Source organism: Proteiniphilum sp., from assembly GCF_040307845.1.
GTDB lineage: Bacteria > Bacteroidota > Bacteroidia > Bacteroidales > Dysgonomonadaceae > Proteiniphilum.
Genome location: NZ_JAWRIS010000020.1, coordinates 1 through 115343 on the forward strand (window position 1 = coordinate 1; position 115343 = coordinate 115343).

Annotated in this window: 97 protein-coding genes and 1 tRNA gene (1 of these 98 running past the window's edge); 65 read left to right on the forward strand and 33 right to left on the reverse strand. The window is 42.2% G+C overall.

Going from position 1 to position 115343, the window contains the following annotated elements; all coding sequences use genetic code 11:
- On the forward strand, positions 1–226 hold a 226-nt coding region (locus tag ABV001_RS04660; RefSeq protein WP_352421729.1), incomplete at its 5' end, for a transposase.
- A gap of 92 nt (positions 227–318) precedes the next feature.
- On the opposite strand, the gene rnhB is transcribed toward ABV001_RS04660, so the two are convergent.
- The 9 genes from rnhB to ABV001_RS04705 all read right to left on the reverse strand — a co-directional run bounded on the left by rnhB (position 319) and on the right by ABV001_RS04705 (position 10237).
- Entirely contained in the window at positions 319–933 is a 615-nt protein-coding gene (gene rnhB / locus ABV001_RS04665) for a ribonuclease HII (RefSeq protein ID WP_352421730.1), read from the reverse strand.
- Between the two features lie 186 nt (positions 934–1119).
- Positions 1120–2376, reverse strand: a complete 1257-nt coding sequence (locus ABV001_RS04670; RefSeq protein ID WP_352421731.1) for a metallophosphoesterase family protein — start codon at positions 2374–2376, stop codon at positions 1120–1122.
- A 77-nt stretch (positions 2377–2453) separates the two neighbouring features.
- The gene (dnaA, locus tag ABV001_RS04675) at positions 2454–3857 is read right to left on the reverse strand and encodes a chromosomal replication initiator protein DnaA (RefSeq protein WP_352421732.1); all 1404 of its coding nucleotides are present in this window, start codon (positions 3855–3857) and stop codon (positions 2454–2456) included.
- Positions 3858–4213: 356 nt separating this feature from the next.
- Entirely contained in the window at positions 4214–5107 is an 894-nt protein-coding gene (locus tag ABV001_RS04680) for an MlaD family protein (protein ID WP_352421733.1), read from the reverse strand.
- Positions 5108–5122: 15 nt separating this feature from the next.
- Positions 5123–6220, reverse strand: a complete 1098-nt coding sequence (locus ABV001_RS04685; protein ID WP_352421734.1) for an N-acetylmuramoyl-L-alanine amidase family protein — start codon at positions 6218–6220, stop codon at positions 5123–5125.
- 108 nt (positions 6221–6328) lie between these two features.
- Positions 6329–7390 (reverse strand): MlaD family protein, encoded by a 1062-nt coding sequence (locus ABV001_RS04690; RefSeq protein WP_352421735.1) that lies wholly within the window; start codon positions 7388–7390, stop codon positions 6329–6331.
- A 31-nt stretch (positions 7391–7421) separates the two neighbouring features.
- Positions 7422–8156, reverse strand: a complete 735-nt coding sequence (locus ABV001_RS04695) for an ABC transporter ATP-binding protein (RefSeq protein WP_352421736.1) — start codon at positions 8154–8156, stop codon at positions 7422–7424.
- Positions 8157–8162: 6 nt separating this feature from the next.
- On the reverse strand, positions 8163–8975 hold the full coding sequence (locus ABV001_RS04700; RefSeq protein ID WP_352421737.1) for an MlaE family ABC transporter permease: 813 nt from the start codon (positions 8973–8975) through the stop codon (positions 8163–8165).
- Between the two features lie 149 nt (positions 8976–9124).
- The gene (locus ABV001_RS04705; RefSeq protein WP_352421738.1) at positions 9125–10237 is read right to left on the reverse strand and encodes a redoxin domain-containing protein; all 1113 of its coding nucleotides are present in this window, start codon (positions 10235–10237) and stop codon (positions 9125–9127) included.
- 142 nt (positions 10238–10379) lie between these two features.
- Between ABV001_RS04705 and ABV001_RS04710 the strand changes: the two genes are divergently transcribed.
- A complete protein-coding gene (locus tag ABV001_RS04710; RefSeq protein ID WP_352421739.1) occupies positions 10380–10532 on the forward strand; it encodes a hypothetical protein in 153 nt (50 codons plus the stop codon).
- 54 nt (positions 10533–10586) lie between these two features.
- On the opposite strand, the gene ABV001_RS04715 is transcribed toward ABV001_RS04710, so the two are convergent.
- From ABV001_RS04715 to ABV001_RS04755, 9 genes are all read right to left on the reverse strand, one after another.
- Positions 10587–11453 (reverse strand): alpha/beta hydrolase, encoded by an 867-nt coding sequence (locus tag ABV001_RS04715; protein ID WP_352421740.1) that lies wholly within the window; start codon positions 11451–11453, stop codon positions 10587–10589.
- A gap of 88 nt (positions 11454–11541) precedes the next feature.
- Positions 11542–12951, reverse strand: a complete 1410-nt coding sequence (locus ABV001_RS04720; RefSeq protein ID WP_352421741.1) for a DUF4374 domain-containing protein — start codon at positions 12949–12951, stop codon at positions 11542–11544.
- A gap of 51 nt (positions 12952–13002) precedes the next feature.
- The gene (locus ABV001_RS04725) at positions 13003–15405 is read right to left on the reverse strand and encodes a TonB-dependent receptor (protein ID WP_352421742.1); all 2403 of its coding nucleotides are present in this window, start codon (positions 15403–15405) and stop codon (positions 13003–13005) included.
- A gap of 210 nt (positions 15406–15615) precedes the next feature.
- Positions 15616–15948: a DUF2149 domain-containing protein gene (locus ABV001_RS04730; RefSeq protein WP_352421743.1), complete on the reverse strand. Its 333-nt coding sequence runs from the start codon at positions 15946–15948 to the stop codon at positions 15616–15618.
- Positions 15949–15952: 4 nt separating this feature from the next.
- Positions 15953–16549: a MotA/TolQ/ExbB proton channel family protein gene (locus tag ABV001_RS04735; RefSeq protein ID WP_352421744.1), complete on the reverse strand. Its 597-nt coding sequence runs from the start codon at positions 16547–16549 to the stop codon at positions 15953–15955.
- Positions 16549–17253, reverse strand: coding sequence for an HmuT family protein (gene hmuT / locus ABV001_RS04740; RefSeq protein ID WP_352421745.1), 705 nt, complete (start codon positions 17251–17253; stop codon positions 16549–16551). The genes ABV001_RS04735 and hmuT overlap by 1 nt, the downstream gene beginning before the upstream one ends.
- Before the next feature lie 90 nt (positions 17254–17343).
- The gene (locus ABV001_RS04745) at positions 17344–21714 is read right to left on the reverse strand and encodes a cobaltochelatase subunit CobN (RefSeq protein ID WP_352421746.1); all 4371 of its coding nucleotides are present in this window, start codon (positions 21712–21714) and stop codon (positions 17344–17346) included.
- 127 nt (positions 21715–21841) lie between these two features.
- Positions 21842–24049, reverse strand: coding sequence for a TonB-dependent receptor (locus ABV001_RS04750; RefSeq protein ID WP_352421747.1), 2208 nt, complete (start codon positions 24047–24049; stop codon positions 21842–21844).
- A gap of 80 nt (positions 24050–24129) precedes the next feature.
- Positions 24130–24732: an HmuY family protein gene (locus tag ABV001_RS04755; protein WP_352421748.1), complete on the reverse strand. Its 603-nt coding sequence runs from the start codon at positions 24730–24732 to the stop codon at positions 24130–24132.
- A gap of 247 nt (positions 24733–24979) precedes the next feature.
- On the opposite strand from ABV001_RS04755, the gene ABV001_RS04760 reads away from it, so the two are divergent.
- The 11 genes from ABV001_RS04760 (at position 24980) to ABV001_RS04810 (ending at position 37872) form a co-directional block, all read left to right on the forward strand.
- On the forward strand, positions 24980–27871 hold the full coding sequence (locus ABV001_RS04760) for an ATP-binding protein (protein ID WP_352421749.1): 2892 nt from the start codon (positions 24980–24982) through the stop codon (positions 27869–27871).
- 206 nt (positions 27872–28077) lie between these two features.
- Complete coding sequence (locus ABV001_RS04765; RefSeq protein ID WP_352421750.1) at positions 28078–28296, forward strand: hypothetical protein; 219 nt, start codon at positions 28078–28080, stop codon at positions 28294–28296.
- A 161-nt stretch (positions 28297–28457) separates the two neighbouring features.
- Complete coding sequence (locus ABV001_RS04770) at positions 28458–29357, forward strand: DUF2589 domain-containing protein (protein WP_352421751.1); 900 nt, start codon at positions 28458–28460, stop codon at positions 29355–29357.
- 11 nt (positions 29358–29368) lie between these two features.
- A complete protein-coding gene (locus tag ABV001_RS04775) occupies positions 29369–30073 on the forward strand; it encodes a hypothetical protein (protein ID WP_352421752.1) in 705 nt (234 codons plus the stop codon).
- Positions 30074–30652 (forward strand): hypothetical protein, encoded by a 579-nt coding sequence (locus ABV001_RS04780; protein WP_352421753.1) that lies wholly within the window; start codon positions 30074–30076, stop codon positions 30650–30652.
- Between the two features lie 184 nt (positions 30653–30836).
- Positions 30837–32102 carry a S8 family peptidase gene (locus ABV001_RS04785; protein ID WP_352421754.1) on the forward strand — a complete coding sequence of 422 codons (1266 nt, stop codon included), beginning with the start codon at positions 30837–30839 and terminating at the stop codon, positions 32100–32102.
- A 7-nt stretch (positions 32103–32109) separates the two neighbouring features.
- Positions 32110–32310 carry a hypothetical protein gene (locus ABV001_RS04790; RefSeq protein WP_323424750.1) on the forward strand — a complete coding sequence of 67 codons (201 nt, stop codon included), beginning with the start codon at positions 32110–32112 and terminating at the stop codon, positions 32308–32310.
- 78 nt (positions 32311–32388) lie between these two features.
- On the forward strand, positions 32389–33039 hold the full coding sequence (rpe, locus tag ABV001_RS04795) for a ribulose-phosphate 3-epimerase (protein ID WP_352421755.1): 651 nt from the start codon (positions 32389–32391) through the stop codon (positions 33037–33039).
- Positions 33040–33088: 49 nt separating this feature from the next.
- Complete coding sequence (locus tag ABV001_RS04800; RefSeq protein WP_352421756.1) at positions 33089–35053, forward strand: ComEC/Rec2 family competence protein; 1965 nt, start codon at positions 33089–33091, stop codon at positions 35051–35053.
- Positions 35054–35323: 270 nt separating this feature from the next.
- Positions 35324–35746, forward strand: coding sequence for a MarR family winged helix-turn-helix transcriptional regulator (locus ABV001_RS04805; RefSeq protein WP_352421757.1), 423 nt, complete (start codon positions 35324–35326; stop codon positions 35744–35746).
- A 596-nt stretch (positions 35747–36342) separates the two neighbouring features.
- The gene (locus ABV001_RS04810; RefSeq protein WP_352421758.1) at positions 36343–37872 is read left to right on the forward strand and encodes a Fic family protein; all 1530 of its coding nucleotides are present in this window, start codon (positions 36343–36345) and stop codon (positions 37870–37872) included.
- A 156-nt stretch (positions 37873–38028) separates the two neighbouring features.
- On the opposite strand, the gene ABV001_RS04815 is transcribed toward ABV001_RS04810, so the two are convergent.
- The 3 genes from ABV001_RS04815 to ABV001_RS04825 are packed head-to-tail and all read right to left on the reverse strand — an operon-like array spanning position 38029 to position 42216.
- Positions 38029–38733 (reverse strand): LytR/AlgR family response regulator transcription factor, encoded by a 705-nt coding sequence (locus ABV001_RS04815; protein WP_352421759.1) that lies wholly within the window; start codon positions 38731–38733, stop codon positions 38029–38031.
- A gap of 1 nt (position 38734) precedes the next feature.
- Positions 38735–39772 (reverse strand): sensor histidine kinase, encoded by a 1038-nt coding sequence (locus ABV001_RS04820; protein WP_352421760.1) that lies wholly within the window; start codon positions 39770–39772, stop codon positions 38735–38737.
- 17 nt (positions 39773–39789) lie between these two features.
- Positions 39790–42216: a TonB-dependent receptor domain-containing protein gene (locus ABV001_RS04825; RefSeq protein WP_352421761.1), complete on the reverse strand. Its 2427-nt coding sequence runs from the start codon at positions 42214–42216 to the stop codon at positions 39790–39792.
- Positions 42217–42395: 179 nt separating this feature from the next.
- Here ABV001_RS04825 and ABV001_RS04830 point away from each other — a divergent pair, with 179 nt between their 5' ends.
- The 11 genes from ABV001_RS04830 to ABV001_RS04880 all read left to right on the forward strand — a co-directional run bounded on the left by ABV001_RS04830 (position 42396) and on the right by ABV001_RS04880 (position 51064).
- Entirely contained in the window at positions 42396–42743 is a 348-nt protein-coding gene (locus tag ABV001_RS04830; protein ID WP_352421762.1) for a type II toxin-antitoxin system RelE/ParE family toxin, read from the forward strand.
- On the forward strand, positions 42727–43032 hold the full coding sequence (locus ABV001_RS04835) for a helix-turn-helix domain-containing protein (protein ID WP_352421763.1): 306 nt from the start codon (positions 42727–42729) through the stop codon (positions 43030–43032). The genes ABV001_RS04830 and ABV001_RS04835 overlap by 17 nt, the downstream gene beginning before the upstream one ends.
- A 156-nt stretch (positions 43033–43188) precedes the next feature.
- Positions 43189–44247, forward strand: a complete 1059-nt coding sequence (locus tag ABV001_RS04840) for a DHH family phosphoesterase (RefSeq protein ID WP_502929849.1) — start codon at positions 43189–43191, stop codon at positions 44245–44247.
- 223 nt (positions 44248–44470) lie between these two features.
- Complete coding sequence (gene bamK, locus ABV001_RS04845) at positions 44471–45031, forward strand: BamK family beta-barrel-assembly machinery protein (RefSeq protein WP_352421764.1); 561 nt, start codon at positions 44471–44473, stop codon at positions 45029–45031.
- A 19-nt stretch (positions 45032–45050) separates the two neighbouring features.
- Positions 45051–46433, forward strand: a complete 1383-nt coding sequence (gene glmM / locus ABV001_RS04850) for a phosphoglucosamine mutase (RefSeq protein ID WP_352421765.1) — start codon at positions 45051–45053, stop codon at positions 46431–46433.
- A gap of 70 nt (positions 46434–46503) precedes the next feature.
- Positions 46504–47334, forward strand: a complete 831-nt coding sequence (locus tag ABV001_RS04855) for a lysophospholipid acyltransferase family protein (RefSeq protein ID WP_352421766.1) — start codon at positions 46504–46506, stop codon at positions 47332–47334.
- A 112-nt stretch (positions 47335–47446) separates the two neighbouring features.
- A complete protein-coding gene (locus ABV001_RS04860; RefSeq protein ID WP_352421767.1) occupies positions 47447–48715 on the forward strand; it encodes a sigma-54 interaction domain-containing protein in 1269 nt (422 codons plus the stop codon).
- A gap of 3 nt (positions 48716–48718) precedes the next feature.
- Positions 48719–49225 carry an LPS assembly lipoprotein LptE gene (lptE, locus tag ABV001_RS04865; RefSeq protein ID WP_323424766.1) on the forward strand — a complete coding sequence of 169 codons (507 nt, stop codon included), beginning with the start codon at positions 48719–48721 and terminating at the stop codon, positions 49223–49225.
- A 4-nt stretch (positions 49226–49229) separates the two neighbouring features.
- The gene (locus tag ABV001_RS04870) at positions 49230–49997 is read left to right on the forward strand and encodes a DUF8458 domain-containing protein (protein WP_352421768.1); all 768 of its coding nucleotides are present in this window, start codon (positions 49230–49232) and stop codon (positions 49995–49997) included.
- 3 nt (positions 49998–50000) lie between these two features.
- Entirely contained in the window at positions 50001–50369 is a 369-nt protein-coding gene (secG, locus tag ABV001_RS04875) for a preprotein translocase subunit SecG (protein ID WP_352421769.1), read from the forward strand.
- Positions 50370–50419: 50 nt separating this feature from the next.
- Complete coding sequence (locus tag ABV001_RS04880; RefSeq protein ID WP_352421770.1) at positions 50420–51064, forward strand: outer membrane beta-barrel protein; 645 nt, start codon at positions 50420–50422, stop codon at positions 51062–51064.
- 101 nt (positions 51065–51165) lie between these two features.
- Here the strand turns inward: ABV001_RS04880 and ABV001_RS04885 are convergent, their stop codons facing one another.
- The 5 genes from ABV001_RS04885 to nadB all read right to left on the reverse strand — a co-directional run bounded on the left by ABV001_RS04885 (position 51166) and on the right by nadB (position 56057).
- Entirely contained in the window at positions 51166–51459 is a 294-nt protein-coding gene (locus ABV001_RS04885; protein WP_323424770.1) for a DciA family protein, read from the reverse strand.
- 16 nt (positions 51460–51475) lie between these two features.
- Positions 51476–52573, reverse strand: coding sequence for a DNA replication/repair protein RecF (gene recF, locus ABV001_RS04890; protein WP_352421771.1), 1098 nt, complete (start codon positions 52571–52573; stop codon positions 51476–51478).
- A gap of 93 nt (positions 52574–52666) precedes the next feature.
- Complete coding sequence (gene cdaA / locus ABV001_RS04895) at positions 52667–53428, reverse strand: diadenylate cyclase CdaA (RefSeq protein ID WP_352421772.1); 762 nt, start codon at positions 53426–53428, stop codon at positions 52667–52669.
- Positions 53429–53532: 104 nt separating this feature from the next.
- Positions 53533–54384, reverse strand: a complete 852-nt coding sequence (gene folP / locus ABV001_RS04900) for a dihydropteroate synthase (protein ID WP_352421773.1) — start codon at positions 54382–54384, stop codon at positions 53533–53535.
- A gap of 92 nt (positions 54385–54476) precedes the next feature.
- Positions 54477–56057, reverse strand: coding sequence for an L-aspartate oxidase (nadB, locus tag ABV001_RS04905; protein WP_352421774.1), 1581 nt, complete (start codon positions 56055–56057; stop codon positions 54477–54479).
- Between the two features lie 354 nt (positions 56058–56411).
- Here nadB and ABV001_RS04910 point away from each other — a divergent pair, with 354 nt between their 5' ends.
- The 28 genes from ABV001_RS04910 (at position 56412) to ABV001_RS05045 (ending at position 97740) form a co-directional block, all read left to right on the forward strand.
- A complete protein-coding gene (locus ABV001_RS04910) occupies positions 56412–57683 on the forward strand; it encodes a carboxypeptidase-like regulatory domain-containing protein (protein ID WP_352421775.1) in 1272 nt (423 codons plus the stop codon).
- A gap of 232 nt (positions 57684–57915) precedes the next feature.
- Entirely contained in the window at positions 57916–58185 is a 270-nt protein-coding gene (rpsO, locus tag ABV001_RS04915; RefSeq protein ID WP_294080764.1) for a 30S ribosomal protein S15, read from the forward strand.
- A 369-nt stretch (positions 58186–58554) separates the two neighbouring features.
- Entirely contained in the window at positions 58555–59718 is a 1164-nt protein-coding gene (locus tag ABV001_RS04920) for an AraC family transcriptional regulator (RefSeq protein ID WP_352421776.1), read from the forward strand.
- 115 nt (positions 59719–59833) lie between these two features.
- Positions 59834–61183 (forward strand): MFS transporter, encoded by a 1350-nt coding sequence (locus ABV001_RS04925; RefSeq protein ID WP_352421777.1) that lies wholly within the window; start codon positions 59834–59836, stop codon positions 61181–61183.
- 141 nt (positions 61184–61324) lie between these two features.
- Complete coding sequence (gene nagA, locus ABV001_RS04930) at positions 61325–62527, forward strand: N-acetylglucosamine-6-phosphate deacetylase (protein ID WP_352421778.1); 1203 nt, start codon at positions 61325–61327, stop codon at positions 62525–62527.
- A complete protein-coding gene (locus ABV001_RS04935) occupies positions 62508–63296 on the forward strand; it encodes a glucosamine-6-phosphate deaminase (RefSeq protein WP_352421779.1) in 789 nt (262 codons plus the stop codon). Before nagA ends, ABV001_RS04935 begins: the two co-directional genes overlap by 20 nt.
- Positions 63297–63342: 46 nt before the next feature.
- On the forward strand, positions 63343–64341 hold the full coding sequence (locus tag ABV001_RS04940) for a Gfo/Idh/MocA family protein (RefSeq protein ID WP_352421780.1): 999 nt from the start codon (positions 63343–63345) through the stop codon (positions 64339–64341).
- A gap of 9 nt (positions 64342–64350) precedes the next feature.
- Entirely contained in the window at positions 64351–65760 is a 1410-nt protein-coding gene (locus tag ABV001_RS04945) for a putative oxidoreductase C-terminal domain-containing protein (RefSeq protein ID WP_352421781.1), read from the forward strand.
- Between the two features lie 31 nt (positions 65761–65791).
- Positions 65792–66568, forward strand: a complete 777-nt coding sequence (locus ABV001_RS04950; protein WP_352421851.1) for an FAD:protein FMN transferase — start codon at positions 65792–65794, stop codon at positions 66566–66568.
- 7 nt (positions 66569–66575) lie between these two features.
- A complete protein-coding gene (locus ABV001_RS04955; protein ID WP_352421782.1) occupies positions 66576–67910 on the forward strand; it encodes a Gfo/Idh/MocA family protein in 1335 nt (444 codons plus the stop codon).
- Between the two features lie 664 nt (positions 67911–68574).
- Complete coding sequence (locus ABV001_RS04960; RefSeq protein WP_352421852.1) at positions 68575–69636, forward strand: alpha/beta hydrolase family protein; 1062 nt, start codon at positions 68575–68577, stop codon at positions 69634–69636.
- 60 nt (positions 69637–69696) lie between these two features.
- Positions 69697–70989: an acetylxylan esterase gene (locus ABV001_RS04965; protein ID WP_352421783.1), complete on the forward strand. Its 1293-nt coding sequence runs from the start codon at positions 69697–69699 to the stop codon at positions 70987–70989.
- Between the two features lie 5 nt (positions 70990–70994).
- A complete protein-coding gene (locus ABV001_RS04970) occupies positions 70995–72212 on the forward strand; it encodes an Nramp family divalent metal transporter (protein ID WP_352421784.1) in 1218 nt (405 codons plus the stop codon).
- Between the two features lie 9 nt (positions 72213–72221).
- A complete protein-coding gene (locus tag ABV001_RS04975; RefSeq protein ID WP_352421785.1) occupies positions 72222–73244 on the forward strand; it encodes an NAD-dependent epimerase/dehydratase family protein in 1023 nt (340 codons plus the stop codon).
- Between the two features lie 12 nt (positions 73245–73256).
- Positions 73257–74318, forward strand: coding sequence for a dihydrodipicolinate synthase family protein (locus tag ABV001_RS04980; protein WP_352421786.1), 1062 nt, complete (start codon positions 73257–73259; stop codon positions 74316–74318).
- Positions 74315–75505, forward strand: coding sequence for a M20 metallopeptidase family protein (locus ABV001_RS04985; protein WP_352421787.1), 1191 nt, complete (start codon positions 74315–74317; stop codon positions 75503–75505). Before ABV001_RS04980 ends, ABV001_RS04985 begins: the two co-directional genes overlap by 4 nt.
- A gap of 286 nt (positions 75506–75791) precedes the next feature.
- Positions 75792–78320, forward strand: coding sequence for an alpha/beta hydrolase family protein (locus ABV001_RS04990; protein WP_352421788.1), 2529 nt, complete (start codon positions 75792–75794; stop codon positions 78318–78320).
- 108 nt (positions 78321–78428) lie between these two features.
- Positions 78429–81587, forward strand: coding sequence for a SusC/RagA family TonB-linked outer membrane protein (locus ABV001_RS04995; RefSeq protein ID WP_352421789.1), 3159 nt, complete (start codon positions 78429–78431; stop codon positions 81585–81587).
- A gap of 17 nt (positions 81588–81604) precedes the next feature.
- Positions 81605–83332, forward strand: a complete 1728-nt coding sequence (locus tag ABV001_RS05000; RefSeq protein ID WP_352421790.1) for a RagB/SusD family nutrient uptake outer membrane protein — start codon at positions 81605–81607, stop codon at positions 83330–83332.
- A 174-nt stretch (positions 83333–83506) separates the two neighbouring features.
- Positions 83507–84853: an enolase C-terminal domain-like protein gene (locus ABV001_RS05005; protein WP_352421791.1), complete on the forward strand. Its 1347-nt coding sequence runs from the start codon at positions 83507–83509 to the stop codon at positions 84851–84853.
- 25 nt (positions 84854–84878) lie between these two features.
- Complete coding sequence (locus tag ABV001_RS05010) at positions 84879–86300, forward strand: Gfo/Idh/MocA family protein (RefSeq protein WP_352421792.1); 1422 nt, start codon at positions 84879–84881, stop codon at positions 86298–86300.
- 53 nt (positions 86301–86353) lie between these two features.
- Positions 86354–87892: a Gfo/Idh/MocA family protein gene (locus ABV001_RS05015; RefSeq protein ID WP_352421793.1), complete on the forward strand. Its 1539-nt coding sequence runs from the start codon at positions 86354–86356 to the stop codon at positions 87890–87892.
- A 28-nt stretch (positions 87893–87920) separates the two neighbouring features.
- Positions 87921–88436, forward strand: coding sequence for a DoxX family membrane protein (locus tag ABV001_RS05020; protein WP_352421794.1), 516 nt, complete (start codon positions 87921–87923; stop codon positions 88434–88436).
- A 423-nt stretch (positions 88437–88859) separates the two neighbouring features.
- Positions 88860–91964, forward strand: a complete 3105-nt coding sequence (locus ABV001_RS05025; RefSeq protein WP_352421795.1) for a SusC/RagA family TonB-linked outer membrane protein — start codon at positions 88860–88862, stop codon at positions 91962–91964.
- A gap of 12 nt (positions 91965–91976) precedes the next feature.
- On the forward strand, positions 91977–93809 hold the full coding sequence (locus tag ABV001_RS05030) for a RagB/SusD family nutrient uptake outer membrane protein (RefSeq protein WP_352421796.1): 1833 nt from the start codon (positions 91977–91979) through the stop codon (positions 93807–93809).
- A 248-nt stretch (positions 93810–94057) separates the two neighbouring features.
- Positions 94058–95395: a BNR-4 repeat-containing protein gene (locus ABV001_RS05035; RefSeq protein WP_352421797.1), complete on the forward strand. Its 1338-nt coding sequence runs from the start codon at positions 94058–94060 to the stop codon at positions 95393–95395.
- 92 nt (positions 95396–95487) lie between these two features.
- On the forward strand, positions 95488–96507 hold the full coding sequence (locus ABV001_RS05040; protein WP_352421798.1) for an aldo/keto reductase: 1020 nt from the start codon (positions 95488–95490) through the stop codon (positions 96505–96507).
- A gap of 78 nt (positions 96508–96585) precedes the next feature.
- Positions 96586–97740 (forward strand): glycoside hydrolase family protein, encoded by a 1155-nt coding sequence (locus ABV001_RS05045; protein ID WP_352421799.1) that lies wholly within the window; start codon positions 96586–96588, stop codon positions 97738–97740.
- 203 nt (positions 97741–97943) lie between these two features.
- On the opposite strand, the gene ABV001_RS05050 is transcribed toward ABV001_RS05045, so the two are convergent.
- Entirely contained in the window at positions 97944–99287 is a 1344-nt protein-coding gene (locus ABV001_RS05050) for a Gfo/Idh/MocA family oxidoreductase (protein ID WP_352421800.1), read from the reverse strand.
- 233 nt (positions 99288–99520) lie between these two features.
- On the opposite strand from ABV001_RS05050, the gene ABV001_RS05055 reads away from it, so the two are divergent.
- Both ABV001_RS05055 and ABV001_RS05060 read left to right on the forward strand, forming a co-directional pair.
- On the forward strand, positions 99521–100408 hold the full coding sequence (locus ABV001_RS05055; protein ID WP_352421801.1) for an Abi family protein: 888 nt from the start codon (positions 99521–99523) through the stop codon (positions 100406–100408).
- A 697-nt stretch (positions 100409–101105) separates the two neighbouring features.
- Positions 101106–101438 carry an ATP-binding protein gene (locus ABV001_RS05060; RefSeq protein WP_352421802.1) on the forward strand — a complete coding sequence of 111 codons (333 nt, stop codon included), beginning with the start codon at positions 101106–101108 and terminating at the stop codon, positions 101436–101438.
- Positions 101439–101657: 219 nt separating this feature from the next.
- On the opposite strand, the gene fucU is transcribed toward ABV001_RS05060, so the two are convergent.
- The 3 genes from fucU to ABV001_RS05075 all read right to left on the reverse strand — a co-directional run bounded on the left by fucU (position 101658) and on the right by ABV001_RS05075 (position 102607).
- A complete protein-coding gene (fucU, locus tag ABV001_RS05065) occupies positions 101658–102092 on the reverse strand; it encodes an L-fucose mutarotase (RefSeq protein WP_352421803.1) in 435 nt (144 codons plus the stop codon).
- Positions 102093–102174: 82 nt separating this feature from the next.
- Positions 102175–102247, reverse strand: a tRNA-Lys gene (locus ABV001_RS05070).
- Positions 102248–102340: 93 nt separating this feature from the next.
- Positions 102341–102607, reverse strand: coding sequence for an HU family DNA-binding protein (locus tag ABV001_RS05075; protein ID WP_091904879.1), 267 nt, complete (start codon positions 102605–102607; stop codon positions 102341–102343).
- A gap of 205 nt (positions 102608–102812) precedes the next feature.
- Here ABV001_RS05075 and ABV001_RS05080 point away from each other — a divergent pair, with 205 nt between their 5' ends.
- The 11 genes from ABV001_RS05080 (at position 102813) to ABV001_RS05130 (ending at position 111165) form a co-directional block, all read left to right on the forward strand.
- Positions 102813–103490 (forward strand): rhomboid family intramembrane serine protease, encoded by a 678-nt coding sequence (locus tag ABV001_RS05080; protein ID WP_352421804.1) that lies wholly within the window; start codon positions 102813–102815, stop codon positions 103488–103490.
- Positions 103474–104361 carry a rhomboid family intramembrane serine protease gene (locus tag ABV001_RS05085; protein WP_352421805.1) on the forward strand — a complete coding sequence of 296 codons (888 nt, stop codon included), beginning with the start codon at positions 103474–103476 and terminating at the stop codon, positions 104359–104361. The genes ABV001_RS05080 and ABV001_RS05085 overlap by 17 nt, the downstream gene beginning before the upstream one ends.
- A gap of 19 nt (positions 104362–104380) precedes the next feature.
- A complete protein-coding gene (locus tag ABV001_RS05090; RefSeq protein ID WP_352421806.1) occupies positions 104381–105475 on the forward strand; it encodes an endonuclease/exonuclease/phosphatase family protein in 1095 nt (364 codons plus the stop codon).
- Between the two features lie 276 nt (positions 105476–105751).
- Entirely contained in the window at positions 105752–106117 is a 366-nt protein-coding gene (queD, locus tag ABV001_RS05095; RefSeq protein WP_323424811.1) for a 6-carboxytetrahydropterin synthase QueD, read from the forward strand.
- On the forward strand, positions 106098–106679 hold the full coding sequence (locus tag ABV001_RS05100; RefSeq protein ID WP_323424812.1) for a 7-carboxy-7-deazaguanine synthase QueE: 582 nt from the start codon (positions 106098–106100) through the stop codon (positions 106677–106679). The genes queD and ABV001_RS05100 overlap by 20 nt, the downstream gene beginning before the upstream one ends.
- A 1-nt stretch (position 106680) precedes the next feature.
- Positions 106681–107595, forward strand: coding sequence for a ribonuclease Z (locus tag ABV001_RS05105; protein ID WP_352421807.1), 915 nt, complete (start codon positions 106681–106683; stop codon positions 107593–107595).
- A 121-nt stretch (positions 107596–107716) separates the two neighbouring features.
- Entirely contained in the window at positions 107717–107902 is a 186-nt protein-coding gene (locus ABV001_RS05110) for a hypothetical protein (RefSeq protein WP_352421808.1), read from the forward strand.
- A gap of 74 nt (positions 107903–107976) precedes the next feature.
- Positions 107977–108489 (forward strand): GH32 C-terminal domain-containing protein, encoded by a 513-nt coding sequence (locus ABV001_RS05115; RefSeq protein ID WP_352421809.1) that lies wholly within the window; start codon positions 107977–107979, stop codon positions 108487–108489.
- Positions 108486–109367, forward strand: coding sequence for a carbohydrate kinase family protein (locus ABV001_RS05120; protein ID WP_352421810.1), 882 nt, complete (start codon positions 108486–108488; stop codon positions 109365–109367). The genes ABV001_RS05115 and ABV001_RS05120 overlap by 4 nt, the downstream gene beginning before the upstream one ends.
- A 199-nt stretch (positions 109368–109566) precedes the next feature.
- Positions 109567–109953 carry a T9SS type A sorting domain-containing protein gene (locus ABV001_RS05125; RefSeq protein WP_352421811.1) on the forward strand — a complete coding sequence of 129 codons (387 nt, stop codon included), beginning with the start codon at positions 109567–109569 and terminating at the stop codon, positions 109951–109953.
- A 207-nt stretch (positions 109954–110160) separates the two neighbouring features.
- The gene (locus tag ABV001_RS05130) at positions 110161–111165 is read left to right on the forward strand and encodes an aspartate-semialdehyde dehydrogenase (RefSeq protein WP_352421812.1); all 1005 of its coding nucleotides are present in this window, start codon (positions 110161–110163) and stop codon (positions 111163–111165) included.
- Positions 111166–111190: 25 nt separating this feature from the next.
- Here ABV001_RS05130 and ABV001_RS05135 read toward each other — a convergent pair whose 3' ends face one another.
- The 3 genes from ABV001_RS05135 to ABV001_RS05145 form a co-directional block, all read right to left on the reverse strand.
- On the reverse strand, positions 111191–112693 hold the full coding sequence (locus ABV001_RS05135) for a calcineurin-like phosphoesterase C-terminal domain-containing protein (protein ID WP_352421813.1): 1503 nt from the start codon (positions 112691–112693) through the stop codon (positions 111191–111193).
- A gap of 129 nt (positions 112694–112822) precedes the next feature.
- Entirely contained in the window at positions 112823–114562 is a 1740-nt protein-coding gene (locus tag ABV001_RS05140; RefSeq protein WP_352421814.1) for a RagB/SusD family nutrient uptake outer membrane protein, read from the reverse strand.
- Between the two features lie 40 nt (positions 114563–114602).
- Positions 114603–115343, reverse strand: partial view of a SusC/RagA family TonB-linked outer membrane protein gene (locus ABV001_RS05145; protein WP_352421815.1) — the end only. 2610 nt of this gene lie beyond the right edge of the window; 741 of the gene's 3351 nt are visible here — the last part of the coding sequence; its start codon lies off the right edge, out of view; the stop codon is at positions 114603–114605.

Consider the following 115343-nt stretch of genomic DNA (forward strand, 5'->3'; position numbering starts at 1 on the left):
GCTTCCCTGGGTACACACGGCAATCAGCAATGTCAAACGGCTGCTACTGGACGTGCACCACAATAAACTCAAACCAGAATACCTGCAATACTACCTCAATGAATTCTGTTATAAGTTTAACCGGAGATTCTTCCCGGAGAAGCTTTTCGACAGGCTTGTCATTGCCGCTGTGTCGTACAGCCCCGATTTCAAATCAAAAATTTACAATAGGTCATATTGCGGATAATCATATAAAGTATTTTTCATAATTCACACGATTTTGACCTAAGACCTTCATAATGAATACCTAGGAAAAAGAATTTATCTATGTCGGTCTCCTCAAAAATCCAATGTCAACTGCTGTTCAACAAGACGGAAACTCTTCCGGTGATAAGGAGTGATTCCATACCGGGCTATCGCCTCCCGATGTACTTTGGTGGGATATCCCTTATTACGGTTCCAGCCGTATACGGGGTATGTTTCATGGAGTTGCTGCATATATTCATCGCGGTATGTTTTCGCAAGGATCGAAGCTGCGGCGATGGAGCAGTATTTAGCATCACCCTTGACTACGCAGGTATGGGTTATATTACTGAAAGGACGGAAGCGATTCCCATCCACCAAAATATGCTCAGGAGGTGTATGCAGACGGATTAATGCGCGATGCATCGCCTTTACGGAAGCCCAAAGGATATTCATCTCGTCGATCTCTTGCGGAGAACAACTTTCCACAGCAAAGCACAAAGCATTTTCTTCGATGATCGTCCGTAGTTCCTGCCGTTCTTTTTCCGAAAGTTGTTTGGAATCGTTCAGCTCATTGCAATGGAAATCTTCAGGCAAAATAACTGCAGCCGCAAAAACAGGTCCCGCCAGACAACCACGACCCGCTTCGTCACACCCGGCCTCCAAACGCCCGGCCTCCAAATAAGCCAACAAAGGATTACACTGTTTCATTCCTTTTTCCAACAATACCCCATTACTCCCTATCTATTTCTCCTGATTTTACATATAACCCCTATACTCTCCCAGTCCTTCAGTCCCCCGGCCCCCTCTCTCCCAGTCACTTAATCACTTTTCCACTTTTCCACTTAGGCACTCAACCACCTAATCACTTAGGCACTTTTCCACCTTTCTCACTTATCACCGCAACGGTATCACTATCCGGTTATCTTCCGGAGGAAAATCTAACGAGAACGACTCCGGATCAGCCTCACCCCCCATTAGCGCAGCAAAAAGGCGGATTGACTCCATCATCTCCGCATCGGGTTTCTCATCACCCTTCACATGCATAAGGTTCATTAACACAATCACGTCTGTAAGAGCACTGAGGGTTTCCTGCGACATGGGAATGCCTAAACTTGTCAATCGTCTCTCCGCTACCCGCCGGGTCATTCCATTCAGTTTATCCCGGTATACCGTTGCCAAATCGGGACTGCCGGGAATGGAACCTACAAAACGGGTATCAATTGAAAGCCCGGTGTCATTGAGTGTCATCAATCTGTAGGCAAAAGGATATTGTGCTAACGAAGCGGTCTCCACATCATAGATAACGTTCCCTGCGGAAGAGGTCCGCAGAGTGATATCATTGGCATGGAAATGTCCCGTAAACATCACTTTCAATCCGGCATCGGCGAGGAGATCGGCATTCTTTTCCCATTCATCGACCAGGTATTGAGGAAAGAAAGCTGCCTGGTAGGGCAAATGTTCCACCAGGCCATGATGCATCATTCCCAGCACGGTAATTCCTTTCTCTTTGGCTTCGCGGAGAATGTCTAGTGCCCAAACCATGGTCTCCGGAAGGATACGACCACTTGTAATAGAGGTCGTCGTATGTTCCTCATAACGATTGGTATCCATACAAAGAAGCCAGATAGAATCATTGATCTCAGCCAGATAACTCAGTGATGCCCCATCCCTTTTCATCGCATCCGAATATCCGAAGGAATCATACAATTCGGCAAATTTTTCTTTCGAAACGGTTTCTGCCGGAGTAACCTTGTCGCCCTGATAGGCTTTCGCATCCGGGATATTGATATCATGATTGCCTGGAATTACCAAAATACGTGTTCCCCCATTTTGTAATGGCCGGAGCTTCTCTATAAAACCAAGATGGCTTTGTTTCTCTCCGTGATTGGTAATATCACCCGTTATCAGCAACAAATCAGGCACATCCCTCTTCAAATCATCCAACACCACATCCAGTACTGCATGCAAGTCGGTTACATTTCTACCGGTCACCTGCTCATAAGCAGCAAGCGCTTCACCTTCGCCTGCCAGCTTTGCATCGAGAAAATGAATATCAGTGATGAGTGCGATCTTTACCTTACCGGGGACATCGGGAAAGGCGTATCCTGAAGAGACAACACTCAGAAGAAATATCAGGAGAAGAGTCTTCATTTTTAAACGGGAATGGCCTATTTACAATCGAGCTATAAAAAAACCGTCTTCTATTTTAACTTGAGACGGTTCCTAAACTATGAATTAAGCAAATTTTCGATCTCATCGATATCCGATCGGAACCCTTTGTCCACTTCATAGAAATCCTTTACCGTATTGCAGGCATGAAGTACGGTCGCATGATTACGATTCCCAACCTGGACACCTATCTGCGAAAGAGACAATTCTGTATGCTTCTTGATAAAATACATGGTCACCTGACGTGCCTGCACTATTTCACGTTTACGCGATGCAGACTGGATAAGTTCTTTTTTGACATGATAGAAATCCGAGACAATATCCTGTATTTTCTGTACGGTAATACGTTTCTTTTCAAATTTGATACTTTGCTCCACTACCCTCCGGGCCAGCACCAAGTCAATCTCCCGATTATTAATGATTGAATGTGCCATCAGTGAAACCACGATTCCTTCCAGGTCACGAACGTTCTCAGTAACGTTCTCGGCAATAAATTCGATTACGTTCTCCGGGATAGTAAGTCCGTCGGCGAGTACTTTATTTTGAAGGATCTTTTTGCGAAGCTCTTTATCAGGACGTTCCAGTTTGGTCGTAAGACCCCAGCGAAAACGGGTAAGCAGCCGTTCTTCCACACCCTGCATATCCATGGGAGGACAATCGGATGTCATGATCAGTTGCTTATTATTCTGATGCAAGTGATTAAATATATGGAAAAAAGTATTCTGCGTTTTTTCCAATCCCGACAGTTCCTGAATATCATCGATCAGAAGTATATCAATACTCTGGTAAAAGTTGATGAAGTCATTGATGGTGTTGAAACGGCGGGCATCGGTATATTGCACCTTAAATAAATGGGCGGAGAGATAAAGTACCTTTTTATCGGGATAGAGGTCTTTCACTTTCGAGCCGATGGCATGGCAGAGGTGCGTTTTTCCCACTCCCGAATTACCATATACAAATAATGGATTAAATGCTGTTTTTGCCGGATTCATGGCCACTGCCTCGGCAGCAGTCCGGGCAAGCCGGTTACTTTCCCCTTCAAAAAAATTGAGAAAGGTATATTTGGAATTAATCTGGGAATCGAACTCCGAAGTCTCTACCCTGTCAAAAGGACTGGGAACTTTCGCGGAAACCTTACCACCAGCATTTCTATCCGCACTCGCATAGGATTTGACTTCCCCCCTGAGTTCCACAGCTGTATTACTTTCAGTCTCTACCAGTATCCGGTAATTGAGGATGGTACCCTCTCCTATTTCCCGATAGAGTGTATGCTGAATAAGATCAAGATACTTATCTTCCAGATACTCATAAAAAAATTGGCTGGGAACCTGGACCGTAAATACATGATCTTGATACTTTAGCGGAACAATAGGTAGAAACCACGTATTGAACGCCGGTTCGGGAATATTATCCCGAATGACATTCAAACAATTATCCCATAAAAGTCGGCAATCTTTATTCATTGGTAAAAATGATCTTTTTTTTTTCGCAAACGGATTACAAATTTTCAAAAAAAAAACGAGATAAAAAAATAAACTTCAGACCGGCATTTTTCTTACCTAAAAAAAACGCTATTTATCAACAGAATAGAGCCAACTATTTACAATACAACAAATTAACAAATAACATTTTGCGAAACAAGTCTGATTGACAACCAGATAAAGAAACATTTTCCTCGAATATCAACGGCTAAAAATGTTACCATATTGTTACTTAACTTCGATCAACCAAAGAGTTCAACTCCTTTCTCCGGCAAGTCATTATTTAGAACGATTCTATTTAAGTTTTTAAAGGAGTATCAAATCAAAATCTCACCTTATTAAAAAAGCTTCACTCTTATAGTCAAATAACGATCCGGATTCTGGCGGATATCTTCCAATAATTTGGCTGCCGTGCCAAGAGTAATACTAAGGCTGTCATGCAACGTCGTATCGTTCAGCAGTAGTCCCAAAGAATTGTCATCACTATTGATTTTAGCCGTAAGCAGCTTCAGATTATTCACGGTCTCATCGATAGATGCAAACATGCCCGCCATGTCCATTTGGTTAAGTTCCCCACTGACCTCTTTCAGATCGGCAGAAACGGAAGTAAGATTACTACTGATCTCGGGGATATCCTTTTCAAGTGAGGCCATCATCCTGTTCAGGCTCTTACTTGAGTTATTAAGCTGTTCCACCGTACTTCCAATCCCTTTCACCGATTGCTCCCAGGCTGGGTTGGCTGCTATTTTGTTCAATGAATAGATGAGTGAGTCTACCCGCAACAGGATAGAGTCGGCCTTGGGCATCACATTGGCAACACCATCCATAAGCCCGAACTGCTTTCCTCCGGTTATGGTGTCTCCCAATTGAATAAAGTCCGCAGAAGATCCCATTACGAGATTCACAGTGGATGCTCCAAACATATCGACGTCATATTCAAGATAACTCTCTCTCGGGATTCTTACATCCTCCGACAAGTTAATCCCCACGGCAAAACGCATCGGATTATCGCTCACCATCTCTATCTTATTGATCAGTCCTATTTGATAACCTTTCACATAGACAGGTGACGAAATCAATAATTTCGAAACATCTTCAAACAAGGCGTAATACTGATTCTGTTTTTTGAGAACATTGATCCCCTTCAGGAAATTGATCCCGAAATAAATCATAACAAGGCTGGCAATAAAAGCCAGTCCAATAAGTGCATTTCTACTCAACTTGGATCCCATACATTGAAAATCTGTCTATTTCACGCGTTCACCGTTTTCAAATTCGATAATAAATGCGTCTTTGAAATTTTTCTTTACTTTTCTCAATAGCTGCCGGCTTTCTTCAGGATTGGTTGTGCGGCCATACGTATATTTATAGGTCTTCCCATCGGTATAATAATCGACAGGATTCAAACCTTTAAATACAGAAGCGCCATTTCCATATTTCCGGGGTGAGGTAAGAAATTGTATCCTGTATTCCCTTTCGCTTACAGAAGCCGATGCCGGTTGGCTTCCCTGGGATTGCGGGCGTTGTGTCCCTCCATTGGTAAACACATAGCTTTTTTTATCATATTCCCGCTTATATTCCTTGAACCCGTTATAGATACTTGCAGCAAGGGAAGCCTGCCCACTCTCGCTCTTCAGATACCTTTCCTCCTCCCTGTTACTGATATATCCCAGCTCCACCAGTACACTTGGCATGGCCACTTCCCTCAACACCAGAAATCCGGCCTGACGGACGTTCCTGTTGATTCTCTTTGAGTTGGAGACCAACTGGTTTTGCACCATCGTGGCAAAATAGACACTCCGGTCGAGAAACTCATTGGCCATGAATTCGAAGATAATATAAGACTCCGGCTCATTGGGATTAAATCCCTCATATTTCACCGAATAGTCCTCTTCATACATGATCACCGAGTTTTCTGCTTTCGCCACATCCAGATTATCTTTACTCCGGTGTAATCCCAGCACGAAAGTTTCCACTCCCTGCGGGGAGGTTCTCCTGCGGTCGAGCGCATTACAATGAAGCGATATAAAAAGATCGGCATGTCCCTTATTGGCGATCTCCGCCCGCTGGTTCAGTGCTACAAACCGATCATTATTCCGGGTATATATGACATTTACATCGGGATGATTGTTCTCGATGAGTTTTCCCAGTTTTAACCCTACCGAAAGTACGATATCTTTCTCTTTGGAATTCGATCCTACCGCACCGGGGTCCTTCCCCCCATGACCGGGATCAATTACAACAGTAAATTTTCTGTTTTGCGCGGACAATGTCCCGGCAGCAATAAAAAAAGCCGGAATCAGCATCCCAAAAAGAAAAAACAGCTGTTTCCTGTTTAACGCCATACAAATACTTTTTGCAAAAATAGATATAAATTTTGTATTGGAAACAGTTTCAGAGTGTGGACTGGATGAATTTACCCAACTTTGAAAGAATTTAACATGAAATAGGGCTTAGTTTTTCCCTCTTTTTATTTCGATCCCGGCCGATTCATTTACCGGGACTATGATGGTATCGCCCGGTTGTACCTCAAAATCTACGGGTTGCCTTACTGCAGTCGTAGATTGAACCTCGTTATCATCCTTTTTTTTCTTTTTTGAAAACAGCCTGAAAATCCAACTGTCGGCTATGGTCTCGGCAGCCCTGGTAACCTCAAAAACACCCTGGTCCACCCTTGTGATGGCTGTATCCACGCTCAATCCCAATTCCTTATCATGAAGCAATCGGGGCAAAACGCCTTCCCCGTGATTGAGGGCATACGTTGTCTGATGCAATTCGTCTATCACGGCATCAGCCTTCACCGATGCCGTCTCTATATTTGCCATGATCTCTGACAACCGGGTCGTAATGGCATCATCATTGATCAATTTGCCCAAGTCGCCCTGTCCGTCACTTACGCTCCTCGTTATGTCATTTACATCAGACATGGAGTTGTTTAATTTCCGGGTTGCGATGGCCAACTGCGTGGTTAAATCATTATTATTCAATAAACGGGCTATGTCTCCATCCCCCTCATTCATTTTATCAGTCATCAAATTAAGATTAGATACTGTCTGGGTAGCTTCTCTCAGCAGTGTCTGTGCCTGGGCTATCATACCCTGTATATCCAATCCTTCAGCCACCGCAAGATAGTCATTATCCTCAATCATGCCGGCATCGGGAGAACCGGAAGCGATCAACACGATCTTTCCTCCCATCAGGCCTTCCTGTCCAATCTCCACAGTGGAATTCTTATAGATATACTGTGTATAATCATCCCGGATTGACATCGTTACAACCACAGACGAATCGGAGATAATACGGATATTTTTCACCGTACCCACATTTATACCGGCAAACCGGACATTGTTACCTACCGAGAGCCCCCGTATATCCTTGAATGACGACAATATATCTTTCGTGGGGCTGAACAGGTTTCCTTTACTCCCTATCAAATATATTGCGACAACAAACAAGACCAGCGCTGCCATAACAAAAATGCCTAAGCGTAAAGCTTTTCTTTTATTATCTTTCATAACTATCCGTGATATATTATATGTGTAACTACTAAATAAAATAATCGCGTATCTCTTTGTCAGTGCTCGCACTGAGCTCATCATATGTACCCTCGACCACGAAAACGCCCTCTTTCATGATCTGAATGTTGTCCGTGGCTATTTTGGCGCATTTCATATCGTGGGTGATAATAATGGAGGCGGTACCATATTCTTCCTTCACCTTGATTATCAGCTCGCTGATCTCCCCTGATGTAACCGCGTCTAAACCGGTGGTGGGCTCGTCATAAAGGATGATCTCAGGCTTCAGGATAAGTGCCCGGGCAAGGGCTATCCTCTTTTTCATTCCACCCGACAATTCCCCCGGCATCTTATCTATCGCATCCAGCAGGCCCACGCTCCGCAAGGAATTTTCCACCAACTCCTCACTATCCTGCTCTTTATCCACGAACTGGGTCCTTCTTACAGGGAAGAGAAGATTCTCCCGCACGCTCATTGAGTCATACAAGGCGCCTCCCTGAAAAAGATAACCCACTTTTTTCCTTATCCCGGTCAACTCAGCATCGTCACATGCCAGCACATCCGTACCCAGCACATTAATCTCCCCCTTATCGGGCTCTATCAGCCTGACGATACATTTTGCAAGTACCGATTTACCGGTGCCCGACTTTCCCACAATACCCAAATTTTCGCCTTTGTGCAAGGTCAAGTCAATTCCCCGGAGAATATGCTTATCTCCAAACGATTTGTATAGTTGCTTTATGACGATTACTTCTTGCTTTTGCATATAAAATCAGAGAAGATTAGTGATTAAAACAAAAACCAGGTCTATCACGAAAATGGTCAATGACGCCGACACCACTGCCGAATTGGCCGCCTTTCCTACCGATTCCGTACCGATTCCGGCGTTATATCCCTTATAACAACCGATGAGTCCGATAAAGAAACCAAAAAAAACGGTCTTTATAGTGGCCGGCATCAAATCCCGGAAACCCAACATGGAAAAGGACCTGTCGAGAAAAAGAGTGGACGAGGTGTCTTCAAAAATGTTTACGGCCAGGAATGCGCCGATAAGACTAAAAGCATCGGCAAAAATAACGAGCACCGGCACAGTAATCATTGCCGCCATCACACGGGTAGTAACGACAAATCCCAGCGGGTTCGTTCCGGAAACTTCCATGGCATCTATCTGCTCGGTTACCCTCATGGCGGCAATCTCGGCTCCAATACCGGAACTCATTCTTCCGGCACAGATAAGCCCCGTTATCACGGGTCCCAGCTCCCGCACCATCGCCACAGAGATAGCACTCGGCAATAACGACTGCGCCCCGAAATCTGCCAGAACAGGATTCATCTGCATAGTCAAAACCAAACCCATGATAAAGCCCGTAACACTCACCAGTCCAAACGATTTATTCCCCAGTATAAAGCCTTGTTTTATCAACTCCATATACTCAAACGGGGGGCGGAAAAGTTGCTTTATCACATTTATCGTAAAGACAACCAACTCTCCCAGATCAATAAATAGTCCATTATAAGAATGTCGGATTTCTTCTGAGATACGGATACTTTTCAGGCTTAGTCGACTTAATGTATGTTTCTTCATATTGACAGTTTATTGAAACTTCTATTAGAACAAGAAAAAGAATACATTTGTTTTGCTAAAAAAAGAGCTTGTCCCTATTATGAAACAAACTCTCCTTTCCATCACTTCACGATGATGAAGTTCCGCGATAAGTGCTACGTTCTTGCCAATTACGGCATCAACTCGGCCAACTTATTATCCAATGCTTCTCCCCTAAGATTCTTTTCAATAATTGTACCTTCTTTATCAAGAAGTACAGTGTGGGGTATTCCTTGTATAGCGTATAGATCCACTACCTTACTGTTCCAATATTGCAGGTCGGACATCTGAGGCCAGGTCATATTCAAATCCTTGATTCCCTGCACCCAACGGTCATGTTCCTGATCGAGCGATACACCTACTACTTCAAATCCTTTTGCTTTATATTTCTCATAAGCTGTAACGACATTAGGCATTTCCTGACGACAGGGCCCGCACCAGGCAGCCCAGAAATCGACCAAGACATAATTCCCTTTACCGGCATAATCAGAAAGAGAAACATCATTGCCTTCAGTATCCTTCAAGGTGAAATCAACGAATTTCTCACCCACTGCCACCTTCTCGAGATTTTCAAGCCGCTTTATGATGCGCTGGATATTTTCACCGGATTTGAACTCTTCACTGGCAAGATCAAGAACTTCCTTCTGTTGATCTGCTTCAAACATGGAAGAAGAGCCCTGGAAAACAAATTCCCCCAGCTTATTTCCTATATTCTCTTTGATAAAATTAAAATTCAGATCGGTCAGTTGCTTACTGATATTTTCATAAGACTCCTGCAATTCCGCATCCCGCTCTTCGGTCATGGTACCTGCGGCATTTTCACTGTTGAATTGACCGATAACATCCCTGATTTCCTTTACCAGATCTTTTTGTTGCATTCTAAAAGTAGTGTAAGCATCATTCACTTTTGTGCCTTTCACTGTGACGATGGTATCGAAAGCCACTTCCAGTTTACCCGGTTCAACCAAAACAGGGATTCTGTTTTCCTGTTGCGGGTTTACAGATTCATCCAAAGCGATAAAACGAAGCAGCGGTGTGTCGCTCGTCCCTGAGAAAGAGAATGCACCGTTCTGAACAACAGCTGTATCGGTTGCTTCCATCGCATTATCGGTCATCTGCTGCAAATAAACGTTCGTTCCTTCATAAGCATCACCGGCTACCGTACCCGTGATAGTATATTTATTGCTGTTCTGGCATGACAAAAGTGTGCCGGCAATAATAAAAAGATAAATTAGTTTTCTCATCTTCTTCCTTTTTTATAATTAAATTACGACAAAGATATGTAAAATGGTTTGATGAAAAACGTTTTTTGCGTTTTTTTTCAACCTGTTGCAATAAAGATACTTTGGAAGCGTTCTATTCGTGTAAAAAGGAAAACAACCTGTTATGGATACACCAGAGAAAAAATCCGGCAAACCGGCGGCTATTACCGGTATGAAACCATCGGCATTATCGTTGGCGCTTATCTGTCAATTTTCCCAATGTGTCTATGTTGAAAAAGAACTATCCATACCACACAAGACGATGAATCTGAATTGATTGGGGAAAGGTGAAAAAGTGGAAAGGTGCCTGAGTGATTAAGTGCCTAAGTGATCAGATTGGGGAGGTGGAACTTGCAACGTGTACAGTTTCTCTCAGGAATTCCGGTATAGAACTTCCATGGTTCTTTCCTTCAAACAGGATAAAACGGGTACCGGGAACTTCTTTGGCGATCATCAAAGCCAGTTCACGTGGTGATATTCCTCCTTTTCGTTGCTCTTTCTTTTTCAGTATATCGGGTGATAAATTCTTTCTGGACGGATCTGATACAGGATTTTCTTCATATTCGCCCAAAGTAATGGTTACTGAATGGGGTATATGGGTAAAGAGCGGTCGCCGTTTGGGTACAACCATCCCCTGACCCCACCAGATAGAAGGACTGGCAGCCACATAATGCTGAAAACTTCGGGTGTGATTGAACATCACATACAAGGTAAAAAGACCTCCGTGGGAATGTCCGCACAATGTCTGGCGTGTAGTGTCGACAGTATAATGGGATTCTACAAAAGGTCTCACTTTATCCACGATAAACCTGTAAAAATCTTCGGCACCTCCTCCCTCGTCATTTTCCTTAATCGGGATCGTATAATCCCGGGTGCGCTCTTTAGGGTATGCCATATCCGAAGGATAACCGATACCTACAATTAACGGTGTATTTTCAGAAACTTTTTCTACCCCGTTGACCAGCATCGGGAACTGGCCATTACCATCCAGCATATATAACACCGGGCGGGACGCATCTCCACTATCAACAGGCTGGGCGATATAAAGACGGTATTCTCTCCCGTTGTATGCCAGGTCATGTTGTTCCAAATCAAATAACTGTTTTGCCGATTCTTTAATGGGGGTTATCACCTGGCTCGGTTGTCCCTGCATGGAATAAACGACAAAAAAAAGAGATAAGAAAAGAATTGATTTCATACCGGTTTCATCTGACACTATTCCCCCTGCTTTTAGTCAATAAGACGAAAGCAAGGGGAATAACATAAAGAAGACTTGTTTATGGAAGTTAGTTCTTCGAAGCGTTCAATTTACCGACAGCGACAGCCTGAACCACCTGCAACTCAAGCCCTTTGACAGCCTTGGCTGTTTGTGGGTTTATACTATACACAGCAGGATAATTACCGTCGGTAGTAGTTACCCCGATATAGGCAATGCCATTCTCCACATAGGGCATACCGGCAAATCCTTGAATCTTGTCGGGATCGGGCAATCCGGTCACATACGTCAGTTTCCCGGTTTCCCCTTTAAAGACAGCCAGACGCGATGCCGGTGTATTCGTAGAATCAAAATCGTCATCATACGGTTCATCATACATCACCAACAGGAAATAATCTCCGCCAATATGCCAGCTCTGCAGGAATGGGTTACCATTGGTTTGCTCTTCGAGATTGTAATAGTAATCGCTGTCAAATTCTTCCGTTCCCGCTTTAATACGGACAACACCCGCAGGCAATTTAGTCTTCTGTGCATCTTCATCCATTGTCTTGGCATAACTGGGAGAAAAAACATACACATCTCCGTTATCAGCGGCCCATATCATCTGGTAATACTGTGAGCGATGGCGTCCGGTAGCATAACTGATCTTATCGGTCTTGATCAGTTTCGGGTTTTTAAGATTTTGATCATTGTAAATAGCCACCCACGCTTCATCGGGATATTGAGTCCACTGCAACTCTCCTTTTTTATATGCACTGCTGGCTTGCCCACCATCCTCGGTTTTCACCAGTTCAGGATATTTCACATACTTACCCCCTTCTGCTTTCACACCATATTGGCTCAATCCCATGGGGATGGGAGCGGAGTAAATTTTATTGTTGGCTTCAAGAATACCTGCCAATGTTACAAACTCACCGTTATCCAGGTAGTTCTCGGACAGCACTACCTCCTGATTCGAGTTGTAAGTCTCTTTCTCGACATCAAGATACGAGAACTGGAATCCTTTGGGCAGATAACCGTTCGCATCGGCAAGATTAGCTCCTAAATCGTTGGTAGAAGAGGTGATGACATAATCTTTGTATGTTCCGTAAGAAGTAAACCGCTTTATCTCGTAGGTATTATTGCGCTCTTCTATATTTCCCTGTGTATTGAGAACATAGGAGGTGCTGACACCTGCGTTACCCTGATTATAGACAAGACGGAACAAATATTTATCTTTGGAAAATACCCAATAAGTGCCGGTTTCTGTTTCATAAGGATCACCAACCTTGGTGCTAATCGAACCTTTATCCAATGCATCGGGGGTCAAGAGGTAATTGGCCACAGTAGTAGTTCCATCCAGTGCGGCGACAACATAGCTCTCCGACACTTCATCCCCATTTCCTCCATTATTCGGATCCGGAGTATCGCTATCGCAGGAAAAGAAAGCCAATCCTGCTATCAATAATGCTGAGATCAAATACAATTTAGAACGTTTCATTTTATTTTAGTTTTAATTAATGATTAATGAATTAATTGTTCACTTATTTTTTCACAGGGAAACCCTCAGTTTACCATAGAATGCCCTGCCCGCCTTCTGCAAGCTAAAGTTGTCGTATAACTTTTCGTCGGTAATGTTTTGACATTCGAATGAGATATTGTAACGTCCCTCTTTCAGGGAGTAGGAAATACTCACATTATGGGAGAACTGGGTAGGCACAACCAATTTACTTTCACTACCGCCCAGCGCCTCCGAATAGAGAGGAAAACGCTTCACATAGAAATTATCATAAATGAGAGTCAACACATTTCCTTTGGCACCCAGATTATGCTTGTAAAAAGTAATGTCCGAATTGGCAAAGAGGTAAGGTACATTTGGCATACGGGCCTTATATGTATTACTGGGCGAACCGGTAATGGTGGTCGCCACATTATCGCGGGTATTGATTTCGGTGAAGTTCCCTCCCACGCTCAACAGGTTTGAAAAGTTGTATCGTGCAGTAAGGGTGTATCCTTTCGTAAGCACTTTACCATGGTTGACATAGGCTGCTCCAAAGCGTCCTCCACCTACTCCGGTTATATTACGTTGGATATAATCTTTTATATCACGGTAAATCAATCCTCCCTCCAGATAAACAGCATGCTTGCCGAACGACTCATCAAAGCTCATATTGAAGTTGACGTTATGACTGTTCTCCGGCTTAATTGCGATATCTCCGGTTTCCAGATCCTCATCGCCAAACATCTCATTATTAGTCGGCAGGCGGTACACCTTCTCATAAGACAACTTAGCCTGCAGGTTATCGAGGAGGAAATAAGTTCCCGCTGCGCCGTAACCAGTAGTACTAATATTTTTTGTAACCCTCACCGCTTCATTCGTCGAGGAAGAGGCAGCCACCGGGCCTGCCACGTGCTGGTTGTAATACTTACCGAACAACGAAGCGTTCCACCTCTCGTTGGGCATAAACTGGTAAGAGAGGCCGCTGACATTCTTCCGTGTCTCCTTGGGTATAGGATCCGAGGAGGAACCGGGTATCAGCAATGACCGGTTGGAACGGCGGAATGAATTAATAATGTGGTTGAATGTGAACGAATGGATATCATTCAACCGGTAACGCGCAGAAATCGTTCCGTTCCAGTTATTGTTATCCGACCGCAGGTGCATGTATGACTGCTCCCCCGGGGTCCCTGTCCGTGGTCGCTTTTCCCCCCGCCAGTTAAATTCATAGGTGGCAGTATCCACATTTTGGGTGGTGTTCTTATTGTAATTGCCAGTGAGCGTCACGTCCAACCCTTTGATAAAGATGTCTCTCTTGCGATATTCCAATGACGGCATCAGGGAATGCCCTTTGCGGTATTTACCGCCAAACACGATCTCCTGCCTCACACCGGTTTGTATGTCGCTATATACCTGTGAGTAAGTCAATCCAAAGATCAAACGGTCAGCCCATGGTTTATTGACCAGACCGACCTTTCCGGATATGGCTTCGTTGTGATAAGTATCATGAAAGCGCTTTACCCGTTCAATTTTTGACCGGTCGGTACTACTACCGCCATCCGGCAAAAACTCTTTGACAGGTGTATCCACCCAGTAATTATTGTCGGAATAGTTCTGGAACGCATTCACTTCGTACGTCAACCCATTGTCAAACGTCTGCCCAAAATTGAAATATGATTTGTGGGTGTTATAAGAACCATACGAGTAGGAGGCATCAAGGTGCCATTTCTTATTGAAACCCTTCTTGGTCACAATATTGATTACACCCCCAATGGCATCAGTCCCGAACTCCACCGGCACCACTCCCTTGTATACCTCTATACGCTCGGCATAATTTATCGGGATATTGTTCAATCCGAACGACTGCCCTACTCCTTCCTGGGGAACTCCATCGATAAACACTTTCACATGTTTGCCACTGAAGCCATCCAGCATCACCTGCATGTCAGAACCCACGCCACCAGTCTCCCGGATACGCACACCCGACACCTTGTTCAACATGCCCGACAAATTGGCCGTCAAGTTATGCTGTACCGTGGCATCCAACGCTACTGCATTGTACGCCGACTCATTGATACGTTGTACAGAGGATTTGGCTTCAACCACCACCTCCTGCAACGCATATCGCTTCTCTTCCAACGTCACAGGAATAGTCATTTTCTCACCCGGCTTCAGGGTAATGGGTTGTTCATAAGTTTCATACCCCATCATTTGTACACAAAACGTATAACTCCCCGGTGCAACCTGCAAAAGGAAATGACCCTTAAGATCCGTTTGTGTCCCTTGTTGTGTTTCTTTTATATAGACGGTAGCAAATTCTACCGGAGCACCTTTACTATCTTTTACGCTTCCCCGAATAACGGTTTGGCGGTCCTGCTGTGAAAATAAAGATTGAACAAAGAAAATAAAAACGATTATCCCGATCAGCCTTACATAAAGACCTCTTAATTGATTCATTTTTTATATTAATGAGATTACCTAAAATTACGGTACAAAGATACTGGCAATAATGATAGGCGTCAATTGCAAGAAATAGGTATTTTTCAAGCTGAAAAGAGCCATATATACCCACAAATAGTAGAATTTGCAGATATAGCAATAGCCAACATCCTCTATTATTATCACAGGGGATGATTTAAGTGTTATGACAAATAAGTGAAGGGATTTCTATTCAGGCACGTAAATTATTTCACCATTTTCCAGTTCATAAGCTACCCCTACCCGACGACCTTTAGAGCCTGTAGATTGCTCATCGGAAGGAGTATATTTACTGATTTTATTTCCTTCTTTAGTGATGATCTCCATATTATCCTTTCCGGGATTCTTTACGATAGTATAATCTTCCTGCGTAAAAACTTCCGTCATATTCATGTGCATCACCATGGCGACCATCAGTGCGACGGCAAATACCATCGCCACATCAAACAGGTTCACGATAACGCTTAGCGGGTCGGTATCCTCTTCTCCCGAAAATTTGCTGATTCTTCGTCTTCTACTCATGATGTCATCTGTTTTTTTCGGTTAAAATCCGGGAAACGTAGTCGAGGTTGTTCACATCTTTTGCATACCACCGCTGTTTGGTCTGCAATGTAACCAACCCTATGGCAGACACTACCAACCCCACAACTGTAGTGGCAAAAACTACCTGCATGTTGTACGCCATACCGGAAATATCCCCGGTGGAGAGTCCCACCAAGGCCGGGCTCATGGCGATAAGCGTCCCGATCAAACCGAGTACCGGTCCCATTTTGGCAAGCATTTTTGAGAGGGCAAGGTCCTTATCGGCTTCATTCTCGAAGTTGGAAATCAGAAAATCAGAATATGCCTCGCTGGGTGTGGTAGTCAACAAGTCGCGCAGGTATTTAATAAAAAGCGAGTTATCGTTTTTAGGCATGACGGCCCTCAATTCGTCCATACTCAAATTCGATAATTCTTTGATTCTGTTTCCTATTGCCTTGTCATTTTTCCGTTTGGTCATGAACTGGTCGTAAAAACTGCCGATCAGCAGCAGCGAGCGCCCAAACAGAAACAGCAGAATAATAATATCGGGTATCAACAGGCTGTTAGCTACCCAGAATAGCGTTTTTGAAATAACTTCCATTATTTGATTTTTTTAATTCCTCTAAATCCCTTCCTAAATTTCCATTTATATCTGTTCCAGAGATACCCTATTGCAAATAATAATACAAACAGAACAATGGAATAGAAAACTGCCTTTATATTCAACGGCTCCTTCACCGCCGCATAAGTCACATTCCCGTTTACGGTGGTCAATAATCCTAATACAGCCACAAAAAGGCTTACAAGGAAGTGCACTTCTAACCGTAATTCCTTCTCAGGCAACAGAAATTTAATACCGTAAGAAGCAGTGGGGATAATAACAAGGGTAATACCGGCAATCGCATATGCTATAGTATTGAAATCGATCCCGGAAAGACTGAAGATAGTCTGTGTCAGTATATAAAACAGCGCCGGAAACAACAAAAGACTGGGATACCAGTACAATAACCGCACCCAGTGCTTTTTTTTCTTACCAAACATATCCATCAAAGCGGCAAAACAAAAGGCGAGGCAGATGGCCGATTCAACCGTGATAAGCACTGCCATGTCCTGCAATGCGTGGCGGTTCGAGAGATAATCGTGCAACTGTGTTTTGGATTGGACAATGGCATATTGTTGCGCCCAGACCACGAAAGCCGCACAGATTACCCCAAAAATTACCGTCTGCCACCATTCCCAGAAACTAAGTTTCAGGATGCCGTTGATGATGATAAACAGGATCAATACCTGGATGATGATTTCCATAATTCAATGTGACTAATGTGACTAATGTGCCAATGAGAATAATTGGGAAACGCCCTAATTGGCACATTGGCATATTGAAAAATTGGCACATTAGTTCCTTCTTTTTCGACGCAAAATTAGTAAAAGAATGACAAATACCACAAGGACTACCGCGGCAACAATGACTCCATTGAGTGAATTCTTTTCACCATTTTCTATTTGTCCTACCTCCTCTTTCTTGAGAACGGTGCCTGCCGGGGTCACATTCGCATTGGCTCCCGCGGTTTTCATCGCGCGGATCTGCCTGTTATATGTCTGGGCATCGGATGGGTCTACATTCTGTGCGATGTAATCATGCAATTTGGCATTTCCTCCTGCGAAGCCCGAACCGGTGGAGCCGAACTCTTTTACCAGGTCGGTATGCAGTTGGGCAATGTCGGCGAGTTGTTCGGGTGTGGCTTTCCACATACCCTTCCGCGCGGATTCCATCATGATGGCGGTCACTTCCTGCAGCACGGCAGGGCTTTTTTCCCTAAAGAAGGCCTCTGTGCCCAGATCGAACTTGTCCTTTACATATACATCATAGTATTCGTCCCATAACTCGTTGTCGATGACATTGGGTTTGGTCACGTTCCATCCGAAGGTGTTGGTCACCACCTCCGTAATCTGGGCGGCGCTGGAAGCTCCACCTTTCATCATCTCCTTGATATAGGCGGGATTGAGCACGGTGGCACGCGATTCAACGCCGATGGCCTCTTTCAGGTCCTGCATCTTCGCGTTATTGCGGTTGCGGTAGTCGGCAAAATAGGCATCGGGATCCTTGCCGGTCACATTCCGGATGGCCAGGTTCATCCCGCCCATGAATTCATACACATGGTCGAGGCTCAACGCGCCCCAGGTATTGTTCTGGCGCGGCTGCACGATGACATCGGTATTGGCGAGCACCGTGCGGAGGAGCCCTGCCTGAAATTCACCCCAGTTCTTATCGCTTCCGTAATCCGCTCCCATATTGTTGATATAGACATCGGCAATCTCTTTTTCCGATTCCCATTTGTCGCTGCTGGTGATCATTTCCTGAATGCCGGTACCATACATGCCGTTGATTCCACCAAATATGCGGCGGGTGGACATGTCACGGGCATCTTTGGGCGATATCCCCTGTTCTACCAGCTGATGCTCTATCTCCACCGTACTTTTCGACACCAGGTTTTCATATTTTTCATCTTTTGCCGCCGCGGCCATCTCCACGGCCCTCGTGATAAGCATCAGACGCGATGCAGCCAAGTCACGGAATTGCCCCGATGTCTGTACCACCACATCGATGCGGGGGCGTCCCAGCTCCTCGGCAGGTATCAGCCGGAGTTCCGAAACACGTCCGTAGGTATCACGTACCGGCTCCACACCCAACATGTACAGCACCTGGGCGATGGTGGTTCCTTCACTCTCGATAAACTCGCTGCTCCAGAAAGTATAACTCACCTTGCGGGGGTACTCGCCGTGCTCCTTCCGGTATTGGGCAAGCGTGGTATTGACCAGCATTACACCCCTGTCCCATGCCACCTCAGATGGAGTGGCTTCGGCATTGACAGAATAGAGGTTTTTTCCCGTGGGAACAGCATTGGGATTCGCCACGGCATCCCCCCCGGAGGAGGGTTCCACATACCCACCCGACATGGCATTGAGCAGCGCCTTGAACTCCAGTTCGGGACTGTTCTCCAACGCCGATTTATAATGACGGATATTATTGATCGTACGCTCTATCTCCGCAATCATGCGGGCTTTCTCTTTCTGTTCTTTCGTATATTCCGGCGCTTTCATTTGTCCCGGCATGCCCATTCCCGCCGTAGGTGATTCCCTTTTTGTTACCGAGGAATCTTGAGAAGTTTCTTCTCCCGGACGTTGAGCCATACCATCTTTGGGCATACTGCCTTTGGACATGCCACCTTTGGGCATACTGCCTTTGGACATGCCACCTTTGGACATGCCACCGGACATTCCCGTTTCCGGTTTTTTAGCTTCCATTTTGGAACCATCACCAGCCGCATCGGGATCATCTCCCGCTTTAGAGGCATCACCGTCCGGTTTGGAAGCATTATCGCCAGCCGCCATCATGGCAGCCATCATACCTCTTTTTGGCGGATTCAGAATAGCGTTGCTTTCTTCCAACTCCGCAGCGGTAATACCCGCCACAGCACAGATAAGCTCATCATTGACCGTTCTTCCCGCCAACACCTGATTGACCAGATTTTTGGCCGGATCGAGATAAGTTTGGGTGAAGAACGACTTGCTCTTCAATTGCTGTTCGGTCACTTTTCCCCGCTGCTTGTCCAATGAGGAAAGGCTGTAAGCAATCGGATCGGCACTCATGGCCAATACGGTGGAGTTTATCTTCTCCGGCGTATAGGGCTCGCCCGAAACATACAACTGCCCGTTGATCTTTTCATTCGCAATCTCTTCGGCATAATTGTCGATGCGTTCTATATCCTCCATGGTGTAAGGCTTGGAAAGGACGCTGTCCAGACGCAAATCGCGGTGCACACCCATTGCCACGGCAATCTTCTTCACCTCCAGCGATGCTGTTTCTTGCCCGGTCTCATCGCTCTTGTAATATTCCCGTATCTTATCCTGCAACGTTTTGAACTGAGAGCGGGTATGGCTTTCGGTGAAAGCAGGGGTTAAGTAGGAGATGGTAGTGGCATACGAACGGCGTTTCGCCATCATGCTTTCACCGATATTACCGATGGTGTAATAGTAGAAATGGGGAATGGTACCCACCAAGCGGTCGCCCCAGTCGTTACTGCTCAACGCCACCTGCTTTTGGGGTGTGAACTCAAGGCTGCCGTGCGTACCGAAATGGACCAAGGCATCGGCTTTAAAACCGTACTGGGTCCACAGGTAAGAACCGATATAGGTATGGGGAGGCGGCATCTTTGCCCCGTGCACGATGGCAAAATCATCATCTCCCAGCGCCGCCATAGGCTGTGGCAACAAGACTACATTCCCAAATTGTATGCGTGCCACGGCAAGGTATTCTTCATCGTTCTGCACCACGCTCATATAGCTGCCTGGTGCTTCACCGTACAGATCGGTCACCTCTTTATAGGATTCCTTCGACAAGGAACGGTTTACCCAAGCCTCATAATCCTGTTTTTTCACCAATTGAGGATGGCCGTTTTTTAAGAAATCGTCGAATGCCCCTTCGGCATAGGTGTTTAGCACCGATCCCTGTGTCATCAACAGGTGCTCGAAATCTTTTTCTGTCGCCGGCAAGTTATCCACCTGATATCCTTCGGCTTTCAACCGTTTCAGCAGGTTATAGAGGGCAGGCACAGTCTCCAGTCCTTGTGCCGCCAGGGTTTCCTGTCCCGCTCCTTTAAAATAGTAGATGGCGACCTTCTTCTCGGCGTTCTTCTTCTCTTTGAGGGCGATCATATTGTTGATGATCTCGGTGAAGCTTGCGAGCCTGTCGGGGATTGTCCTGAACACATACAGGCCGTCGCTGTTCTTTTCCTGTGCCACCAATGAATAGGGATAAATGGCACCATCGAGTTCGGGCATGACAATGGTCTGCCCCATAAATCCGCCGAACATGCCCATCGGATCTTTCATCCACTCTTCCTTCAACTGCAGGATGGTAATCGGTGCGAAGATAGGAATGTTCCGGCTTTTCAGCCACTCCACGAATACATCCGGCTGCCCCATCAGGAGGCGTCCGTGTGGGAAATAAATCACCGCATCGGGATTCACCTGCTCCAGGAAATCCATCCTTTTGGTAAATGAAGAGATGGGATAGACATTCAACCCCGAATGCTGAAGGGAAGCGATCAGGCTGTCCAGATGTTCTTTATTGCCACTGAACGGGTCATGGATACCCGCCACAATGGCGACCTTAGCGGCTCCTTCCTTGTAAAAGCCCTCCTTTTTGAGATAGGCCTCATATTCATCCACCTCCTCAAAGGATACATTCTCATCGATATGAAAAAGCGCGTCCGACACGCTCTCTACCACCGGTTCTGCTTCGGCGACAAAAAGAATTTTCCGGTCGATATTCCGGCGGATATAACGCGCCATGTTCCGGTAGTTGGTTTTATTGCCACTATTCAGGTAACCGGAGATCTGTTCCAGGTCCACACTGTCTAAGTTGCAGATATTATTCTGCGGATTGGTCACGGCAAACATATAAATCGGCGTACCCTTGTCGGCCGCCGACTGGATTTGTGCCCGCTGCTCTTCCGACACTTTCAGCCCCATGCCGAAACCCAGCACGAAATCGTAATTCTTCAGCTTACCGGCTTCCTCTGCCGCAACTTCCTCGAATTTGATAAATTTATCGCTGTTCGACAACGAGATGTTCGACACCTGGAAAGGCTGGAAGTTATAGAGTGCGATCCGGGTGGGAGAAGCCATTTTCTGCCAGACTATCCACCCTATCGCGATAATGACCAAAGCGCATAAAGCAATAAGTGTATATTTCTTTTTCATTCGATTTAAATTATTGACTTTCAAATGTATCGTATGGAACTCGCAATAATCATTCTTGGGTAAGAATGGTTTTTATGCTCGTTTCATATTGATATAGATGAACGCTTTATATATTTTGAGAATTTCTTTACAACTTCCATTTTAATCCGATGTAATAGGTCCTACCAGGCGATATACTCGAATAGAAACTTGAAAATTTTGTCTTGTAATCGAAGAGATTATTTATACCTGCATTTAACGTGAGGTTGAATGGAAACGCCTGCGCAAATGACAAGCGGCAAATAGTATACCCGTCGTATTCCACCTTGTATTCTTCGCTAACTTCCTGCTCTATCCCCGTTTCGTTATCTGTGTCGGTTATGTCTCCGGTTCCGTATATATCCATTCCGCTGAAGTATTTTCCGCTGAAACTGACCGTAGGACTATATTTTCCAAATACAGAAATGATATAATCTATCCGGGCGGTAAATGAATGAGGACGGATTATGGATCTTTTTCCAAGATTATCGTGCACATAGGAATAACCTCCTCGAAGGGACAGATTATTGTTTATCTGGCTGGTAACCGACAGTTCCGTACTCAGCACTTTGGCATCACCGATATTAGCATACAATACCGTATCCTGGTTTAGCCACAGTGTACTCACCATATTTTCGATAAGTGAATACTGGGCTATACCCGTGATAACTGTTTTGCCAAGAGATATTTCGGTTGAGAGGTTGAAATTATTACTTTTCTCCGCTTTCATATCCTTATTACCAATAATCTGGAACCCTCCACCGTCAGGATGGAACCAATCGGTGTATAACTCTTTAAGCGTAGGCGAACGGAAACCGCCTGAATACCCACCCCTAAGTGTAAAGCGGGAAGTAGGTTTAAACATCGCAGTTAAACGGGGTGTAAGGTGTCCCTTAAATTGCGAATGATAGTCGTAACGAAGACCGGTCACGAGTGTGAAATTCTCTGCCAATAGCCATTCCTGCTGAGTGTAAATGGCGTAAGTCTGCGCATCGCGCTTTGCCTCGCTCCCGTCATTCTCAAACATAAATGTCATCAGGTTATCGGAAAAATATTCGACACCGGCTACCAACGAATGCCCCGCTCCAAAAGAAAGAGTATACATCCCATTGAATCGTTGTTGGGAGTTTTCATAAGTTTTTTCCTTTTCGGTCAATAGTTTGTAATATTTGTACTTGTCATACCGATCGAAATTTCCGGAAATCTGTAAATGCTGGTCATCCGATATTTTGTAATCAGCTTTTAATCCACCCGAATAGTTGTAGTAGCGGTCGGTTACTTTTGTCCCGTCCAAACCTCCGGGATTTCTCTCCTTGTAATAATATCCCCCCTTTGTTTCTATATGCAATTTCTCAGAGATATCTATGCCTATCCGGGGATTAATACTATAATCCTTGTAACCGGCAATATAGGTTTCACTTAAAGGATATTCCACTTTATCTCCATTAGCAAACCATTGAGTCAGTGGCTTCCGGTCTTTCAGCAAATAGGGGTCCATGGATTTGAACGATGCCGTCAAATTTGCATATCCCCATTTTCTACGCGATCCTACCGAATAGCGGTAGTTTCGCTCATTATTACTACCCAATCTCATATTGGCTCCTGTCTCAAATGTTTTCTGAGGCTTTTGGGTAATTATATTGATCACTCCACCGACTGCATTGGAACCATAGAGGGAGGATGCCGCACCTTTGACAATCTCAATCTGTTGCACATTATCCATATCCACCCGGTTGTAGTCTATATTGTCGAATGTCTCACCCGCCATCCGTTCACCGTCCACCAGGAACAATACATATTTACCACCGAAACCGAGCATATTGATATTGGCGTAACCACCATTGTTCGTAAACTCCACGCCGGGTAATTCATATTCCAGCAAATCCCTGAAATTAATGACCTGCATACGCTCAATGGCTTTGGCCGAAATCATCTGGGTTTGTATAGGCACATTTTTCAGCAATCGCTCGGTACGGGTTGCCGTCACAACCACCTGATCCAGATCGATGGCTTGCTCACACAATGATATGGTGATTGCCGGATTGCCACTTCGGATAGGAATAGAAACCGGAATGCGTTTGTCCTCATAACCGATAGATGAAACAGCGAAAGTATATTCACCTTCCGGCACCCCTTCAATAACGAATTTTCCTGATTCGTCGGAAATAGCTCCTTTTGTTGTGCCAAGTATCCCTACGCTGACAAGATGTATCCCTTTTTGTGACCTGCAATCAACAATCCGTCCTTCTATCCGCTGGTGCTGAGCATAAAGTGTCACACCGGCCATAAGAAACATTGTCAATAGAATTATCCTCATACCTCTTACCTAAAAGACAAGATTGCCTGGACAGTAAAAACTATCAGACAATCTTGCCAATCTTTTCTTGTTATACTCTGTTAGAAATTTGTTGCTCCGCTTGCATTGTACTGATACCTGAAACTAACATAACCCGCAGCATTCTTCTCATTCTTATTATCGTATAACCATAGTTTTACATAGTTACCGTCTGCAGCTTTCACTACATAAATCCAATTATGCACGGTGTATTTGGGAGGTGGGTTGCTCGTATCAACCGTCAACCATGTTGTAACTGTCTGGGAAAAAGGCTGATCATCTTCCGTTATCCCATCTCCGGTAAATGCCGTTGTAATTTTTCCGACCTGATCTTTTATATAACCACTGGTGGGTGCTTCAGTTACAGCACTCCAACTTGTTTTTTGGGTATTGAACCCTTCTCCTTTTCCTTTACCTGATTCACCTCCGTTCAAGCGAACATCACCACGATGGAAAGCAATATCCCATGAAAGGTCGTTCTTATAGTCAGTCACAGTCACCACTTCACCTTTTGAAAAAGAGAAATACACCCAATCGGTATATGATCTGGTGTCAATAAATTGAATATCCTTCACATCGCCCGGAAGAGCAGGCTCTTTTTCATCATCATCACACGCTGTAATAAATAAAACGCTGAGCAACACTAAAAAACTGATCTTTTTCATTTACATTGAATTTATTATTGATAAATTTGCGACAAAGTTATCGGAAATTGTCCCCCTCCACAATCCCTATATATTATTATTTTTTTCAGCTTGTATCATTATTTTAGGGTATTGCGGCTTACAATCTGTTGATACCTGTCACACTTTTCCGCCTATTTTCCATATCCCTTCCTTTTTTCTCAGTTAAAAAATTTTATGTTGCTTGCTGATTCAATTTTTTATTTATATTTGCGCATAAATCATAGCAATGCTCTTACAATTAGGATTATCTCGTCGATATACCGCATCAGGTTCCAGCGGTATTCCTGTTATGACAAAAACGGGGGTGATCCTGCTTGTTTTATACTTCACTCTTTCATGCGCGCAGAACAACAACGAGTGGCAATTTCCGGCGGAGAATAAGAAAAAATGGGAAGATAAGATTTCACCGGATTTCCCTACCGACTCCATTCGTCTATTGCTGGATCGAAGCGTGGCTTCGCAAGACGAAGTGGCAATTTCAGTACTGTGCATAGAACTGGGAAGACGGTTGCGGGAGTCGTCCGATTTCTCGAATGCCATCACTTACCATCAACAAGGATTGGCTGCCGCTTACAATCTCAATGACACCACAGGTATTACGGAAGCCTTGAATAGTTTAGGCACTGATTTCCGGAGGATCGGCGCTTTTCCGGAGGCCTCCGGTTATCATTACCAGGCGTTACAAATGGCCGAAGCCTATTCCGGAAGATATGAATACAGGGGGAGAAAAAACCGCGTAATGGCGCTGAACGGCATCGGCATCATCCATCTTTCATTTGGCAATTATGAGGAAGCGGAAAGGCTGTTCCGTGAGGCACTTGCCGAGGAAAAAGCACTGAACAGCCCGGTGGGACAGGCCATGAATTGGGCCAATATCGGCGCCATCTTCCAGGAAAAACAGATGTATGATTCGGCCTTTGTCTATTATCAACATTCCATGGAGCAAAACCTGATTGCCAAATCGCAGTTAGGAATCGGATTATGCCATATCCATTTCGGCCATATTTATGAACTGCAGGAACAATATGATGTAGCTGAACGCGAATATCAGCAGGCTTACGAAATCATGGGAGATATCTCCGACACATGGCACTGGCTGGAGGCGTGCCTGGCAATAGCACGCATCCGGTTGGCAAAAAATGATTTTGCAGAATCGAAAAAATTTATTGATCTGGCAAAAGAAGCCGCCAGCAACATCCAATCCCCGCAACACCTGTCGGAGACATATGATCTTTTGCATAACTACAATCAGAAAAGGGGCAATTTTGCCGAAGCGCTGCATCATTACAAACTCAGTGAGGCCTACCAGGATACCGTCCGGAATATGCAAAATTTAAACCATGTTATAGATATGCGTATAAACTACGAACGCGATAAAAACAGACAGTACATCGCTCAACTGAATATCCGTAACGAGATGGAAAACCGGCAGAAAAAAATCATCCTCAACGCTTCCATCATCTTTGTCTTCCTGCTTGTGCTGTTATCGGCATCACTTTTTTATGCATACATCCATCGCACGAAGAGTAATAAAATCCTCCGTAACCTCAGCCAACTAAGGACCAATTTTTTCACCAATATCACACACGAATTCCGTACTCCGCTCACCGTAATACTCGGGTTGAGTAAATACCTGCGGGAACAGAAAAATCTTACGCAAGCCGAATCCAATCATTACCTGAAAGCCATAGACCGGCAAGGTAGCCATTTGCTTGCATTAGTGAACCAATTGCTGAATATGGCAAAAATAAACGCGGGAATGGACAACCCTGAATGGAGAAAAGGGAATATTGTGGTGTATGTACGGATGATAGTAGATTCGTTCCGGCTGTACGCACAGAACAACAATATCAAATTATCTCTTTCGAGCAGCGAACCGGTTATCGAAATGGACTTCATTCCACATTATATCGATGATATTCTACAAAACTTATTATCAAATGCTTTAAAATTCAGTCCCCCGGGAAGTGAAATTTCGGTATCGGTTTCATCAGTGAAAAACAAGGAAATCTCGTTGGCAGTAGCTGACACAGGTGAAGGAATTCCGGAAGAGGAGATTGAGCGGATTTTTGACCTCTTTTATCAGGGAGGGCAATCCGACAAGAAAATGGGGAGTGGCATCGGATTGAGTTACACACGTCAGTTAGTTGAAATCATGCATGGGAAAATCACAGTGGAAAGTAAAGCAAAGAGAGGTTCAACATTCACGGTGAGACTGCCGTTGAACCAATCTACAGAAAAGATATTGCCGGCATGGAATCCGGGACATGAAACAAAATCTTATCCGCCGGAGACAAGCAGAACCATGCGAAAAGACGATCAACTTTTCGTACAAGACAAAAAAGAATTGATCAGGACAGACACTCATACTAATATTTTGCTGATTGAGGACAATGAGGATGTAACACTTTATATAAGGGCCCTGCTTTCACCCCAATACAATACCACAACGGCACGGGACGGGATTGAAGGATTGAAATTAGCTACCGAATTGGTACCCGACATCATTATATCGGATATCATGATGCCCAATAAAGACGGGTTGACTTTTTGTAACGAGATTCGCGAATCGGAATTATTGAATCATATCCCGGTGATACTTTTGACGGCAAAAAGTGGGATGGACGACCAGTTAAAAGGTTTGAAACAGGGTGCCGACGCGTATATCCGTAAGCCGTTCCATCCAGATGAGCTACTGATACAGATAGAAACCCTACTTGAAAAACGCCGTTTGCTCAAGAAAAAATACATGCGCTCTATCTTCAAGAAAGAGGAGGCTCCCGTTAAAGATATCAACATGGATTTTCTTCAAAAAGCAACGGATATCATCTATCTTGAGATGCGTAATCCTCATTTTTCTACCGTATCGCTTGCCGAAAAACTATGTATGAGCCCTTCTCAATTGAACCGGAAGCTGAGTGCCGTTTCCGGCTATACTGCATCACTTTATATCAACAACCTACGAATTGACTATGCCAAAAAGAGGCTGATATCCGAGAACAAATCGGTCGCGGAAATAGCCGCTGAGTGCGGGTTCTATGATGTAGCCTATTTTTCACGTATCTTCAAGAAATATACCAGCGTTACTCCTTCCCAATACCGTCGTTGGCCAAGATAGCATTTATTTCAAAAACCGTAGAATTGTACTTTTTCTTCACTATCAACCAATAAGTTAACGCTTTCCAATGCATAAATAATACAAAAAAAATTATTGTTAATGCTTATTTTTTACAAATTCATGATCGAAAAATCCTAACAATCCTGCCCCTGTCATATGTAAATTTGCGAACAAGATTTTGGATAAATAATAAAAAATCAAGCAAAGTGAAAAAAGTAATTCAATTTTTCAGCATGACTGGATTGTGCACATTACTCGCCATGTTCGCAATTCATTGGGAGAGGGCCGAGCCACAGGGTCGACAAGAAATCCAAAAGATACAGGACATCGAAGGTGGAGACAGGAATGACATTGAGGGGGATACGGTAAAATTGATCACCGACATCAGCCGTATGGATGATTACGCCCTGTTTACAACCAGATAAAACGACCTTTATGTTTAACATACAACTATAAGTAAACCTGTCATTTTTCATTATTCCATTAAAAAATCAAAGCGTATGAAACGAGCATGAATATCATTACACCCTGGTGCATGATTATCGCGAGTTCCATACACCATAATGTAAACAAATAAAATAAGCGTATGAAAACTTTAAAATCGGTTTTGGAGCAAGATTACTCCAAAAAAACAAAAAAAGAATTGATTGAGATGTTAACAGGATTGGAGACGGCATTGACTCCATCTGTCTATGAACAGGTGAACGGGATAGCTCCTTCGGAATTGCAAAACTTCACGAAGAAGGATATCCTCGACATCATAGATAGTTTTAAAACCGGATACGATCCCCAGTGGGAAAATTCATTTGCCAGAATCTCTTCCGACACCATCAAACTCATTTTTGGACAAATGGCTGCCGACGACGATTTCTTCAGGACTGCCGACGCATCAGGAGCCAATTTTGTCGCCGAACTGGGTAGTATCGACTTCGCAAAGATCATTGGCGGCCCGCTGGACGCGTGTGTGAAAGCACAGACAAACGCGTCGGTTTCCACAGTCAGTTTCATCAACGAGGTCGGTTTCGAAACCGTGGATGAAACAACAGGAGAGAAGAAATTGAGAATGGTGGAATTCAAGTACAAAAGGAAAGCCCCCAATCCCGATTATGTGAATGAAGACGAAACGCCCGATGAAGAGCCTTTCACGGAGCAAGACGTGGAACTCTCCGTTCCTTTTATCGCACTGCTAAACGTGCCTTCTTTCAGGATTGATTCGTGTGAAATAGATTTCAACGTGAAACTGAAATCCACCTACACCAGGAAGGTGGACGACGAGTTCGGCATTAAAACCAGTACCAGCGGCGGTACGGGTGGCTTCGCAAGTTTATTTGCCAAAGTAAATTTCAGTGTGGACGTATCTTATAAGAGATCAACGTCGACCGGCGTGAAAATAGAGAAAGAATATTCTCTGGGGGTAAAAGTGCGTGCCACTAACGATGAAATGCCAGCAGGGTTGGAGAAAGTGCTTGGCATCCTCTCACAATAAACTTTACCAAAATGATTAAGCTGTCTGATTACCTGAATTATCTCAATAAGGAGATAATTCAGGCTCGTAAAAAAGCCGATGAAAATGCGATCCTTGTCGCCAAGGAATATGCAAACCATGAGTATTTGAAATATTTCAAGACGCCAAGGTATGCTTTTCCAAGTGTAAAGATGGATATTCCACTAAAAATTACGGATATCAGTTCGTCGTCGAAATATGACTTCAAACTTGATGAGTCGAAATTTCTGAACGACGTAAATGAGAGAATCGAGGCAGTGAATAAGGAAAAACAACTTAACATTGCCCCAATTACCAAGGAACAAATACAAAATGATGAATTCAAACAACTCTTTAAAACGCTTGAAGCAAAAGATCAACGATTGGTTAAAAATATTGATGACGAGATAAAGAAGATTGATTTGTTTCCGCAAATAAAGTCGTTGTCAGTCGGCAGGTTCAGACCTCAGGACACCACTGCAAGCGCAGAGGATACGGAAATGAAGAAAATCCTTACAGACACCATCAGCCATAATTTCTCTCTGGTATCCACCAAGATAAACGACATTTTCATCGACCCCAACACATCCAAGGCCGAAGACAAAGACAAAGACAAGCTGTTCATCAACCTTCATGTGGAAATGGAAGAAGAGGGATTGAGGCTGGTAATATTCACCGATAAAGACGGAAAACAGGTGGAAGAAATTATTTTTGAATAGATGCAGGAATTTATCCATAATAAGGTTAAAGTGATCGAAGCGTTTTTTGCCGAATTCAATCAGACGCAAAAACTCTATGCCGACAAGTCGTTCGACTTCGATCAGCGATTCACTGTTTTTCTGAATAAATTATCCGGTTATTTCAAGGACAGGGGCGAAAATGCCAGTGAATCGGAAATACTGCGGATAACAAGTATGCTTCATACGGTGAGACGAGGTTTCGACCCCTCGAAAATGGAAAAGATAAAATCAGGCAAGCGCGAGCTATTGTGGGGATTTTCCTATCACGGAATTGAGACCGTTGATACACTGTTACAGGAAATGTACAGAAAAGAAATTGTAAAACTTGAGGAAGGAAAAGAGATTCTCTCCAACTTAGTGCTCAACCTCTATCAGCAAGGGTTTCTGACCGATGAACAGTTGAAAGGGCTGGATTCGATTCCTAAAATAGAACTGTTCTGGAGTTCACTACTCTCCCAAAACGGGTCTATTTCGTTTATTAACAAGAAATTGCACGCACATCTCATTACAGAAGACATTTATCTCCTGCTGGACGAAATCATCAACAAAGCATTATGAAACGAGCATGAACATGACTTCACCCAAGATCATGAATTACGAAGTAATCGACGTAGTCAATGTCGCGAGTTTCATATGATACATTTGAACTTTTTCGATAAGTGAATACAGAGACAAAACTTGTTTTGACTCTGTTGAGCGTAGAAAAATCCGGATGAAATTGAAAATCAATAATTTTAACCATATGAAAAGGAACAGATATATAGTCCTGCTGGACAACCAGCATGAATCAACGATCAGAAGCGTGGAAAAGGAGTTTGCCGTGAGTGTCACATCGTCGGAACTCCTATCGAGAGATAACCGTTCGTTTAACATTATCGACAACAGCCATGCCGTACTATATAAAAACCTCAGCATGATGGTGGTAGACGATGTGGATGAAAAGCAGCTCTCCCTGTCGCTGACCGACAAGAAAAGCCCTATCGTCTATTTCGAAAAGGAACGGGATTTCTATGTGGCGGACGAATTATCCCTTATCGAAGAGCTGAAGATGGATATTGACGCGTTAAAAAACAAAATTCTGGAACTGGAAAGCACCATACGCAAGAAACCCGCTCAACAGCCATCGGTATCTGCCACAGAACTGGAATGGGGATTAAAAGCCATCGGCATGGGCGATACGCTGTTCTCCGGCAAAGGGGTCAACATTTGCATACTGGATACCGGTTTCGAGATACAACATCCCGATTTTGCGGGTAGGGAAATCGAAGGAAAATCCTTTATAGAAGGTGAGGATTGGGATAGAGATCCTAACGGGCACGGCACACATTGTGGCGGCATTGCCTGTGGCAATGTCCGGAACGATACCGGCAAACGGTATGGTATCGCCAAAGACAGCAACCTGAAAATAGGCAAAGTACTTTCAGACAAAGGCAAAGGGAGTACCAGCAGTATCGTCGATGCCATCGATTGGGCGATTACGAAACAATTCAGAATTATCTCCCTCTCGCTGGCAGCACCCGCAAAGTTGAATGAAAAACCTTCCATACTTTTCGAGACCATCGGTAAAAAGGCGTTGGACAACAATTCTCTTCTCATTGCCGCTGCCGGTAACGACAGCAACCGGCCTGCATCGCTCGCTCCTGTCTCAGTGCCCGCCAATTCGCTTTCCATTATGGCGGTCGCAGCCATCGACAAAGAGATGCAGATTGCGCGCTTCTCCAATGCAGGAATCAATGCCGCTACCGGTGGGAATATCGATATATGTGCACCCGGGGTTAATATCTTGAGCGCATATCCGCAGAAAAATGGGAGTTCGGATAACTACGAGTCGCTTAGCGGAACAAGCATGGCAACCCCATTCGTGTCGGGTGTGGCAGCATTGTATATGGAACAGTTCCCCAATCTAACGGCACGGGAAATATGGGGATTACTTGAGAATAATGCGAAACCGATAGAAAAGCTGAAATATAGGGATATCGGCAAAGGGTTGATACAAGTAATAAAATGATGGGGACATGAACACCTATTTTGCGGTTCTGAAGGGGGGAGTTTCTTTTGCGAAAGTCAGCAGAACATTGAAGGCTTCCGGAATAAAAATAATCAACTACTACCGGAAGTTGGGGGTCGTGAAATTTGAAACTGAAAAAAGTATATCCGATATCGATTTCGATTTTTTCATTTCCATAGAAGAAGAGAACAACAACTTCGGCATTTGACTATTGAGCAAATCACAGGAAAATTCTTTGTGCCATCATCATTTTTCCCTACCTTTGAATCGATAAATATTGAAATGTATGGGTACAATTGTAGCGCCGTCCCTGTTGGCGGCTAATTTCCTGAACCTGGAAAGGGACATCGAAATGCTGAACCGCAGCGAGGCGGACTGGATTCATCTGGATATAATGGATGGCGTTTTCGTACCCAATATATCTTTCGGATTTCCGGTAATCGACCGGCTGAAAGAAGTAACTTCCAAACCATTGGATGTACACCTGATGATCGTGCAGCCTGAAAAGTTTGTCAATGAGATTGCTGCCACGGGAGCTACCTACATGAATGTGCATTATGAAGCCTGTACGCACCTGCACCGTGTAATACAGGAGATAAGGAAAAAAGGGATGAAACCGGCTGTCACATTGAATCCTCATACACCTGTATCGCTACTCGAAGATATTCTTCCCGACCTGGATATGGTGCTTCTGATGTCGGTGAATCCTGGATTTGGAGGGCAACAATTTATCGAACATTCCGTCAGGAAAACGGCCATGCTTAAAGAGATGATACTGCGACAACGGACCTCTACCCTGATTGAGGTAGATGGCGGGATAAATCTGGAAACAGGCAAACGGTTGGTGGATGCAGGCGCCGATGTGCTGGTGGCCGGGAGTTTTGTATTCTCCTCAGCACATCCTGAAGAGACTATCCACCAATTAAAAATGCTATAAAACTATTTTTCCCTGATAACAAGGAAACATTCGAAAGAGTCTAATTATTATGAATGCAGTGATCGGAAAAACACCCTTCTTCCGGCTCTTGCTTCCCCTGATTGCCGTCATCATTACAGGAACGGCTTTTCCCGGAATTCTATCTGCATCCCTACTAATAGCCTTGATAGGATCGTCGTGTATGCTTCTGTCATGCTTTATCCCGCACAACAATCAATACAAACTCAGATGGCTGTTCGGTGCAGGGGCATGCTTTTTTATTTTTTCCCTGCCTCTATACCAGATTCGGCAACATACTGAATCCACTCAACTCACACCTCCCGGTTATGGACAATATGACCTCGGCATCGTGCTCGACATCCCCCAGGTGAAACCACGAAGCATTGCGGTGAATGTAAAAACATCCTCTCCCGGAGAAAAGAAATTGGTTCTCTATTTAGAGCAAACCGATGAGGCCAGAGGATTAAATCCCGGTGATGAAATAGTCTTCCTGTCGAGAGTGGAACCATTCAGGAATTTTGGTAATCCGGATGATTTTGATTATGTCGGATATATGAAGAACAAAGGTTTTGCGGGATCAGGCTATATTCCCGCGGTTGACTGGCAGAAAACCGGAAGGGAAATGAAGAGCATTCCTGTTATGGCCCAACGGTTAAGAGGCAAAGCGCTTGATTTCTACCGCTCTTTTGACCTGGAGGGTGACGCTTATGCGTTTATCTGTGCGCTTACCCTCGGCTACAAAGTCCACCTGTCCAATGATCTACAAGAGGCATTCAGGGCATCGGGCACGGCTCATGTGCTGGCATTAAGCGGATTGCATGTAGGCATCATCTACGCGGTTATCAGCTTGTTATTTTCTTTTTTTGGAAAAAGCGGCTACGGATTTATTATCCGCCAATGGTTAGTCATTATAGCGTTGTGGGGGTTTGTTTTTATGGTGGGGATGTCACCCTCCGTAGTCCGCGCGGCTATCATGCTCACGCTATTCAGCATAGGAAATCTGCATCATCGCAACGGGTTCTCCTATAATTCACTGGCTGCGGCTGCCTTTTTTATTCTTATCTTCCGGCCATCCTCCCTGTTCGACGTAGGATTCCAGATGAGTTTCAGCGCCGTATTCTCCATCCTCTATTTCAATCCAAAGTTACTCCAGCTCTTCCGGACCCGGAACAGGGCCGCGAAATACACCTGGAATTTATTCTGCATCACCACATCCGCACAATTGGGTGTTTTCCCGCTGGTACTCTACCATTTCGGCACATTCCCCACCTGGTTTTTCATCACCAATATGCTGGTGGTGCCTCTGGTCGGCATGATCATTTATGCTGTATTCCCACTCATCATTTTCGGATTACTCCGCTCCCTCCAATGGGATCTCATCACGGTGTTATATACTTTCTTTGAATGGATAGAAAAAAACCTGATCGAACTATTATTGAGGATCGTCTATATCTCCGAATCGATCCCTTTGGCCCAGATATCCGACAAAAAAATATCTTTTCTCCAACTTATACTCCTCCTTCTATTTATCTATGCTGTTACCCGGTTTCTTTTTTCACGGCGACCCCGGCCATTGATCATTTCACTGACTGTCTTACTCTTTTTCCAGTTCACAATCACCTATAAAAATATAACCTGCCCGGCACCGCAACTCACCGTATTCAATAGTCCCGGCCAAAGTGATATTGCCGTTTTTCACAACAATAAACGCCACTACCCCAATATTCCCGAGAATAGCTTTATTCCCCACCCTGAAAAAAGTATCCTACTGATATCGGAAACCAATTTTCCTGCCCACTATGCCGGAAAACCATTTCCATTAGATATCCTGATCCTGTCCCGACAAGCATCCTTTGATACCAACAAAATATTTGCGCTGTTCAGCCCCGCAATGATTGTCCTGGACAGTTCAATACCGGGATATGCCGCAAAAAGAATAGAACGGGAGTGCCATCTTCAAGGTGTGGCAATACACGATGTGGCGAAAAAGGGAGCATTTCTACTAAATTTTTAGCATAAACAAGATAGAAATACCTCTTGCCACCCGACAATATGCGGTGAAGGGATGTTCTGAAATCTCTTCGATCAGAGACAATACCTTTATATAAACATTTAACTCCGGTTTGAACAAACTCACCATATCTTTCTCTGCCTGTTTGGATAGTGCGTTCTTAGAAATTGAGTAGGATTCAGGAGGTTGAACTATCAATATTTAACAATGTATTGCCGTGAATTATCAACACAAATATATTGACTAATCAATTTTTTGTTTATATTTGCAGCCATGAAAGAAAGAAAACAGACATTGGGATTTTTGCTTGCCCGTGCATCTTATGCAATGGCGGCCAGTCTTAACAGTCTGGTGAAACATGAGGGAATCGATCTCCCCCATTCGCAATACATCGTTCTCAAAGTCCTCTACGAGAAAGACGGTTTAAGCCAGCAGGAACTGGCTACAAAGGTGTACAAGGACGTGGCAGCCATTAAACGCACATTGGACATCCTCGAAAATAAGGGATTGGTCAAACGTATTCCGGTTACCATGAGGAAAAACAGTATCCTCATTACCGACGAAGGGAAAAAGTTGATCCCTCAAGTATTGGACTGCATTAAAAAATGGGAAGATTCCATTTTGTCTGATATTGACGACCAGGAATATGAAACTTTTGAAAATGTGTTGAATACGATTTACAACAATACACAATAATTTTTTTACACCTAATATTGATTAGTCAATTATTCGTAATATAATTATAGATATTGGTTGTATCAGATATAGAATTGATAAAAATTCAGGATATAAATACCGCATATGAGCGCCTATTGAAAGGAGACGTAAAATATCGTTTTGTCATTGATATGGCATCCTTGAAATCCTAACAAGATGTCAATTCGATGGTCAAACAATAAGCGTCATCCATTATGCATGAAATCCACACGTGTATGATGATGTACGTAAGCCGGGGCCGTCTCAGAACGGGACGGCCCTTTTTTAAAAGCGGAAGGTAAAAGTTCTTTGCCGAACGATTGACATGATACCCCATAAGCCTCAAATACGAAAAAATGACCTATAGTGGCAGTCTGAATATGATTATTGATGCCGATTAAACACGATTGGGAGAGAAATCAATTTTACGAAATCAATAGCATTCAAAATAATACAATTTTTCCAATTCATAAAAACAGCGTACATTTGCAAATTAAAAGAGTAATCGCGCGGCATAATAAAAGAGTATATACTCTACGTAATACAAGAGTATTAAAACGGCAATAAATAAGAGTAACATTTCAAACAATATAGACATGGCATCAATTCAAGAAAGATTAGCGGAATCGCTAAAAGAGTTACAGAAACTGCAAACTGAAAATGGTCTTGCTGTTATAAAGTCATCTGACCTGTCTCGCACTCATCTTAGCAGACTTCTGAAAAATGGTTTTATTCAAGAGGTGATGAAAGGTTGGTATATTACATCACGCCCGGACAGCTTGTCGGGAGATACGACAAATTGGTACACTTCATACTGGTATTTCATATCGGAGTACGCAAACTCAAGATTTGGCGAGGAGTGGTGTTTGTCCGCTGACCAGTCTTTATCCATTTACAGTGGAAACAGAACAGTTCCAAAGCAGGTTATAATTCGTGTAGCCAAAGGGACGAACAATATTGCCAATCTACTGTATGGCACATCAATGCTGTATTTTAAGTCATCAATAGCCAACCCTATATACAAAGAACCTCAATTAGGTCTGAACTTATATTCCTTGCCGGAAGCTTTACTTGAATGTAGCCCCGATTTCTTTCGATTGGATAGCGTGGCTGCCCGAACTTGCCTGGCAATGGTGTCTGATGTTGGCGATATTATGAAAAAAGTGCTCGAGAATGGGAATACAACAAAGGCCGGAAGGTTAGCAGGTGCGTTTCGGAATATCGGTCATACCTCTGCTGCCGACGAGATAATCAACACGATGAAAAGTTTGGGGTACGACATCCGGGAAGAAGACCCTTTTAAAGACCGAAGTTCTATTGAGTATTCCCGCATTACCTCCCCTTATGTTATGAGGTTGAAATTAATGTGGAATAAAATGCGGGAAGTGGTTATTTCCAATTTCCGCGAAAGCAAACATACCCATACAGACATTGACGCTTGCTTGAAAAATATAGACGCACAATATAAGTTGGATGCTTACCATTCGCTTTCTATTGAGGGATATAAAGTTACGGATGAATTAATAGAAAAAGTAAAAATAGACAATTGGAAACCCGATGAAGATTCTTCCGATGCTGAACAACGTAATGCCATGGCTGCACGGGGGTATTGGCAAGCGTTCCAAGTCGTAAAAGAAAGTACGAAAAAGATTCTTAAAGGTGAAAATTCGGGAGAGGTTGTGGATAATGACCACAGGGTATGGTATCGTGAACTATTTGCACCAAGTGTTTCTGCGGGATTGCTAAAACCAGCTGATTTGGCCGGCTATCGCACCAACCAAGTTTATATCCATGGATCCATGCATACACCCTTAAATCCCAAAGCCGTTAGAGATGCCATGCCTGTCTTGTTTGAGTTATTAAAGGATGAACCGGACGCACGAGTCAGGACGGTCTTAGGACATTTTATGTTTGTATATATTCACCCATATATGGACGGGAATGGTCGTATTGCCCGCTTTCTTATGAATACAATGCTAATTTCGGGTGGTTATAATTGGACTGTGATTCCTGTAGAAAAGCGACAGGAGTATATGGCTGCATTGGAAAAAGGCAGCGTAAACGAGGATATTACTGATTTTACCTTGTTTTTAGCGGGGTTGGTAAATAAATCCATTTCAGACTGATATGGAATTGCATCAATGACCAAATATCCAATTACTTGGATGAAAGCCAACGTAAAAAGAGAATTGATAATATCATACAGAATAAGAGAGACGATACTATTGTAAATCTTGGAACTCATAGTATACCTAAATGGGTAATAAAAAAGATCAAGATATTCATTTTTTAGTTATTAGACGATCCTTAAGTATAATATTGAGAATCTCTTCTTTGTAATTTCTGGATATTGGAATTTTATGAAAGTCAACGTTTAATACATTCCCGTCAATAGCATTTACGTGATTAATATTCACAATATATGAGCGGTGAACTTGTTGAAAGATTTGTGGAGGTAGTAAATCATATATTTGTTGCAAGGTAGTATACACTATTTCTTTGGATGATGCTGTTTGAATGACAACATAATTTTCCATACTCTGAATAAAAAGAATCTCTTTGAGAACAATCCTTTTTAACTGCTTGTCACTCTTCACAAATATATAATCATCACCTTCTTTTTGTGCTGATTGTAACTGATCATGGACCTTGTTTACTGATTTCAGGAAGCGATCAAAAGAAACCGGCTTCAGAAGATAATCTATCACATCAAACTCATAGCCTTTAAGAGCGTATTGCTCATAAGCTGATACGATAATTACTTTAGGCGATTTTGTCAGGTTCAACAACAATTCCAGTCCCGACATCTCAGGCATTTCAATATCAAGGAATATAAGGTCGACTTGTTGGTTCTTCAGCATTGTGTTGAGCTGGATAGCATCTTCACACTCTCCAACCAAAGTAAGAAAATCTATTTTTTCGACATACCCTCGCAAGCCTTTTCTTGCCATAGGCTCGTCGTCTGCAATTACACATTTTATTTTCATATCAATCTATACTTATGGCCAATTTAACGACAAATATACTTTCTGTTTGTTTAATCTCTAAATTGTATTTATTGGGATACAAAAGATCGAGCCTCCGTTTCAGATTTTCAATACCGATTCCTTGCTCCTTTTTGTTGCCAGTATTTTGAGACTGGGATATTGAATTTTTTATCTCGAATTGAATTTGGTTTTCTTTTAACTTCATTTCCAGTTGTATGTTGTATTCACCTCTTACATATTTAAAGGCATTTTCAATCAAAGGCTGAAACAGAAGTGGATGTATTTTTTGCTCTTTCAATTTCGGGTCGAAATACACCTTCAAGACAAGCCTTTCACTCATCCGCAACTGTTGAAAAGCGATGTATGACTTCAGATAATTTATCTCCTGTTCCATCGTCACCTCCTGTTCTATATCATAAAGCTGATATCGTAACAAATGAGATAACAGCTCAATACTTTGTTTTGCATCCTTGTTATTCTCATCTATCTGAAAATAGATAGTATTTAAAGCATTGAACAAAAAATGGGGGTGGTATTGTGATTTCAGGAATTTGAGTTCGGTTTCCAACTGGTCGACTTTTATTTTTTCCAATTGAAGGTTTTGTTCCGTGAAATTTTCGGATAAAATCCGGTTGCGTATGATTATATAGTATAGGAATAACAGAAGAGCCCCAACAATATTGACCATCAGCGATTCTCTCGGTCTAAAATGCATCTGGGTTATATACTTGATACTAAATAGATGTATGATATTTATGAAAGGGAAATTTATCAGAAAGATAAATGCGTATTCTTTCCAGTTTCCTTTCTTTGTATCCTTGTTTTTATTGATAAAATACCGGGATATCCGCCGGTACATATAACTTGCAGCGTAGAATACGACAATCATCATACCTAAAGACAGCAGACGTGCCCTTAATGCGAAATCTGAAAATTCCCATATTCTCTCATTATAGACAATATCCGTAATAATAAAGAAACATATCACAAGCATTATGGCGATAGACAAGGTGTTGCCCCATCCACTCTTTGCATTCATCTGTTTAGCATTTATTGTTATAACCCAATCCGTTTACTTTCCTCTATTCGATTGTCATTTTGAGATTTCTTTATCTCTCTGCCCCGATTAAACCGATAACCGAGAGATATTCCAACCATTCTGCTATCCCTCTTTTCTTTGGATGTATAATAGAGGTAGTTGCTGTCTACTGTCACCCGAGGGCCGCTGGAATCAAAAAGATCTTGTGCGTAAATATAGAGATTAAATCTGTCATTAAACAGATTTTTGCGAACGCCGAAGGATACCGTCCACAATGGTTTGAGGGTGGTTTGTCCTTCAATCATCTTGCCGCTATAAAATCCGTTGGCTTCTCCGCTCCAACTCCATGGTAATACGAATTGATTACTGACAAATATCATGGGAGTTGTCGCTTTATTCGTATAAGTCTTTCCCGGAATCATCCAGTCGAATTGTTTATAAGTCAAGGATCCGTTTATATGACTTGTCCACCAGTCAAAAGGTTTCAAATTATTCAATCCTATTCTTAATCCAAATGAGTTGTTGTTGGATAAATTTCGTGGCATAATCAGGACACGGCTATCCTCGACCAAAAAGCTTAACGAAATGGGGTTGCTCCTGTGAGCGTAAAATGCATTGAATGAAAATCTTTTTTTGAATAGCCATGAAATTTCCAGATTGTCTATCAGCTCAGGTTTCAGTTGAGTATTTCCCTGTTCATATAAGAACTGATCCCTAACCTCGACAAAAGGATTCATATTCCGGTAATTCGGACGGACAATACGGCGACCATAGACTACAGACAATCCATGATTATCAGAAAGCTCATATTTTGCCATGAAAGTCGGAAAAAATTGCAGGTAATTTTTATTGAAAGTGGAATCCTGATTGGCTGAACCATACCTATTTTTGGTGTATGTATTTTCCAATCGTAAGCCTGTTTCTGTTGAAAATCTGGAAGACCATTTGGCGTTCAATTGAAAATATGCCGCATTGATGTTTTCCTTATAATCAAAATTACTACTTAGATTATTATCCAGCCAATTACCGGCAATTGAATTTTTATATAATCCATTGGTACTTATATGTACAAGAACAGATTTAAGTCCGATCTGTAAGCCAAACTTATCGGATATATCATAGTTCAAATTGGTCTGTCCACTGTATATTTTGATATCACTTTTTGTCTCGCCGGACAGTGTGTCTTCTTTTAAAGAACGGGTGCCGGTATCAAAGACAGATTGTAACAACTGATCATCATTCTGGTCAAAATGTTGGAAATCAAAAGCTGCATCCCATTTTCCTACCTTTGTAAATTTATAGAGTATGCTGGCCCCTCCTATGATGTTGATATAATGATGATCCACTGTGTTGAAGGCTGTCAGAGTAGAGTCACTTTGCATATTGTTGTTGGTAAAAAAGTCTGATATGATTCCTTCATTTTTATCTCGATCAAACCAATTTGATGATAGGTAGGTTCCAATGGCTATCTTATCCGACAAATCATAATCAATCCCTGTTTTTAGATAATGTCCCATATATTTCCATCCGATATCATCTACAAAATCTTTTCTCAGGTCGAGCGGTTTTGAAGTTGCCGGATCCAGGTAACGTCCAGATACCGACAACTCTACAGCTTCTTCACCCCAATAATTAGCGTAGTCGATATACATGTTCAATTTGTTATGACGAAAACTCAGTGATAGATTGTCACCTCCTCTTATGCGCTTTCCTCTTTCCAAAGAGGCCGATGCTGCTATATGAATGCCTTGTTCTTTGATTTTCTTCCTTTGGATATTGATCATACCCGAACTACCCGAAGCATCGTATTTGGATGAAGGCTGGGATATCAATTCGATATTTTCGATCGTATTTGCCGGAATAGAGCGTAGGTAATTGATCAGATTTTCCCCCGACAGGTATGTTACCTTATCATCTACCAATACACTGGCACCGGATTTGCCATTGAGTATAATGGTTCCGTCGTTTTGTATTATCACGCCCGGTAGTTTACGAAGCGCATCCAGCGTATTGGCATCTGCACTCAACAGTGCAGAAGAGAGGTTTACAATTGTTTTTCCCGGCTCAACCCTAAAAGGCGGACGTTTGCCCGTGACTGCTACTTCCGAAAGCATGTGTGTGTCATCCTCCAATAGAACGTCTCCTGTTTGAACGGTTGAATTTTCTTTTATTTGCAGTGGAACATCTATCTTCTTATACCCGATCATGGACAAGGTAAGAATATAGTTGCTTGGCTGGATGTTCAATATTGTAAACTGTCCGTCCATATCTGTTGTAGTGCCTGTTATATAAGTCGTGTCAGGATCGCTTAACAGCAGAATTGTTGCACTTGCCAGAGGTATACTGTCCTTGTCTATTATCCTGCCTGATATTACAGATTGTGCTGATATACTGATTGTCTGAATTACCCATACAATCAAGATATATACTTTATTCCATTTCATAGCCATATTCCTTTTTAAATTTTATGCTCAAAACTACTTAGGAATAATAGGGTTTTGAAATTTATATGACGAATGGAATGATTTACTTGATGAATGACAAAAATTATGCCTCCGCCCTGCGGACGCAATCGGAAAGTTTGATTCAAAAGTTGTCCAATTGAACTACTTTTCATATATTTGTGCTACGGATAAAAAACGGGAACTTTTTTTTCTTTAAAAATTACTTTGAGGAATTTTACGAGAACCAGTCGGATAAAGTCAAAAAGAAAATTGTTTGGACGCTAAGGGTCATTGAGGAAATTGACCAGATTCCCGAGATTTATTTAAAACATCTAAGTGATACGACGGGGCTTTACGAAATTAGGATTCAGGTCGGAAATAATATATACAGGATTTTCTGCTTTTTCGATCTGGGCAATATTATTGTTGTTGGTCACGGTTTTCATAAGAAAACGCAAAAAACACCTAAACAACAGATCGAAAGGGCAGAACAGATAAAAAAGGAATATTATGAAAGTAAAAAATAAAAACCTCAAAAGTTTTGATCAGTTTGTCGATGAGAAGATTGGCAAAAGAGGCACTGAAGTACGCGAGGAATTTGAAACGGAATATGAAGCTTTCAAACTCGGAGTTTTAATACAGCAAGCAAGAGAGGAAAAAGGGTTGACTCAAAAACAATTGGCTGAATTGGCAGGAACGAACAAGTCCTATATTTCAAAATTGGAGAGAAATTTAAAGGATATCCGGTTCTCAACCTTACAAAGAATTATAAATGAGGGATTAGGTGCACATTTGGACATTTCAATCAGGTTTTGAATAAAAGCTAACGCTTCCATTGTTACTTTCCGTCTATATTTTTCGTGAATTCTTCCATCTGCCGTGGAGGTACCACTTACCTTGTTTATCCGGATTCTTCTCAAAAGTGGGAAATTTTTCATACTTTTGTCGCTCCATTACACTACAGAAACTAAAATGAATCATACTCCATCCATTTCAAATGTAATTCAACCCTGGAAAGTAGAGCAGGTTATGGAAGCCATCGATAGGGCAGAAAAGATCGTGATCACCACGCACCGTTCTCCCGATGGCGATGCATTGGGATCTTCACTTGCACTCTACCATTTCCTGAAGAGAAGAAATAAGAATGTAAGAGTTATCGTACCCAACTCATTCCCTTATTTCCTGAAATGGATGCCCGGAGCCAGGGAGATTGATATCTATGAATATAACCCTGCCGCAGGACAGCATATTCTCATGCATGCCGACCTGATTTTTTCATTAGACTATAATATCTCCAAACGGGTGGGTGACATGGGATCTTTCCTGGATCAGTCCCCGGCAAAGAAAATCCTGATAGACCATCATCTTCTCCCGGGAGAGAATTTCGACATTATCATATCACATCCCGAAATATCATCCACAAGCGAAGTCCTGTTCAGATTATTCTTGCAGGCAGGAAAATATGACGAGTTGACAAAAGGTGAAGCCGAATGTATCTATTGCGGTATGATGACCGACACAGGCAGTTTCACCTACAATTCGAGCGATCCTGAGATTTTTGAGATCATCAGCCTGCTACTACGAAAAGATATCAATAAAGATGCCATCTATTCACTCGTATTCGATAATTACTCCGAAGAGCGATTCCGCCTGCTTGGCTTTACCCTGTCGCAACGGATGGAAGTATATCCTGAACTGCATTCAGCACTTCTTTATCTCTCTAAGGAAGACCAGGCCCAATTTCGTTTCAGCAAAGGTGACACCGAAGGTTTTGTGAATTATCCGCTCAGCATCAAAGGTATCTTTTTCTCTACCTTTATCCGCGAAGACGATGATCTTGTCAAGCTTTCGTTCCGTTCCCAAAAATCTTTTCCCTGTAATGAATTTGCAGCCGATTTCTTTAACGGCGGGGGCCATTTGAATGCCTCGGGGGGGGAGTTCTATGGCACTTTCGAAGAAGCAATCCGCGTTTTTAAGGAGGGATTGAAGTCTTATGAGACGAAATTAAAAAGTGTGGCAGACAGCCTTTAACCCATTTTTAAGAATAGATAATGTTTATTTCAGCACAACCCCTGTTTTTTTGGAGCAGATTATGTATTTTTGTAGGCTGTTCGTGAATAATGAAATTTGATTTTTCACTTACAAAAGTCTTGGATCTTGATTCTTGGATCTTGGTTCCATTCGAAGTTTCTCATTTTTCACTTTTAATTTAAGAAGTCTTTACTCTTTATTCTTTACTCTTTACTCTAAAAATATGAAACTATTCAAATCCATAGTTCTCATCCTTGTCAGTGTATTAACGCTGACCACCTCCTGTAATAATAGGAAAACGTATGCCGAATATTTAAAAGATGAAAGAAAGGCTATTGATCTCTTTATTGCGAAAAATAATCTCAAAATTCTCAAGGACTTCCCATCTGACACAGTATTCGGTGACAATGAATTCTATAAAGATCCGGCAACCGGTGTCTATTTTAACATAATAGAACGCGGCAACTATGCCGTGAAGCCGGTATGGAGGGAAAATATTTCTGTCCGCTTTAAAGGATTGCATTATTTCTCTACCACAGATACCATCTTATACTCCAATAACCTAAGCACCTACCCGGAAATATTGGAATATATAGGACCGGTTACCTCTTTGACACAAAGCAGTTATGACAATGCGGGGTGGGTTGTACCCCTCTCTTATGTGGGACACACGGGAAAAGTGAAATTGATCATCCCCTTCGAGATGGGGTCATCTTATGACCAGTCTCAATATACCCCTACTTATTACGAACAAGTGGTATACAGGTTTGAAAATCAGTGGTGATTATAAATATAATTTTTTTATGGCATTAATCAAATCCATATCCGGGATAAGAGGGACAATCGGCGGGACAGTCAACGAAAACCTGACTCCGCTTGATATCGTAAAATTTACAGCTGCCTATGCAGCATTTATCAAAAAAATATCAGGAAAGGAAAATCCACGTATCGTTGTTGGGAGAGATGCCCGCATTTCGGGTGAGATGGTACATCGTATCATCACCGGCACGCTTATAGGTATGGGATGTGATGTGACCGATATTGGAATGGCTACGACCCCTACCACAGAAATCGCCGTTGAAAAGGAAAATGCTGCCGGCGGTATCATTATCACCGCCAGCCACAACCCGAAACAGTGGAACGCCCTGAAACTGCTAAATAGCAAGGGGGAATTCCTGAATGCGGCAGAAGGAGAGGAAATCCTGTCCATCGTTGAATCGGAAGACTTCTTATTTTCTCCTGTGGATAAACTCGGGAAAGTCATCCAGAAACAATACCTTCACGAACATATCCAACAAGTACTGTCGCTGGAGTTGGTAGATAAGGCTGCCATAGCTGCCTCCAACTTCCGTGTGGCGATAGATTGCGTAAACTCTGTGGGAGGAATTGCTATCCCGGAACTGTTGTATGCATTGGGGGTGAAAGAGATCTTTAAATTGCATTGTGCGCCCCACGGCAATTTCTCCCACAATCCGGAACCACTTCCACAGCACCTGACCGAATTGGCATCGCTGACACGAAGTTCCAAGGCAAACGTAGGTTTTGCCGTGGATCCGGATGTAGACCGGCTGGCGATCTATTGCGAAGACGGCGAACCGTTTGGGGAAGAGTATACGCTCGTGGCTGTGTGTGATTATGTTTTACAGCACACGCCCGGTAATACGGTATCCAACCTTAGTTCCAGCCGCGCGCTGAGGGATGTCACACGTGCCCGGGGCGGAGAATACAATGCTGCGGCAGTAGGAGAGGTAAATGTGGTAACCAAGATGAAAGAGACCCATGCGGTGATCGGAGGTGAAGGTAATGGCGGCGTTATCTATCCCGCTTTACATTACGGCCGCGATGCACTGGCAGGTATCGCACTTTTCCTCACCTATCTCGCCAAATCGGGTAAAACTCCCTCGGAGTTGAGAAAATCATATCCGGCTTATTTCATGGCGAAACAAAAGGTGGAGCTCACACCCGATATTGATACGGAAATGATCCTGGATAAGGTGAAAGAAAAATTCAGTGATCAACAGATAACCGATATAGACGGAGTAAAAATCGACTTCCCCGACAAGTGGGTGCATTTGCGAAAATCGAATACAGAGCCTATCATACGTGTTTACTCCGAAGCACCTTCCCTGGAAGAAGCGGAAGAGATTGGCAAACAGGTTATAAAACTCATACAAGAATTCTCATAATTTTCACCTCAAAGCCATATCCCGGATGATGTGGCTTTTGAATTAAATAAACTAAACAGGTCCGGAGTTAATGAAAGATACACTGATCAGTCGCGAAGAGTTGCGCAGTCTGCACCCTGCATTCAGGGGCAAATACGGAGACAAATTGATAGACTTAGGGATAAAAATATCCGCATTGAATGTAGCAAATGAAGTTTATAACCGGTCTAAACATCTTACCGGCCCTGCTTTTTGTAAAGACCTGCTGGATAAACTCGAAATCACCCGTACGGTAAGGAATGCAGAGGTGCTGGATGAATTCCGGGACCGCCCCTTTATCACGGTATCCAATCATCCTTACGGGCATATCGACGGGATTGCGGCGATTGAGACCGTGGGTAGCCGGGTACGGAATTATAAGATGATGGTGAATGTTATTTTAGGACTTGTGGACACCATGTCTGAAAACTTTATCACGGTAAACCCTATGCAGTACGCCAACAAGAACAGCATCAATCTCGCGGGTATCAAAGAAAGCATAGCCCATGTAAAGGCCGGTCATCCACTGGGTTTTTTCGCCGCAGGGGCAGTTTCCAATCTTATTTTCAAGAGAGGAAGAATGACAATTGAAGACCGGGAGTGGCAGCCGGCAGTTATCAAGATTATCCAGAAAACAAAAGTACCGGTTATTCCAATGCACATTTCCGGACGCAACAGTCTCTCTTTTTATTTGTCCAGGATATTTGGCTATCAAGTACGTACACTCAGGTTGTGTCACGAATTCTATAATAAAAAAGGAAAAGAGATGGTGATTACCTTCGGTAAGCCGATCATACCGGATAGGATCAAATCATTTAAAGGCGATGTACCCGCTCTGGCTCATTACCTGAAGGAAGAAACCTACGCTTTAGGATATAACTGACGATAAACCGGACCCAAAAAACAAACTTGTTTGAATTTTGGTGAGGTATTTATTCTGTACTCGCGTAACGAAAAAGTTCTTATCTTTGAATATTCAAAAAAACAGCACGCTTATGGCAAAACATTCTTTACAACAGGTGAAGCAACGTTTTGGGATTATTGGCAATGATCCCAAGCTGGATCGTGCTATCGACATTGCTTTACAGGTAGCTCCCACCGACTTATCGGTACTTATTACCGGGGAAAGCGGAACCGGGAAGGAGAATTTTCCGCAAATTGTGCATCAATATAGTAACCGCAAGCATGGCCCCTTTTTCGCCATCAATTGCGGTTCAATACCCGAAGGCACCATAGATTCGGAACTGTTCGGGCACGAAAAGGGATCGTTTACCGGTGCCATGGGTACCAGAAAAGGTTATTTTGAGGTGGCCGACGGCGGTACGCTCTTTCTCGACGAAGTGGGTGAACTCCCTCTTCCCACACAGGCACGCCTGCTTCGTGTACTGGAGAGCGGAGAATTCATTAAAGTGGGTTCCTCCAAGGTAGAGAAAACCAACGTACGTGTTGTAGCAGCCACCAATCTCGATATGGTCAACGCTGTAGAGAAAGCCAAATTCAGGGAAGATCTTTACTACCGCCTCAACTCGGTACCCATCCGTATTCCGCCGCTACGTGACCGCTCAGAAGATATACCGCTTTTATTCAGAAAATTCGCAGGTGATTGCGCCGAAAAATATATGATGCCTCCTATCACCCTGACCGATGAAGCAAAAGAGAAACTGAAAAACTATCGCTGGCCCGGGAATGTGCGTCAACTGAAGAATATCACCGAGCAGATATCTGTCATTGAACAGGAACGTCTCATCACGGCAGAAATACTTCAAAAGTATCTTCCCAACAACGAAGTAGGAATGTTGCCCGTTTCAATCCATCAGATCCATGAGTCGGAACAGAAATCATTCGCCAACGAACGGGAGATACTCTATCAGGTCCTGTTCGATATGAAAAAGGATATCACCGATTTGAAAAGCGTGGTGAAAAGCATGATGGAAGGTTCCACGCAACATTCTCCGTACAATGCATCCTCAAACGAGATGCACCACTCCCCTTCAATCATCACAAACGATAATACCCGCGTCTCGGTTCCTGTAAAATATGAGGCCATGCAAAAAAAAATCACTTTGGATGAGCCTGAGAGGAACAATATCCAGGAAGCTACCGAATATGAAGAAAGTGCATTATCGATCAGTGATGTGGAGAAGGAGATGATTATGAAAGCGCTGGAAAGGCATAATGGAAAAAGAAAATTGGCTGCCAACGATCTGGGCATTTCCGAACGTACACTTTACCGCAAAATTAAAGAGTACTCACTCTTAGGTTAGATTATGAAGAAAAATATTTTCATTCTCCTGTTATTACTCATTTCCGTCAGTTCGTGCAGTGTATCCTACTCTTTCAGGGGTACATCCATCAATTATGATCTCACCAAAACGCTCCAGATAGGCCATTTTGTCAATCAGGCCCCCCTGGTATATCCCCCGCTTGAGCAACAGTTCAATGAGGAGATGAAAGATATGTTCACCCGCAACACACGACTGCAATTGGTGAATCAGAACGGCGATATGGAGATCGAAGGAGAGATTGTGGGATATGAACTGACGCCGATGGCAGTACAGGAGGACGCATTTGCTTCTGAGACACGTCTGACCATGACGGTGAGGATGAGGTTCCGGAACAACAAGACAGATGATCCCGAGATTGAGGAGAGGATCTCTGCCAACCGCACGTTCTCCAGCGATCAGGTATTCGACTCTGTACAGGACCAGCTTCTTAACGAGCTCATCGATGAAATCATAGATCAGATATTCAACGCCACCATGTCAAACTGGTAATTGTATGCAAAAGGAAGATCTATACAATTGGATAGAAAATCCGGAAAGCTTGGACGCTTCTACGTTGGAAGAACTGAAAACGGTTGTGGGGGAATATCCCTTTTTTCACACGGCCAGATTACTCTATACAAAAAATTTAAATCTGGTTGACAATCAAAGGTATGAAGAGGAGTTGGGCAAAACTGCAGTTTTGTGCAATGACAGAAGGAAACTGTTCTACCTCATTTACCGGGAAGAATACGGGAAATTGCTGGGTAGGGATAAGAGTATTCATTTGAACAGGGCTGACAGGACGGAACAATTACTGGAGTCATTCCTGTCCTCGCTTGGAGAAAAAGCTTTAGGAGAAAATGAGATAATTGAACCTGCCACAGATAACATAGAATATAATCTGGCAGCGACAGACTACTTTTTGTATCTGAAATCGCTGGGAGGAATGGCCGGCAATCTTGATCAGGACGAACAGCAAAAGTTACAGCATCAGGATATAATTGATGCATTCATCGAAAAAGCAGAATCGGATGTATTGTTCGTCCCCGGGGATACAACCCCATCCGGAACGAAACAGGAGCCGGAAGAAAAAGAAGAAGGCGGTGAATTCCTGACTGAAACACTCGCCAGAATCTATATCAAACAGAAGAAATATGAACAGGCACTGACAATAATTAAAAGGTTAAGTTTGAATTTTCCAAAAAAAAGTGTTTACTTTGCGCACCAAATTCGTTTTCTCGAATTATTGATTATGAATGCAGAAAAAAATAAAGACAAATAAGATATGTATATTTTCATCACAATCCTTATTGTACTGGCAGCGATCCTGATGATCTTTGCCGTATTGGTGCAAAAATCCAAAGGAGGCGGACTGGCAAGCGGTTTCGCATCATCAAACCAGATTATGGGTGTTCGGAAAACAACCGATTTTCTGGAGAAGTTCACCTGGACATTGGCAGGAACAATCATTGTTTTAAGCATCCTGACAGCCAAATACACTACCACCCGCTCACACATCCCGCAATCACAAATAGAAGTTGAGCAACCGGCTCCGTTAAATCCTTCCACAGCCCCGAACGTGACTCCGGAAATACCTGTTCCGTCACAGATTCCCGCTCAACCTCAACCGGAAGAAGAAACACCGGGAGAGTAAATGATAATTTGCCATACGACCTTGGCATTAAAAAATATACACATTGTCGTATGAAACAACGTGTGCTATTCTTTTTTTTTCTATTATCGTCCCTGTCCGCAGGGGCGCAGACCATTACATATGATACGATCAGGGTATCTCCCAATGACGAGCGGAATATCCACCGCGATCGTCCGGTAAACGTAAAGCCCGGGAAGCCTTTGGGAAGGGGAAATGTAAGTGCCGGGAAGCAACCGGCCACATTCGACAAAAGTAAACTCCGGTTCGGTGCGGACCTCGGCTTGTCGATAAGCAATAATTACACCAATCTGGGGTTTGGGCCGCAAATAGGGTATCAGTTTAACCAGTACTTCATGGCAGGTGCGGGGATCAGATACTATTATAACAAATCGCGCACCTATGATTACGAGATAAAAAGCAATTTATTGGGAGCCAACTTGTTTGGATATGCTTACCCGCTGAGTTTCATAGCCCTCTTCGTACAACCCGAAATAAACTATATCTGGTCCAACTTGAAGCCGCGGAGAGACATGGACCTGAACTCGTATAAGGACGACGGAGTTGTTCCTTCATTGGTGATAGGGGCCGGCTTCCGTTTGGGCAGGTCGCATATCACACTGAATTATGACCTGGTGCAAGACGACAAGTCACCCCATCCCGATGGATTGTATTTAGGTGTTTCCGCCTTCTTCTAAATGCACTTAATTACCTATAACCACCCAACCTGATCACTCAAACACCTAACCACTCAAACACCTAACCACTCAGGCACTTAACCACTCAGGCACTTATTCGATCAACGAAACATAATATCATGTACAACGGGCACTCCCGCATGATCATTCAGTTTTTTAATCAGTTCCTCTTTGCTCATCATCAGTTCGGCGCGTAATACAGCAGAAGTAAGATGGACGTAAAGGGTGCCACGGTTGAAATAGAGGTTACCGGTGTACTTGGCAATCCCCTCCCCCAATAATTCACTCCATCCCCTGATAACTCGTTGTTGGGACATTTTAATCTTCAGCGCACTATTCTCATTAAAAAAATCGGAGAGCGCTTCCGACAATGATTGAGCATTTTTCTTCTGCATACAGGCTAACCTTTCATCAGGAGATTATCTCTCCATTCATTACCGAATAGATATGCGAGTTGTTATTAATCCTCGCCAGTATTTTATCAAGTGATCCCCTGTTGGTATCCGATATGAATATTTGTCCGAATTCCGCACCGGAAACCAATTTTACAATCTCCTCCACCCGCTTCGAATCGAGCCGGTCGAAAATATCATCCAATAACATGATAGGAGTTGTTTTCCCTCTTTTCAACAGAAAGTGAAACTGTGCCAGTTTCAGCGAAACAAAATAAGTTTTATTCTGCCCCTGTGAACCCACCTTCTTAATGGGATAATCATCGAGCAGCATCTCGAGTTCGTCACGGTGAACACCCACCGAAGTATGACCTAAAAAGACATCACGTTGCCTGTTATGTCTCAACTTCTCCAGAAAATCAGCATTATTCAATTGAGAGGTATAGCTGAAAGAGACTCGCTCTCCGGATTGGCTGATACGCGTATAGAATTGATTGAAGATAGGAGTGAATTCCTCAATAAATTCTTTCCTTTTACTATAAATAAAGGTCCCGGTTTCAGCCATCTGCTCTTCCCAAAGATCCAACAAGGTGAAATCAATAACCGATTCCTCATTTTTCAACAGCACATTCCGTTGTTGCAATGCCTTATTATACCTGACCAATGCACGTAGATATTCCTTGTCAAACTGGGAAACAGCCATATCCATAAATCTGCGGCGCACTTCACTCCCGCCTGTAATCAATTCATTATCCGCGGGAGATATCATCACCAGGGGGAGCAGACCGATATGGTCTGAAAGCCGCTCGTATTCCTTCTTATTGCGCTTGAACTGTTTTTTTTGTCGACGACGTATAGCACAAAAGATCTCCTCTTTAGTCTCATCTTCAAACTCATACTTTCCCTGTAACATACATACCTCTTCACCATGCCTTATAATTTGCGAATCTACAGGATTCGTGTAACTCCTGCAAAAGGAGAGATAATAGACGGCATCGAGCAGGTTGGTCTTCCCCATTCCGTTGTCACCTATGAAACAATTCATCTTAGGAGACAATGTGAGATCTGCCTGAGTCAGGTTTTTATAATTGATAAGGGAAAGTTCTTTCAGAATCATTTTTTTAGAGTCAAGATTCAAGAGCCAAGATTCAAGACTATTGAATTTCTTGGGCTTCTCTATTTCTTCAATTTTTCACATATCACATCAATATCACTCTTCCAACAACAACCGTTGGAGATCTTCGGGAGAAATATTCATTTTGAGTCGTCCCTGTGAAGCAAATGATATCTTACCTCTCTCTTCGGAAACAATAATCACCTTCGCATCGGTTTCCTGGGATATTCCCAACCCTGCTCTGTGACGTAATCCAAGGTGGGTAGGAATATTGGGGTTTTGTGAGATGGGCAAGATACATCCCGCAGCCTTGATTTTTCTCCCCACAACGATCATAGCACCGTCATGCAACGGACTATTTTTAAAAAAAATATTCTCAATAAGCCGTGACGATATGTCGGCATTAACAAGTTCACCCGTCTGTTCATAAAGTCCCAAATGGAGATCACCCTGAATGGCAATCAGTGCTCCTGTGTTGGTTTTCGACATATTCATGCAAGCAAGCACGATAGGCGTCAAATACGACTTGTCGTTCTTCTGCTTATCGCCGGGAAAAAAGAGTTTTGTGATGAAATGCCATCCTCTTTTAGAACCAAGAGACATCAGAAAACGCCGGATCTCATCCTGGAAGAGGATTACCAACAAGAAAAGTCCCACGCTCACAAACTGATCAAGGATAGATCCAAGCAATACCATATTAAATACCCTTGAAACCAGGATCCAGATTACCATGAAAACCAGGATTCCGAGAAAGAGGGGACGCATCCCTGAAATTTTCACCAACCGGAACAGGTAGTAAAGAAGTAGTGCCACCAGCACTACATCAATGAAATCTTTTATTCCAAAATGTGCGAGCATATATCCTTATGAAATTGAACCGTGTCTACCGTGTCTATATCGAGTAAGACTCAGATGTCCACCTTTTAATTTTTAACTTTTCACTTTTAATTTTTAATTCTCAACTATCTTATTCCTTCATCAATATAATGCCTAACGTTTTCGATGATTTTCACACACTCTACAGCCTCTTTCACATCATGTACCCGTAGAATATCAACTCCTGAAAGCAATGCCACTGTATTGAGTGCAGATGTACCGTTAAGGCTTTCTTCCGGAGTGATCCCAAGCAGTGTATAAATCATCGATTTACGAGATATTCCTACCAATATCGGTTCCTCAAAGATATGAAAATATTTCAGATAAGCCATCAATTCGTAATTTTGAGATATCGACTTACTGAATCCGAATCCAGGATCAATGATCACATCTTTTACCCCAAGATGGTTCAGTTTCGCCTTGCGTTCCGAGAAATAGTAGAGGATATCCTGCATAAAATTGTCATAATGGGTGAACTGTTGCATCGTTTGTGGCGTACCACGCATATGCATCAGGATATAAGGCACATTGAGTTGTGCCACCACAGGAAACATCCGTTCATCTATCTGTCCACCCGAGATATCGTTGATGATATTCACACCGTATTCTTCTACAGACTCCTTCGCCACATCGGCATAGAAAGTATCTACTGAAAGGATTACATCAGGAAATTCGCTACGTATCAACTTCAGGACAGGCATCAGCCGTCCGGCTTCTTCCTTGGCATCGAGAAAACGGGAGGCGGGTGAAGTGGATTGAGCACCCACGTCGATCATCGTCCCTCCCTCTTCCAGAATTTGGGTACATCTATCCACAATTTCGTTTGCAGACTGTTTCCTGCTCCCCGAAAAGAACGAGTCGGGAGTAACATTCACAATCCCCATTACATGGGGCGTGGAAAAATCAATCAACGTACCGTTTATATTGATGGTTTTCATTATTTCGATAATTGCAGAACTGTGAAATCAACATTTTTCACTTTTCATTCTCAATCCTAAAAGTCTTTATTCTTTACTCTTTATTCTTTACTCTATAAAATCGAATCCGGATTCCGTCCCGGATAATCAACGGTATAATGGAGGCCTCGGCTCTCCTTGCGCGCCATAGCCTGTTTAATGACCATATAACCCACTTTGATGACGTTTCTTAATTCACAAATATCACGTGATACTACAGAACGCTGAAAGAGATCCTCAGTTTCCCGGAAAAGGATATTCAGCCGGTTAAGGGCTCTTTGTAAACGTAAATCCGAACGGACAATACCTACATAGGACGACATGATTTGTCCCACTTCCCTGTAACTCTGCGTAATCAATACCATCTCCTCGGGAGAGGTTACTCCTTCGGCATTCCAGGGTGGAATATCTTCTTGATACGAATACTGCTTGAAAAGAGGGATAGAGTGCCTGGCCGCCGCATCCGCAAAAACAACTGCTTCAATCAAGGAGTTCGATGCCAGCCGGTTGGCTCCATGAAGTCCCGTACAGGCACATTCTCCGTTAGCATACAGGCGGCCGATACTTGTCTCCCCATCCATATTTACCTTGATCCCTCCACACAGATAGTGAGCCGCGGGAGCTACAGGGATCATATCTTTAGTTATATCGATCCCGTAGGAAAGGCATTTTTCATAAATGGTAGGAAAATGTTTCCTGGTCTCCTCAGGATTCTTATGGGTCACATCCAGGAAGAGATGGTCAAATCCCTTTTCTTTCATCTCGGTATCGATTGCCCGGGCGACAATATCACGTGGCGCAAGCGAACTCCGCTTGTCGTATTTGTGCATGAACTCCTTGCCGTCAAGCGTTTTCAACACACCGCCATAACCACGCATCGCTTCAGTAATCAGGAATGAAGGACGTGCACCGGGATGATATAAAGCGGTGGGATGAAACTGCACAAACTCCATTCCTTTTATCTCCCCTTTGGCCCGCGCCACCATGGCAATACCATCGCCTGTGGCCACCAGCGGGTTAGTGGTAGTCTGGTAAATGCACCCGATCCCGCCGGTCGCCATCATGGTGGCCCGGGCAAGAAAGGTATCAATTTCGTCGGTCTCCTGATTAAGGATGTAAGCCCCGTAACATTCAATACCCGAAGTATGTCTTGTGACCACCTGCCCCAGATGATGCTGTGTAAGCACTTCTATGGTGAAATGATGATCAAAGACGTCGATATTAGGATGTTTCCGGATAGCCTCAATCAGGCTGTCCTGTATTTCCGCACCCGTATTATCCTTATGATGCAAGATACGAAATTCCGAATGGCCCCCTTCGCGATGAAGATCGAAGTTGCCTTTGTCATCTTTATCAAAATCGACTCCCCATCTTATCAACTCTCTGATTTGATCCGGCGCCTCACGTACCACCTTTTCCACTACCTCCACGTCACAGAGGCCGGCGCCGGCATCCAAGGTGTCGGCTATGTGCTTTTCAAAATTATCCCATGGATTAGTGACGGAAGCAATTCCTCCCTGCGCATAATATGTATTGGCATCTTCCAATGAATTTTTTGCCACAATGGCAACCCTTCCATGTTTTGCCACCTTCAAGGCGTAACTCATTCCGGCAATACCGGAACCGATAACCAAAAAATCATATCTATAAACCATTTTCCTTTTTTTTAGGATTATTCAAATACAAATTTACAAGATTTTCCCGGAATCATCCCGTCATTTCCACAAATACTACCTTATATTACTTTTCCCCCTCCCCCAGTCTCCCAGTCTCCTAGTTTCCCAATCCCCCAGTCCCCCAGTCTTCCAGTCCCCCAGTCTCCCAATCCCCTAGTCCCATCCTTCTCCCAATCCAATCTAACCACTCAGGCTGCTTTCCCAACAAACAATAAAGTTAAAAAACGTTATACATCCCCAAAATCTCTTCTAATTTGCTTTCTTTGTATATTCAATAAACTGACTGTTAAACATCACTTTACGACTTGTCCTACACTTTTTAATTATTTTGGTATGAACAACTTATTCCGCCTGTTTCTATTTCTCTGCCTCCTATCGACTTCGAGCCTGTTTTCCGGAAATACAGCACAGCCGGATTCAACTTATCTGCTCAGGGGCAGGGTGCTCGGGGGTGATTCCAATGAGCCATTGTCCAATGCAAGTGTTTCGGTTCAACAGGTGAATGTATCGAGCGTCACCAATCAGGATGGATACTTTTCTATCCGGATACCGGCTTCTACAAAAAATTCACAACTGCTTATCCGCTATCTGGGATACGAGAACCGGGAGATCCCTATAATTACGCTGATCGATAATCCCAACAATCATATCACTTTAAAACCTTCTCCCATAGAACTAAGTGAAGTAGTCGTAGTATCGGGTGAGGGAAAAGAATTAATAAAAGAGGCATTACAACGTATTCCTCAGAATTATCCCGACAACCCCCACATGATGGTAGCATTCTATCGCGAGTCGGTAAAGAAGGGATCCAATTATATTTCACTGGTGGAAACAGTACTGGATATTTACAAAGCCCCCTACAGTTCCTACAGTAATGACCAGGCCAAGATCTATATCGGACGCAAGGCTACAGATATATCTCCCCGGGATACAGTCCTCCTGAAGTTTCAGGGGGGTATCAGCGATGCTTTGTTACTCGATATTGCCAAAAATCCCGAGATCGTTTTCGGCACAGATGCATCTGAATATCAATTTCATATCGAGGGACTGATCAATATCAACGACAAGCCGCACTATATCATTTCATTTGCGCCCCACCCGGGAATAAAAGAAATCCTGTTCAGGGGAAATATTTATCTGGATGCGGCCTCTCTCGCTTTTGCCCGTATGGAATTCAATATGAATGTGGAAGACCGGAAAGATGCAGCCAATATCTTTATCAGGCGAAAACCATCCAAGATGAGGGCAGAAGTAAGTAAGGCCCAATATGTAGTAGACTTTACAGAAAATAACGGAAAGTGGTTCTTTAATTACAGCAGTACCGAAGTGTCGTTTCGAGTACGGTGGACAAACCGATTCTTCGGTCTGTTTGCCACTACCTATACTATCGGCTCGGAAATGGCTATTACAGACAGATATGACAACAATGTAGTGAAATTCCCGCGCAACGAGCGGATCAGGTCTACCGATGTGATCGCGGAAAAAGTAGAACATTTCCTTGATCCGGATTTCTGGGGTGAATACAACGTAATCGAACCCGATCAGCAAATTATGGATGCCGTGAAACGATTGAGCGGGAAATTGCAACGGCGAAGGAGTGAATAATGCGGAAATCTGCGAGTGAGTGAGAACAAAGTAAGTTTACTTAAGTTTGCCGAACTATAGCAGATTGCGCGAAACGAAAGGTGGAACGGTGGAAAGGTGACCGGGGAAGACTGAGAGAGAGGGAGAATGGTGCGAAAAATGAAGAAAAACTCAAAACTATTTGGAATTAGGAAATTTAGGTGTACCTTTGCATCCCAAAAGTTTTATACAATTATATTATTTACAAAACAGTATGTATTTAGATTCTGCTAAAAAGAAGGAAATCTTTGCAAAACACGGGAAGTCCAACACTGATACTGGCTCACCAGAAGCGCAGATAGCATTGTTCTCCTACCGTATTTCGCATTTGACGGAGCATCTCAAGTCAAACAAAAAAGATTATAGCACAGAAAGAGCATTGAAAATTTTAGTGGGTAAGCGTCGCCGGTTACTCGATTATCTGATTGATACGGATATCGAAAGATATCGTTCTATCATCAAAGAATTAGGTATCAGAAAATAATTTTTTCAAAAAGAAAGAGTAAAAAGAGGATGGAACAACGGTTTTTATCCTCTTTTTTTTACAACTAATTTCCTATATTAAAGGAATTTAAGCATCAAGAGAGTGAAAATATGTTGCAAAAATATGTCTTATAACATATTTTTTTATTTTGCCGATTCAAAATAGCGCCCTATCTTTGCATCGATAACCTAAAACAATCTTTTTTACCTTAATGCTGATATCACGTTAACCGATACAAAAGAGGCCTTCTCGATCGAGGGGGCCTCTTTTTTTTTAAAAATTTTTGGTTATATAAAAAAATATCTATATTTGAGGAGTCAATTCAATATTTTTCGATATTTGAACGTTTTCATTATACCCTTCATCGCTATGCTAAAAATACTTATCCTTATCGATTATTCCAGCGAATTCAGTCGCCGGTTGCTCAGGGGACTCATCCAGTATTCCAAAGAACATGGGCCTTGGATCTTTTACCGATTACCCTCCTATTATAAAACGCTATACGGTAAAGAGGGGATTGTGGAATGGGCCAGGGAGTGGGAAGCCGATGCTATTGTGGCGAGATGGGATCACGAAGGCACAAATCTGCTGGAATCATTGAACATCCCTATCCTACTCCAAAACTACAAAAAACGCAGTCCCTACTTCTCCAATCTGACTGGCGATTATTTCGGCACGGGAGAGATGGCCGCACAATTTTTCATCAAAAGGCGCTTCCGGAATTTTGCATTCTACGGAAACAAGGGAGTGGTTTGGTCATGTGAAAGAGCGGAAGGGTTCAGAACGCAGGTAGAAAAAGCAGGAGGCAACTATTATTACTTTGAAAGCGAAAATCTGGACGGGGAAGAATGGGGAAGCAGTCATATTGAACTCGATGAATGGCTCTTGTCGCTTCCCAAACCTATCGGTCTATTCGCCTGCGATGATAATTTCGCACTCAGGGTATCTCAATACTGCAAAATCAACAATATCAAAATTCCCGAAGAGATTACCTTGCTGGGAGTAGACAACGACGAATTGATCTGTAATTTGTCCGACCCGCCGATCTCTTCCATTGTTACAGATGTCGAGAAGGGCGGATATGAAGCGGGGAGGCTCATCGACAGAATGACTAAAGGAGAAATGAAAGAACCGTTCAATATCATTATCCGGCCAACAAGATTTGAACTTCGAAAATCTACAGAAAAATATGATATCGGAAATGAATATATTTCCCAGATAGTAAATTTCATTGAAGATAACTTCATCTCCGATATCAACATTGAAGAGCTCACAGAATTGGTTCCCCTGTCCCGGCGTAACCTGGAAGTGAAATTCAAAGATGAAATGGGGACCTCTATCTACCAGTTTATCCTAAGTTGCAGGATCGATTATTTTGCTCATTTATTGGTAACCACCGAAAGGACACTCTTTGACCTGGCATTGGAATCCGGGTTTAACGACTGTAAGAATATCGCCAGGATATTTAAAAAAATGAAAGGCTGTACCCCTGTTGAATACCGCAGGAAATATAGTGATTCCCGTACGGCATAACGTTATTTGAAAACACAATTACGTTTTTAAAGCATTTCTGTACCATATAAAAAATAATTTTGCACTACAAGTACGTTCAAGCACTATCGAAGCATATTTTTTAATTTATAACAATATGAGTAACAGTCCTAAAATCAGTCATATACAAAACAGGAGCACCACCATCAAGTCGATGATAATACTGGCGCTGCTGTTTTTTATTTTCGGATTGGTATCATGGGTAAACACCATTTTAATACCTTATTTCCAGCTAACATTACAACTATCTAACTTCCAGTCATATCTGGTCACATTTGCCTTTTATATCGCTTATCTGATTATGGCAATCCCCTCCTCATTCCTGCTAAATAAGGTAGGATATAAAAAGGGAATGATGCTTGGATTATGGTGTATGTCGATAGGAGCTTTGCTTTTTGTTCCTGCAGCCTATTGGCGCATCTATCAAATATTTCTGTTGGGACTCTTCCTGTTAGGCGTAGGACTCGCCATCCTGCAGTCGGCCGCCAATCCTTACGTCACCATTGTAGGACCTATAGAGAGTGCTGCCAAACGGATGAGTATTGTAGGAACCGGTAATAAGTTGGCAGGAGTAATCGCCAATCTGATATTCGCAGCGGTGGTAATCAGGGAATCCGACAAAGTCCTCATGCGGGACATTGAAGCGGGAAAGTATACGGGAGTGGCGTTAGAAACAGCTTTAGATACACTGATAAAGGGTGTGATGACTCCTTATCTTATTTTGGCAGTTTTCCTGTTTATCTTTGGCATCATAGTCCGTTATTCCCCACTACCCGAATTGGATCCGTCGGTAGTCAACAAACAATCCGCCGAGGATGAAAATTCACGTAAGTCCATTTTACAATATCCGGCACTCATATTAGGAGTCGTGGCTATGTTCTTTCATATAGGCACCCAAATGATTGCGCTGGGAACCAGTATCAAGTATGCGGGAACCATGGGGGAAAGCCTTGCAGGGCCTGCACAGAATATTCCTTCCTATACAATGTTGCTGACATTCCTCGGTTATTTCCTGGGGATTGTCCTTATCCCCAAATACCTGAAGCAACGGAATGCACTATTAATCAGTGCATCTATCAACCTGATACTGTCCGTAATGATCATCACCACCTCAGGCACGGTACAATTCCTTGGTATTACTGTTGATATCTCCCTTTGGTACTTAGTAATGATGGGACTTCCCAATGCTCTGCTGTATGCGGGCATATGGCCGCTGGCCATCAACGGATTGGGCAAATACACCAACCTGGGGTCCGCCTTCATGGTGATGGCCTTGTGTGGAAGCGCTATCATGCCCATCGTCTATAATGCTTTTGTGGAAATGAATGCATCATTATCACCCTTCGAAGCAATGAAACAGGCATACTGGATACTTATCCCCTGTTTTGCTTACATCGTATGGTATGCCGCCAGCGGATATAAGATCAAGTCCTGGAGTAAGCACTAATGTGCTAATGTGTCAATATGCCAATGAGAATAATGTGCCAATATGCCAATCGAAACATAGTGAAGATCCCGGTTCGACGGGATGAGAATAATTTTCACTTTTCACTCTTAATTCTTAGTTAGTTTCTAATTTTTAATTTATATGAAAACCATCATAAAAAACGGAAAGGTCATTTTTCCTGACAGAATAGAAGAGAATATAACCATCGTATGTGAGAACGGAAAAATAGTCGATATCCTAAAATTGAACGAAACTATTTGGGGCGATGAAAAGATAGTCGGAGATGGAGATATAATCATTGACGCACAGGAAAAATATATATCTCCGGGATTCATTGACATCCATACCCACGGGGGTGGCGGACACGACTTTATGGATGGAACCGTCGAGGCATACCTGGGAGCGGCAGAAACACACGCCAAACACGGAACCACCGCTCTACTACCCACTACCCTCACCAGCACTACTGATGAGCTGATGAAAACATTCGATACCTATCGGGAAGCGGTAAAACAGAATAAAAAAGGAGCCAAATTCCTCGGCCTGCATCTTGAAGGCCCCTATTTCGCCTATAACCAACGGGGCGCACAGGACCCAAAATACCTCAGGAATCCGGAGCCGGAAGAGTATAATAAGATACTGGCGGCATCAGACGATATCGTTCGATGGAGCCTGGCACCTGAGCTGCCCGGAGCATTGGAATTCGGGAAAGTGTTAACCGCCCGTAATATCCTCCCGGCCATTGCCCACACCGATGCAATTTATGAAGAAGTTATACCTGCTTTTGAAGCGGGATTCACACTGGCAACCCATTTGTATTCGGGCATGTCAACCGTCACCCGGAGAAATGCATTCCGTTATGCCGGCGTTGTCGAAGCCGCTTACCTGATTGACGGAATGGACGTGGAGATCATCGCCGATGGAGTACATCTACCTAAATCCCTGCTTCAATTTGTGTATAAATTCAAAGGCCCCGACAAAACCGCACTTTGTACCGATTCAATGCGGGGAGCAGGCATGCCCGACGGAGAGTCCATCCTGGGCAGCCTCGACAAAGGACAGAAGGTAATCATTGAAGATGGTGTGGCAAAACTGCCCGATCGTACAGCTTTCGCCGGTAGTGTGGCCACCACCGACCGGTTAGTCAGAACCATGGTAAACATTGCCGAAGTCCCTCTGGTGGAAGCGGTAAGGATGATGACCTTAACCCCTGCCCGAATCATGAAGATAGACCGGCAGAAAGGATCTATCCAGAAGGGAAAAGACGCTGATTTCGTTATTTTTGATGATAATATTAATGTTTCACACACAATTTTGGGAGGAAATGTCATATACGGAAACTAACACAAATGTAATTACATTCACCAAAGGAATGTTGGAAGTGAAAATCTTCCATACGCGAGAGGAAATGGGTAAGGAAGCGGCCGTCAATGTATCGGACACGATCCGGCAACTGCTGAAGGAGAAGGAAGAGATCAATATGATCTTCGCCGCTGCACCATCGCAAAGCGATTTTATGAAGGTACTGATTGCCGATGAACGGATCCGGTGGGAAAAGATCAATGCCTTTCACATGGACGAGTACATAGGATTAGAAAAAGATGCGCCGCAGGGATTCGGTAATTTCCTGAAAGAACGTATCTTTGATCGAGTACCTTTTAAAAGTGTTCATTATATAAATGGCAGGGCAGAGAATCCTTTTGCAGAGTGCGAAAGATACGCAGGTTTATTGAGCCGATACCCTGTGGACATTGTTTGTCTTGGGATTGGAGAGAACGGTCACATAGCATTCAATGACCCTCCCGTAGCCAATTTCAATGATCCGAAACGGGTAAAAGTGGTAGAGCTCGATCTGGCTTGCAGGCAACAGCAAGTCAACGAAAATCTATTTACCAATGTAGATTTGGTACCCACTCATGCCGTCACGGTCACCATTCCGGCGCTGTTGAAAGCCAAATATATGTTCTGTATGGTACCGGCAAGAAATAAAGCCGAAGCAGTCTATCACACCTTAAACGATAAGATCAGCGAAAAATGCCCGGCCACTATCTTGAGAACAAAAGAAGATGCCAGACTCTATCTCGATGAAGAAAGCGCATCATTACTTAATTAAAAAAAGTCTTGGTTCTTGATTCTTGATTCTAAAAATCTATCATATTATGCAACTAAAAATTATTCTATCAGCTATTTTATCCGGGCTTCTACTGATTGCCCAGGCACAGGTAAAGATCGGGATTATCGGATTGGATACTTCCCACGCCATCGCCTTCACCAAATTTCTGAATGGAGAAGACAAAAAAGAAGAATTTAAGGAATATACAATAGTGGCGGCCTATCCTTATGGGTCGAAAACCATCAAATCGAGTTACGACCGTATCCCCGGCTACATCGAGCAGGTGAAAGAACTGGGAGTGGAAATCACCTCTTCTATTGCAGAGCTTTTAGATAAAGTAGATTGTGTAATGTTGGAAACCAACGATGGGAATCTGCATTTAGAACAGGCTTACGAAGTATTTAAAGCAGGAAAGATTATGTTTATAGATAAACCTCTTGGAGCCACTTTAGCACAATCCATAGCAATCTATCAATTGGCCAGGGAACATAATGTCCCCATTTTCTCTTCATCTGCATTGCGATTTGTTCCACAAAACCAGAAATTGCGTAATGGAGAATATGGTAAAATTTTAGGCGCGGATTGCTATTCTCCGTCAACACGTGAAATTTCACATCCTGATTTTGGCTGGTACGGCATCCATGGAGTGGAAACTCTGTACACTATTATGGGGACAGGATGTGTTGAAGTGAACCGCATGTCGTCCGAAGGAACTGACGTAGTAGTAGGTCTATGGAATGATGGTAGAATTGGGACTTTCAGAGGTCGTCGTACAGGAAAAAGTATCTACGGGGGTACAGCTTTCACCGATAAAGGAGCTGAGCCGGTCGGCCCCTATCAGGGATATGAAGTGCTTTTAACTGAAATCCTGAAATTCTTCAAAACCCGTGTAGCTCCTGTTTCGGAAGCAGAAACATTGGAAATATTTACCTTTATGGAAGCGTCCAATGAAAGCAAGCGTCAAGAAGGCAAAATTATTCTGATGGAAGATACCTATCGTAAAGGCCTGAAAGAAGCCAAACAACTGCTTCAGGAATTAAAATAATTTTCTATAATGAAAAGTTTTATCAAGATCATTGCAGTGGGACTAATGTTGCTATCCTGTATACAAAAAAACAATAACGTTTCAGGAGATCAAACTTTATTCACCGGAAAGGATGGAGAAATAAAATTAATTGTCTTGGCTCCGGAACATTTTCATGCTAATCTTCTTCAAAAGAGTAGTATTCCACAAGTGAACGATTCGGTTTTTGTATACGCAGCTACCGAAGATGTGGGACTAAAGCAATATCTTGCAGCCATCGAATCGTTCAACCAAAGAGATGAAATGCCTACCAATTGGAAGACAATCGTTTATACCGATGATGATTTTCTGAATAAAATGGTAAACGAGAAGAAAGGAAATGTGGTTGTACTTGCAGGTAATAACAGAGAAAAGACCGGATACATTCTCAGCGCGGTAAATGCCGGATTAAACGTGCTGTCAGATAAACCTATGGCCATTAACCGGGAAGATTTCCTTTTACTCGAACAAGCCTATACTAATGCCGAAGAAAAAAATGTGTTATTATATGATATGATGACCGAGCGCTACGACATGGTAAATATCATTGAAAAAGAACTCATCAATGATCAGGAACTCTTTGGCGAATTGGCTCAGGGAACACCAGAAGATCCTGCAGTCTATATGGAAAGCGTGCATCATTTCTATAAAGAAGTATCCGGTACGCCCTTGGTCCGTCCTACATGGTACTACGATGTGGAACAACAAGGTGAAGGAATTGCCGATGTAACCACTCACCTGATCGATCTGCTGTTCTGGAAATGTTTCCCCGGACAACCTATTGATTACACAAAAGATATTGGAAATATATCTGCTACTCACTGGCCGACTGAAATAACATTGGATCAGTTTTCAAAATCGACAGGAGAAACCTCCTTTCCCGATTACCTGCAGAAATATATCAACAACTCCATTCTGAAGGTTTATGCTAACGGAACCCTCCATTTCAATATTAAAAACCTGAATGCAGGGTTAAAAGTGATCTGGAACTGGCAGGCACCCGAAGGCAGCGGAGATACCTCCATGTCGCTGGTGAAAGGGACAAAAGCCATCCTGAAAACAGTACAGGACAAAGAACAGGATTTTGTAAAGCAGTTATATGTGGAAAAACCAGAAGGGGTAGACGATAATGAATTTTCCGGTAACCTGCTAAAAGCAATCAAAAAAATCCAAACGACCTATCCTTTCGTGTTTGCTTCGCCTACGTCCACCAAAGGGAAGTATCTCATCAATATTCCTATAGAAAATCGAGAAGGGCATGAATCGCATTTCAAATACGTTGCTGAAAGTTTCTTCAGTTTTCTCATAAAACGTGATATACCTGAATGGGAAAAAATGACTACTTTAGCAAAATATTACATCACTACAAAAGCAGTAGAAGTTGCAAAAGATAGGGATTGACACCGGCGGAACTTATTATGAGGAATCGAACATGTTCCATGGTTCGATGAAAGGGATCATGGGGACAAAATTCGATATACTCATTATCAACCAGAACAGGTTGAAGTCACAAGAGCTCTGGGGCGATATAGTTTTTGAACTTCGGCGGCTCGATCAACTCTTTAATCGCTTCGACACTACGAGCGAAACTTCAAAAATCAATAAAGAAGCGGCTCTTACGCCTGTTCAGGTAAATCCGGAGATATGGTCCGTCCTGAAGAATTGCCAAATGTATCATATACGCACTTTGGGATTGTTTGATATCACATTGGATAATTTTTCGAAAGTAGTGTTGAATGAAAATAATCATACAGTCTCTTTTTCAAAAAAAGATATTTCATTGGATTTCGGAGGATACGCCAAGGGATACACTTTATTGAAAATTAAAGATATTATCCATCAGGCAGAGGTAAAAGATTGCTTCGCAGATTTCGGGAATAGTTCTATCCTGGGAATTGGACACCATCCCTATGGAGATGTATGGAAAGTAAGTTTTGAAAATCCATACAACCGGTCTGTAATTTTGGACGAAATCTCCTTAAAAGACATGGCACTCTCGGTTTCCGGGAATACACCTGCCTATACGGGACATATTGTACGTCCTCATTCAAGGGAATCGGTGAACGGACGTAAAGCGATCTCTGTAATGTCGGAAAATCCGCTGGAAGCAGAAGTGCTAAGCACGGTTTTCATGATCGCCTCTGATGAAGAGAAAAAGCAAATTTCCGAGAATTTCACTATACAACGTATAGTGGAATATAATTTATAAAAACATCATGTCAAAAAAAACACCCAAACAGGTAGACACCAGCCTGCGACAATTTATCAAAGATCTGGGTTATATTTCAGGTGGAGCCGCACTACTGGCAACCACCCCGTGGCTGCAGTCATTCACGCCGGATAAAGCCAAGGAAATAAAGAATGAAAAAGCAAGGATCGGCTTTATAGGAACCGGATCCAGGGGACAATACAATCTACACGCCGTAATGGCAATACCGCATGCCGAAATTGTAGCCCTCTGCGACATCTATCCCCCTAACCTGAAAGAAGCATCTGCCATTTGTCCCAATGCGAAGACATATACCGATTACCGGAAGATGCTGGAATCTCATGACATTGATGGAGTAATCATATCCACCCCGCTCTACTTACATGCACCCATGACCCTGGATGCGCTGTCCGCAGGTAAACATGTTTATTGTGAAAAGGCTATGGCTTTAAACATGGAGCAGTGCAAAGCTGTTTACGATGCATACCAAAAAACCGACAGGGTGCTTTATTTCTGTGTGCAGCGTATGTTCGACAAGAAATATATAAAGGGGATGCAGATGATTCACGATGGGGTGATTGGCAATATCGTAGGAGAACGCTGTTATTGGTTCAGAAATCACGATTGGCGACGCCCTGTCCCCTCTCCCGAACTGGAACGTCAGATCAACTGGCGATTGTACCGTGATTATTCAGCCGGTTTGATGACTGAATTGGCATCCCATCAACTGGAAGTATGTTGCTGGGCCATGCAAATGGTACCTGAATCGGTAGTAGGAAAGGGGGACATCGTATATTGGAAGGACGGCCGGGAGGTATATGATAGTGTAAATCTGGTCTATCATTATTCCAATGGCGTTAAAATCAACTATGAATCCCTCATTTCCAATAAATTCAATGGGATGGAAGATCAGATACTGGGTAATAAAGGCACGATGAATCTTGCCACCGGTATTTATTACCTGGAAAATGAGGCCGGCGGAAGAAAATCAGGTATTGAGCAACTCATCGGACAGATAGGCAATAAATTATATGCTTCGGTCCCTGCGGCCGGTCCAAGTTGGCGACCGGAGACAAAAGAAAATTACATTCCCCACAACATCCTCGAAGGCGAGTTTCATGTGAATGACGGTTTATCCATGATTGGCGCATTAAAAGACGGTTCTGACGAGATACTGTCAGCATTTTGCCAGGCATGCATTACCGGTGAAAAAGGAAAGAATATTGTCGAAGAAGCATATCTGGCCACCATGCTGTGTCATTTGGGAAATCAAGCAATGGAAGAGCAAAAGCAAATTACTTTCCCGGAAGAATACAAAATTCCTTATATGAAATTCTCATAAAAAAATTTAGCGATCGTAATTTTTTCACTATTAATGGAACTATTCAGATGAAAGACTTAATCATAACGTCCAGTCGGCTAAAAAAAGAAATATATGTTGTCTCAGCATGCTTTATCACAGCATTTGCAACAAATATAGTTGCAATTATAATATTCAAAACCCCATGGTATGAAACATTTACCCAGATAGGTTATGTAATTGTCATAACGGTTGTTTTGTATTTGATCGTAACATTCTTCAGATTTGTAATTTATCTGATAAATAAACTTGTAAGACGATAAGCAATATTTTCATTTCAAACATTTGGATAAATTGGGTTTTCGCCTATGAGGTCTTCGAGGATGGGATTATCGTCATGGACATGTCTCACACCTCATTGTTAACAGAGTAAAATCAGTGGATGCAGAAACCTGCAGAAGGAGTTTCGGGGCTCGGTTTATTTTGATATAAATCTGAGCCCCGCGTTTTCATTGTTAACGATCTTTACAAACACCTCCGTTTTTTGAGGAAATGATTTCGTGAAAATAAACTATTATAAGCTATAACCTTACTTTCTTTGTACATGAAGAAATATTCAATCGTCTTCATCCAAGGGCAAGTCGCACTTTTAATACCGAAAAAAATGTATTTAAAATTATTGCCATTACTTCTTTGTATATTTTTCATGCATGGCTGCTCCACACAGTCACCACTTGACGCCTATTTTACTCCTCCAGAGGAGTTCAAGGACAATTATGGTGATTATCGCTCTCCGCTTATATTCTATAATGGAGACACGGTAAGAACAAAACAGGACTGGCAAAGACGACGGGAAGAGATCCAAGCCAGATGGATGGAGATGATGGGAGAATGGCCTTCAATCAGGGAAGACCAGCAGTTCGAAATATTAGAAACAGTACAACGTGAAAATTTTACACAACATCGTGTAAGATTTTTCTGGATCCCCAATGAACAAACGGAAGGATACTTGTTGGTTCCTGAAACAAAAGGGAAAAAACCAGCAGTAATCACCGTGTTTTATGAACCGGAAACAGCGGCAGGAATAGAGGGAAAACCCTACAGGGATTTTGCTTATCAGCTGGTAAAAAGGGGATTTGTCACTTTATCAATAGGCACAACAGAAACGACCAATAATAAAACTTATTCCATCTATTATCCGAATAGGGAAAATGCTGTTATCCAACCATTATCCACATTAGCTTACGCTGCAGCGAATGCCTATGAAGCACTTGCCAAAGTGAAGGATGTAGACCCGAAAAGAATTGGGATAGTAGGACATTCTTATGGAGGTAAATGGGCCATGTTTGCATCTTGTTTATATGACAAATTTGCTGCTGCAGTATGGATAGATCCCGGTATCGTCTTCGACGAAACCAAAGGATCAGGGGTTAATTATTGGGAACCGTGGTATCTTGGCTACTATCCTCCTCCATGGAAAAACATATGGCCCAAAACCGGGGAGAAAGCCAAAGGTCTCTACCCAAGGCTGCGGGAAGAAGGTTACGATCTGCATGAACTACATGCATTGATGGCACCCCGTCCGTTTCTTGTATCGGGTGGTTCTTCCGATCCTGTTGAACGTTGGATTCCGTTGAATCACACTATCGCTGTCAATCATCTTTTGGGGTATAAACATCGGGTAGCTATGACTAACAGACCAGAACATAGTCCCAATGCAGAATCAAATGAGATAGTGTATTCTTTTTTCGAGTGGTATCTGAAATAAAGCCAACCTTTTCCGGAATCAAGGATCTTAGTACAAATAAGAAAACAAACTGAATAAGATATGAGAAATTTACGAGTCGATATTGTCCGTATTATTCTTACCGGACTATTTGCCAGCCAATTTATAGTTTGTTATGGGGGAGACTTAAAAGTAAACATAGTACCCGACCATAATGATTGGATATACAATATCGGTGAAAACGTAACCTTTAAAGTATCTATCTCTGGGGATACTCCTGGCCAGTTCTCTGTATCCTATGAAATTGGTCCTGAAAAGATGACCGCATGGAAAGAGGATTCTTTCAATAGTAGCAATAAAGAATTCATTATAGATGGAGGCACCATGAAGGTGCCCGGCTTCTTAAGATGTACCATTACAATCTCTTTTGGAGATATCACACAGGAAGAATATGCAACAGCAGCATTCCAACCGTGGGAAATTGTACCGACTACAGAATATCCGAAAGATTTTTTATCTTTTTGGGAAAAGAGTATCTCAAAAGCAAGAAAAATACCGTTGGACACCCAACTGACTTTGATAAAAGACAAATGTACAGATACATACAACGTTTATCAGGTGAGTTATCTAAATGATGAATACAAAAACAGATCCTACGGTATTCTTACGATCCCTGTGAAAAGTGGAAAGTTTCCGGCGGTCATCCGCTTCCCTGGTGCAGGAGTACATCCGTCAGGAGGCAATCTTGCTATAGCAGATAAAAACATCATTACCATAGACTTATATATCCATCCATTCCCCGTACTATGGGAAAAGAAATTCTATGATAATTTGAGGGAAAGTCCCTATATTGATTATAAATTCTGGGGGGCGTACAACAGGGATGCCTATTATTTCAGGAGAGTAATATCAGGATGTGTGAAGGCTGTCGACGTGATCTTTTCGTTATCGCAATTCGATGGGAAAAACTTAGCTTCATGGGGATCAAGTCAGGGAGGAGCTTTATCTATCATTACCACCTCCCTTGATAAAAGAATAAACATGCTTGTTGCGTTATGCCCCGCAATGTGCGATTTTACAGGTTACTTACATGGCCGTGCAGGTGGGTGGCCCCATTTTTTTAATCAGGAAAATATGGAAAAATATAATACCCAAGATGTGCTGAACACTGTACCTTATTACGATGTCGTCAATTTTGCAAGAAATATAACTGTTCCCGGCTTCTACTCTTGGGGATTCAACGATGAAACAACACCTCCTACCTCCATTTATGCCGCATACAATGTAATAAAAGCGTCGAAGCAGGTTTTTATCATACCGGAAGGTAAACATAGAATTTACCCTGAACAACCTAAAAAAACCAATCAATGGATATTGGATTCTTTTCAAAAGTAAAATATATGAGTAAGAAAAAATATTTCAATTGGATACACTCTATCGGCCCCGGCTTGATTATCGGCGCACTGGTATTCGGTCCGAGCAAACTGACCATCACCTCGAAAATAGGGGCAAACTTCGGTTACGATTTACTATGGATTATTCTTATCGCCATCTTTTTCATGGCTGTATATACTATTATTGCCGAACGCATAGGTTTGGCCACAGATAAGTCCCTACTCACAGTAATAGGTGAAAAGTGGGGAAGAAAGTTTGCGGCAGTAGTGGGTATCGGTATTTTTTTAGTGTGTACCTCATTTCAAACCGGTAACTCGGTAGGCGTAGGCATAGCCATCGGGGAATTGACCAATACAAATAACAACATCTGGATAATATTCTTCAATTGTGTCGGCATAGCGTTGCTCTTCTTCCGAAACTTTTATAAAGTGCTGGAAAAAGTGATGATATTCCTGATAGGCTTGATGTTGCTGGCATTCCTTATTACCCTGTTCGAGGTAAGCCCCAGTATCGGTAAAATCATTTCCGGTTTTATCATCCCGAAAGTCCCAACCGGATCCATGGGGCTGATCATCGCTTTCATGGCTTCCTGCTTTTCTATTGTCGGAGCCTTTTATACATCCTACCTGGTACAGGAAAGAAAGAAAATAAACACAAAATCAGACGAAAAAGTATCTAAAAACAGTAGCCTGACCGGAATAATTGTCCTAGGAGTGTTGAGCGCAATCCTGATGATTTGTGCGGCTGCGATTCTCCAACCTTTAGGGATCGAGGTGAAAACAGCGACAGACATGTCCCTGGCACTGCGGCCCGCTTTCGGGGAAGCCGCTTCTGCCGTATTTTTAATCGGGCTATTTGCCGCAGGATTCTCCTCGATAGTCGGAAATGCCACTATTGGAGGAACTTTAATGAGTGACGCATTAGGATTTGGGAGCAGCTTCGATTCTCATAAAACCAGATTGCTGATAGCTCTTGTGATGGCTTTTGGTGCCATTATTGCACTTCTCTTTGGGAGTGCGCCATTGGAACTGATCGTTTTTGCACAGAGTATTACCATTTTTATAGTCCCTGTGATCGGAATTGCCATGTTCCTAATCGCAAACGATAAAAAAGTCATGAAAGAAAATAAAATAAGACCTTTCCTGAAAATATCGGGATTCATCGGACTGTGCATTGTAATGGTACTGGCCCTGTTTAACTTTATAGATATATTTTTAAAATAAGATAATCGTATGAAAACATTTGATAAGAATACCGTATTACAAGAATATTTGAAACCCTCACCTCGATTATTGAATGACATCGTTAAGATAGAGGGTGATATCCTTATTCTGGGCGCAGGTGGTAAAATGGGGCCTGCCATGGCCAAACTGGCCAAGGATGCCATCAACGAAACGAAAATCCGGAAACGGGTCATCGCCGCATCAAGGTTTTCTGATCCTGACGTATGGAACGATCTGAACAACCATGGCATTACAACCATCAATGCGGACCTGCTGAATGAAGATGATCTAAAAAAGCTACCTGAAACTCCCAACGTGATATATCTGGCGGGCCATAAATTCGGTACTACAGGGAATGAACCCTATACTTGGGCAATGAATACATTCCTGCCGGGGATGGTGGCTAAGAGATTCAAACAATCCAATATCGTGGTATTCTCTTCGGGGAATATCTATCCTTTATCACCTGTCACATCAGGAGGAATGCCAGAGGAGATGCCGGCTTCTCCCATAGGAGAATATGCCCAATCCTGTCTGGGAAGGGAAAGAATTTTCCAATATTTTTCTCAAAAGAATGATACCCCTATCCTGATATATAGATTAAATTATGCCAATGATGTATCCTATGGTGTATTGTTGGAGATCGCCAAGTCTGTCTACGGGGATAGGGAAATCGATTTGGCGATGGGGAATGTCAACGTAATCTGGCAGGGGGATGCCAATGAAATTGCCATCAGGTCACTTCTCCATTGTGCCGTGCCGGCCAAGATTTTGAACGTTACAGGTCCCGAAACAATATCGGTAAGATGGATTGCCCAAGAATTCGGAAAAACTTTCAATAAAATACCGAAACTTACCGGCATCGAAGAATCGAATGCTTTGTTAAGCAATGCCGCCGAGTGCTTCAACCTTTTCGGATATCCCAATATCAGCTTGAAACAAATGATCGAGCTGATCAGCCATTGGGTTATCGAAGGAGGAAAGATAAAAGAAAAACCCACCCATTTCCAAGAAAGGGAAGGAAAATTTTAAACTGACAACCAGATGAATGCTACAATAAATCCAGAAGTTTTAGAGCGATTAAGAGGAGGCGGATTCATACCTGCACATCCACTCGCCCTGCACGAAGATTTAACTATTGATGAAGAGACGCAACGAAGGTTGACTCGCTATTATATCTCTTGCGGTGTCGACGGGATAGCTATTGGCGTCCATACTACCCAGTTCGAGATCCGAGATCCGGAATATAATTATTATGAGAAAGTACTGGAAATTGCCGCTGACGAAATCAAAAAAGTAAATCCGGATACCTCATTTATAAAAGTGGCCGGTATCTGTGGGCCGACTCCACAAGCGGTAAAGGAGGCCCGTATTGCAAAAAACCTCGGTTACGACCTGGGGTTACTTAGCATGGGGGGATTAAGTTCCTTTTCGGAAAAAGAGCTTATCGAGCGTACCAAAGCTGTCGCACAAGTGATCCCGGTGTTCGGGTTTTACCTGCAACCCTCTGTGGGAGGAAGGATATTCAGCTATTCGTTTTGGAAGGAATTCTGCGATATAGATAATGTCTACGCTATCAAGACTGCCCCTTTCAACAGGTATCATACTTTGGAGGTAGTACGGGCAATCTGTAATTCCAGAAGAAACAAGGAGATTTCCCTTTACACCGGCAATGATGATAATATCGTGCTGGATTTGATCACTCCCTATAGGATCTATACAGGAGACCGGTTGGTTGAAAAAAAGTTCGTGGGCGGATTACTGGGACATTATGCCGTCTGGACAAAAAAATCGATCGGACTATTTCGCCATATAAGGGATGGGTTACAAAGTGACACCCTGAATTATGAGGAAATACTGAAAGTAGCCGTTGAAGTTACCGATATGAACGCCGCCATTTTTGATGTGCCCAATAATTTCAAGGGTTCCATTGCAGGAATTCATGAAGTACTGAGAAGACAGGGATTATTGAAAGGAATATGGTGCTTGAGCCCCAAAGAGAAATTATCGGAAGGACAAGCAGACGAGATCGGAAGGGTTATCTCCCAATATGAAAAATGGACGGACGACGAGTATGTGAAGGAATTTATTGCCAACGACAGATGACACTAAAAGATGAAATAAAAGCAATCGCTTCCGAGATCAAGGAGGACATCCTTGCCAAAAGAAGATATCTGCATCAATATCCGGAACTTTCTTTCAAGGAATTTAACACATCAGCATTTATAAAAAAATCGCTTGATGAATGGGGAATCCCCTGGATACCGGTTGCCGACACCGGAATAATAGCCACACTGAGGGGCAATCATAAAACGGGCAATACGATAGCCCTCCGTGCCGATATGGATGCCCTCCCCATCCACGAAAATACGGGTCTCGCCTTCAAGTCGGTCAACCCAGGAGTGATGCACGCCTGCGGACATGATCTGCATATTGCTTCTTTATTGGGTGCGGCATATATACTCAAAAGACTGGGGAAGAAAATCAATGGGACTGTGAAACTTATTTTTCAACCGGCGGAGGAGATATTACCGGGGGGAGCCATTAAAATTTTACAGGAAGGGGTTCTACAGAATCCCAAAGTCAATGCTATTCTCGGACAACATACAATGCCTTCCATAGAAAGCGGGAAAGTAGGAATTCGAAAAGGTATGTTCATGGCCTCCATGGATGAGATCAGGATAAAGGTGGAAGGAAAAGGAGGCCATGGAGCCGAACCCCATAACAATAATGACCCGGTTGTCGCCGTAGCAACAATGATTGTCACGTTACAGCAGATTGTCAGCAGGTATAATAACCCGAAAACTCCCACGGTCTTATCGTTTGGAAAAATAGAGGCGAACGGTTCAACCAACATAATACCCGATACCGTTTCCATAGAAGGAACTTTTCGCACCATGGATGAGCACTGGCGTGACGAAGCGCATGAAAAAATTATAAGGGTTGCAAAATCCATTGCCCATGGATTAGGTTGTGAATGCGATATCGACATCAAAAGAGGTTATCCATCCCTTCATAACTGTGAGGTACTCACAGATAAAATCCATTCCTACATGAGGGAATACATGGGCGATGAGAATATAATTGAAACTGACATTTGGATGGCTTCAGAAGATTTTGCCTATTATGCCCAGAATTTCAGTTCCTGTTTTTATCTACTGGGGACAGGTTATCCCAATAGGATAAATGCATCACTACACACAACCACCATGGAAATCAATGAAGAGTGTATAGAAACAAGTATAGGGCTGATGAGCTATTTATCCTTTCAATACCTTAATATGACAAGATAACGTTTTTTGAGAATTTAACTGCGGAAACTCAGCCTTTATATATTATTAATTTATCCATTTTTGCAAGCGAATACTATTTTTTTTATAGATTTTAGGGAGAATTTCCCGAAAAATAAAGAAAAAAATAAGCATACAATGAATAATATAACAATAAAATACATAAAAGAATTGCAATTTTCATAAATAATAAATGGGAATGACCTCACATAGATTCACTTTTTATCTTTTTAGTATATTTTTTATTATTTGTAGTTGTACAAATACCTCGATTAAAATAACCGGTAAAGTGCAAAACGGATTAGACGGTACAGTTATCCATGGAGCAAAGGTTACTTTAAATGGGACAGAAATAACTACATTTTCCGATAAGAATGGCTTTTTCACTTTAATCATTCCTCGGAATTTAGCACTAAAAATTGGAGTCAAAGAGATCAATTCCAATCAATACTTAGTTAAAGATTCTTACTCTCCGGAGATAATATTAACCATCAGGAAAGAATACTTTAAACAACTGAGATACCTTGTCTCAGACAAGATAAATGATCTTACCATCGGAATTCTTCCTACATCCGAAATATTTAATGCTGAATATTATTCATCCAACCATATGCCTTTTACACACCTGCTGGAAGATGAGGTGGAATGGAAAAAAATTATAGACGGCGTCCGGTTATTCCACGAGAAAAGACTGAAAGACCTCATACCACAAAGGGAACGTTATTGGAACAGGGACCTCTCTTCCGATGAGGCCTATAACATTTCCGTCGAATCAAACCGCGGAAATCTCAGGAATATTTTGGGGGCGATAGATGAACGGAAGCCGGTATCCCTAACAAAGGGGAATAAAGTAGCTGAAACCAGAAAATATATCGTCACTGAGGTTTGTTGGCCGGTGTTAAAGGAAATAATCCCCCGCTCTGCCTTACAGGACTGGCCGGAGTTAGATGTCCCGGGGCAGATATTTGGAGAAGGGCTCTTACTGGAACCCAAAGACAGGTCAAAAGGTTTTGTGGTTGCAATCCCCGATGCAGACCAGGAACCTGAAGATCTTGTCGGAATAAGGAAGGGTGTCGATTATCATTCGCAATTCGCCCGCCACCTGGTCGAGAATGGGTATACAGTAGTTGTTCCTGTTATTATTGACCGCTCAAACCGGTGGTCTCGGGGAACTAACAGGTCTTCACGATCCTGGATCTATGCCCAGACACATGAAATGGGACGGACTGTCACCGGCTACGAAATACAGAAGATGGAAGCACTTATCGATTGGTTCGACCAGCAGAGAGAGCAGGATCAACCAATTGGTGTGGCCGGTTATGGAGAAGGAGGACTTTTGGCTTTTTATACCTCGGCACTTGACACCCGTGTGGATGCAACACTGGTAAGCGGATACTTCGCACCAAGAGAAGAAATATGGAAAGAACCTATCTACCGGAATGTATGGGGATTATTGAAAGAGTTTGGAGACGCAGAAATAGCCAGCCTTATCGCTCCCCGTACACTAGTTGTCGAATACAGCCAGGTTCCTCATTATGAAGGAGAAAAAAATAACGGGACTAAAATTGATCCTCCGGGAGAATTATGGACCCATACCTTCAAAGAAGTGGAATCGGAGTTCAAGCGCATTGCTTCGCTAACAAGAAATATAGGAAAACGTGTACTATTAAAAAGTGGAGCAGATCAAACTTTACCCTTCGGTTCACGAGAAGCGATAAATACATTGGTGGGTCTGATGGGAAATGAATCTCCTCTTCCCCTTTCAGATAAAATTCCGTCCGATCTTCGTACGAATTTCGATTTCTCTGCACGAATGGGACGTATGGTCGAACAGATGGTCGGCCACACACAGCTCCTGCTTAGGGATAGTGAATATGTCAGAAAAGAGTTTATAGAAAGTTGGAAAAGTAAGGATCAGGAGCAACTACGCACTTTCTTTAAAGAAGAGATGGTAGGATGGACACATCAGGATTTTATGCCTGTCAATCCCCGGACAAGGAAAATTGAAGATCAATTGGGGTATGTGTGTTACGAAGTGGCATTGGATGTCCTTCCAGATATTGAGATGTGGGGGATACTCCTTATTCCTAAAGACATAAAACAGGATGAGAAACGGCCGGCAGTGGTAATGCAGCACGGAAGGGGAGGAAGTCCCTATACTTCTCTTAATGAAGATGGTACATATTCTGGTATTGCGCGAAGATTGGCCGATATGGGATTCGTAGTTTTCACTCCGTTTGGAAACTGGACAGGAGAAACCAGATTCCGCTGGATCGACAGGATAGCTAAACCCGGAAAGAATTCTATCTGGTCAACCGTGGGCAGGCAACACCAGCAATTGATGCGGTGGTTCCGGACATTGCCATTTATCGATCCCGACAGGATTGCCATTTATGGAAAAAGCATCGGGGGACAAGCATCATCGCTTATTGCATCCATGCTGCCCGAATACACATTGGCTATCAATTGCGCCTATTTCAATGAAAGCGCCCGAAAGAAATCGTCGGTCTACTTTTCCACAAGTTTTGTGTTTCATGTCGATTCCGAAATGCCCATGTGGAATAGGGGGCATACCCTTGAAGACGCAGAGATGGCCAACATGCTTATATTTCCCCGGCCATTCATGGTGGAGCACGGAAAGAAGGATGGCATAGCCCCTCCCGGATGGGTAGAACATGAATATGCCAAAATCCATGAGCATTATAATCAACAGGAAAAAGGTGAACTCACCGATATCGATCTACATGAGGGGGGACATATTATCAATGGAGTAAAAAGCATCCCGTTTTTACGCGAACATCTTGATTGGCCGGAATAAAAGCTTATGAAATCAATTGGCGAGAAGATGGCATATTAAATAGAGAAAAATTACACATTATTAAATCTTTATCACATGGACAGAGTTTTTTTATCTAAAAGAGAGTACATGAGAAAGTTCTCCTTTTTCATACTTGTATCGCTAGTGTCATTGAACTCCTATTCCCAGGATTTCAGTGTTCGGGGAAAAGTTTCAGACATGAATGACGAACCGTTAATAGGTGTGAATGTCGTGGAAGATGGAACCTCAAACGGGACCGTCACCGATATCGACGGCATGTTCAATCTGACCGTTTCGAACAGGAACACCGTGTTAAAGCTAACCTATATAGGATATGAGACCATGGAGGTCTCGGTTGCCGGCAAGACGGTTCTTGAGATTACTATGGAGGAATCTTCCAGCGAACTGGACGAGGTCGTGGTCGTCGGGTATGGCACACAAAGGAAAGTGACTCTGACCGGATCCGTGGACGCGATTTCGGGAGATGAAATACAAAACAGGTCGGGTGTGTTGGTGAGTGACCTGATCAAGGGGGCTTCTCCTAATTTGAACATCACAATGGGAATGCGCGGAGGAGAGCCAGGAGCCACATCCTCCTGGAACATCAGGGGACTAGGTTCAATTAACGCAAATGCCAGCCCATTAATCCTGGTAGACGGGGTGGAAGTAAACATCAACAACATTGATCCCGAATCCATAGAAAGTATTTCCGTGTTGAAAGACGCCTCCGCTTCTGCCATTTACGGCTCAAGGGCTCCTTTTGGAGTTGTTCTAATTACCACTAAGAAAGGAAAGCAAGGGAGAGTGAATATCGAATATAGCAATAACCTGGGGATGAATTCTCCCATACGTTTCTCAAGCTTTGTAGATGCATTGACATGGGCAACAGCTTATAACCAGGCAAACGCAAATGCAGGTTTAACGCCAGTTTATTCTGACGAGCAAATGAATCGGATAAAGGGATATATGGACGGAACCTTCCCTTACGAATATGATCCTGAAAATCCCATAGACAATATCTGGGCGGGCCGGAGAAATGGAAATGCCAATTACAACTGGCCTAAAAAGTTACTTGCCGATCACTCATTCAACCAGAAGCATCATGTCAACATATCGGGTGGCAGCGAAAGGACGAGTTATTATCTCTCCGGCGGATTTGTCGACCAGAATGGTATTTACCGGTACGGGTACGACAATTATAAGAGATTTAATTTCCTCTCCAATTTAAACTCTCAGGTAACGGATTGGTTGAACGTGAGAACCGGTGTTAAATATGCCAAGGGCATGTCAGACTATCCCGTGGGCCAAACAACCGTGGGAAGAGAACATATGATTGGCGAAATGCTCACCTTTGCCCCGATGATGCCTATGTACAATATCAACGGAACGATACAGAGTCCACTGGTTAGATGGCAACAGGATTCCGGAAGGGATAAATGGGATTCGGGCGATTTCTTCGTGAATCTTGGGGCTGATTTGGAGCCCGTCAAAGGTTGGGTCACCAGTTTTTCCTATAATTATAACGCGATCAACACTCGGTCATTTTCTCATCCGAAGCCGGTCATGGTAGAACTAGGCACCGGACAGTTTGGCAATGTCGGAAAACCGGAATCAAGCTGGGGAGTAGGCTATTCGCAGGCCAATTACTCCTTGATAAATGTCGTTTCATCATATGAAGCCACATGGGGCAATCACTATTTCAAGGGTCTGGCGGGATATGAACAAGAGGAAAGGAAAAACACGTCAATCACCGCTACGGGAACAGGGCTGATAACCGACGAGGTGCCTTCCTTAAAAACAGCTCTGGGAGGCAAAACAGTCTCTGACGCGATGAACCATTGGGCAACCCAGGGTGTGTTCGGGCGTATCAATTACAACTACAAGGAAAAATACCTCTTAGAGGCAAGCGCCAGATATAACGGTTCCTCACGATTCTCGCCGGACAATAGGTGGGGATTCTTTCCTTCCGCCTCCGTGGGTTATCTTATCTCCAACGAAGAGTTCTGGGAGCCCATATATCCTTTTATCAACAATTTGAAAATAAGAGCGTCCTATGGTTCCCTGGGAAACCAGAATGTGGGTCTCTACTCATACTTGTCAACGATCGGGGTAAGCAACGAGTTGAACTGGATTATCGACGGGGAAAGACCCCAATACGCAGCCCCTCCGGGTTTAATCAGCGGTGATTTGACATGGGAGACCATAACTACTACCAATATAGGTATTGACGCCGTTTTCTTAAAGAACCGGTTACAATTGACATTCGATTTGTACAACAGGAAGACCACCGACATGCTGGGACCCACCGAGCAATTGCCCTATCAACTGGGAGTCGGGACACCCCAAAGGAACAATGCTGAATTGTCCAACAAAGGTTTCGAACTTATCCTCTCATGGAGGGATCGCGTCTCATCAGATTTCTCCTATGATGTGAAGGTGAGTTTGGGGGACAGCCAGGCAAAAATACTGAAATACTTCAATGAAAAAGAGTTGATCGACACTTGGTACCCCGGCAAGAAGGTGGGGGAAATCTGGGGTTACACCACGGACGGCATCATACAAAACGAGGGGGAAGAAATGCCCGATCAGTCCAAATTCTATGCAAAATGGGGCCCCGGAGATATCAAATATAAGGATTTAGACGGTGACGGGAAAATCAATGACGGCACGAGAACACTGAATGATTACGGGGATCTGAGGAGAATTGGAAATACGACTCCACGTTATAATTATAGCATATCCGGAGGATTCAACTGGAAAGGTTTTGATTTCAGCATGTTCTGGCAAGGGGTTGGAAAACAGGATTATTTTCCACCCAATGGCATGATGGTTTTCTGGGGTATGACGACAGGAACCGGGGGCTCGGGGCTTTATAAAAATTCAAGGACCATGGATTATTGGAGACCGTTGAACGAGACCAACATACTGGGTCCCAATACGGATGCCTATTTCGCCAAGCCCTATTTTTCAGCGGAAACTAATAAAAACAGACAGGTACAGACAAGATATCTCCTGAATGCGGCCTATCTGCGATTGAAAAATTTACAAATCGGGTATACACTTCCTTCTCATATTTCTGAAAAAATATTATTACAGAGGTCCAGAGTTTATCTATCAGCAGAAAATCTCCTGACTCTCACCAAACTCCCTGACAATTTCGATCCAGAAACAACGATTGCATCAGACCCCGCAAATGATGGCTATCAGGTAGGACGTATTTACCCTGTCTCAAGGATCCTTTCCATAGGAGTTAATCTAACATTTTAATTTAAATATGTGATATTATGAAAAGAAAATATTTATATTTCATCTTATTGTTGATTATTGGCTCAACATCCTGTAATGATTTTTTGGACCGGTATCCTTTGGATGCGATCGGGGAAGTGAGTTACTTCACCACTCCAAGTGATTTGAGAACTTATATGAACAGCTTTTACAGCACCACATACTTTGCAAAGTATCCCAATCATGGGGGTGATTTTAACAGCGACAACCAGGTAGGCACCAATGTAGACACACGTCTGCAGGGAACAAGGGTGGTGGCCACCAGCGGGAGTATTGGTTTCGGTTGGATTAGGCGTGTCAATTATTTCTTTGATCAATATAAAAGAGTGGAGGAGAATTATGAGCTAAAAGATTACCAGCAATACTTGGGAGAAGCTTATTTCTTCAGAGCATTATCATACTATACAATGCTCCAGCAGTATGGGGACATACAATGGATCGCCCATGCACTGAATACTGATTCACCTGAACTATATAATCCGAGGGATTCACGTGATATCGTGGCTACAAATATTATCCTAGCGCTGGATTCGGCGGCGATGTACCTCATAACTGACAAAACCAAAGGGCAAGGACGTGTAAACAAATGGATGGCATTGTTAATCCAGAGCAGAATTGCGCTATATGAGGGAACCTGGCAAAAATATCATGCGGAAACCCCTTTTGGTGTACAGGGTGCTAATCCCAATAAATACCTCCAGAAAGCAGCTGATGCAGCTCTCGAACTTATTGAATCAGGACCTTATGATATTTATACCACAGGAGATCCCTTAAACGATTATTATGACCTATTTGCTTTACAGGATTATTCCAATAATCCGGAAATAATGTTTTGGAGGGAATATAACAATGAACTTTCAAGGGGTGATACAAATTTTACAAATGATCGAAATCATCGCATGGAGTTTCCGAATAATAATTCAATCACAAAACAACTCGCCGACTCTTATCTCTGCCATGATGGACTGCCAATCAGTGTAAGTCCGTTGTTTGAGGGTCACGAATCCCTTAAAGATGAGATGAAGAACAGGGATCCTCGTTTTTTCCAAAATATCGCGACGCACGACAGAATCTGGAGAATTCAAAAGGATGGAACGATTGAGTATTGGAAGCAGGTATATGACAATTTGAATACTAACGCAGCCCATAATTCACCAGGTGGATATATCAATATCAAAGGTTACAATCCTGATATGAACTACCATGTGCAGCAATACGAAGAATCACCGGGTATCATCTACCGATATGCGGAAGCTCTTTTAAATTTTGCGGAGGCAAAAGCAGAACTTGGCACTATCATTCAACAGGATCTTGACATAAGCATCAATAAACTGAGAAGAAGGGTGGGAATGCCTGATCTGAAAGTGGACAATATTGTGACCGATCCAGACTGGGATTTCCCGATACTTTCGCCTCTCATTAACGAGATCAGGAGAGAAAGACGAGTAGAACTGGCATGTGAAGGATATCGATGGGATGATATTGCCCGTTGGGCTGCTGCTGACGAATTAATTGTAGGAAAAAGACCTAAAGGATTCAAAACATCACAGTTAGTAACTAACCCATTTCCTGTTGACGAAAATGGATTTTTGGATCCTTTTCGAAATGCGATACCAAATGGCTATGGTTTTATTTTAGGACGAGATTATCTTAATTCAATTCCTATTTCGGAATTGGTGTTGAATTCGAACTTAACCCAGAATCCGGGGTGGGAAGGAATTGATTAAGCATCCTATCAGTAAAGTTGGGGGAATTCTTCCTCCAACTTTACTAACTAATTCAAAAAAACAATATCACTTTTGTCGATTTATTCTACAATGGCATCTCGAAGACAATTTATAATAAACAGTATTGGCACATTAGGAGGAATCTCATTTTTTAACTCAGGCTGCGTACAAAGGATGAATAAGAACACGGACACCAGTCAGCATTCATGTATAGGTTCTCTTAAATCTTTAGAGGGAAATATTAGAATTACTCATGTCAATTCTCAATTCGAAAGGGAACCTCTTCTCAGCCCTTTCGGTTTTAAAGGTGGATATTTATCAGAGTTATGGCAAACAGTAAGTTATCTGCAGAGTGAGAACGGCAAACATGCTATTGGACTGGGAACACAAAGTGTCTTATGGTCGGATGAGAAGGTTTTTTCTTCTAATTCTGAAGTGGGAGGAAATACCTTTATGTATGCCTTGACAGAGCGGGCACTTCAGCTACTGAATAACATCTCGTTCAATTCCCCTATGGAGTTGATCGATCCACTTTTTGAAGAAATCTATGAATATGGGAAATTGGTAACATCCAACCTCAACCTTCGTAAAACATTCGCACTAAATGCCCTGGTATCCGCAGATAATGCACTCTGGCTCCTTTATGCCAAGGAAAATGAGATTACCAATTTTGACGAGTTGATACCACAGGATTTTAAATCCACGTTCTCCGAAAGACATGAGAAACTGGCAGCAATCCCCCTGGTCTCCTATAATGTAAGTTCTGAAGAATTAAAGAGAGAAGTGGATATGGGATATTTCTTTATGAAAATAAAGATTGGACAATCAGGAACTCAACAAGAGATGCTCGAAAAAGACAAAAACAGGCTCATGCAGATACACGATATCCTAAAAGATATTCGTACTCCATACACAAAAAACGAGAAGTTACCCTATTATTTTGATGCCAATGGCCGGTACGAGACAAAAGATACGTTCAACAGATTTTTAGATTATGCCCGAGAGATAGGTGCATTTGATCAAATTGTGATGATTGAAGAGCCTTTTCCTGAAGAAAAGGAAATAAATGTCTCGGATATTCCTATACGTTTGGCAGCGGATGAAAGCGCGCACACCGATAAAGATACCATTGAGCGCATCCAAATGGGATATAAAGCAGTAGCACTTAAACCCATTGCAAAAACTCTCAGTATGACAATGAAAATAGCCAAAGCGGCTACAGACAGAGATATCCCCTGTTTTTGTGCCGACCTGACGGTCAACCCTGTACTGGTGGAATGGAATAAGAATATAGCTGCAAGATTGAAATCATTCCCCGGCTTGGAAAATTTAGGGTTGGTAGAAAGCAATGGACATCAAAACTATCTAAACTGGAATAGAATGCAACAACACTTTCCTCGGAACGATGCTTCATGGGTAGGAGTGAAAAAGGGATTTTATCATACAAATGAAGCGTATTTTAATACCGGAGGTGGTATTTTTGACCCCCTTCCACATTATGAAGCTATGTTCAATAAATAGGCAATCACACATAAAAAGAATAGTTATGAAAGAAAAAACAACGCGCAGAGATTTTCTCAAAAAATCATCCATGGCTGCCGCGGGATTGTCAATCTCTGGAATGGACCACAAATCAGCTGCTGTTCCAATAGTAGATACAAAAAAGAGAGTAATAGGGGCAAACGATAAAGTACGTGTAGGGTTTATCGGAGTCGGTAACCGGGGGACTCAACTACTGCACTTGTTCATGGAACAACCAGACTGCGAGGTGGCAGCCCTATGCGACGTGTACGAACCCTATGTAACGAGGGATTACTCGGCTGTTAATCCTCGCTACATACAAGATATGCCCAGGCAAATCCCGAAAATGGAGGAAAACTTCCCCACTAGCGTGAAACAATTCAAGGATTACCGTCAATTGTTAGAAGATAAGAGTATTGATGCCGTATGTATTGCAACCCCGGATCACTGGCATGCGCTACAAACAATCGATGCTATCAATGCAGGAAAAGACGTTTTTGTTGAAAAACCCCTGTCGAAAACAATTGCTGAAGGACGCAGGATGGTCGAAGTAGGGAAAAGTAGCAGACAAATTGTAACAGTCGGTTTAAATAGACGGGGAGCACCCACGTTCCAAAAATTGGCAAAGGAAATTCCTGCCGGAAAAATTGGTAAAATCACATTTGCCTCAGCATGCCACGTAAGTAATATGTTTCCAAATGGTATCGGGAAATTACAACCTGAAACTCCGCCTAAAGATTTCGATTGGGACATGTGGTTGGGACCAAGAGCTTACAGGTCATACCAATATAATATTGCTCCTTATATGTTTCGTTGGTGGGAAGATTATGCCAACCAGATATCTAATAATGGAGTACATTATTTAGATCTTCTTCGTTGGCTACTCAACGAGGAGGCCCCCATTGCCGTCAGTGCTCACGGTGGTAAATATATTGTCGACGACGACCGGACCATTCCCGACACAATGCATGTAACTTATGAATTCAAATCGGGGGTATTGGTTACACTGAGTATTCTGGAAGCCAGTTCCGGCAGTTTTATCCCCCATGGATTCCTGGAGTTTAGGGGAACAAAGGGAACATTGCACACTGGAGAAAACGATTACAAGATTACTCCCGCCTCTGCAGGACAGTTCCAAACCTGGAAACCAATGATAAATCAGGAGAACTATTCTCTGGAAAAAGATGATACACTCCTGATTGATGGAAGTTATAAGAATAGTGCTTATAGTCTGATACGGAATTTCCTTGATTGCGTAAAATCACGTGAAGAGCCTTGGGCCACCTTGGAAATAGGTCATCGATCGACTACAATGGCACATCTTGGGACAATTGCCATGATGACGCGTGAAAGACTTGAATGGGATGCAGTTAATGAAAGATTTACAAATTCCGATATTGCAAACAGGTATTTATCCTATGAGTACAGGAAACCCTGGAAACTGTAAAATGTAAATAAAGATATTTCCAACTATATAAACTTATTTTATAATAACGAATTATGAAGCTATTGAGGAGGGATTTTTTAAAAGGGTTGGCAACAGTCCCTTTTTTAGGATATTTTGCTTTTGGATTTAAAGACAATATCAATAAACAAATCAGGAAAAAAAGTATTGATTACAACCAGAGATTAAACATAGACAGACTTGAAGCACCTTATGAAAAACTGACTCCTCCTACCGGCAACCAAGGAAATAAGCTCCGGATCGGACTGGTAGGAAACGGTTGGCGCGGCGAACAGTTGCTGCAGAAATTCGGATACCTCCATCCGGACGTGATAGAACAACATACCAAGAATGGTGAACCCTCAAAATGGCTAAGAGATGTAATGGCACAGGAAGACCTGAATGTTGAGATAACGGGGATCTGCGACGTTTTTGATGTCCACACCGAACGAGGAGTGGAAATCTCACGCCACAATGTCCTCAGGGGAAATACCCAGGTAGGGAAACCTGCCGAAGTATTCCAATCCTATCGCGACATGGTAAAAAGCGACAATATCGACGCAATCGTGATAGCCACGGCAGACCACTCCCACGCTCCCATCGCCATAGCTACTGCCAAGGCCGGAAAACATGTCTATCTGGAAAAACCGATGACCCACAGTATAGAGGAAGCCATCGAATTGAGGGATACCATCAAAGAGACCGGAGTGGTCTTTCAATTGGGACACCAGAACAGGCAGCAGATGAGTTACAAAGTGGGACGGGAACTGGTAGAGAAGGGCCTGCTGGGAGAAATAACACAGGTTGAAACTTTCACCAACAGAAACACTTTGTTCGGAGCATGGATCAGGGATGACGCCTTCGATCACAAGCTCGGTAATGAGAGCAATATAAACTGGGAGGAATTTTTGTGCAACGCTCCGAAGCATGAATTCGACCTTAAGCGTTTCTTTAGTTGGCAACGTTATAGCGATTATGGAACCAGTGTCACAGGAAACGACTTTGCACACTGGTACGATTGCGTGAATCAAGTGCTGGATCTCGGAATACCCGAATCAGTGGTAGCCTTGGGAGGACAATATTATTACAAGACACACGGGGATATGCCTGATGTGCTCAATGTCATCTTCAGTTATCCCGAGAAAGGCTTATCCATGACATATGATGCGACCTTGAAGAACGGGAACTTCCGACAATCCCGTATTTTGGGCTCCGAAGCATCATTAGATATTGATAGTGCAGTTCGAATGTCCAAGGATAATAATTCGGAAATATATAAGGATGTAAAAATAGACACCGGGGAACACCTTTATTATTATGAGCCAAGAATGGATATAGATGCGATCTCCACAGCTACTTCAAGAACCTATTTTAAAGGCGGATATGGCCCCACGCTCATAGATGGGAAAATAATTGATGTTACCTTCCTGCACGTGAAGGAGTGGATTGATGCCATCCGTGGACACGGAGAGCCGAGTTGTGATATTGATAAAGGTTTTGAGGAATCGGTCACTTTCAACCTTGCCAATCTCGCATATGTGCATAAAAAACCCGTAAGGTGGGACAGAATAAACGAGAAGGCGATTATAGGCTAATTATCCATACTGATAAAATTTAAATGAAATGAAGCATAATAGTAAAATATTAGATTATTCAAACAGGCAAATAAGTGCTTTAACGATATTAAGGGTCCTTATTGGATGGCACTTCCTATACGAAGGATTGGTGAAGATCTATACTCCTGGATGGAGTGCCAAAAGTTATCTGCTCAACTCTGTAGGACCGTTCTCCTCCTTTTTCAAATCGATTGCACAGTCAAACCAGATATTGAACATTGCCGACACTTTGAATGAATGGGGATTGATCCTGATTGGATTGAGCTTATTTGTCGGCCTATTCTCTAAATTTTCTTCTTTTTTCGGAATACTTCTTCTGGCTTTTTACTATCTATCCTATCCTCCTTTTGCAAATCTGGGTATTGAGGCCTATGTTGAAGGCAATTATTGGATTGTCAATAGAAACCTGATTGAAATAGCGGCACTCCTTGTGCTGGTGGTGTTCCCTTCAAGCCATATCACGGGAATAGATCGATTTATTTTCTTGAACAGGAAGAAGAAATCGGATAATAGCCCTTCTTGATGAGACTATTCCTAATATTAAAAGTGATAATAAAACATCTCAACAAAAGGATAAGATATTAGAACATAAATAATTAAAGAGAAAATAATTAGAAATTCTAATCTTATCCTCACATATGATCTTATGATGAAAGATCTATGGTGTCTTTTTGTTTGTTTTTCCACTAAAATATCTCCATTTTGCGTTTATTGAGCATATTCTCACGTTTTGTTAATCACACCTCCCTTTTTAAATAATTTACTTTGTATAAATTATATTAGTGAAAAGCAATGACAAAATATTCCAGATATGGAACAAATTCATATTGTCTGTATGGATATTTTGATTAGAACCGAGTTGTATCGCCATAGGATTATGTTTTAAAACGAAAACTAAGATTACTTTGAATGATTAAATTTTATCAACAATTTAAATAATTAGATTATGAAATGGTTAGCAAGACTTTTCTTTTGCTGTATTTTGTTCATATTAACTACCTCAACACCACTTTTCCCTCAAGATCAAAACATTAAAATAACAGGAAAAGTGCAGGATGTGAATGGTGAGCCTCTAATTGGAGTGAGTATCCAGGAAGTCGAAACGACTAACGGAACTGTCACAAATCTCGATGGAGAATATGAACTTACTGTACGTTCATCAAATTCTATCTTACAGTTCTCCTATATAGGATTTGAAGAAGAAAGAATTAATGTGGGCAATAGAGATAAAATAGATGTCATACTGACAGAAGCCTTGAGTGAACTGGATGAAATTGTAGTAGTAGGATATGGCACCATGAGAAAAAAAGATCTAACAGGCTCTGTCGCATCATTACATACTTCAGGACTTGAAAAAGAAAGAAACAAAAATCTCCAGCAAATATTAAGAGGCAATATCCCTGGTCTAAATGTGGGGATATCAACAAGTGCCAAAGGAAATGCCGATATTGGAATTAGAGGTAAAAGGTCGTTGAGTGCCAGTTCTTCTCCCTTAATTGTCCTGGATGGGGTAATATACAATGGAGATATATCAGATATCAACCCCAATGATATCGAAACTATCGATGTATTGAAAGATGCAAGTTCAGCAGCTGTTTATGGAGCAAAATCGGCAAACGGTGTTGTTATCGTAACAACTAAAAGCGGTAAGACAGAAAAACCAACTATCGGATTTGATTTAAGCATTGGTACAACTAGCTTGTTCCGCTCAGAAAAAGTTTATGGTCCAACAGGTTTTATAAATTGGCGTTCCGATGTACTAAAAAGCGTCAACAGAAATGCTCCAGGATTTGTCTTTGAGAACCCTAATAACTTATCTTCTGGACAAACATTGGAAGAGTGGCTTAAATATGATAACGCCCAGGGAGATCCTCAAGATATATGGTTAAGGAGACTCGGACTCTCACAGGTTGAAAGAGACAACTATTTTAAGAATCAAAGTACAGATTGGATGGATATGGTTCTCGGAACGGGTATTCAACAAAGTTACAATGTTAATCTATCCGGTAAAACCGACATGTTTAATTATTACTGGTCTTTAGGATTTGAGGATAATGAAGGCGTGATAAAATATGATGAATTCCAGACATATAGAAGTAGAATTAAATTGGATGCAAAAATCACAGATTTTCTCAGTGTAGGTATCAATACGCTCTTCTCTATGCGAAAAGAGCCGGGCGCGGCAGCTTCTTGGGCAATGATCGACAATTTATCACCTTGGGGGCAACCCACAAACCCCGATGGCACCATGAAAATATATCCTACAGATGATGCCGTGGCTGCCAAACATCCGCTTATAGACAGGGCTCATACCTACAAAGATTACACATATAAATCATTAGACAATATTTTATATGCAAAAGTTAAGCTACCGTTTGACATCGAATATGAGTTGAGATATTCACCTCGTTTCACTAATAACGAGCTATACCTGCATAATTCTTCGGAACATCCTGAATATGGAATGTATGGAGGGAAAGCAATCAGAAATACCTCCAGTTCGATGCTGTGGCAGGTTGATAATATCTTAACATGGAAAAAAAACTTCAATAATATGCATGAGTTTAATGTAACATTACTGGCAAATGCAGAAAAGAACAAAGATTGGTCACAAATAATGAACGGGGAGCAATTTGTGCCGAACGATGTTTTAGGATGGCATAATATGGGAGCAGCTGCTGTTACGACTATTTCCAGTGACGACACCTATTCCACGGGAGATGCCTACATGGCTCGTCTATTTTATTCGTTTAAGTCAAAATATTTATTAACCGGTACAGTCCGGAGAGATGGGTATTCCGCATTTGGGATGGGAAATCCAAGAGCGACCTTTCCTTCTTTAGCGTTGGGATGGGTATTTAGTGAAGAAAACTTCATGGATAAACTGACATGGTTAGACTATGGAAAATTTCGTTTTTCATGGGGAAAGACAGGTAACAGGTCGATTGGAATCTACAATGCATTGTCTACGTTAAACAATGGAATGATCACATACGTAGACAATACAGGAAATGTGTATCAAGAGTCATACCTGAATGCAAACAGGATGGGAAATCGTCTCTTACAATGGGAAAACACTTCATCATTGAATATGGGACTAGATTTCAATCTTTTAGGACAGCGGCTGAGTGCTAGTGTGGATCTCTATTCCATGAATACGACCAGTCTTTTAGTAAACAGGTCTTTACCCTCCATGACAGGTTATGCATCCGTCACCAGCAATTTGGGTAAAGTCAATAACAAAGGTATTGAGTTCACATTGAACACCGTAAATATTGACAATCCAAACTTCACATGGAATACATCATTCAATATCTCTTATAATAAAAATAAAATAGTCCGCCTTTATGGGGATATGGAAAATATCCTAGATGATAAGGGAAATGTAATTGGACAAAGAGAAGTCGATGATATAAGTAATGGTTGGTTCATCGGTCGTGCAATAGATGAGATATGGGATTTCGAAGTATTAGGCGTATGGCAAGAAGGAGAGGAGGCGGATGCCGCCAAATATAAATTAGCTCCCGGTGATTTCAAACTAGCAGATGTTAATAATGATGGACAATTCACTAACGATGACAAAACATTTCAAGGATATCAAACTCCTCCAATACGCTGGTCATTAAGAAATAGTTTCACATTTTACAAGAACTTTGATCTCTCTTTTCTCATATATTCTAATTGGAACTACAAAAGACAATTCAATGAAGCGAAACATAATCCTACAATGACCCTTGAAAGGTTTAACTCATTTGTGATCCCATATTGGACGCCAGAGAACCCTACTAATAATTATGCGAGACTAAATTCAAATATGGCTGGAGTAGCTTACAATTATTGGCAGGATATGTCCTTCATTCGTTTGGACAATATTTCTCTCGGATATACTTTACCGAGAGAATTTGCAAATAAATTAAAATTGTCCGATCTCAGACTCTCCGTTTCTGCCAAAAACGTGGCGCTATTTACAAGAAAATCGGTACTGTGGGATCCCGAATATGCAGGGCCAACTCCTTCATATATCACTTTTGGATTAAACTTTTCACTTTAATAGATGATTATTATGAAATACAATAGATTTTATCTCATATCAATATTATTCACTTTGGTTATTAATGGATGTTCTGATGACTTTTTAAAACCAAAACCGTTGTCTATTTTAACCACGGAGGCCGGACTGGTCAATTCCACCTCAATGTATGCAATGCTTTCATCAAGCACAAGATTGATCAGGAATCAATACATGGACGGTACATTTGCACCGCCTATGTTTACCGAGTATCTATTTACAGAAGTTATGATTGATGGAACAACAGACAAAACATTTCCGACAAGAGACATGAATAGACTTGTGGTTCCGGACGGCGTATTAACCGATGCAAGCTACAATAGAATTGGCCACTGCTGGAATCACGCATATGAGGGGATTAAAAGCGCCTCTATAGTTATCTCAAATATTGATCAACCATCATATAACAGCGAACAAGAGAAAAATGAAGTGCTGGGTACAGCATACTTCCATAGAGCCTTTTGGTACTACTTGCTAGTAAACAGATTTGGAGATGTTCCATGGATTGCCGAACAGGTATCAGAACCCAAATTGGATTTTTATTCAGCTAAAAGAGAAGTAATATTGGAACAACTAAAAGAAGATCTAGAGTTTGCCGTGGAATGGGTGCCGGAAAAAGTAGATAGAGGCAAAATATCGAAAGGTGCCTGCAACCATTTACTAACAAAAGTATATCTCTCCCTGGGTGAATTCGAAAATGCCATTCGTTCCTCTTCTGCCGTTATCAACGGAAGTTATTCTTTAATGCAGAATAGATTTGGGGAAGACAAAAATGACCCGACAAAAAATGTAATCTGGGACTTACATAGACCATTGAACAAAGTCTCTCCGGACAATACAGAAGAAATTTTTTCTGTAATAGACAGATATGGAATGTCTGGCAACATCTCTCAAGGTATGACATCAATGTATATTTTCGTCCCAAACTGGGGAAACCAGACCAACTCAATAATGACTCCGACAGGCTATGTAGGCATGTCTGAAGAATTAAATCTGGAGATACCTATAATAGAACAGATAGGAAGAGGGGTCAATAAGGGACGTGGAACAAGTTATTATACAAGGTATATCTGGGACGACAAAGATGATCTACGTCATGCACCGGGTAATTGGATGACAATGGAAGACTTGGTATACAACAATCCGAAATTAAAAGAATTAAACGATCCTTATTACGGCAAGCCTCTACGTTTGCATGATGATGAAGGTAATATTTTAACGAGAGATACAATCAGAAACTGGACAGGAGGTTGGCCGCATTATAAACTTTTCATTCCGGATCCAATAAGGGTACAACCTCGGGGTGGTAATACAGATTGGTATATATTCAGACTTGCCGAAACATACTTGTTAAGAGCAGAAGCATATTTCTGGAATGGACAAACAGAATTAGCGATGGCTGATGTAAATGCGGTAAGGAATCGTGCTAACGCAGAATCTTACACAGACCCGTCATCATTTAACTTAGGAACTATCTTAGATGAAAGGGCAAGAGAATTGTTCTACGAAGAAACGAGAAAATGTGAACTGACTAGAATTGCGTACTTATATGCAAAAACCGGTAAAGAATGTTATAACGGCAAAACTTATAATTTAGCAAATTTCTCAAAATCCAACTTCTGGTACGACAGGATAATGGAAAAAACCGAATTTTTCAATAAAGGAGTACAAACAGTAGCAGGTGATGAATTTACTATGAGCCCTTTCCATATACTATGGCCTGTCCCACAAACAGCAATAGACGCTAATTCACTAGGAGTAATCAATCAAAATGAAGGTTATAGCGGATTCGAAAACAATGTTGAACCTCTGAGTTTCACAAAATAAATAATGGGAAATGAGATAGAGAAAATTATATGCATTTTTCTGCTATCTCTTCTTGATTATGACACTACAGTCCCATCTAGCATATCTGAAACCATATATCAATTTCAAATTATAAGGCTAAATGGGACTGCCTTAATCTCCTTTATACAGCTTATTTTCAAGAAGAGATTTTATTCCTATAAAGCTGTTTACTAAAGAAGTAAAGTTTCATAAACTCAAAAATGAATCACATACAAATAAAGAAAAAAATGAAAACATTAAAAATCACCCTTCACAACATAATTATATCAATATCTTTCACTGTTCTTCTCTTTTTTAATAGTCCGTCAGCATTCAGTCAAAGTCCCAAACAACTACAAAATAATTATCCGATAATTGCCGAAGATGCAGCTTGGTGCTGGTTTTCCGATTCAAGAGCTGTATATTACAAGGGTATGAAAGAAGCGATCTATTATGGATTTATAAATTCAAAAGGAGATGTGATGGTCAAGTCTTTTGATTTAAAAACCAAAGAAGAAATAACTCACACACTTCATGCGTCCTTACAGATAGATGACCACAATGTGCCAACATTCTTATTTCTACCGGATGGAAAAATACTCACTTTCTACAATCATCATAATGGGGATATTTTTATGAAGAGAAGTAAAAATGCCGAGGATATTACTGAATGGGAGGCAGGAGTTGTGTTACTAGAAAAAGACAGCATAAACAGATATTGTTACACAAACCCCATTATGTTGAGTGAAGAAGATAACCGGATTTATCTTTTCGGTAGAAATACAGTCCAAAATAATGAAGGTATTTATACAGATACCAGAATATACTGTATATATAGCGATGACTATGGGGAAACTTGGAGTCAGGAAGTAAATTTACTTTACAATAGCGGCAGGAATAATCCTCAATATATAAAGTATACTTCCGATAATAAATCAAGAATTGATTTTCTCTTTACTAATGGACATCCTAAACTCGGGGAGGATATATCAGTGCATCATATTTATTATCAGGATGGGTATTTCAGTCAAACAAACGGTAAAAAAATTGGCACTTTTGAAAATCTCCCTATCTGCATAAAGGAAACGGATAAAGTATATAATGCCAATAGTATAGGAGTTCGTGCTTGGATCTGGGATATCGCTTTAGATAAAAAGAACAATCCGGTAGTTACTTATGCACGGTATCCTGATGAATATAATCACGAATACCATTATGCCAAATGGGATGGCAATAAATGGATAGACAAGAAAATAGTTAACTCAGGATCATATATAACAATCATAAGACCAGGTGAAAAAATTAGGGAGGCTCATTATTCAGGTGGAATCGTATTAGACCATAATAACCCGAATAATATTTATTTGAGTAGAAATATAAATGATAAGTTCGAAATAGTAAAATGTGAAGTCAAGAAAGGGGGTAAATTGAAAATGCAAAGTATTACTTCAAACTCTCAGCTCGATAATATTAGACCCTATATTGTTGATAGAAATCCTACAAAGACACCTATTTTACTATGGATGGCAGGACACTATTACCACTATACTGATTATAATACGGGTTTAAAGATACTTATCAAATAATCCCTGCCCGGAAATAAATAACAACAAGATTTTGATAATTAATCAATTTCACCTACATTAGAGCCTTCGCAAATAAAACAAAAATCAAAATTATGAGTAAAATATCACGAAGGTCATTTTTTAAGGCATCATTAACAACAGCATCTGCTCTAGCCTTGTCTCGAACAAAGGCATTTCCTTATGAAGCGGCAAAGAAAAATGAAAAACTAAAGTACGATGCAAAAGGACTACCCACCATAGTATTAGGGAAAACAGGGGTTGTTGTGCCTCGATTAGCATTCGGACTGGGAAGCCGTTTCTGTAATAATAAAAATGAAGACGAAGCAATCGCTCTATTGCAGAAAGCCTTGGATGAGGGTCTATATTACTGGGACACAGCAAGTGATTACAGCAGCAGCGATGGAAAAGTTATCAGTGAAGAAAGAGTTGGTCGGGTTTTAAAAAATCAAAGGAGTAGAGTATTTCTGTCAACGAAGGTTCTTCCAAGAGATTCCAATGAAGCATTAAGAAGTATAGAACTCAGTCTGAAGAGATTACAAACCGATCACGTGGATGTTTTGAATATACATGCCGTGAGCACTCTTGAGGACAATAAAAATATCCTTAAGAAAGGAGGCATACTTGATATTTTGTATCGGATGAAAGAAGAAAAAGTGACTCGTTTTATTGGTTTTTCAGGTCATGCTGACCCGTTAGCATTGACTGATTTGATCGAAAAAGGGAATTTTGACTGTATGATAGTAGCAATGAATCATTACCCCAAAGGTCCGGATACAACTACTATCAGAATAGAACAGGTTGTTCCGAAAGCCAAAGAGAAGGGCATGGGGGCTCTCCTTATGAAAATAATACGCCCGCTAGATACCATTGATGGTATAAACCTAAATGCAGAAAGTCTGATACGCTACGCCCTCTCATTAGAGAATGTAGACGGTATCACAGTAGGAATGGACAATATGAGAGTATTGGAGTCAAATCTAAAGACACTTAGAGAATTTACTCCTATGAACGCCCAGGAAAAACAGGAAGTAACTCTTGCGCTAACTCCTTTTTTTAATCATGAGAATTTGCCCTGGATGAACGAAGGGTATCGTGATGGTAACTGGATGTAGAACTGATTCTATTTAGATATGAAACCTATTTTGATGTATCCCTTGTTCTTATTATTTTTATTCTTTCAAATCGGAATTATGAATGCCGAGGAATCATTATCATGCGACAATGATTCCAAGTCTATTTGTGTAAAACCCGAAGATTTTGAAGGTCGTAACACCTCTGAGAAAATATCGAATGCTCTTGATTTTTTAAAAAAATGTGATGGCGGGATCATCCTGTTTAAGGATAATTCATTATACCTGATCTCTGAATCAATCTGCCTCCCTTCCAATACAAAAATGATCATTGATGGTTGTAAAATTAAACTTACAGATCATGTGTTTGATAATATTATTCGTTCCGACAATTTCGAGATAGATGAAAATAATCCCAATGGATATGTAAAAAAACTACTACCTGCACAAAATATCCATATTGTAGGACTGAATGGAGCAATCGTAGAAGGAGCCGATTCTTTCTATGAAGGAATTAATCCCAAAACAGGTATAAAAGAACATTGGTTAGGGGATTTTTGGGGATGGCGAAATTTTTCCATATTATTTTCATACGTAGACGGTTTTGAAATCTCCGGATTGAAAGTAACCAAAACGCACAGTTGGGCTATCGTTATGACGAATGGATGTAAGAATGGTCATATTCATACAATTGATTTTAAAACTACTGTGAAAAATGGTGATGGTATAGATATCATACAGGGTGGCTCTAATATTCTGATTGAAAATATTACTGGTGAAACATCAGACGACACTATTGTATTTGGTGCTTTTGATGAGTCTAGATGGAGTAATGAGAAATATATCTTTCCTCTACTTCCTGTAAGATACTCAGATTATTCTTACGGTGCAGAACTGCATGATATTGTTTGTCGTAATGTTAATACATCGGGAAACCATCATGTGCTGATTATTCTTCCCTCAAGGACAAAGATATATAATATTTTCTGCTCTGACATTTCCGATAATCCGAAAGGTGGAAAAAGGAAGATAATACGTATCTACGGAAACGGACAATATGGGCAAGGGTTTAAGGCTGGAAATATGTATAATATTAACATGAATGATGTCCGTTCATATAAGGCCGATATTGCATTAGAGCTTCTTGCTCCCGTATATGATTCGCACTTCAATAAAATCGTTCAACTCAATCATACGGGATTGGATGTTAAAATGGACTCGACTTGTATAAACACGAAATTCACAAATATCCAGAAAACACAATCAGGAAAGTAAAATAGACATAACTCAATAATAATTAATCTGATAATTATTATTTTGTCTTGAAAAACTTTTACATGAATTATAATCACCTCAACTATCTATGAAATAAACAGCTGAGGTAATTCATGTATTTATGGAAAAAGCCGGAGAAAGTATGTTTCATATTTTACATACCTCTCCGGCGGAATAAAAAGAGAATTATCAAAAAACGGTGTTTATATTTTCATCTCCCAGCCTTTTTGGTATTTCCTACTCCAAAGTTTATTGGCTACATGATTATCAATAATATGTGCATTCTCAGGATTGGTTCTGAAAGTAGTTTTTGTGCGTTGGGAGATATTACCCAAATGGGCCAGGGTTGTGCTTATACATCCCACGCTGATATCGGCATTCAATGAAGTTCCTTTTCTGATGCCATCGAGCAGATTTGAGAAATGGAATGAATCGAGTTGCGCCGTTGGATTCATGGTATCGCCAGCCTTAAACGACATCTCACTAGTCATATCTTTCACCAGTTTATTTTTTAAATCATAAATCTTATAGGCATTTCCTCCACCTATAACCAATGTACCGGCCTCTCCATAAAAAGCACAGCCTACGGAAGAGTCTTCAATATTACGTCCGTTACAGCTACGGCCTTCCCATGTGATCAACTTGTTATTTCCATATTCAAGGTTTACTACCTGCGTATCCGGGAACTGCCAGTCATCGTTATACACATATCTCCCTCCGGAGGAATTCACATGCGTAGGATAAGTCAACTCCATCCCCCAACGGAGAATATCAAGAAAATGCACTCCGTTATTTCCGGCTTCACCGGTTCCCCAATCATAGAACCAATGCCAGTTATAGTGTAGATAATTGTCTTTATAATCGGATACCCTCGGTGCGGGTCCCTGCCATAACTCCCAGTCGAGCCAGTCGGGTATAGCGGTAACTTTACCAGCTCCTATAGAAGGCCTGTTGTTTACATACCATGCTTTACCGAAATAGACTTTGCCAATGGCTCCATCTTTTATCTCCTGTATCGCATTGATTATATTAGGCCACGACCTGCGCTGCATACCGGTTCCTGCAACAACATTGTATTTCTTTACTGCTTGCATCAATATCTCATCTTCGGCAGGATTATGACTGGTCGGTTTCTCAAGATAGATATGTTTTCCGGCTTTCATCGCCATCAGTGCGGCGGGGGCATGCCAATGCTCAGGCGTAGCGATGATAACGGCATCAAGATCTTTTTTCTCCAACAACCTACGAATATCCTTCTCCTCTGCCGGAGTATTACCCGCTATTTTTGTCACGTTGGCAATACATTTCTCCATAGCCCGTTTGTCTACATCGCAGACGTAAGCTATTTCGCAACCGTACTCTTTTGCAAATCCACCGGCCAACGCATTACCACGCGCGTTCACACCGATAGCACCCATCTTAATCCTATCGTTAGCACCTACGATATTATTATAACTTTTTGCACTAAAACCCGGCAATACACCCCCTACAGATACTGCCGCAGTTCCGATTGCAACATTTTTGATAAATTCTCTCCTTGTAGTCATAGCTTTTATAGTTTATGGAAATACAAATTTACAGAATATAATCCTGTATGGCTTTCCATTTCCGACCGAATATCATCAAAAAACGCAAGACATAACCGATTATACAACAAAAATGAGATTGACCTTCTTACACCCGGCACTTTTATCAAATCCCATAGGGGGAATTCTCTCGAATCCCCCCTATGTTTTCATATTTTCACTATCTTTACATTCTCCATTTCACATAAAAAGACATGAAAAAAGCGACAACGATAGAGGAACAGATTGCAATCATACAGAGTAGAGGGATTGAACTCGACTGGGGAGAAGAAAAAGCGAAAGAAATATTAAGTGACATTGGTTATTTTAGATTTGGCTTTTATTGCTTTCCTTTTGAGAAAGATTATCCCAACAAGAAAAATAGAACTCATCAGTACAAAAAAGAGACAAAGTTTTCTGATATTGTTAGGCTTTACTACCTGAATGTTGATCTGAGAAATATTCTTTTAAAATACACGGCCAGGATAGAAATCAATGTCCGTACATCGATAATTTATTCTGTATCTAATAAATTTATTGATTCTCCTACTTGGTTTGCAGATCCTAAAGTGATGCATCAAGATTATGTGAGTTCATTTGAAAAAGAAATTTATAATGGACTGAGGAATAACTATCAGGTGATAAAAGATCATCATAGAAATCATATTAATGATCGTTATGCACCGGCTTGGAAAACTATTGAATTTTTATCGTTTGGTGCAGTTCGAAAGCTATATTCAGAAATTAAGGATTTTGGTGTAAAAACTGCAATTGCTAATATTTATGGGATTACCGGTTCATCAACATTTGAGAACTATATTAAAACCATTATTGTTATACGAAATTTATGTGCTCATTCAAACGTATTATTTGACAAAGATCTTCCTTTATCCATTTCTCGAGGTCCGGCCTTATTTATTGATAACACAAACAAGCACAAGCTGTATTCATCAATTAAAATAGTAGCGTATTTTCTTGGTAGAATATCGGAATCTCGAAAAGTAGAAATGATGAAAGAAATTCATAGTTTATTTGAAAATCATAAAAAATATCCTATGATTAGGGAGATTATTGAAAATAATATTGGATATCGTTTTTCATAGCTGTTGATCTTTCTCAAGCAGTTCCTCACCATGGCCATTTTGATGCTTTTGAAGCACCGAAATATAAAGATATTCTTAATTTGATTGTAAAATATTTTTTTAGAATAGATTTTATTGCTACTTTTGCAAGTACAAATAGTGCCCTTACAATTTTATCATTGTAATATGCACTTTAAAAGTAAAAAATAAACCCAAGCACGTCATACGGCGCTTGGGTTTTTCTAAATAAAAGGAAAGTGATATGAAATGTTCAAATTCCGAGATAAATCTATTCTTTCATAAATGTTATTGAATGGTACGGAATAAATTGACCGAACTCCTGATTTTGACCTTCATCACCTTTACTTGTTTTCCACGGCAGAATGACATTGGTAAGAGTATGGATTGGGGATATTGCTTTAGAGAAGGTCATTACCGAAGTTTTGCCGAAGTTGGCTCTTTCTAGAAGAACGCTGTTTTTGAATTAATTACGCATTGCCGTTGTACCGGACGGCAGTACCGTATAATTTTGGGTAACCACCCGCATTTATGTCGACTTGGTATTTTATCACCGTATTCTTAAATGCTTCTTATAGATATAAAAAGGGAAGAGGCCGAGTATGGAATCACACTTAATAACATCTTTCACCATACTGCTTCCTGAATTCTATGACAATAACACAAATTATTTCCTAGAAATGGAAAGCCATTGGAAACAATGTTGAACAAGAAAGTGTCATTTCCTGTTGGCAGGGTGGAATATATGGCAGTTCGCCCCTGTGTTTTCAATGAATTTCTCCTTGCTACGGGTGAGACACAGTTGGAAAAATCCTTACACAACTGTCATATTCCCGATGCTTTACATATCAAGACAATGAATTTATTCAACACCTTCACTCTGATTAGTGGTATGCCGGAAGTAGTGGACGATTACGCAGAAAATAAGGATTTTGTCGGATTGAATGCTATTTACGAAAGTTTGTTGACAAGTTTCCGTGATGATATCGAGAAATATTGCAGTATGATAATAAGGTCATTCTTGTTGAAGTAAAATCAGGGCATAATACCAAACTCCATTCCTTACATTTGTTTATGGACGAGACTCCTCACGATATTGCCGTGAAAGTCTGGTCCCAACCTTTTTCAATCGATAAAGTTATGACAAAGAACAACAAAAATTCAAATTGATCAATTTACCATTTTATTATATTGGCGTGCTCAAAAAAATATTGCAAACAGAATTAGGGTAAGTTATTATTCGATTAAATATCTAACCAAAAGGGGTAACTCCTTTTTTCAAAATTATATTTCCATATTTTGCAGTTTCGCCTGTAATGACCACAGCATAAGCCGATTTTGTCCGTTCGTAGAAGGCAAAACGGTCAATCCGTTCTATGGGTGCCGCATCGGGATTGGTGATACGGATACTTTCCAGATATGCTTTTTCCACATTGGGATCGAGTGTGTCTCCTTCCACGGCATCCATCATTACCAATAGATGTGGCACATAAGCATCCAATTCAAACAGGGGGAGGATGGCAGCCAATAAGTCGGGAATACGGAGTCCATCGGCTCTCAATACTCTTCCATTAAATGATTCTCCGGGAAAATACGCGTCGGCGAGAACAATTTCGTCGCCATGTCCCATACGTGCCAAAACAGACAGTAACTCGGGACTGATCAGAGGTGAAATTCCTTTTAGCATATATATTTGATTTTTATGAACGGATAATTTGTATGCAAAATAAAAAAGCGGCATCTTATCAAAGATAACCGCTATTCCAATGTGACCCCGGAGGGGCTCGAACCCTCGACCCATTGATTAAGAGTCAATTGCTCTACCAACTGAGCTACGGAGTCATTTTTGGGAGGACAAAGGTAGGTATTTTTTTTTAAAAAAGGAACAAATGCGTCAAATTTGTTCCTTTTTTTATTCTACAATCAACCAAGATATTAGAGGTTGGATAATTCTGATCCGGCTTTGAATTTAGCTGTTTTTTTCGCCGGAATATTGATTGATTTTTTAGTACGGGGATTGATACCTTTCCTGGCACTTCTTTCAGAAACAGAGAATGTCCCGAATCCTACCAATACTACTTTACCACCACCTTTTACTTCCGCAGAAATAGTTTCAAGGGTAGCATCCAACGCTTTTTTGGCGTCCACTTTGCTAAGGCCGGATTTATCGGCAATAGCGCTAATTAGTTCTGATTTGTTCATAAGAAAACGTAAATAAAGAATTAAACATACATTAAGTCAAGGCTGAGCCTCATTTTGCCGTCAAATATAAGCGATAAATCGAAAACAATCAAGAAAAAAGATAAAAAGTATTTGTTTTTGGTAAAAAAAATCCTTTTATGAGGCAAAAATCCGCATTCTCAACGAAATAATACGTATTTTTGCGCTCCAACAATGAATTATAAAAATGGATAATACAAGAAATAGCTTTGCCGGGGTATTGCCCACGGTGACAAAAAATATTCTCATAATAAACGGAATCATCTGGCTGGCGCAGTTCGTCCTGCTCAGAAGAGCTGATATCGACCTGACACAACAGTTCGGATTGCATTTTGTTGCTTCCGATCATTTCCGTATCTACCAGCTTGTGACATATATGTTCTTGCACGATCCTTACTCTTTCTCCCACGTCTTTTTTAATATGTTTGCCGTTTTTATGTTCGGCCGGACACTCGAGCAGGTATGGGGATCAAAGCGTTTTCTTACCTACTACCTGGTCACCGGTATCGGTGCGGGATTAATACAGATGCTTGTCCTCTTTTTAAGAGTACAGGCAGAGGTGCCGGTGGAGATGTATCCGATGGTGAACAGCGTTACTGTAGGAGCCTCGGGAGCTGTTTTTGGTGTACTGTTGGCATTCGGCATGTTATTCCCCAATTCCCAGTTATTTATCATCCCCTTTCCCTTTCCCATCAAAGCAAAGTGGTTTGTTATAGGGTACGGCCTGCTGGAATTGTTCTTCGGTGTTGCCAACCGTACTGGCGACAATGTGGCGCACTTTGCCCATCTGGGGGGAATGCTCTTTGGAATTTTCATGATTTTATATTGGAAAAAAAAGGACCGGAAATATGGCAGATTTTATTGAAAGATTGAAGCAGAGGTATAAGACAGGCAACGTAATGACGAGGCTTATCTTTATCAACGTATTCGTTTTTATTATATTAAAGATTATCAATGTCATTTTTACGCTGTTCAATATTTATGCTGTCGACCTCATCACTTTCCTTGGCGTTCCATCCCATATTCCATTATTACTGAATAGAATATGGACGCCCATCACTTATATGTTCGTGCATGAAGGATTTCTTCACCTGCTCTTCAACATGCTCTGGCTTTATTGGTTCGGACAGATTTTCATGCAGTATTTTACAGGGAGGACACTCGGCAGCCTCTACGTTTTAGGAGGACTGGCCGGAGCAATACTCTACATAATTGCTTTTAATACCATCCCATATTATACGGGAATGGAGAGAGGATGGATGATTGGGGCATCGGCCGCAGTAATGGCCATAGTGATGGGTGCTGCTTTTTATCGCCCCGATGTGCAGCTGAATCTTCTGTTTTTAGGCCCGATAAAAATTGTCTATATTGCCATCTTTGCTTTCGTGCTCGACTTCCTTTCATTGGGAAATCCCATGAATCCCGGCGGACATGTGGCACATATAGGCGGAGCATTGTTAGGTTATTTTTTCGCTATCCAATATAAGAAAGGAAAAGATATTACCCACTGGATGGGTGGGGCAATCGATTGGTTTTTCGGCTTGTTCAAACCGCGCAGATATACATCGAAAATGAAGGTCAAGCATGCCCGTCACGAAACTGATTGGGAATATAACCAACGTAAGCATACAGAACAGGACGAGATTGATGCCATTCTGGATAAGTTGAAACAATCGGGGTACAGCAATTTATCATCAGAAGAAAAAAGGAAACTTTTTGATGCGAGCAAAAAATAAAAAAACAAGATTAAGAGACATGATTAAATGGGTCATCTTCGCGACCAACGTTGTGGCCATTATTCTGCTTTTTTGCTCATTTCTCTCATGGAGCGTCTCTCCTTTAAAAACCAACCTGTTTTCATACATAGGGTTGGGATTTGGGTTTATCCTGCTTGCTAACATCGGTTATCTGGTTTTCTGGATAGTTTTTTCTAAATGGAGACTCGCTTTAATTTCTTTATTGGCCATCCTTTTTTGTTATAAACCCGTAACTACATTCTTCCCGATACACTTTATCAGCAAAAAGGAACCGGAAAAGAGTATCAAAGTACTGACCTATAATGTGCAGGGATTTCCGCATGAAAGAAATAAAGATGCGTCGGAACATCCCATACTCGATTATATCGCCGAGACCGATGCAGATATTGTCTGCCTGCAGGAATACTTCGTCAGTAAAACAGGACAGTCTCTTTTTTCTCAACGCGATGTAAACAAAATTCTTGATCAATATCCCTATCGGTCAATTACAGGTTTGGAATCTTCGGGAAAATATCATACCTTCGGACTGGCATGTTTCTCGAAATATCCGATTGAGGATACGCATGAAGTGGTATTCGATTCCTCCTACAACGGGGCAGCAGTGTATACTATCAATATTGATGGGAAAAAATATACGGTAGCCAATGTTCATCTGGAATCGAACAATATCAAGGCTGAAGATAAAAAGCTATATAGCGATTTCCTTCAGAACGTAGACTCGGTACGGCTCGAGCAAGTGACGAGTAATATCCGTAACCGGTTGGGAAGAGCCTACCGGATACGGGCGCAACAGGTTGAGAAAGTGAGACAGTATACCGACAGGCAGGATACCGGGGGTATTATCATCTGTGGCGATTTCAACGATACTCCCCTATCATACGCCTATTACAGGATGAAGAAAGGATTGAAGGATGCTTATGTCTCTACCGCTTTCGGACCGGGTATCACCTATCACGAAGATCTCTTTCTTTTCCGCATCGACCATATCATGCACAGCGACAATATAAAAGCCTATCGGGCGCGAAGGGATAAAGTGAAATACTCGGATCATTACCCACTCAGGGCTTTTTTAAAAGTGGAAATCTGCGAGTAAGTGAGAGCAAAGTAAGTTTACTTAACTTTGCCGAACGACAGCAGATTGCACAAAGTGAAAGGTGATAAAGTGGAAAGGTGGAAAGGTGATTAGGTGCCTAAGTGGATAGGTGAAAAGTGAAAAAAGGTGAAAAGGGATCTAAACGAAAAATTAAAAATGAGTAGTGAAGAATGATGCCAGAGTCAAGCTTCTCAACTTCTTAACTTCTCAACTTCAGACTTCTAGCTTCTAATTTCTAACAAATCAGCTAATCAGTAAATCAGCAAATCAACCAACATGTACAAGATAAGTAAACAGTTTTCTTTTTCGGCGGCACACTCCCTTTTTGGGTTGTCCGACGATCACCCTTGCAGTCGCCTGCATGGGCATAATTACGTGGTGACCGTCCATCTTCGGTCGAAAGAATTGAATAAACAGGGATTTGTCCGTGATTATACCGAATTGAAAATGGTAAAAGAGTATATCGACACACAATTAGATCACAGGAATCTCAATGATATTCTTTCACCGCTCAATTCGTCCGCCGAGAATCTGGCAAAAATGTTATACGACGTATTCAAACCCCGGATTCAGGAACTTTACGCCGTAGAAGTAAGTGAGACCCCCAAAACATCAGCGATCTATGAACCTGAATGTGAATGAAATATTCTACTCTCTCCAGGGCGAAGGCGGGCGCTCGGGACAACCTTCCATTTTTATCCGGTTGGCTAAATGCAACCTGACATGCAGTTTCTGTGATACCGATTTCGAAAGAGGCGTGAAAATGACAACAGATGAAGTGCTGCGTGAAATTGAACCATACAGATGCAAATGGATTATCTGGACTGGGGGTGAACCTACTCTACAACTCAATGATGCTATAGTATCCCTCTTTAAGGGGAAAGGATACCTGCAGGCCATTGAAACCAACGGTACAAGGAGGGTTCCCCGAGGTATCGACTATATAACCTGTAGCCCGAAGCAACATTTTGAGAAAGTCAGGGAATTAATTCCGGAAGTGGACGAATTGCGGTTTCCCATCCAGAAAGGAGATCCCGTACCGGATGCTACTATCCTCCCTAAAGCAAAGCATTATTTTCTAAGTCCTATTTTCGACAATCAGCAAATCATTCCTGAGAATATAGATTATTGTGTTTCGCTCGTTAAGGAAAATCCAATGTGGGCATTGAGCCTCCAGATACATAAACTTATCGGTATCCGTTAATATGAACAAATTCCAGGTAACCATATTGGGTTGCGGTTCTGCCATACCCACTACCATGCACCATCCACCTTCGCAATTAGTGGATGTGAACGAAAAACTGTTCATGATCGATTGTGGGGAGGGAACACAACTCCAGATGAGGAAATTCAAGGCACGGATAAGTAAACTTCACAGCCTGTTCATTTCCCACCTACACGGCGATCATATTTTTGGATTACCCGGATTACTCTCCACGCTCAGCATGTTGGGGAGAACAGCCGATCTGCATATCTACGCACACAAAGAAATCAACTTATTGATAAAACCGTTTTTGATTTATATGGGAAAACACATGTCATTCAAGATAAAAGTGTTCCCTTTAAATCCTGAACGGCAGGAATTGCTTTTCGAAAATAAGTCTATCAGAGTATTCTCTTTCCCGTTAAAACACCGCATTGCCACCAATGGATTTCTTTTTGAGGAAAAAGAATCACCCCGGCATATTGTCCGCGAGATGATCGATTTTTACCAGATTCCCCTGAAACAAATTCCTGAGATTAAAGAGGGTGCCGACCTCGTCACACCTGACGGCTCCGTGATCCGTAATGAAATACTCACTGCACAAGGTAATCCTCCACGTAAATATGCTTACTGCTCCGATACGGCCTATGCACCCGAGATCGTCCCCTATATAAAAAACGTAGATCTGCTGTATCATGAAGCCACCTTTGCCGAGAGCGAACTGGTACGCGCGGGCGAAACTTACCACTCAACAGCACGTCAGGCGGCAGAAATTGCAAGGGCAGCCAATGCGAAGCAATTGGTAATCGGACATTATTCTTCCCGCTACAGTGAATTGGAAGTCCTTTTAAAAGAAGCCGTCGCTGTATTCCCGAACACCGAACTCGCTACGGAAGGGAAGATTTTCAAAATATAGTGATTTTTTTAATTTGTATTACAAAGTGCCAGTCCTTACTGTTACACAGATAAATAAATATCATACAAAACCAATAATCAGTAGGAAATCACATGAAGAATTTTATATTTGTATTATTAAGTTGTATCACATTTTTATTCAGCACCTGTTCGCAAGGAGACCTTATATCGGTGAAGGGATCGTTGCGCACGGCGGTGTGTGGGAAGGTCGCGACCTGTTTCCCCTCACCTACGACGGTCAGACCAAATGGTTTCTTTTTGTGAGTATCAATCCCGGCAGTCCAAACGGAGGTAGTGCCACGAACTGAAACTGGCACATAACGGCACGCATCTTATTCTCGCGAACCCGCCGGTTGAAGAGGTGGACAGCTTGGGTGGAGAGATGAAAACGACTGCTCCGGTCACTGTTAATAAATCATATACGATAGATAACCTCACAGATGGGAATATGGGTACTTTTGAGATCGAAATGGATATCGAAACAGGCAATACATCTGCTTTCAGCTTCGTACTAAGCAATAAGAAAGGCGAAAAGACTGTGTTCAGTTTCGATTTTGAAAAAGAAATATTTAGTGTTGGCAGGTCTCACAGCGGAATTATCGATTTTCACTATAAATTCGCGGATAGAATCAGCGAAGCACACCTTGAAAAGAAGAAAAGTTATCATATCAGGCTCTTTGTAGATAAGTCATCCACAGAGTGTTTCATTGATAATGGAGAACTGGTGCAGACTAACACGGTTTTTCCTTCCGAGCCCTATAATTCTCTCTCTTTCGAAAGCGAAGAAGAAACAACAATCAGTATCAACGTCTATCCGATTTTACTTGAAAAAATCTTGGTTTTTAGTTTTCAATTCTTGGTTTTTAGTTTTTCACTCTTAACTATAATCATATGAACAAAATAATAGTAGGTCTTGGAGAGATACTCTGGGATGTGTTCCCGGAACGGAAGGTATTAGGCGGTGCCCCGGCTAATTTTGCCTATCATGTATCACAGTTTGGATTTAACGGTTATGCACTCAGTGCTGTGGGAGATGATTTCTTAGGAAGGGAAATAATCAGTTCCCTGGAAGAAAAAAATCTCAATTATCTGATTGAAACGACCGATTATCCGACGGGAACCGTACAGGTAACTCTTAGCGGAGCCGGCATTCCACTGTATGAAATCTGTGAAAATGTAGCATGGGATAATATTCCGTTTACCAATCGCACCGGAAATCTGGCAAGAAGTACCGCTGCAGTCTGTTTCGGGTCTCTTGCCCAACGAAACAAAACATCGCGTGAAACGATAAGAAAATTCTTAAAAACCGTTCCGGCAGACTGTATAAAGATCTTCGACATCAATCTCCGCCAGCATTTTTACAGCAAAAGTATCATCGAAGAATCTTTGGAGATAGCCGACGTGTTAAAGATAAACGACGATGAAGTAAAGGTTATAGCTGATCTCTACGGTTGGAATAAAATGGATGAACAGGAAATATGCATTCAGCTACTCAAGAAGTTCACACTCGATATTGTCGTTCTGACCAGGGGGACTGACGGCAGTTTCGTATTCAATAGCGAAGGTACTTCCTATCAGCCCACACCTAAAGTGCATGTGGCCGATACGGTAGGTGCGGGAGATTCATTCACTGCGGCGTTTATAGCTGCATACATGAATGGCAAACTGCTCACGGAGGCGCACCAATTCGCCGTGGAAGTATCAGCATATGTATGTCAGCAACACGGAGCTATGCCTAAATTGGCCGATGCTCATATCGAAGCTTTTCGCTAAATAGCAGTTGCACTTTTACATATTTTTTCACTCCTCTTGACTTCTATTTTTTAATTATTCCAAAACCGGGAGGAGTTTCACATTTTTTCTCTAATTTTGTAATTGAGAGTTCAACTTTCAATAGGTCAATTCATACATCGCGGACTATCGCAATATATAGAAAGATCATACCGAACTATCAATAAAAGAAACGGGTGTTATGAAGAAATGCTATTTCCTCATTTTGATAATATGCCTTGTCTGTGGGGCCGGTTTTCCTCTGTATTCCCAGGAAGCACTATTTTCCCGGAAAGACTCCACTCGTCTCACAATAGAAAATCCAGAGAATATAAGAGAGTTGCAGCAACAAGCTGAACCGCAAAAAAAAGAAGAACCGCAAGACAAGACCAAAGTCAAACTAACCGGGAGCCAACTTGTCATTGAGGACCTCCCGGAAGATGGAGTACTCGAAATATACAACATCATGGGAGCAAAAGTATTTAACCGTCGCGTAAAGGCAGGTACCAACCAGTATATCTTATCCCTTCCGAAAGGCTATTACATCATAAAAATCGGGAAATTCACCCGGAAAATCGCTATCAGGTGAATTTCCACGATCGTTAAATCTCTCCATTTTACTACATTTATGTGCTTTTTTATATCTTTGCATAAGATAAGATGCGCCTCGGAAATCTTTTGAGAGTAAACTCTCACGATTTTTCTCGGCTTTCACTATCTTTGTGGGGTAAATTAATAATATAGGGCGTTTTAGGTTCAGTTTATTACTCTTTATTTTTAAAAACTTATAATCATTATGAAGATTGCTATTGTAGGTACCAGCGGAGCTGTAGGTCAGGAATTACTCCGCGTGCTGGATGAAAGAAATTTCCCGTTGGACGAACTGCTTTTATTCGGTTCGTCGAGAAGTGCCGGAACATCATATAATTTCAAAGGTAAACAGATCGAAGTAAAAGAATTGCAACACAACGACGATTTCAAGGATGTGGATATTGCATTCGTATCTGCCGGAGGAGGTACTTCGCTGGAATTTGCTGAGACCATTACCAAACATGGGACTATCATGATCGATAACTCCAGCGCATTCCGTATGGAAGATGATGTGCCTTTGGTCATTCCGGAAGTGAATGCGGAGGATGCGTTGAACCGCCCTCGCGGTATCATTGCCAATCCTAATTGTACCACTGCGCAATTGGTGGTAGCGTTGCAGGCAATTGAAAATATATCTCATATCAAAAGGGCACACGTAGCTACTTATCAGGCGGCTTCGGGAGCCGGTGCCGCTGCCATGCAGGAACTGGAAGATCAGTACAAGCAACTGACGAACGGTGAAAAACCGACCGTCTCCAAGTTCGCACATCAGTTGGCATACAATCTGATTCCACAGGTGGATATGTTTACCGATAACGGATATACAAAAGAGGAGTTGAAGATGTACAATGAAACACGCAAGATCATGCACTCCAATATTGAGGTCAGCGCAACTTGTGTGCGTGTGCCGGTGATGCGTACACATTCGGAAGCTATCTGGATCGAGACCGAACGTCCCATCTCTGTAGAAGAGGCACAGGAAGCATTCAGCAAAGCTGAAGGCGTTGAATTGATAGACAACCCGGCCAAGAAGGAATATCCGATGCCGTTGTATCTCTCCGGCAAGGATCCTGTCTATGTAGGCCGCATCCGTAAAGATCTTGCCAATGAAAACGGGTTGACTTTCTGGAGTGTTTCAGATCAGATCCGAAAGGGAGCCGCATTGAACGCCGTCCAGATTGCAGAATACCTCATCAGGAATAAGCAATAAACGTCCTTGCGGCAAAGCTGTCGGGCTACAATTGGAGATCAATTTCCCGGATATATGTCTTAAACCGGCTCTCCACTTGTATGTGTATTTTTTGCACTCCTTTTGATGGAACAACCGTGAAAATATGGTCGGTTTTGTTTGCCGTGATCCATGTCCTTCCGGGAACCGTATTGTCTCCTTTTATTCCGAAATATTCAAGCGCTACCGGATCATATACGCGGTTCCGCTCATCATAGCGGAGCATTGCCTTGAAAGTGTTGCCGTCGTCTTCGGAATAGGTAACCTTCCATTCCGTATCCCAATCCCATACGTTTACCAATAGTTCATCGGAAGGAGGCGCCAGTACGGCTCTTGCTTCTCCCGGTTTGAATATGGAAAACGGTGTTTCCGGATCCATATAATCACGGTATTCCCATTGGATATCCGTTCCGTTCACTTCAAATACTTTATACCCTAATCTTGTTCCGTCCAGACAAACAGGACCCTCCCAAAAGCCCCCGCATACAGCTCCCACATTGTGCTCAATAATCCCATTTCCGTTATCCATCACGGAATTATAATGGGTGTGTCCGCTGATAAGATGTACATCGGCGTAACCGTCCAGTAATTTATGCAGATCCGCACTATTGCCGTAGGTCGCCTGGTAGCGCGACATGGACGGGGCATGGAACATCACTACCAACGCTTTTTCTTTTGGGACGTAAGAAAGGTCTTTTTTCACCCAATCAAGCTGTTCCTGCGTGAAGTAAGTACTGTATTTTGTGTCGGGGCCGCCTTCAAATAAAATGTTATCCAATACGATATAGTGCACTTTTCCCCTGTTGAACGAATAATAGGTCGGTCCGTAATGCCGTATATAGGTGGAATCGGAGGTCTTATCGTTGAGGACGGTTGCACTGGCCGCTTTCAGGTGGTCGTGGTTCCCTATCGCATAATAAGCCGGCTGTTTCACGGCGCTGAAGTATTCCTTACTGGCATCGTGCATCTCCGGCGTATCGAAAACAATATCCCCGGCTACCATTAAATGGACCGGATCTATTCCCCCGCCAGTTATATTGGCCGTCATTTCCGACAGGATAGGCTTGAGCAGATCCAGTTCTTTCCTGTTCCGTACCTGCGGGTCTCCGACCGCTACAAAAAAGTGCCTGTTGTCCGGGACATTCATTTTGCTCAATGTGAACTCAATGTTTTTCCGGTCTTTTACCTTTTTGAGGTTTATCCAGAACATCGGCACGCTCTTCTCTACAGGTACGCTATATCCTGCCGGGGAAGAGATGTAAACATGTGTGGCGGAAGAATTATAAGGCAATGAAAATTTTCCGGTTTCATCCGTTTGTACCAGGTCTTTTCCGTCGGTAACCACTACTCCGGCAATACCTTGCCCGTTGGAACGCACATAACCTTCAGTCGGGAGAAGTACATTCTCTTCAACTTCTTTGCCGTTCTGTGCCTCCGGTTCATTTTGTCCACAGGCCAAAACAACCAATAAAATAAAAATGAAATGCAGCATAAAAATCAATAGTCTCATATAAAAATCACGATTTTACTTTTCATTCGATCTCCGGGAAATTAAATTATACAGGCCACAATAGATTATCCGATAAAAACGGAATAGGTCTCCGTTTTTATCGGACGGGTCCGGTTGTTTTCCTGTGAGTTAATAATTTGGATTATTACCCAGATCAGGATTGATTAAAATCTCGGAAGCCGGTATAGGCCATAAATAATGTTTTGCAGGGTCGAATACACGCTGGCTCAGGACCCTGTACCTGGATATATTCGCCATTCGGGAGAAGTCGGGGCACCCGTTCCCGTCAATTTCAGGTGTACCTCCAAAGAACCAGAGTCCGTCGGTTACCAGTTTCCGGCAATCGGCAACGGAAGTCGGCAATCCGTAATTGGACCTGTTCATGACCGTTTCAGCGATCCTCCAACGGATGATGTCGTCATAGCGGAGCGCTTCAAAAGCAAATTCCATACGGCGTTCGATACGTAATATACGTCTCAGTCCGGCCTGTCCGGTTTCCGTTATCCGGGGGTAGGTGGAAGAGGTATAATCTGTTTTATAGGCCCTTGCCCGGACTTTATTCATTACATCCAGTACGGACTGGTCTATATCGTTCAGCTCTATTTTTGCTTCGGCATAGATCAATAATACATCGGCATAACGCATGATCAGCTTATCATTATTGACATAAAAGTCATCGTTCCAGTCTTCATCGATCCCTTTGCGCAGCATCAGACCGTTATACGAAGCGTATTGATCGCCCGCTTTGGAGTCTTTGTTGGGAACCTGCCTGTTGAGCTCATAATTCCAACAGGTTGTGCTATCGGGATGAGGTGTATAATTATATCCGAAATAATTGGAGTTGAATTCCACGATTGTATAATTACAACGGGGATCACGGTTCAGGAACGGTTCATTCGGGTTGTACAATGGTGATTCGTCGATTGTTTTCCCATCCGTGCATAGAAATGAACAGAACAGATCCCACGAGGGTTGGGCGGTAGTGGATGGGGAAGTGACGTTCCTGCTTAGGTAGGGTCTCACGCCATTGGGTGGGATGGCCGATCCGAACTGATGATCCCGTGGTATACCGAAGACCGTTTCGATGGAATTCTTGGTTTTACTCCGGAATAATTCCCCGAAATCGGGATAAAGTTCATACACGCCGAGGTTGATACATTGCAGGGCGGCATCGCGCGCCGTCTCATAGTCTTTGAAAAACAGTGCGATACGCGCTTTCATCGCGTAAGCGGCGCCTTTTGTGGCACGTTTTGTTTCTGCTCCCGTATATTCGACGGGTAATTTCTCGGCCGCATAGTCGAAATCGTTGTAGATATGCTGCAATATCTCCATTTTATCGGTCCGTTTCACATGGTAAGCATCTTCCAGATCCATATTCACTTCGTAATATATTACATCGCCGAAGCGGCTTATCAGGCGGGAATACATGCATGCCCGGACAAAACGCGCATCTGCCATATAACGCTCATAATATTCATCCTTGATATTCTCTTTGGAACGATGTATATTTTCCAGGATCGTATTGGCTCTGCTTATGGCTTTGTATGAATAACTCCAGGTGTTTTTCACAAAGGTAGAGTTGTCGCCGTTGAGCGTACCGTTTGTAAACGGTACCAATGTAGTGCGGTTCATCCAGTCATCAGACGCTTCATCTAAAGACATGATCGCCGTCGTGCCCCAGTCGCATTTGAACATGGGCCAGAATTGGTGCAGGTATAAGGTGTTTAAGCTCATTTCGACCTGTGTCTCATCTGTGAACCACGTTTCGCCTGAAGCCTGGGAAAGCGGCTGTAGATCAAGGTCGTGGCATGAAATAAGCACAAGTCCCACGACCCCTGTTATCAGTGTATATAATTTTCTGAACTTCATATTTCTTTATTTATTGGTTTCAAAATGTGGCGTGTTGGTTTTAAAATTTTACAGAAGCACCGAACATGACGGATTTTGTAATGGGGTATCCCGTGGAACTGACTTCCGGATCCCATCCCTTCGGGAAATGGCTGACGGTGAAGAAATCCTGCAAGCTTGCATATAGTCTCAGGTTGGCGATTGTTGCCTTCTGTAACAGTTTCCGGGGGACGGTGTAACCCAACGTGATGTTTTTGATGCGGAAATAGGAACCGTCGATCAACCAGAAGTCGGATGCCGCGTAGTTGTTTGAGTTGGCATCGCGCATGATACGTGGATATTGTGCTTTTGCGTTTTGTTCGGCGGTGTTGTAATTGCTCCAGTATTTTCCGAGGATGATTTCAGGAACATTGTACCAGTCCCCGCGTACGGGTTGTACCATTTGTTCCGTCAGGATCGCGTCCCTTTTACCCACTCCCTGGAAAGCCAGCAGGAAGTCAAATCCCTTGTAATCCATGCCGATACTTCCTCCGTAATTGAACCGGGGGAGTGATGATCCGATTGTTACCCTGTCATATTCCGCAGAGATAATGCCGTCAGGCTCACCTTCCGGGCCACTGATATCCTTGTATCTTATATCTCCTGCCCCTACTATGGAAGAGGTCACAGCCTCCAATTCATCTCCTGTTTGATAGATACCGTCACTCAGGTATCCGTAATACGAGAGGTATTCTTCCCCTTCCATGATGACGGTCCAGTTCGAACTGTCGTAATCTCGGGTATCTTTCAGGTATCCCATAAC

Bases quoted from the DNA above. Each gene is read 5' to 3' on its own strand.
- rnhB (WP_352421730.1), bottom strand. From the start codon at position 933: ATGAAACAGTGTAATCCTTTGTTGGCTTATTTGGAGGCCGGGCGTTTG.
- ABV001_RS04670 (WP_352421731.1), bottom strand. From the start codon at position 2,376: ATGAAGACTCTTCTCCTGATATTTCTTCTGAGTGTTGTCTCTTCAGGA.
- dnaA (WP_352421732.1), bottom strand. From the start codon at position 3,857: ATGAATAAAGATTGCCGACTTTTATGGGATAATTGTTTGAATGTCATT.
- ABV001_RS04680 (WP_352421733.1), bottom strand. From the start codon at position 5,107: ATGGGATCCAAGTTGAGTAGAAATGCACTTATTGGACTGGCTTTTATT.
- ABV001_RS04685 (WP_352421734.1), bottom strand. From the start codon at position 6,220: ATGGCGTTAAACAGGAAACAGCTGTTTTTTCTTTTTGGGATGCTGATT.
- ABV001_RS04690 (WP_352421735.1), bottom strand. From the start codon at position 7,390: ATGAAAGATAATAAAAGAAAAGCTTTACGCTTAGGCATTTTTGTTATG.
- ABV001_RS04695 (WP_352421736.1), bottom strand. From the start codon at position 8,156: ATGCAAAAGCAAGAAGTAATCGTCATAAAGCAACTATACAAATCGTTT.
- ABV001_RS04700 (WP_352421737.1), bottom strand. From the start codon at position 8,975: ATGAAGAAACATACATTAAGTCGACTAAGCCTGAAAAGTATCCGTATC.
- ABV001_RS04705 (WP_352421738.1), bottom strand. From the start codon at position 10,237: ATGAGAAAACTAATTTATCTTTTTATTATTGCCGGCACACTTTTGTCA.
- ABV001_RS04710 (WP_352421739.1), top strand. From the start codon at position 10,380: ATGGATACACCAGAGAAAAAATCCGGCAAACCGGCGGCTATTACCGGT.
- ABV001_RS04715 (WP_352421740.1), bottom strand. From the start codon at position 11,453: ATGAAATCAATTCTTTTCTTATCTCTTTTTTTTGTCGTTTATTCCATG.
- ABV001_RS04720 (WP_352421741.1), bottom strand. From the start codon at position 12,951: ATGAAACGTTCTAAATTGTATTTGATCTCAGCATTATTGATAGCAGGA.
- ABV001_RS04725 (WP_352421742.1), bottom strand. From the start codon at position 15,405: ATGAATCAATTAAGAGGTCTTTATGTAAGGCTGATCGGGATAATCGTT.
- ABV001_RS04730 (WP_352421743.1), bottom strand. From the start codon at position 15,948: ATGAGTAGAAGACGAAGAATCAGCAAATTTTCGGGAGAAGAGGATACC.
- ABV001_RS04735 (WP_352421744.1), bottom strand. From the start codon at position 16,549: ATGGAAGTTATTTCAAAAACGCTATTCTGGGTAGCTAACAGCCTGTTG.
- hmuT (WP_352421745.1), bottom strand. From the start codon at position 17,253: ATGGAAATCATCATCCAGGTATTGATCCTGTTTATCATCATCAACGGC.
- ABV001_RS04745 (WP_352421746.1), bottom strand. From the start codon at position 21,714: ATGAAAAAGAAATATACACTTATTGCTTTATGCGCTTTGGTCATTATC.
- ABV001_RS04750 (WP_352421747.1), bottom strand. From the start codon at position 24,049: ATGAGGATAATTCTATTGACAATGTTTCTTATGGCCGGTGTGACACTT.
- ABV001_RS04755 (WP_352421748.1), bottom strand. From the start codon at position 24,732: ATGAAAAAGATCAGTTTTTTAGTGTTGCTCAGCGTTTTATTTATTACA.
- ABV001_RS04760 (WP_352421749.1), top strand. From the start codon at position 24,980: ATGCTCTTACAATTAGGATTATCTCGTCGATATACCGCATCAGGTTCC.
- ABV001_RS04770 (WP_352421751.1), top strand. From the start codon at position 28,458: ATGAAAACTTTAAAATCGGTTTTGGAGCAAGATTACTCCAAAAAAACA.
- ABV001_RS04775 (WP_352421752.1), top strand. From the start codon at position 29,369: ATGATTAAGCTGTCTGATTACCTGAATTATCTCAATAAGGAGATAATT.
- ABV001_RS04780 (WP_352421753.1), top strand. From the start codon at position 30,074: ATGCAGGAATTTATCCATAATAAGGTTAAAGTGATCGAAGCGTTTTTT.
- ABV001_RS04785 (WP_352421754.1), top strand. From the start codon at position 30,837: ATGAAAAGGAACAGATATATAGTCCTGCTGGACAACCAGCATGAATCA.
- ABV001_RS04790 (WP_323424750.1), top strand. From the start codon at position 32,110: ATGAACACCTATTTTGCGGTTCTGAAGGGGGGAGTTTCTTTTGCGAAA.
- rpe (WP_352421755.1), top strand. From the start codon at position 32,389: ATGGGTACAATTGTAGCGCCGTCCCTGTTGGCGGCTAATTTCCTGAAC.
- ABV001_RS04800 (WP_352421756.1), top strand. From the start codon at position 33,089: ATGAATGCAGTGATCGGAAAAACACCCTTCTTCCGGCTCTTGCTTCCC.
- ABV001_RS04805 (WP_352421757.1), top strand. From the start codon at position 35,324: ATGAAAGAAAGAAAACAGACATTGGGATTTTTGCTTGCCCGTGCATCT.
- ABV001_RS04810 (WP_352421758.1), top strand. From the start codon at position 36,343: ATGGCATCAATTCAAGAAAGATTAGCGGAATCGCTAAAAGAGTTACAG.
- ABV001_RS04815 (WP_352421759.1), bottom strand. From the start codon at position 38,733: ATGAAAATAAAATGTGTAATTGCAGACGACGAGCCTATGGCAAGAAAA.
- ABV001_RS04820 (WP_352421760.1), bottom strand. From the start codon at position 39,772: ATGAATGCAAAGAGTGGATGGGGCAACACCTTGTCTATCGCCATAATG.
- ABV001_RS04825 (WP_352421761.1), bottom strand. From the start codon at position 42,216: ATGAAATGGAATAAAGTATATATCTTGATTGTATGGGTAATTCAGACA.
- ABV001_RS04835 (WP_352421763.1), top strand. From the start codon at position 42,727: ATGAAAGTAAAAAATAAAAACCTCAAAAGTTTTGATCAGTTTGTCGAT.
- ABV001_RS04840 (WP_502929849.1), top strand. From the start codon at position 43,189: ATGAATCATACTCCATCCATTTCAAATGTAATTCAACCCTGGAAAGTA.
- bamK (WP_352421764.1), top strand. From the start codon at position 44,471: ATGAAACTATTCAAATCCATAGTTCTCATCCTTGTCAGTGTATTAACG.
- glmM (WP_352421765.1), top strand. From the start codon at position 45,051: ATGGCATTAATCAAATCCATATCCGGGATAAGAGGGACAATCGGCGGG.
- ABV001_RS04855 (WP_352421766.1), top strand. From the start codon at position 46,504: ATGAAAGATACACTGATCAGTCGCGAAGAGTTGCGCAGTCTGCACCCT.
- ABV001_RS04860 (WP_352421767.1), top strand. From the start codon at position 47,447: ATGGCAAAACATTCTTTACAACAGGTGAAGCAACGTTTTGGGATTATT.
- lptE (WP_323424766.1), top strand. From the start codon at position 48,719: ATGAAGAAAAATATTTTCATTCTCCTGTTATTACTCATTTCCGTCAGT.
- ABV001_RS04870 (WP_352421768.1), top strand. From the start codon at position 49,230: ATGCAAAAGGAAGATCTATACAATTGGATAGAAAATCCGGAAAGCTTG.
- secG (WP_352421769.1), top strand. From the start codon at position 50,001: ATGTATATTTTCATCACAATCCTTATTGTACTGGCAGCGATCCTGATG.
- ABV001_RS04880 (WP_352421770.1), top strand. From the start codon at position 50,420: ATGAAACAACGTGTGCTATTCTTTTTTTTTCTATTATCGTCCCTGTCC.
- ABV001_RS04885 (WP_323424770.1), bottom strand. From the start codon at position 51,459: ATGCAGAAGAAAAATGCTCAATCATTGTCGGAAGCGCTCTCCGATTTT.
- recF (WP_352421771.1), bottom strand. From the start codon at position 52,573: ATGATTCTGAAAGAACTTTCCCTTATCAATTATAAAAACCTGACTCAG.
- cdaA (WP_352421772.1), bottom strand. From the start codon at position 53,428: ATGCTCGCACATTTTGGAATAAAAGATTTCATTGATGTAGTGCTGGTG.
- folP (WP_352421773.1), bottom strand. From the start codon at position 54,384: ATGAAAACCATCAATATAAACGGTACGTTGATTGATTTTTCCACGCCC.
- nadB (WP_352421774.1), bottom strand. From the start codon at position 56,057: ATGGTTTATAGATATGATTTTTTGGTTATCGGTTCCGGTATTGCCGGA.
- ABV001_RS04910 (WP_352421775.1), top strand. From the start codon at position 56,412: ATGAACAACTTATTCCGCCTGTTTCTATTTCTCTGCCTCCTATCGACT.
- rpsO (WP_294080764.1), top strand. From the start codon at position 57,916: ATGTATTTAGATTCTGCTAAAAAGAAGGAAATCTTTGCAAAACACGGG.
- ABV001_RS04920 (WP_352421776.1), top strand. From the start codon at position 58,555: ATGCTAAAAATACTTATCCTTATCGATTATTCCAGCGAATTCAGTCGC.
- ABV001_RS04925 (WP_352421777.1), top strand. From the start codon at position 59,834: ATGAGTAACAGTCCTAAAATCAGTCATATACAAAACAGGAGCACCACC.
- nagA (WP_352421778.1), top strand. From the start codon at position 61,325: ATGAAAACCATCATAAAAAACGGAAAGGTCATTTTTCCTGACAGAATA.
- ABV001_RS04935 (WP_352421779.1), top strand. From the start codon at position 62,508: ATGTCATATACGGAAACTAACACAAATGTAATTACATTCACCAAAGGA.
- ABV001_RS04940 (WP_352421780.1), top strand. From the start codon at position 63,343: ATGCAACTAAAAATTATTCTATCAGCTATTTTATCCGGGCTTCTACTG.
- ABV001_RS04945 (WP_352421781.1), top strand. From the start codon at position 64,351: ATGAAAAGTTTTATCAAGATCATTGCAGTGGGACTAATGTTGCTATCC.
- ABV001_RS04950 (WP_352421851.1), top strand. From the start codon at position 65,792: ATGTTCCATGGTTCGATGAAAGGGATCATGGGGACAAAATTCGATATA.
- ABV001_RS04955 (WP_352421782.1), top strand. From the start codon at position 66,576: ATGTCAAAAAAAACACCCAAACAGGTAGACACCAGCCTGCGACAATTT.
- ABV001_RS04960 (WP_352421852.1), top strand. From the start codon at position 68,575: ATGCATGGCTGCTCCACACAGTCACCACTTGACGCCTATTTTACTCCT.
- ABV001_RS04965 (WP_352421783.1), top strand. From the start codon at position 69,697: ATGAGAAATTTACGAGTCGATATTGTCCGTATTATTCTTACCGGACTA.
- ABV001_RS04970 (WP_352421784.1), top strand. From the start codon at position 70,995: ATGAGTAAGAAAAAATATTTCAATTGGATACACTCTATCGGCCCCGGC.
- ABV001_RS04975 (WP_352421785.1), top strand. From the start codon at position 72,222: ATGAAAACATTTGATAAGAATACCGTATTACAAGAATATTTGAAACCC.
- ABV001_RS04980 (WP_352421786.1), top strand. From the start codon at position 73,257: ATGAATGCTACAATAAATCCAGAAGTTTTAGAGCGATTAAGAGGAGGC.
- ABV001_RS04985 (WP_352421787.1), top strand. From the start codon at position 74,315: ATGACACTAAAAGATGAAATAAAAGCAATCGCTTCCGAGATCAAGGAG.
- ABV001_RS04995 (WP_352421789.1), top strand. From the start codon at position 78,429: ATGAGAAAGTTCTCCTTTTTCATACTTGTATCGCTAGTGTCATTGAAC.
- ABV001_RS05000 (WP_352421790.1), top strand. From the start codon at position 81,605: ATGAAAAGAAAATATTTATATTTCATCTTATTGTTGATTATTGGCTCA.
- ABV001_RS05005 (WP_352421791.1), top strand. From the start codon at position 83,507: ATGAATAAGAACACGGACACCAGTCAGCATTCATGTATAGGTTCTCTT.
- ABV001_RS05010 (WP_352421792.1), top strand. From the start codon at position 84,879: ATGAAAGAAAAAACAACGCGCAGAGATTTTCTCAAAAAATCATCCATG.
- ABV001_RS05015 (WP_352421793.1), top strand. From the start codon at position 86,354: ATGAAGCTATTGAGGAGGGATTTTTTAAAAGGGTTGGCAACAGTCCCT.
- ABV001_RS05020 (WP_352421794.1), top strand. From the start codon at position 87,921: ATGAAGCATAATAGTAAAATATTAGATTATTCAAACAGGCAAATAAGT.
- ABV001_RS05025 (WP_352421795.1), top strand. From the start codon at position 88,860: ATGAAATGGTTAGCAAGACTTTTCTTTTGCTGTATTTTGTTCATATTA.
- ABV001_RS05030 (WP_352421796.1), top strand. From the start codon at position 91,977: ATGAAATACAATAGATTTTATCTCATATCAATATTATTCACTTTGGTT.
- ABV001_RS05035 (WP_352421797.1), top strand. From the start codon at position 94,058: ATGAAAACATTAAAAATCACCCTTCACAACATAATTATATCAATATCT.
- ABV001_RS05040 (WP_352421798.1), top strand. From the start codon at position 95,488: ATGAGTAAAATATCACGAAGGTCATTTTTTAAGGCATCATTAACAACA.
- ABV001_RS05045 (WP_352421799.1), top strand. From the start codon at position 96,586: ATGAATGCCGAGGAATCATTATCATGCGACAATGATTCCAAGTCTATT.
- ABV001_RS05050 (WP_352421800.1), bottom strand. From the start codon at position 99,287: ATGACTACAAGGAGAGAATTTATCAAAAATGTTGCAATCGGAACTGCG.
- ABV001_RS05055 (WP_352421801.1), top strand. From the start codon at position 99,521: ATGAAAAAAGCGACAACGATAGAGGAACAGATTGCAATCATACAGAGT.
- ABV001_RS05060 (WP_352421802.1), top strand. From the start codon at position 101,106: ATGTTGAACAAGAAAGTGTCATTTCCTGTTGGCAGGGTGGAATATATG.
- fucU (WP_352421803.1), bottom strand. From the start codon at position 102,092: ATGCTAAAAGGAATTTCACCTCTGATCAGTCCCGAGTTACTGTCTGTT.
- ABV001_RS05075 (WP_091904879.1), bottom strand. From the start codon at position 102,607: ATGAACAAATCAGAACTAATTAGCGCTATTGCCGATAAATCCGGCCTT.
- ABV001_RS05080 (WP_352421804.1), top strand. From the start codon at position 102,813: ATGGATAATACAAGAAATAGCTTTGCCGGGGTATTGCCCACGGTGACA.
- ABV001_RS05085 (WP_352421805.1), top strand. From the start codon at position 103,474: ATGGCAGATTTTATTGAAAGATTGAAGCAGAGGTATAAGACAGGCAAC.
- ABV001_RS05090 (WP_352421806.1), top strand. From the start codon at position 104,381: ATGATTAAATGGGTCATCTTCGCGACCAACGTTGTGGCCATTATTCTG.
- queD (WP_323424811.1), top strand. From the start codon at position 105,752: ATGTACAAGATAAGTAAACAGTTTTCTTTTTCGGCGGCACACTCCCTT.
- ABV001_RS05100 (WP_323424812.1), top strand. From the start codon at position 106,098: ATGAACCTGAATGTGAATGAAATATTCTACTCTCTCCAGGGCGAAGGC.
- ABV001_RS05105 (WP_352421807.1), top strand. From the start codon at position 106,681: ATGAACAAATTCCAGGTAACCATATTGGGTTGCGGTTCTGCCATACCC.
- ABV001_RS05115 (WP_352421809.1), top strand. From the start codon at position 107,977: ATGAAAACGACTGCTCCGGTCACTGTTAATAAATCATATACGATAGAT.
- ABV001_RS05120 (WP_352421810.1), top strand. From the start codon at position 108,486: ATGAACAAAATAATAGTAGGTCTTGGAGAGATACTCTGGGATGTGTTC.
- ABV001_RS05125 (WP_352421811.1), top strand. From the start codon at position 109,567: ATGAAGAAATGCTATTTCCTCATTTTGATAATATGCCTTGTCTGTGGG.
- ABV001_RS05130 (WP_352421812.1), top strand. From the start codon at position 110,161: ATGAAGATTGCTATTGTAGGTACCAGCGGAGCTGTAGGTCAGGAATTA.
- ABV001_RS05135 (WP_352421813.1), bottom strand. From the start codon at position 112,693: ATGAGACTATTGATTTTTATGCTGCATTTCATTTTTATTTTATTGGTT.
- ABV001_RS05140 (WP_352421814.1), bottom strand. From the start codon at position 114,562: ATGAAGTTCAGAAAATTATATACACTGATAACAGGGGTCGTGGGACTT.